106 protein-coding genes and 1 riboswitch (1 of these 107 running past the window's edge) are annotated in these 111,952 nt (G+C 61.1%); of the genes, 62 read left to right on the top strand and 44 right to left on the bottom strand.

Going from position 1 to position 111,952, the window contains the following annotated elements:
- Together BEN48_RS16365 and BEN48_RS19210 are read left to right on the top strand one after the other, a co-directional pair.
- Positions 1 to 650 carry the 3' portion of an ABC transporter permease gene (locus BEN48_RS16365; protein WP_125932700.1) on the top strand. The gene continues 340 nt to the left of window position 1, outside the view, so 650 of the gene's 990 nt are visible here — the last part of the coding sequence; its start codon lies off the left edge, out of view; its stop codon occupies positions 648 to 650.
- A gap of 403 nt (positions 651 to 1,053) precedes the next feature.
- Positions 1,054 to 1,215: a hypothetical protein gene (locus BEN48_RS19210; protein ID WP_158010229.1), complete on the top strand. Its 162-nt coding sequence runs from the start codon at positions 1,054 to 1,056 to the stop codon at positions 1,213 to 1,215.
- A 163-nt stretch (positions 1,216 to 1,378) separates the two neighbouring features.
- On the opposite strand, the gene BEN48_RS16360 is transcribed toward BEN48_RS19210, so the two are convergent.
- From BEN48_RS16360 to BEN48_RS16335, 6 genes are all read right to left on the bottom strand, one after another.
- Entirely contained in the window at positions 1,379 to 2,284 is a 906-nt protein-coding gene (locus BEN48_RS16360; RefSeq protein ID WP_070736106.1) for an SDR family oxidoreductase, read from the bottom strand.
- Between the two features lie 40 nt (positions 2,285 to 2,324).
- On the bottom strand, positions 2,325 to 2,981 hold the full coding sequence (locus tag BEN48_RS16355) for a peptidylprolyl isomerase (protein ID WP_070736104.1): 657 nt from the start codon (positions 2,979 to 2,981) through the stop codon (positions 2,325 to 2,327).
- Positions 2,982 to 3,047: 66 nt separating this feature from the next.
- On the bottom strand, positions 3,048 to 3,971 hold the full coding sequence (gene hemC, locus BEN48_RS16350) for a hydroxymethylbilane synthase (RefSeq protein ID WP_070736102.1): 924 nt from the start codon (positions 3,969 to 3,971) through the stop codon (positions 3,048 to 3,050).
- A 175-nt stretch (positions 3,972 to 4,146) separates the two neighbouring features.
- A complete protein-coding gene (locus BEN48_RS16345; protein WP_070736100.1) occupies positions 4,147 to 5,277 on the bottom strand; it encodes a DNA polymerase III subunit in 1,131 nt (376 codons plus the stop codon).
- A complete protein-coding gene (locus BEN48_RS16340; RefSeq protein WP_070736098.1) occupies positions 5,274 to 6,485 on the bottom strand; it encodes a GlmU family protein in 1,212 nt (403 codons plus the stop codon). The genes BEN48_RS16345 and BEN48_RS16340 overlap by 4 nt, the downstream gene beginning before the upstream one ends.
- A 170-nt stretch (positions 6,486 to 6,655) precedes the next feature.
- Positions 6,656 to 6,925 carry a type B 50S ribosomal protein L31 gene (locus tag BEN48_RS16335; RefSeq protein WP_035557454.1) on the bottom strand — a complete coding sequence of 90 codons (270 nt, stop codon included), beginning with the start codon at positions 6,923 to 6,925 and terminating at the stop codon, positions 6,656 to 6,658.
- Between the two features lie 364 nt (positions 6,926 to 7,289).
- Here BEN48_RS16335 and rdgB point away from each other — a divergent pair, with 364 nt between their 5' ends.
- The 6 genes from rdgB to BEN48_RS16305 all read left to right on the top strand — a co-directional run bounded on the left by rdgB (position 7,290) and on the right by BEN48_RS16305 (position 13,399).
- Entirely contained in the window at positions 7,290 to 7,883 is a 594-nt protein-coding gene (gene rdgB / locus BEN48_RS16330; protein WP_070736096.1) for an RdgB/HAM1 family non-canonical purine NTP pyrophosphatase, read from the top strand.
- 78 nt (positions 7,884 to 7,961) lie between these two features.
- Entirely contained in the window at positions 7,962 to 8,588 is a 627-nt protein-coding gene (locus BEN48_RS16325) for a uridine kinase family protein (protein ID WP_070736094.1), read from the top strand.
- A 128-nt stretch (positions 8,589 to 8,716) separates the two neighbouring features.
- The gene (locus BEN48_RS16320) at positions 8,717 to 9,178 is read left to right on the top strand and encodes a DUF4268 domain-containing protein (RefSeq protein ID WP_070736092.1); all 462 of its coding nucleotides are present in this window, start codon (positions 8,717 to 8,719) and stop codon (positions 9,176 to 9,178) included.
- An 87-nt stretch (positions 9,179 to 9,265) separates the two neighbouring features.
- On the top strand, positions 9,266 to 9,640 hold the full coding sequence (locus tag BEN48_RS16315) for a hypothetical protein (protein WP_070736090.1): 375 nt from the start codon (positions 9,266 to 9,268) through the stop codon (positions 9,638 to 9,640).
- 121 nt (positions 9,641 to 9,761) lie between these two features.
- Positions 9,762 to 12,746 (top strand): protein translocase subunit SecDF, encoded by a 2,985-nt coding sequence (gene secDF / locus BEN48_RS16310; protein WP_070736088.1) that lies wholly within the window; start codon positions 9,762 to 9,764, stop codon positions 12,744 to 12,746.
- Between the two features lie 299 nt (positions 12,747 to 13,045).
- Positions 13,046 to 13,399: a c-type cytochrome gene (locus tag BEN48_RS16305; protein ID WP_158010227.1), complete on the top strand. Its 354-nt coding sequence runs from the start codon at positions 13,046 to 13,048 to the stop codon at positions 13,397 to 13,399.
- A 194-nt stretch (positions 13,400 to 13,593) separates the two neighbouring features.
- Here the strand turns inward: BEN48_RS16305 and BEN48_RS16300 are convergent, their stop codons facing one another.
- Positions 13,594 to 14,196 carry a NifU family protein gene (locus BEN48_RS16300; RefSeq protein WP_070736086.1) on the bottom strand — a complete coding sequence of 201 codons (603 nt, stop codon included), beginning with the start codon at positions 14,194 to 14,196 and terminating at the stop codon, positions 13,594 to 13,596.
- A 231-nt stretch (positions 14,197 to 14,427) separates the two neighbouring features.
- Between BEN48_RS16300 and BEN48_RS16295 the strand changes: the two genes are divergently transcribed.
- Positions 14,428 to 15,825 carry an HTTM domain-containing protein gene (locus BEN48_RS16295; RefSeq protein WP_158010226.1) on the top strand — a complete coding sequence of 466 codons (1,398 nt, stop codon included), beginning with the start codon at positions 14,428 to 14,430 and terminating at the stop codon, positions 15,823 to 15,825.
- Positions 15,826 to 15,844: 19 nt separating this feature from the next.
- Here BEN48_RS16295 and aroC read toward each other — a convergent pair whose 3' ends face one another.
- Both aroC and BEN48_RS16285 read right to left on the bottom strand, forming a co-directional pair.
- A complete protein-coding gene (aroC, locus tag BEN48_RS16290; RefSeq protein WP_070736084.1) occupies positions 15,845 to 16,924 on the bottom strand; it encodes a chorismate synthase in 1,080 nt (359 codons plus the stop codon).
- Between the two features lie 105 nt (positions 16,925 to 17,029).
- Positions 17,030 to 18,691, bottom strand: a complete 1,662-nt coding sequence (locus BEN48_RS16285; protein WP_070736083.1) for a BatD family protein — start codon at positions 18,689 to 18,691, stop codon at positions 17,030 to 17,032.
- 295 nt (positions 18,692 to 18,986) lie between these two features.
- On the opposite strand from BEN48_RS16285, the gene BEN48_RS16280 reads away from it, so the two are divergent.
- From BEN48_RS16280 to BEN48_RS16250, 7 genes are all read left to right on the top strand, one after another.
- On the top strand, positions 18,987 to 19,748 hold the full coding sequence (locus tag BEN48_RS16280) for a ferritin-like domain-containing protein (RefSeq protein ID WP_070736081.1): 762 nt from the start codon (positions 18,987 to 18,989) through the stop codon (positions 19,746 to 19,748).
- 34 nt (positions 19,749 to 19,782) lie between these two features.
- Complete coding sequence (locus BEN48_RS16275) at positions 19,783 to 20,619, top strand: ferritin-like domain-containing protein (protein WP_070736079.1); 837 nt, start codon at positions 19,783 to 19,785, stop codon at positions 20,617 to 20,619.
- A gap of 203 nt (positions 20,620 to 20,822) precedes the next feature.
- Positions 20,823 to 21,566 carry a ferritin-like domain-containing protein gene (locus tag BEN48_RS16270; RefSeq protein WP_070736077.1) on the top strand — a complete coding sequence of 248 codons (744 nt, stop codon included), beginning with the start codon at positions 20,823 to 20,825 and terminating at the stop codon, positions 21,564 to 21,566.
- A gap of 50 nt (positions 21,567 to 21,616) precedes the next feature.
- Positions 21,617 to 22,570 (top strand): ferritin-like domain-containing protein, encoded by a 954-nt coding sequence (locus BEN48_RS16265; protein WP_070736075.1) that lies wholly within the window; start codon positions 21,617 to 21,619, stop codon positions 22,568 to 22,570.
- A 170-nt stretch (positions 22,571 to 22,740) separates the two neighbouring features.
- Positions 22,741 to 23,460: a ferritin-like domain-containing protein gene (locus BEN48_RS16260; RefSeq protein WP_206599874.1), complete on the top strand. Its 720-nt coding sequence runs from the start codon at positions 22,741 to 22,743 to the stop codon at positions 23,458 to 23,460.
- Positions 23,461 to 23,485: 25 nt separating this feature from the next.
- Positions 23,486 to 24,376 carry a ferritin-like domain-containing protein gene (locus BEN48_RS16255; protein ID WP_070736071.1) on the top strand — a complete coding sequence of 297 codons (891 nt, stop codon included), beginning with the start codon at positions 23,486 to 23,488 and terminating at the stop codon, positions 24,374 to 24,376.
- A gap of 213 nt (positions 24,377 to 24,589) precedes the next feature.
- Entirely contained in the window at positions 24,590 to 24,805 is a 216-nt protein-coding gene (locus BEN48_RS16250) for a hypothetical protein (protein ID WP_070736069.1), read from the top strand.
- Positions 24,806 to 24,858: 53 nt separating this feature from the next.
- Here BEN48_RS16250 and queG read toward each other — a convergent pair whose 3' ends face one another.
- The 5 genes from queG to BEN48_RS16225 all read right to left on the bottom strand — a co-directional run bounded on the left by queG (position 24,859) and on the right by BEN48_RS16225 (position 30,163).
- Positions 24,859 to 25,794, bottom strand: a complete 936-nt coding sequence (gene queG, locus BEN48_RS16245) for a tRNA epoxyqueuosine(34) reductase QueG (RefSeq protein ID WP_070736067.1) — start codon at positions 25,792 to 25,794, stop codon at positions 24,859 to 24,861.
- An 89-nt stretch (positions 25,795 to 25,883) separates the two neighbouring features.
- Positions 25,884 to 26,939, bottom strand: coding sequence for a Holliday junction branch migration DNA helicase RuvB (gene ruvB, locus BEN48_RS16240; RefSeq protein ID WP_070736065.1), 1,056 nt, complete (start codon positions 26,937 to 26,939; stop codon positions 25,884 to 25,886).
- Positions 26,940 to 27,145: 206 nt separating this feature from the next.
- Complete coding sequence (locus BEN48_RS16235) at positions 27,146 to 27,493, bottom strand: HIRAN domain-containing protein (protein ID WP_070736063.1); 348 nt, start codon at positions 27,491 to 27,493, stop codon at positions 27,146 to 27,148.
- 9 nt (positions 27,494 to 27,502) lie between these two features.
- Positions 27,503 to 28,654 carry an acyltransferase family protein gene (locus BEN48_RS16230; protein WP_070736061.1) on the bottom strand — a complete coding sequence of 384 codons (1,152 nt, stop codon included), beginning with the start codon at positions 28,652 to 28,654 and terminating at the stop codon, positions 27,503 to 27,505.
- Between the two features lie 273 nt (positions 28,655 to 28,927).
- Positions 28,928 to 30,163: an acyl-CoA dehydrogenase family protein gene (locus tag BEN48_RS16225; RefSeq protein WP_070736059.1), complete on the bottom strand. Its 1,236-nt coding sequence runs from the start codon at positions 30,161 to 30,163 to the stop codon at positions 28,928 to 28,930.
- Positions 30,164 to 30,364: 201 nt separating this feature from the next.
- Between BEN48_RS16225 and BEN48_RS16220 the strand changes: the two genes are divergently transcribed.
- Positions 30,365 to 32,104, top strand: a complete 1,740-nt coding sequence (locus BEN48_RS16220) for an APC family permease (protein ID WP_070736057.1) — start codon at positions 30,365 to 30,367, stop codon at positions 32,102 to 32,104.
- Between the two features lie 145 nt (positions 32,105 to 32,249).
- On the opposite strand, the gene BEN48_RS16215 is transcribed toward BEN48_RS16220, so the two are convergent.
- Positions 32,250 to 34,733: a TonB-dependent receptor gene (locus tag BEN48_RS16215; protein WP_070736055.1), complete on the bottom strand. Its 2,484-nt coding sequence runs from the start codon at positions 34,731 to 34,733 to the stop codon at positions 32,250 to 32,252.
- Between the two features lie 61 nt (positions 34,734 to 34,794).
- A riboswitch (TPP riboswitch) is annotated at positions 34,795 to 34,900 on the bottom strand.
- 210 nt (positions 34,901 to 35,110) lie between these two features.
- Between BEN48_RS16215 and BEN48_RS16210 the strand changes: the two genes are divergently transcribed.
- Entirely contained in the window at positions 35,111 to 35,290 is a 180-nt protein-coding gene (locus BEN48_RS16210) for a hypothetical protein (protein ID WP_158010225.1), read from the top strand.
- Positions 35,291 to 35,323: 33 nt separating this feature from the next.
- Here the strand turns inward: BEN48_RS16210 and BEN48_RS19205 are convergent, their stop codons facing one another.
- Positions 35,324 to 36,766, bottom strand: coding sequence for an aldose epimerase family protein (locus BEN48_RS19205; RefSeq protein WP_158010224.1), 1,443 nt, complete (start codon positions 36,764 to 36,766; stop codon positions 35,324 to 35,326).
- A 161-nt stretch (positions 36,767 to 36,927) separates the two neighbouring features.
- Positions 36,928 to 37,554 (bottom strand): nicotinamide riboside transporter PnuC, encoded by a 627-nt coding sequence (gene pnuC / locus BEN48_RS16200; protein WP_158010223.1) that lies wholly within the window; start codon positions 37,552 to 37,554, stop codon positions 36,928 to 36,930.
- An 87-nt stretch (positions 37,555 to 37,641) separates the two neighbouring features.
- On the opposite strand from pnuC, the gene BEN48_RS16195 reads away from it, so the two are divergent.
- The 3 genes from BEN48_RS16195 to hrpB all read left to right on the top strand — a co-directional run bounded on the left by BEN48_RS16195 (position 37,642) and on the right by hrpB (position 41,558).
- The gene (locus BEN48_RS16195) at positions 37,642 to 37,974 is read left to right on the top strand and encodes a rhodanese-like domain-containing protein (protein WP_070736049.1); all 333 of its coding nucleotides are present in this window, start codon (positions 37,642 to 37,644) and stop codon (positions 37,972 to 37,974) included.
- Between the two features lie 80 nt (positions 37,975 to 38,054).
- Positions 38,055 to 38,843 (top strand): YqjF family protein, encoded by a 789-nt coding sequence (locus tag BEN48_RS16190; protein WP_083321139.1) that lies wholly within the window; start codon positions 38,055 to 38,057, stop codon positions 38,841 to 38,843.
- Between the two features lie 9 nt (positions 38,844 to 38,852).
- A complete protein-coding gene (hrpB, locus tag BEN48_RS19860; protein WP_241502302.1) occupies positions 38,853 to 41,558 on the top strand; it encodes an ATP-dependent helicase HrpB in 2,706 nt (901 codons plus the stop codon).
- Between the two features lie 207 nt (positions 41,559 to 41,765).
- Here hrpB and BEN48_RS16180 read toward each other — a convergent pair whose 3' ends face one another.
- Positions 41,766 to 42,605, bottom strand: a complete 840-nt coding sequence (locus BEN48_RS16180; RefSeq protein WP_070736048.1) for an FRG domain-containing protein — start codon at positions 42,603 to 42,605, stop codon at positions 41,766 to 41,768.
- Positions 42,606 to 42,698: 93 nt separating this feature from the next.
- The gene (locus BEN48_RS16175) at positions 42,699 to 43,550 is read right to left on the bottom strand and encodes an oxidoreductase (protein WP_070736047.1); all 852 of its coding nucleotides are present in this window, start codon (positions 43,548 to 43,550) and stop codon (positions 42,699 to 42,701) included.
- A gap of 147 nt (positions 43,551 to 43,697) precedes the next feature.
- On the opposite strand from BEN48_RS16175, the gene BEN48_RS16170 reads away from it, so the two are divergent.
- From BEN48_RS16170 to BEN48_RS16125, 10 genes are all read left to right on the top strand, one after another.
- Positions 43,698 to 45,107: an alpha/beta hydrolase-fold protein gene (locus tag BEN48_RS16170; protein WP_070736045.1), complete on the top strand. Its 1,410-nt coding sequence runs from the start codon at positions 43,698 to 43,700 to the stop codon at positions 45,105 to 45,107.
- An 88-nt stretch (positions 45,108 to 45,195) separates the two neighbouring features.
- Positions 45,196 to 46,674 carry an IMP dehydrogenase gene (gene guaB / locus BEN48_RS16165; RefSeq protein ID WP_070736043.1) on the top strand — a complete coding sequence of 493 codons (1,479 nt, stop codon included), beginning with the start codon at positions 45,196 to 45,198 and terminating at the stop codon, positions 46,672 to 46,674.
- A 209-nt stretch (positions 46,675 to 46,883) separates the two neighbouring features.
- Complete coding sequence (locus BEN48_RS16160) at positions 46,884 to 48,353, top strand: PP2C family protein-serine/threonine phosphatase (RefSeq protein ID WP_070736041.1); 1,470 nt, start codon at positions 46,884 to 46,886, stop codon at positions 48,351 to 48,353.
- A gap of 21 nt (positions 48,354 to 48,374) precedes the next feature.
- On the top strand, positions 48,375 to 48,704 hold the full coding sequence (locus BEN48_RS16155; RefSeq protein ID WP_083321138.1) for an STAS domain-containing protein: 330 nt from the start codon (positions 48,375 to 48,377) through the stop codon (positions 48,702 to 48,704).
- 96 nt (positions 48,705 to 48,800) lie between these two features.
- Positions 48,801 to 49,214 carry an ATP-binding protein gene (locus BEN48_RS16150; protein ID WP_070736037.1) on the top strand — a complete coding sequence of 138 codons (414 nt, stop codon included), beginning with the start codon at positions 48,801 to 48,803 and terminating at the stop codon, positions 49,212 to 49,214.
- Positions 49,215 to 49,469: 255 nt separating this feature from the next.
- Complete coding sequence (locus BEN48_RS16145) at positions 49,470 to 51,782, top strand: peptidylprolyl isomerase (RefSeq protein WP_070736035.1); 2,313 nt, start codon at positions 49,470 to 49,472, stop codon at positions 51,780 to 51,782.
- A gap of 238 nt (positions 51,783 to 52,020) precedes the next feature.
- Positions 52,021 to 53,400, top strand: a complete 1,380-nt coding sequence (locus BEN48_RS16140; protein WP_241502301.1) for a peptidylprolyl isomerase — start codon at positions 52,021 to 52,023, stop codon at positions 53,398 to 53,400.
- Between the two features lie 129 nt (positions 53,401 to 53,529).
- Complete coding sequence (locus BEN48_RS16135) at positions 53,530 to 54,495, top strand: AAA family ATPase (RefSeq protein ID WP_070736031.1); 966 nt, start codon at positions 53,530 to 53,532, stop codon at positions 54,493 to 54,495.
- Positions 54,496 to 54,582: 87 nt separating this feature from the next.
- Positions 54,583 to 55,008 (top strand): hypothetical protein, encoded by a 426-nt coding sequence (locus tag BEN48_RS16130; RefSeq protein WP_070736029.1) that lies wholly within the window; start codon positions 54,583 to 54,585, stop codon positions 55,006 to 55,008.
- A 159-nt stretch (positions 55,009 to 55,167) separates the two neighbouring features.
- On the top strand, positions 55,168 to 55,734 hold the full coding sequence (locus BEN48_RS16125; protein WP_070736027.1) for a GNAT family N-acetyltransferase: 567 nt from the start codon (positions 55,168 to 55,170) through the stop codon (positions 55,732 to 55,734).
- Positions 55,735 to 55,767: 33 nt separating this feature from the next.
- Here the strand turns inward: BEN48_RS16125 and BEN48_RS16120 are convergent, their stop codons facing one another.
- A complete protein-coding gene (locus BEN48_RS16120) occupies positions 55,768 to 57,012 on the bottom strand; it encodes a hypothetical protein (RefSeq protein ID WP_125932699.1) in 1,245 nt (414 codons plus the stop codon).
- Between the two features lie 282 nt (positions 57,013 to 57,294).
- Between BEN48_RS16120 and recA the strand changes: the two genes are divergently transcribed.
- The 5 genes from recA to BEN48_RS16095 all read left to right on the top strand — a co-directional run bounded on the left by recA (position 57,295) and on the right by BEN48_RS16095 (position 62,161).
- Positions 57,295 to 58,326 carry a recombinase RecA gene (recA, locus tag BEN48_RS16115; RefSeq protein ID WP_070736140.1) on the top strand — a complete coding sequence of 344 codons (1,032 nt, stop codon included), beginning with the start codon at positions 57,295 to 57,297 and terminating at the stop codon, positions 58,324 to 58,326.
- Between the two features lie 202 nt (positions 58,327 to 58,528).
- Positions 58,529 to 59,356 (top strand): DUF3108 domain-containing protein, encoded by an 828-nt coding sequence (locus tag BEN48_RS16110; RefSeq protein ID WP_070736025.1) that lies wholly within the window; start codon positions 58,529 to 58,531, stop codon positions 59,354 to 59,356.
- 97 nt (positions 59,357 to 59,453) lie between these two features.
- Entirely contained in the window at positions 59,454 to 60,149 is a 696-nt protein-coding gene (locus BEN48_RS16105) for a response regulator transcription factor (RefSeq protein ID WP_193408689.1), read from the top strand.
- A 139-nt stretch (positions 60,150 to 60,288) separates the two neighbouring features.
- A complete protein-coding gene (locus BEN48_RS16100; RefSeq protein WP_070736023.1) occupies positions 60,289 to 61,350 on the top strand; it encodes a sensor histidine kinase in 1,062 nt (353 codons plus the stop codon).
- A gap of 97 nt (positions 61,351 to 61,447) precedes the next feature.
- Positions 61,448 to 62,161, top strand: coding sequence for an RluA family pseudouridine synthase (locus tag BEN48_RS16095; protein WP_070736021.1), 714 nt, complete (start codon positions 61,448 to 61,450; stop codon positions 62,159 to 62,161).
- Between the two features lie 15 nt (positions 62,162 to 62,176).
- Here the strand turns inward: BEN48_RS16095 and BEN48_RS16090 are convergent, their stop codons facing one another.
- Entirely contained in the window at positions 62,177 to 63,640 is a 1,464-nt protein-coding gene (locus tag BEN48_RS16090; protein ID WP_070736019.1) for a hypothetical protein, read from the bottom strand.
- 212 nt (positions 63,641 to 63,852) lie between these two features.
- Between BEN48_RS16090 and rplM the strand changes: the two genes are divergently transcribed.
- The 4 genes from rplM (at position 63,853) to tsf (ending at position 66,646) form a co-directional block, all read left to right on the top strand.
- Positions 63,853 to 64,305: a 50S ribosomal protein L13 gene (rplM, locus tag BEN48_RS16085; protein ID WP_070736017.1), complete on the top strand. Its 453-nt coding sequence runs from the start codon at positions 63,853 to 63,855 to the stop codon at positions 64,303 to 64,305.
- Positions 64,306 to 64,340: 35 nt separating this feature from the next.
- Complete coding sequence (gene rpsI, locus BEN48_RS16080; RefSeq protein ID WP_035563789.1) at positions 64,341 to 64,727, top strand: 30S ribosomal protein S9; 387 nt, start codon at positions 64,341 to 64,343, stop codon at positions 64,725 to 64,727.
- Positions 64,728 to 64,745: 18 nt separating this feature from the next.
- A complete protein-coding gene (gene rpsB / locus BEN48_RS16075; protein WP_070736014.1) occupies positions 64,746 to 65,513 on the top strand; it encodes a 30S ribosomal protein S2 in 768 nt (255 codons plus the stop codon).
- Between the two features lie 296 nt (positions 65,514 to 65,809).
- Positions 65,810 to 66,646 carry a translation elongation factor Ts gene (tsf, locus tag BEN48_RS16070; RefSeq protein ID WP_070736012.1) on the top strand — a complete coding sequence of 279 codons (837 nt, stop codon included), beginning with the start codon at positions 65,810 to 65,812 and terminating at the stop codon, positions 66,644 to 66,646.
- Between the two features lie 345 nt (positions 66,647 to 66,991).
- Here tsf and BEN48_RS16060 read toward each other — a convergent pair whose 3' ends face one another.
- The 3 genes from BEN48_RS16060 to BEN48_RS16050 form a co-directional block, all read right to left on the bottom strand.
- Complete coding sequence (locus BEN48_RS16060; RefSeq protein WP_158010222.1) at positions 66,992 to 68,008, bottom strand: DUF3089 domain-containing protein; 1,017 nt, start codon at positions 68,006 to 68,008, stop codon at positions 66,992 to 66,994.
- 104 nt (positions 68,009 to 68,112) lie between these two features.
- On the bottom strand, positions 68,113 to 69,126 hold the full coding sequence (locus tag BEN48_RS16055) for a hypothetical protein (protein WP_070736006.1): 1,014 nt from the start codon (positions 69,124 to 69,126) through the stop codon (positions 68,113 to 68,115).
- Between the two features lie 120 nt (positions 69,127 to 69,246).
- Positions 69,247 to 69,648 carry a hypothetical protein gene (locus tag BEN48_RS16050; protein ID WP_070736005.1) on the bottom strand — a complete coding sequence of 134 codons (402 nt, stop codon included), beginning with the start codon at positions 69,646 to 69,648 and terminating at the stop codon, positions 69,247 to 69,249.
- A 165-nt stretch (positions 69,649 to 69,813) separates the two neighbouring features.
- On the opposite strand from BEN48_RS16050, the gene BEN48_RS16045 reads away from it, so the two are divergent.
- Positions 69,814 to 70,104 (top strand): hypothetical protein, encoded by a 291-nt coding sequence (locus BEN48_RS16045; protein ID WP_070736003.1) that lies wholly within the window; start codon positions 69,814 to 69,816, stop codon positions 70,102 to 70,104.
- 140 nt (positions 70,105 to 70,244) lie between these two features.
- Here BEN48_RS16045 and BEN48_RS16040 read toward each other — a convergent pair whose 3' ends face one another.
- Positions 70,245 to 71,801, bottom strand: coding sequence for a hypothetical protein (locus BEN48_RS16040; protein WP_070736001.1), 1,557 nt, complete (start codon positions 71,799 to 71,801; stop codon positions 70,245 to 70,247).
- Positions 71,802 to 72,033: 232 nt separating this feature from the next.
- On the opposite strand from BEN48_RS16040, the gene BEN48_RS16035 reads away from it, so the two are divergent.
- The 3 genes from BEN48_RS16035 (at position 72,034) to BEN48_RS16025 (ending at position 73,730) form a co-directional block, all read left to right on the top strand.
- Positions 72,034 to 72,288 carry a hypothetical protein gene (locus tag BEN48_RS16035; RefSeq protein ID WP_070735999.1) on the top strand — a complete coding sequence of 85 codons (255 nt, stop codon included), beginning with the start codon at positions 72,034 to 72,036 and terminating at the stop codon, positions 72,286 to 72,288.
- Positions 72,289 to 72,442: 154 nt separating this feature from the next.
- Positions 72,443 to 72,661 (top strand): CsbD family protein, encoded by a 219-nt coding sequence (locus tag BEN48_RS16030; RefSeq protein WP_070735997.1) that lies wholly within the window; start codon positions 72,443 to 72,445, stop codon positions 72,659 to 72,661.
- 238 nt (positions 72,662 to 72,899) lie between these two features.
- The gene (locus BEN48_RS16025) at positions 72,900 to 73,730 is read left to right on the top strand and encodes a DUF1206 domain-containing protein (protein ID WP_070735994.1); all 831 of its coding nucleotides are present in this window, start codon (positions 72,900 to 72,902) and stop codon (positions 73,728 to 73,730) included.
- Positions 73,731 to 73,736: 6 nt separating this feature from the next.
- Here the strand turns inward: BEN48_RS16025 and BEN48_RS16020 are convergent, their stop codons facing one another.
- The gene (locus BEN48_RS16020) at positions 73,737 to 74,960 is read right to left on the bottom strand and encodes an NAD(P)-dependent oxidoreductase (protein ID WP_070735992.1); all 1,224 of its coding nucleotides are present in this window, start codon (positions 74,958 to 74,960) and stop codon (positions 73,737 to 73,739) included.
- A gap of 273 nt (positions 74,961 to 75,233) precedes the next feature.
- Here BEN48_RS16020 and gcvP point away from each other — a divergent pair, with 273 nt between their 5' ends.
- The gene (gene gcvP / locus BEN48_RS16015) at positions 75,234 to 78,152 is read left to right on the top strand and encodes an aminomethyl-transferring glycine dehydrogenase (protein WP_070735990.1); all 2,919 of its coding nucleotides are present in this window, start codon (positions 75,234 to 75,236) and stop codon (positions 78,150 to 78,152) included.
- 115 nt (positions 78,153 to 78,267) lie between these two features.
- Here gcvP and BEN48_RS16010 read toward each other — a convergent pair whose 3' ends face one another.
- Positions 78,268 to 78,579 carry a hypothetical protein gene (locus BEN48_RS16010; RefSeq protein ID WP_125932698.1) on the bottom strand — a complete coding sequence of 104 codons (312 nt, stop codon included), beginning with the start codon at positions 78,577 to 78,579 and terminating at the stop codon, positions 78,268 to 78,270.
- 230 nt (positions 78,580 to 78,809) lie between these two features.
- On the opposite strand from BEN48_RS16010, the gene BEN48_RS16005 reads away from it, so the two are divergent.
- The gene (locus BEN48_RS16005; RefSeq protein WP_070735985.1) at positions 78,810 to 79,409 is read left to right on the top strand and encodes a DUF4136 domain-containing protein; all 600 of its coding nucleotides are present in this window, start codon (positions 78,810 to 78,812) and stop codon (positions 79,407 to 79,409) included.
- A gap of 73 nt (positions 79,410 to 79,482) precedes the next feature.
- Here BEN48_RS16005 and BEN48_RS16000 read toward each other — a convergent pair whose 3' ends face one another.
- From BEN48_RS16000 to BEN48_RS15990, 3 genes are all read right to left on the bottom strand, one after another.
- Complete coding sequence (locus tag BEN48_RS16000) at positions 79,483 to 79,866, bottom strand: DUF805 domain-containing protein (RefSeq protein ID WP_070735983.1); 384 nt, start codon at positions 79,864 to 79,866, stop codon at positions 79,483 to 79,485.
- A 10-nt stretch (positions 79,867 to 79,876) separates the two neighbouring features.
- Complete coding sequence (gene lipA / locus BEN48_RS15995; RefSeq protein ID WP_070735981.1) at positions 79,877 to 80,770, bottom strand: lipoyl synthase; 894 nt, start codon at positions 80,768 to 80,770, stop codon at positions 79,877 to 79,879.
- 143 nt (positions 80,771 to 80,913) lie between these two features.
- Positions 80,914 to 81,798 carry a hypothetical protein gene (locus BEN48_RS15990; protein ID WP_083321133.1) on the bottom strand — a complete coding sequence of 295 codons (885 nt, stop codon included), beginning with the start codon at positions 81,796 to 81,798 and terminating at the stop codon, positions 80,914 to 80,916.
- A 106-nt stretch (positions 81,799 to 81,904) separates the two neighbouring features.
- On the opposite strand from BEN48_RS15990, the gene BEN48_RS15985 reads away from it, so the two are divergent.
- Entirely contained in the window at positions 81,905 to 82,312 is a 408-nt protein-coding gene (locus BEN48_RS15985; RefSeq protein ID WP_070735979.1) for an OsmC family protein, read from the top strand.
- A 245-nt stretch (positions 82,313 to 82,557) separates the two neighbouring features.
- Here BEN48_RS15985 and ytxJ read toward each other — a convergent pair whose 3' ends face one another.
- From ytxJ to BEN48_RS15965, 4 genes are all read right to left on the bottom strand, one after another.
- Complete coding sequence (gene ytxJ, locus BEN48_RS15980) at positions 82,558 to 82,902, bottom strand: bacillithiol system redox-active protein YtxJ (protein WP_070735977.1); 345 nt, start codon at positions 82,900 to 82,902, stop codon at positions 82,558 to 82,560.
- A gap of 129 nt (positions 82,903 to 83,031) precedes the next feature.
- Complete coding sequence (locus tag BEN48_RS15975; protein WP_070735975.1) at positions 83,032 to 83,391, bottom strand: hypothetical protein; 360 nt, start codon at positions 83,389 to 83,391, stop codon at positions 83,032 to 83,034.
- Entirely contained in the window at positions 83,378 to 83,935 is a 558-nt protein-coding gene (locus BEN48_RS15970; RefSeq protein ID WP_125932697.1) for a hypothetical protein, read from the bottom strand. Before BEN48_RS15970 ends, BEN48_RS15975 begins: the two co-directional genes overlap by 14 nt.
- A gap of 85 nt (positions 83,936 to 84,020) precedes the next feature.
- On the bottom strand, positions 84,021 to 86,000 hold the full coding sequence (locus BEN48_RS15965) for an alpha-ketoacid dehydrogenase subunit alpha/beta (RefSeq protein ID WP_070735971.1): 1,980 nt from the start codon (positions 85,998 to 86,000) through the stop codon (positions 84,021 to 84,023).
- A gap of 264 nt (positions 86,001 to 86,264) precedes the next feature.
- Between BEN48_RS15965 and BEN48_RS15960 the strand changes: the two genes are divergently transcribed.
- Positions 86,265 to 86,807 (top strand): hypothetical protein, encoded by a 543-nt coding sequence (locus tag BEN48_RS15960; protein ID WP_083321132.1) that lies wholly within the window; start codon positions 86,265 to 86,267, stop codon positions 86,805 to 86,807.
- Between the two features lie 95 nt (positions 86,808 to 86,902).
- Here the strand turns inward: BEN48_RS15960 and BEN48_RS15955 are convergent, their stop codons facing one another.
- The gene (locus BEN48_RS15955) at positions 86,903 to 87,505 is read right to left on the bottom strand and encodes a DUF6252 family protein (protein WP_070735970.1); all 603 of its coding nucleotides are present in this window, start codon (positions 87,503 to 87,505) and stop codon (positions 86,903 to 86,905) included.
- A 193-nt stretch (positions 87,506 to 87,698) separates the two neighbouring features.
- On the opposite strand from BEN48_RS15955, the gene BEN48_RS15950 reads away from it, so the two are divergent.
- Positions 87,699 to 89,054, top strand: coding sequence for an ArnT family glycosyltransferase (locus tag BEN48_RS15950; RefSeq protein ID WP_125932696.1), 1,356 nt, complete (start codon positions 87,699 to 87,701; stop codon positions 89,052 to 89,054).
- Positions 89,055 to 89,263: 209 nt separating this feature from the next.
- Positions 89,264 to 90,499 carry a M16 family metallopeptidase gene (locus BEN48_RS15945; protein WP_070735968.1) on the top strand — a complete coding sequence of 412 codons (1,236 nt, stop codon included), beginning with the start codon at positions 89,264 to 89,266 and terminating at the stop codon, positions 90,497 to 90,499.
- Positions 90,500 to 90,514: 15 nt separating this feature from the next.
- Here the strand turns inward: BEN48_RS15945 and BEN48_RS15940 are convergent, their stop codons facing one another.
- The 3 genes from BEN48_RS15940 to BEN48_RS15930 all read right to left on the bottom strand — a co-directional run bounded on the left by BEN48_RS15940 (position 90,515) and on the right by BEN48_RS15930 (position 92,387).
- Complete coding sequence (locus tag BEN48_RS15940) at positions 90,515 to 90,865, bottom strand: hypothetical protein (protein ID WP_070735967.1); 351 nt, start codon at positions 90,863 to 90,865, stop codon at positions 90,515 to 90,517.
- 319 nt (positions 90,866 to 91,184) lie between these two features.
- The gene (locus BEN48_RS15935) at positions 91,185 to 91,616 is read right to left on the bottom strand and encodes a hypothetical protein (RefSeq protein WP_070735966.1); all 432 of its coding nucleotides are present in this window, start codon (positions 91,614 to 91,616) and stop codon (positions 91,185 to 91,187) included.
- Between the two features lie 168 nt (positions 91,617 to 91,784).
- Complete coding sequence (locus BEN48_RS15930) at positions 91,785 to 92,387, bottom strand: hypothetical protein (protein ID WP_070735965.1); 603 nt, start codon at positions 92,385 to 92,387, stop codon at positions 91,785 to 91,787.
- A 122-nt stretch (positions 92,388 to 92,509) separates the two neighbouring features.
- Here BEN48_RS15930 and pheS point away from each other — a divergent pair, with 122 nt between their 5' ends.
- The 5 genes from pheS (at position 92,510) to BEN48_RS15905 (ending at position 98,710) form a co-directional block, all read left to right on the top strand.
- The gene (gene pheS, locus BEN48_RS15925) at positions 92,510 to 93,559 is read left to right on the top strand and encodes a phenylalanine--tRNA ligase subunit alpha (RefSeq protein WP_070735964.1); all 1,050 of its coding nucleotides are present in this window, start codon (positions 92,510 to 92,512) and stop codon (positions 93,557 to 93,559) included.
- An 83-nt stretch (positions 93,560 to 93,642) separates the two neighbouring features.
- A complete protein-coding gene (gene rimO / locus BEN48_RS15920; RefSeq protein WP_070735963.1) occupies positions 93,643 to 94,956 on the top strand; it encodes a 30S ribosomal protein S12 methylthiotransferase RimO in 1,314 nt (437 codons plus the stop codon).
- Between the two features lie 202 nt (positions 94,957 to 95,158).
- Positions 95,159 to 96,751, top strand: coding sequence for a bacillithiol biosynthesis cysteine-adding enzyme BshC (gene bshC / locus BEN48_RS15915; protein WP_070735962.1), 1,593 nt, complete (start codon positions 95,159 to 95,161; stop codon positions 96,749 to 96,751).
- 192 nt (positions 96,752 to 96,943) lie between these two features.
- On the top strand, positions 96,944 to 97,537 hold the full coding sequence (locus BEN48_RS15910) for a 5-formyltetrahydrofolate cyclo-ligase (RefSeq protein ID WP_070735961.1): 594 nt from the start codon (positions 96,944 to 96,946) through the stop codon (positions 97,535 to 97,537).
- Positions 97,538 to 97,873: 336 nt separating this feature from the next.
- Positions 97,874 to 98,710, top strand: coding sequence for an energy transducer TonB (locus BEN48_RS15905; RefSeq protein WP_083321131.1), 837 nt, complete (start codon positions 97,874 to 97,876; stop codon positions 98,708 to 98,710).
- Positions 98,711 to 98,877: 167 nt separating this feature from the next.
- Here the strand turns inward: BEN48_RS15905 and BEN48_RS15900 are convergent, their stop codons facing one another.
- The 3 genes from BEN48_RS15900 to BEN48_RS15890 form a co-directional block, all read right to left on the bottom strand.
- A complete protein-coding gene (locus BEN48_RS15900; RefSeq protein WP_158010221.1) occupies positions 98,878 to 99,453 on the bottom strand; it encodes a GDYXXLXY domain-containing protein in 576 nt (191 codons plus the stop codon).
- Positions 99,446 to 100,732, bottom strand: a complete 1,287-nt coding sequence (locus BEN48_RS15895) for a DUF2157 domain-containing protein (RefSeq protein WP_070735959.1) — start codon at positions 100,730 to 100,732, stop codon at positions 99,446 to 99,448. Before BEN48_RS15895 ends, BEN48_RS15900 begins: the two co-directional genes overlap by 8 nt.
- A gap of 140 nt (positions 100,733 to 100,872) precedes the next feature.
- Positions 100,873 to 101,304 carry a BLUF domain-containing protein gene (locus tag BEN48_RS15890; RefSeq protein ID WP_070735958.1) on the bottom strand — a complete coding sequence of 144 codons (432 nt, stop codon included), beginning with the start codon at positions 101,302 to 101,304 and terminating at the stop codon, positions 100,873 to 100,875.
- A 367-nt stretch (positions 101,305 to 101,671) separates the two neighbouring features.
- Between BEN48_RS15890 and BEN48_RS15885 the strand changes: the two genes are divergently transcribed.
- Genes BEN48_RS15885 through rlmN form a run of 3 tightly spaced genes read left to right on the top strand, consistent with a single transcriptional unit; the run spans position 101,672 to position 103,819 of the window.
- On the top strand, positions 101,672 to 102,097 hold the full coding sequence (locus BEN48_RS15885; RefSeq protein WP_070735957.1) for a thioesterase family protein: 426 nt from the start codon (positions 101,672 to 101,674) through the stop codon (positions 102,095 to 102,097).
- A gap of 43 nt (positions 102,098 to 102,140) precedes the next feature.
- Entirely contained in the window at positions 102,141 to 102,698 is a 558-nt protein-coding gene (locus BEN48_RS15880) for a hypothetical protein (RefSeq protein ID WP_125932695.1), read from the top strand.
- Between the two features lie 35 nt (positions 102,699 to 102,733).
- Positions 102,734 to 103,819: a 23S rRNA (adenine(2503)-C(2))-methyltransferase RlmN gene (gene rlmN / locus BEN48_RS15875; protein ID WP_070735955.1), complete on the top strand. Its 1,086-nt coding sequence runs from the start codon at positions 102,734 to 102,736 to the stop codon at positions 103,817 to 103,819.
- A 70-nt stretch (positions 103,820 to 103,889) separates the two neighbouring features.
- Here the strand turns inward: rlmN and BEN48_RS15870 are convergent, their stop codons facing one another.
- Together BEN48_RS15870 and BEN48_RS15865 are read right to left on the bottom strand one after the other, a co-directional pair.
- Complete coding sequence (locus BEN48_RS15870) at positions 103,890 to 104,945, bottom strand: hypothetical protein (protein WP_125932694.1); 1,056 nt, start codon at positions 104,943 to 104,945, stop codon at positions 103,890 to 103,892.
- A 200-nt stretch (positions 104,946 to 105,145) separates the two neighbouring features.
- Positions 105,146 to 106,114, bottom strand: coding sequence for a YihY/virulence factor BrkB family protein (locus BEN48_RS15865; protein ID WP_070735953.1), 969 nt, complete (start codon positions 106,112 to 106,114; stop codon positions 105,146 to 105,148).
- A 277-nt stretch (positions 106,115 to 106,391) separates the two neighbouring features.
- Between BEN48_RS15865 and BEN48_RS15860 the strand changes: the two genes are divergently transcribed.
- Positions 106,392 to 107,150 (top strand): hypothetical protein, encoded by a 759-nt coding sequence (locus BEN48_RS15860; protein ID WP_125932693.1) that lies wholly within the window; start codon positions 106,392 to 106,394, stop codon positions 107,148 to 107,150.
- Positions 107,151 to 107,305: 155 nt separating this feature from the next.
- On the opposite strand, the gene BEN48_RS15855 is transcribed toward BEN48_RS15860, so the two are convergent.
- Positions 107,306 to 108,046: a DUF3891 family protein gene (locus BEN48_RS15855; RefSeq protein WP_158010220.1), complete on the bottom strand. Its 741-nt coding sequence runs from the start codon at positions 108,044 to 108,046 to the stop codon at positions 107,306 to 107,308.
- 131 nt (positions 108,047 to 108,177) lie between these two features.
- Here BEN48_RS15855 and BEN48_RS15850 point away from each other — a divergent pair, with 131 nt between their 5' ends.
- The 3 genes from BEN48_RS15850 to BEN48_RS19855 all read left to right on the top strand — a co-directional run bounded on the left by BEN48_RS15850 (position 108,178) and on the right by BEN48_RS19855 (position 111,768).
- Positions 108,178 to 109,119, top strand: a complete 942-nt coding sequence (locus BEN48_RS15850; RefSeq protein ID WP_070735950.1) for an alpha/beta fold hydrolase — start codon at positions 108,178 to 108,180, stop codon at positions 109,117 to 109,119.
- A gap of 118 nt (positions 109,120 to 109,237) precedes the next feature.
- A complete protein-coding gene (locus tag BEN48_RS15845) occupies positions 109,238 to 111,493 on the top strand; it encodes a zinc-dependent metalloprotease (protein ID WP_241502300.1) in 2,256 nt (751 codons plus the stop codon).
- Positions 111,490 to 111,768 carry a hypothetical protein gene (locus tag BEN48_RS19855; RefSeq protein ID WP_241502299.1) on the top strand — a complete coding sequence of 93 codons (279 nt, stop codon included), beginning with the start codon at positions 111,490 to 111,492 and terminating at the stop codon, positions 111,766 to 111,768. Before BEN48_RS15845 ends, BEN48_RS19855 begins: the two co-directional genes overlap by 4 nt.
- Positions 111,769 to 111,952: the final 184 nt, after the last annotated feature.

The raw sequence follows: 111,952 nt of genomic DNA, 5'->3' as shown, positions 1-111,952 counted from the left end.
ATTGGTTGCTGGGCGGTGGCGTGGGGTGGTGGGCCCTGCAACTGCCCGTGCCCCTATTAGGGCTGGTAGTAGCTGCCGTGGGGCTGGGCATGGCCCTTCTCTTTGGGGTGCGCAAGCAACGCTTCCCCAGCTGGCCCATCCCGCTCAATGCGGTGGTAGTGGGCGCTGCCACTACCCTGGACACCGTGCCCCGGCTGGTGCTGGTGGTGGCCATGGCGGCGGGCACGGGCGTTTCCATTCCGGGCTTGCTCGTCTTGCTCACGCTCACTTCCTGGCCACTTCCGGCACGGCTGGTGCGGGCCCAAATGCTGCGAGTGCGCACCCTGCCGTTTGTGGAGGCCGCGCAGGCAGCTGGCATTTCTCCGCAACGCGTGTGGATGCGTCACGCCTTGCCACACGCCTTGCAGCCGCTACGCACGTCTCTTCCGCTTAGCGTGGCGGGACTTTTGGGTCTGGAGAGCACACTGTCGTTTTTAGGCATTGGCCTGGCGCCCGATGTGGCCAGCTGGGGGCGGCTAATGGCCACCATCAGGAACGAGCCCAGTGCCTGGTGGGCTTTCGTTTTCCCGGCTTTATGCCTGATAATAAGCATTATAAGCCTCAATTCCCTGAGCCGACATCGTGCTGCTCAAGAGAAATTATTGCCGTAGTGTTGAGGCTCAAGCCCGCAAAAAAAAGGTCGCAATCTGGGGTGGTGAGAGGGGTCCCAATGTCACAAATGCGTGTTTTTTTCGAGTGATACAACCTTAAACCTGTCCTTTACAAGCACGACGCTATTTGGTGCAAATCAAATCGTTGACTAAACATATCACTGCAGAAGCATATATAAAACTCGGTTTTAAGGAGCAATTAATTGTGTTTTTTCAGCAGAAATAACAGGTTTTGCTTGTCTCATTTTCAGTAGTTATGTCCTTTTTCTAGACACAAAGCGCCTGTAACATTGTATGGCCTTACGGATGACTCGTCCTGTAATGCCACCCTACTTGCTCTCCTCTCTCTACCTAATTTGTTATGTATCTGCTTATTTATCCCTCTCTAGTCACTGCCAGGCGTATGAATACGCTTGTTCAGCCCGCTCACACTGCCTCGGTTGGTGTCGACTTTGTTACCCCCGACGGTATGATTGTGCCCCGTGCACTGGCCGAAGCCGCGCTACATGCCCGCACTGCCGTGATGGTAGGCGGCCTGCTGGTGGGCGTGTGGCCCCAGTCTTGAATTTCCTTTCCCGCTACTAATCCAGCCTGTTACTTTTTCAGCTTCTAACTCATCCTATCCGACTTACTTCTCTACCCATTCTATCCAGGTATTGTAATTTCTGCTCACTGGCTACCCCTGTTGAGTTTTAACCCGCCGTCTACCCCGGCGGGTTATTTTTTACTCAATTCACAGGGTTTTGGACTGCTACGAGGGCCACGCCTTCGGCAAACGTGCGTGGGGCATAGCCCAATTCGCGGCGGGCCTTACCGATGAGGAAGCCCGTGCGGGCCGGGCGCCGGGCCGGTTGCGAAAACGTGCTGGCATCTACTTTGGTAAGCAAGCGTTTATCAAGCCCAAAATAGTCGGCCACGTGCACCGCCATGTCGTACGGTGTCAGCATTTCGTAGCCGCTGAGGTGGTAGATGCCCTGTGCGCTATGGTGGGCCAGCAGCCAGCAGCCTTCGGCCAGGTCCTCGGCCAGGGTGGGCGTGCGCCACTGGTCAGCCACTACCTTAATGGGGGTGCCGGCGCGCAGGGAATCCCGCACCCACAGCACGATGTTGGTGCGGCCGTAGTCGTGGGCCACCCCATACACCAGCACGGTGCGGGCAATGGCCCACGGACTGGCACTGCCCTGCACCGCCCGCTCGGCGGCCAGCTTGCTTTCGCCATACACGTTGATTGGGCCGGGCACGGCCTCCTCGGATAAGGGCCCGGCGCTGCCGCTGAAAACAAAGTCGGTGCTCAGGTGCGTGAGGTGAACGGCGTGCTCCGTGCAGGCCTGCACCAGGTTTTCCACGGCTGTCACGTTTTGCAGCCAGCACGCGGCCGGGTGCAGCTCGCACTCATCCACATTGGTCATGGCCGCTGTGTGGATAAGGTGGGTGGGGCGCTCCTGCGCCAGCACGCGCCGCACCTGGGCGGCATCGGTCACGTCCAGGGTCAGAAAGCGCACGTCGGGGTAGAGCCCGGCAAGCTTGTTGGCACCGCGCGAGGTGGCTACCAGCTCCACCCCGGCCTGCTGCCGGAGCCGCCCCACCAGTTTCTGGCCCAGCAGTCCATTGGTGCCCGTGAGGAGGAATTTCATGGTTGCTGCGGGCTTAGTCTATTGGTTATTAAAGAGTGAGTCAGCGGTACGTATAGCCGTACAGCTCCGCTATTTTCTTGCGCTTGAGCTTGTCCACCTTCAGGGTCATTTTGATGTCCGCAATGGGGCGGTCGCGACCATCGCGGGAGAGAGCCGCGATTTTACTGATTACATCCAGGCCCTGTATCACCTGGCCAAAAACGGTGTACTGCCCGTCGAGAAAGTGGGTTCCTTCCCGGTTCTCGACGAGGTAAAACTGGCTGGCGCTGCTGGCCCGCTCGGGATTGGCAAAGTCGCCCTGGCGGGCAGCGGCCAGGGCCCCAAAATTGTGCTGGTGCCCGGCGCTGATTTCCGCAGGAATGGTGCCCTCGCCGGGCTGGCCCAGGCCGTCGTTGCTCGGGTCAGCGTCTTTGGAATTGGCATCGCCGCCCTGAATCATAAACCCGGGAATGACGCGGTGAAACGTGGTGCCGTTGTAGAAACCACCCTTGGCTTTCTTCAGGAAATTCTCTTTGTGCCGCGGGGTGTCGTCAAATAAAATCAGTCGAATGACGCCCTGCGAGGTGGTGACGGTCACTACCTCGTCCTTGTTACTTTTTTTGCCGGGATTGCCGGGTTTGCTGGCAGCCAGAACCGGGCCGACTAGCCATAGTAGGGCCAGAAACAACAGGCCCAGGCGTTGAAAGGAGAAATTCATAGCAGGTATAATGAAATAAAAACAATGGCAAAAATACAGCCAGCACCGAACAGCGGCATTGAACAGCTAGCCCCGGTGCTGGCGGATGCTGGCCAATATCTCGCGCCCGCCCCGGTTCAGTACCGAGTCGGCCACGGCGATGCCCAGCGCCAGCACATCAGCGGCGGGAGCTTCCTGAATTTCCTCCACGTATTCCTCGCCGCTGAGGCTGATGAGGCCGCCGTGCAGCCGGACCACGCCGCCAGCCAGGGTGGCGAGGGCGAAGGACGGGATGCTGCACCCGCCCTCCATGGTGTGCAGAAAGGAGCGTTCGGCCAGCAGGCAGGTGTGGGTTTCGGGGTGGTCCAGAGCCGCTTTAAGCTGAGCTTTGAGGCCTTCGTCGAGGCTGGCAGCGCACTCGATGGCGATGCTGCCCTGGCCGGTGGCGGGCACAAACCGGTGGGTGGGCAGGGTGGCGCGCACCAGGTGGTGGTAGCCCATGCGGTGCACGCCGGCGTAGGCCAGCACCAGCGCATCAAATTGCCCTTCCTCCAGCTTGCGGAGGCGAGTCTGGAGGTTGCCGCGGGCTTCGGCGGTGCTGGCTTCGGGGTAGAAACGCCGAAGCTGGGCCTTGCGGCGGGTGCTGCTGGTGCCCAACACAATGCCGGGTTTATCCAACGAAAACGCCTCGTTGAAGCTCAGCACCACATCATTTACCTGCTCCCGCTCCAGGAACGCGAGCAGTTCCAGGTCGGCCGGGATGGTGCTTTGCACGTCTTTGGCCGAGTGCACGGCCAGGTGCGTCTCGCCCCGGCGCAGGCTCACTTCCAGCTCTTCGGTAAATACGCCCTTGGCCCCTATTTTGGCCAGCGACCGGTCCTGGATAGCATCGCCGGTGGTTTGCATGGGTACGATTTTGGTAGCAAAACCAGCTTTCTGGAGCAGGCTGGCCACGTGTTCGGTTTGCCACATGGCGAGGCGGCTGGCACGGGTAGCGAGACGAATGGTCATAGTTGGATGTAATCGTTAGACCGTCATGCTGAGCGCAGCCGAAGCATCTCTACCGCAGTAGTAACTGTGATTAGTGTTGCAGTAGAGATGCTTCGGCTGCGCTCAGCATGATGTTCTTATTTCTTTTAATAACTACTTCAGTGACAAGATGCTTCCTTCGTCAGCATGACAGTCTTCAAACCTTCATAAAACCGCCCAGTCGCAGGGAGCTGTCCACGAATACCATTCGGGGGTTGGCATTGCGCTCGATGTGGTAGTGCGCATCGGTCAGCTCTTTGGTCAACAGGTCGGCGTTGCGGGGCGTTACCAGCTTGGAGAATTTGGTCACAAAATCCTGCTCCCCGGCCGGCAGGTGGGGCACAAATTTCGGGTCGATACCAAAGAGTAACACTTTGCGTATCAAGCCCAGCGCGTAGCTCAGCAGCTCCTTCTGGCTTTCGCGGCCCAGCTTCTGAAATTCCTCGCTCTGCTTCAGGATATCGGCCGCTTTGTAGCTGTAGGCCATGCGCATCCATTTCACGAAGAACTCGAAGTAGTTATGGTCGGCGTTAGCGTCGCGGCTGGCGATGGCGGCGCCCAGGCTACCATCGGCCAGCTGCGCCACTTGGCGGGCCTTGGCCTCGGGCACGTGGTAGTGGCCGTGGAGGTAGTCGGTGATGTCGTTTTCCGAGAACGGGCGCACCACCACCGGCTGCACCCGGCTGATGATGGTGGGCAGCAGCTGCTCGGGCGCGAAACTCACCAGCAGGAAGATGGTGGAAGGCGGAGGCTCCTCCAGCAGCTTGAGCACGGCGTTGGCGGCGGCCGGGTGCATGAGCTCGGGCAGCCAGAGAATGACGATTTTGAAGCGGGCCTCAAAGGCCTTCAGGCTCACCAGCTTGAGGATTTGCACGGCTTCGTCCTTGGAGATGTTGCCCTGCTTGTTTTCAGCCCCAATGTGCTGCATCCAGTCGTTGAGGCCCTGATAGGGGTTGTCGAGCACGAAGGTGCGCCACTCGGCCATGAACTTGCTGCTCACCGCATCCTTGGTCACCGCTTTGGTAGTGGTCACGGGCAGCACGAAGTTGAGGTCGGGGTGGGCCAGCTTGGCGGTCTTGGTGCAGGCCGGGCAGTGGCCGCAGCTATCCTCGGCATCGGCGGGGCGCGCTTCGCAGTTCAGGAATTGCGCGTAGGCCAGGGCCAGGGCCAACGCCGCGCCGCCCTCGCTGCCCCGGAAAAGCTGGGCATGCGCCACGTGCTGCCGCTGCACCGACTGGCGCAGGAGCTGCTTCACGGCCGCTTGGTTGGGGATTTCGGCGAAGGTCATGCGTTGGCCTTTTCCCAGATTCTATCCTTGGCGGTTTCATCAAAAACCACCTGCATGATTCCCTGCTCCACCTCATCATAAGGCAAGGCGCGCCGGGCCATTACCCGCTCGGCCACTTCGGCTACTTTGGGCAGCTTGAAGGTCTCGAAACCAGCCGCGCCGCCCCAGCTGAAGCTTGGGATGAACGTGCGCGGGAAACCCGCCCCGAAAATATTGGCCCCCACGCCCACCACCGTCCCGGTGTTGAACATGGTGTTGATGCCGCACTTGCTGTGGTCGCCCATCATCAGGCCGCAAAAGGTTTGGCCGGTATCTACGAAACGGGCCGCTACATGGCTCCAGACCTTCACGGAGGCGTAGTTATTCTTTAGGTTTGAAGTGTTGGTATCGGCGCCTAGGTTGCACCACTCGCCAATCACGGAATTGCCCAGGTAGCCGTCGTGGCCCTTGTTGGCGTAGCCCAGCAGGATGCTGTTGCCCACTTCGCCGCCCACTTTGGAGTGTGGGCCCACGGTGTTGTCGCCGCGCATTTTGGCGCCGGCGTTGATGTGCGAGCCTTCGCACAGCGCCAGCGGCCCCTTGATGATGGCGCCCTCGTGCACCTGCGAGTTTTTGCCCAGGTAAATGGGGCCGTCCTCGGCATTGAGAATGGCCGCTCGGATTTTCACGCCGGGCTCAATAAATATGTTTTCGGCGCCGTACACAATGGTGTGCGGGTCGTTCACCGGCTCGGAGGTACGGCCGTGGGTGAGCAGGGCGAAGTCGCGGCGGATTTCGGCGCCGTTGCGCAAAAACAGGTGCCACGGCCGGCTAATTACGGTGACGGGCTCGGCCACCTGCCGGGTTTCGGGCAGGCCGTCCTGTATCAGCTCGGCCACCTGCGAGGCATCGGCGACGCAAGCTGCTACCAGCAGGTCGTCGCTGTAGAGGGCCTGGCCGGGCTGCAGGGCCTGCACCTGGCGCGTGAGCAGGTCGTCGGGGCACACGGCGCCGTTGATGATGAGGGCCGGGCCGCTCACGTCGCCCGCCGGGAACTTGGCTTGCAGGTAGGGCTGGGTGAGGTGGCCCACCGATGCAACCCCCAGACGGTGCTGCCACTTCTCGGCCAGGGTAAGAATGCCGCAGCGCAACGCCGCAACCGGCCGCGTGAAGGTGAAAGGCAACAGGTGCGGCCGAATGGCCGGGTCGTCGAAGAGCAGAACGTGCATTGTTTTTAAAGCTGTTAGCTAATAGCCGCTAGCGGTTAGCTTTTTGTGAGCAGACCCAAATTTACGGCAAGCTGCTGAGCTCAGGCCATAAAAAAACTCCTTCCGGCGGAACCGGAAGGAGTTTTGAGAAGCTAACAGCCATCAGCTTTAGGCTGATAGCTAACAGAAAGCTATTCTTTGTTGGCGCTGCTCTGCTCTTTCTTGGCGTAACGGCTACGGAATTTCTCCACGCGACCGGCGGTGTCGATGAACATGTTTTTGCCGGTGTAGAAGGGGTGCGAGGCGGAGCTCACTTCAATCTTCACCAGGGGATAGGTTTTGCCGTCTTCCATCGTGATGGTGTCGGTCGGCTTCATCGTGGAGCGGGTGATGAACTTAAAATCCGAGGACGTGTCCTGAAACACGACTTCCTGATACTCGGGGTGGGTCTCTTTTTTCATATCGGGGGCCAGTTTTACCAGTTGAACCCTGCCGATTTTGCGGAAGGGATTGCAAAAGTACGGCTTAGCTCGTAAATACCCAACTCCGGACCCAATAATTCTCGTCTAAGCAGCGCTGCCAGTGGGCGTTGCCGAGTTGGATGGCCGCTACCTAATGGCCGAATAGTGGGCCCCGGCACTGCTGCAGGTGGGGTCGTTGCGCTCCCGTCGCGTTTCGGGTGGTGTCCCGATGACGCCGGGCAATACTTATATGGGAGAGCCGCTGCGAACCATTTGCTGGCGCGGCCTGTGGCTGGGCCCGGCCGAAGGGCACCGCAAGGCGCTACTTTTGCCCCACCTTTGCCCTTCCACTTCCCGCATACAAATGCCAACGCCTAACCAACTCTGCTTTGCCTCCAACAACGCGCACAAGCTGGATGAAATCCGGCCGCTGCTGCCACCCGGCCTCACGCTGCTGAGTCTGGCCGACATTGGCTGTGCGGAAGAGTTGCCCGAAACTCAGGACACCCTGGAAGGCAACGCGCGCCAGAAGGCCGAGTACGTGCTCCAGCACTACGGCGTAGCCTGCTTCGCCGACGATACCGGCCTGGAAGTGAGCGCCCTCAACGGCGAGCCGGGCGTGTATTCGGCGCGCTACGCCGGGCCACAACGGCGGGCCGAGGACAACGTGGCCAAGCTTGTGCAGGAGCTGCACGGAGCCACCGACCGCTCGGCGCGCTTCCGCACGGTGGTAGCCCTGGCCCAGGCCGATGGCACCGTGCACGAGTTTGATGGCGAAGTAGCCGGTACTATTATAAAAGAGGGCCGAGGCGCGGGCGGCTTTGGCTACGACCCCGTCTTTGTGCCAACGGAGGGCGATGGCCGGACTTTCGCCGAAATGAGCGGCACTGAAAAAAACCGCATCAGCCACCGGGCCCGCGCCGTGTCGAAATTGCTGGCGTATTTAAATGCGGGATGAGGCCGTGAAGGCCGTATTTCTGATTGCACCCGCTCCGCTCTTCGTTGCGCATCCCGCGTAGCCTTATCTTTGCCTGCTATGCACACCCCTTATCTTATTGGCATCACTGGCGGCAGCGCTTCTGGCAAAACCACGTTTTTGCGCCGGCTGTTGGCGGCCTTCCCCGAAGACCAGATTTGCCTCATTTCCCAGGACAACTACTACCACCCCCGCGAAAAGCAGATGCGCGACGACAAAGGGGTGGAAAACTTTGACTTGCCTGCCAGCATCGACGCCGCGGCCTACGCCGACGACGTGCTGCGCATCAGCCAGGGCCACGAGGTGCGGCGCACGGAGTACACGTTCAACAACGCGGCGGCCACGCCCAAGGAGCTGGTGTTTCGGCCGGCGCCCATTGTAGTGGTGGAGGGCATTTTCGTGTTTCACTTCGAGGAAATTGCCAAGCTGCTCAACCTGAAGGTGTACATCGACGCCCAGGAACACGTGAAGCTACACCGCCGCATCATCCGCGACCGCGACGAGCGGGGCTACGACCTGGCCGATGTGCTCTACCGCTACACCCACCACGTGGCCCCCACCTACGAGCAGTTTATTGCCCCCTACAAGCACTACGCCGACATCGTAATCCCCAACAACCGGCACTTCGAGAAGGGCCTGGAGGTGCTGGTGGGTTTCCTGCAGGGCAAAGTTGCGGCAGCGGAGTAGGGCGTGGCTCTTAACTTAGCAATGTAGTACAAGGCTCCGGTGGCTCCAGTAGCGGCCGGAGCCTTCTTTTTGGCCTATATAGTTGCCCACCCCGGCCCTGCCTCCGGTGGGCTCGTGTCTTCGTTCCGATGTATAGCAAAGCAGAAGTAAACCAGCTACGCCAGGCTTTCTGGACGGCTTTTGGCCAGTACATGGCGCCGGTGCCTTCGGCCGAAGGCGACACCACCAACTGGATAAACTACAAAACCGGCCTCAAGCACGTGTATTTCCGGATGCAGGCCGACAACCGCCGGGCCACCATCGCCATCGAGCTGGCCCATCCGGACGCGGGCATTCGGGAGCTGTTTTTTGAGCAGTTTGAGGAAGTGAAGAACGTGCTGCACGAAACCCTGGGCGAGGCGTGGACCTGGGAGGCCCACGCCACCGATGCGCAGGGCCTGCCCTTCAGCCGCATTTATAAGGAGCTGAGTCCGGTGAATCTGTTCAACCGGGACGACTGGCCGGCGCTTATCTCGTTTTTTAAGCCCCGTCTCATTGCCCTGGACGCTTTCTGGACCGATGCCCAGTACACGTTTGAAGCGTTGAAATAAGGCTTGCATGAGCTACCAAGGTTATTTGTGACGCTGTCTCCTAACATTCCCGGCAAAAGATTATCTTTGTAGTCCCCGTTTACGCCCATGTTGTTTTTGCTGTCCCGCTTTTGGTTTTCGCTGCGCTATGCCCTGCTCGCCGTTTCGGTGCTGCTGGTGCTGGGCCTGAACCAGCGCGCCGTGAGTGTGCTGCGCCTGCCCGTGAGCAAGGGAGAGAATCGGCTGACGGCCCCGCCCAAGGCGACGGTGGTCAAGCAAAAAGTACTACTGGAAGCCACCGCGACGCTGGACCATTTTGTGGCCCCGCTCGCCGTGGCCTGGCTGCCGAGCGCCGTACCCGCCCTGTGGCTCCCCGCGCTGCGGCGGGCCCTAGCCGTGCCGCGCCTGCTGGCCGGCGTGCGAGCCGGCGAGGTTTTCCGGGCGCGGCTGCTGGCCGTGGCGCTTTCGCCACAGGCACCTTAGAGGAAATTATGAATTGAGAATTATGAGTTATGAATTGGTACGCCCGATTCTTAGCTCATAATTCTTCGTTTTCAGTCGGCCCAATTCATAACTCATAATTCAAAATTCATAACTCAACCAAATGCGTAATAAAGGATTAATCATCGCCCTAACCCTTGTGGTGACGGCGCTGTGCGCGTACTTTCTGTTCTTCACCTACGTCTCGCGTGGGGTGCAGCAGAAGGCCGTGGAATACGCCACCACCAACGGCAAACTCAACGAAGCGGCCCGCCAGCACTACCTCGACTCGGTGTGGCGCGCGCCGGTATACGGCCCGTTCACGTACCGCGAGGTGCGCCAGAGCGAGCTGGGCCTCGGCCTCGACCTGAAAGGCGGCATGCACGTGACGCTGGAGGTTTCGCCGGTGGAAATTGTGAAAGCCATGAGCGGCAACAGCAAGGACGCCGCCTTCAACAAGGCGCTGGAGCAGGCGCAACTGGCTCAGAAAACCAATTCGGGCACGCCCTTCACGGCGCTGTTTTCGCAGGCGTATCAGGCGGCTGCGCCCGGCAAGCCCTTGGCTACCATTTTTGCCAACACCACCAACAAGAGCCGCAACATCGACATCAACTCGTCGAACGACAAGGTGCTGGCCGCCATCAACAAAGAAGTGGACGAAGCCATTGACCGCTCGTTCAACATCCTGCGCACCCGCGTCGACAAGTTCGGCGTGAACCAGCCCAGCATTCAGCGCGTGAAGGGCACCGGCCGCATTCAAATTGAGCTGCCCGGCGTGGACAACCCCGACCGCGTGCGCAAGCTGCTGCAGGGCCAGGCCAAGCTGGAGTTCTGGGAAGTATGGAACCAGAACGAAGTAGGTCCTTACCTCGTGCAGCTCGACCAGCAGCTGTCGGCCAAAGACGCCGCCAACAAGGCAGGTGGTTCTGCCGCTACTGCCACTGCCACTGCCGAAACTGCCGCTACCGCCGACACCACGTCGCTGGCTGCGCAGCTGGCCAAGAAAACCAAAGAAGCCGCCACTGATTCGGCCGCTACTTCTACGCAGGGCGGCCAGCTGGCCAGCCTCTTCACCATGCCCGGCCGCCTGGGCGTGAACCTGCGCGACACTGCCCGTATGAACAACATCCTGCGTTCGCCTGAGGCGAAGGCCGTGTTGCCCCCCACCCTGGTCCTGCTCTGGAACCTGAAGCCCACCACCATCGACAAGCAGGAGTACCTGGAGCTGGTGCCCGTGCGCAAAACCCGCGACAACGTACCGCCCATGAGCGGCGAAGTTATCAGCGACGCCCGCGCCGACATTGGCCAGAACGGCCAGCCCGAAGTACTGATGAACATGACCCCCGCTGGCTCGCGCAAGTGGGCTAAAATGACCGGTGCCAACATTGGCCGTCAGGTAGCCATGGTGCTCGACGACTACGTGGTTTCGGCCCCGGTGGTGCAGAGCGAGATTACCGGCGGCGGCACCAGCATCACGGGCAGCTTCGCCATTGAAGACACCCAGGACCTGGCCAATCAGCTGAAGGCTGGTAAGCTGCCCGCGCCCACGCGCATTGTGGAAGAAGCCATTGTGGGTCCTTCGCTGGGCAAAGAAGCCATCAACCAGGGCCTGTACTCGTCGCTGGCGGGTCTGGTTATCATCATGATTTTCATGGCCGTGTACTACGGCCGTGCTGGCCTAGTGGCCGACGTGTCGCTGCTCTTCAACATGTTCCTGATTATGGGCATGCTGGCGCAGTTTGGCACGGCCCTCACGTTGCCCGGCATTGCCGGTCTGATTCTGGTGATTGCCTCGGCCATTGACGCCAACGTGTTGATTTTTGAGCGAATCCGGGAAGAGCTGGCCCACGGCCTCAACGTGCCCGACGCCATCAACAAAGGCTACTCGCGTGCTTTCTCGGCTATTTTCGACTCGAACGTGACCACCATGCTGATTGCCGTTATCCTCGGCTTCTTCGGCACCGGCCCCGTGCAAAGCTTCGCCATCACCCTAGGCATTGGCGTGCTCACCTCGTTCCTGTCGGCGGTGTTCGTGTCGCGCCTCATCATCGAGTGGATGGTGAAGGGCCGCGAAGACCACAGCCTGACCTTCGATACCGTTGTTTCGCGTGGCCTGTTCAGGAACCTGAACTTCGACATCGTGGGCAAGCGTAAAATCGCCTACGTGACCTCTGCCATTATCATCCTTATTGGTTTTGGCCTGATGGCCTACCAGGGCGGCCCCAACCTGGGCGTGGACTTCAAAGGCGGCCGTGCTTACGTGATTGACTTCAACAAAGCCATGGTGGCCTCGGACGTAGCCCAGCAGCTGCGCCCCGCCTTTGAAGGCTCGGGCCTGGAGGTAAAGCAGTACGGCGCCCCGTCGCGCCTGCGTGTGACCACCGGCTACCTGGCCAACGACGAAAGCGTGGAGGCCGACCAGAAGGTGCGGGCTGCCCTGGACAAGGGTCTGACGAATTTTGCTTCGGCCAATCCGCAGGTGCCGTCGGCCTCGAAAGTGGGTGCTACCATTGCCGATGACATCAAGCGGACGTCGGTGCTCTCGCTGGGCCTCACGCTGCTGGGCATCTTCGTCTACGTGTTGCTGCGCTTCGACAAGTGGCAGTACTCCATGGCGGCCGTAGTGGCGCTGTTTCACGATGCTTTGCTGGTAATCGCGGCCTTCCCCATTGCCCGCGCTTTCGGCGTGGTGTATGAGATGGACCAGATTTTTGTGGCCGCCGTGCTCACGGTGCTGGGCTTCTCCATGAACGACACCGTGGTTATCTACGACCGTATCCGGGAGTACCTGCACGAAAACCCCAAGCTGACCTTCGCCCAGGTGGTGAACCCGGCGCTGAACTCGACCTTCTCGCGGACCATCATCACGTCTTCGACCATTCTGATGGTGGTAATCGTGCTGTACATCTTCGGTGGCGAGACCCTGCGCTCGTTCTCCTTCTCGATGATAATCGGCATGATTTTCGGCACGTACTCGTCGCTGTTCATCGCCACGCCTATTATCCTCGACACCTACGGCAAGAAAGAGGCGCGGGAGCGCCGCGACGCTGGCGAGGACATGACTCCTGCCACCGGCGATGCTCCCCAACTGAGCAAAGCCAACGTATAAGCAACCAGACGCGGCAAGCGTCCATTGCCCCTGAAAAAAAAGCCCGGCCTCGTGCCAGGCTTTTTTTTTGGCTCATCAGGAAGGACGGTTGAAGGTTTTTTCCAACCTGGTAGCTGGCTCCACTTGAGCTCACCCTCACAAAACCGACCCGCGGCAACAGCACGTAAACAATCATGACTCGTAGGTGCTTGCGGGCATAGCATACCGCTATCAGGCCAATCTGGCGGGTAGTGGCCCTCCTCTATTCAGCTTTGCTCCCGATGGTGTTCTCACTCACGAAGCCCTTACTATCATTGGCATTGCTAGGCTCTGCCTTGGCGGTGCTGGTGAGCGCCGGATGCGCTGATTCCAAGAGTGAGCAACCGGCACCGTGCGATGTGGACGCGCAGCCCGTCACCTACGCCGCTGTGGTTTCGCCCATTTTTGATGCCAGGTGCCGCGCTTGCCACGGCAGCCAAGTTGCCAATAGCATGGGCGGGGGCAATGATTTCAGCACCTACGAAGCCATTAAACGCTTCCCCGCCAACGTGCTGTTGAATTCCATTCGGCAGGTGCCCGGTGCGCGGGCCATGCCACCAGTCGGAAGCAAACTCTCGGACTGCGACATCGAGCGCATTGCGCGCTGGATATCTACCGGCTACCCCGAGAAGTAGTCGCGCAAAAGTGCTGGCAATAAAAAAGAGCGTCATGCTGAGCTTGTCGAAGCATCTCTACCGCGCAAGTAATCACTTTTACTATCGCGGTAGAGATGCTTGACAAGCTCAGCATGACGTGCGGGTATTACTTAAAAGCAGAAGAGGCCGCCTGAATCATCAGGCGGCCTCTTCTGCGTTAATCTTGGTCTAGCTTATACGGTAATGCCTTCGGCTACTACGCTTTGCACTTCGGGCACCATGCGCTTGAGCAGGTTTTCGATGCCGGACTTGAGGGTGACGGTGGCCGAGGGGCAGCCGGAGCACGAACCCTGCAGGTTCACGGTCACGATGCCTTCGTGGTAGCTTTTGAAGGTGATGTTGCCGCCGTCCTGTTCCACGGCGGGGCGCACGTAGTTATCGAGCAGGTCGATTACTTTTTGGGCAATCTGGCCGTCCTGCTGGGTGGGGTCGCCGGCGGTAGCGGCCTGAGCGGCTTTTTGCTCGGCGGCAGGGTCAACCAGGAAAATAGGGCCGCCGGCCTCTACGTAGCTCTTCAGGAACTGGCGCAGCTCGGGAATGAGCTGGGTCCAGGCCATTTCGGGCTGGCTTTTGGTGACGGTGACGAAGTTCTGGGCGATGAACACGCGGCCCACGTAATCGAATCCGAACAGCTCCTGCGCCAGGGGTGAGTTGGCGGCGGCTTCGAGGTTGGGGTAGTCCACGCTCACGCCGTCGACCAGCAAGTTGGAGTTCAGGACAAATTTCATGCTCTCCGGGTTAGGAGAGGCTTCGGCATAAATGGAGACAGCGGACATAGGAGTATTTTCTAAGGTCAAGTAGCAGGCTTTTGGTTTTCAGGGGCGGGCTGCTGCTACACAGCCAAAACGCGCATCTGATTTGCCTCGAACTTTGGCTACAACAGTGCTGGGATAGCAGAGGTTGCAAAGGTACGCCCCGGCGCAAGGTTCTTTGTAGTTAAAGTTGTGGAGCCCTACTTCACGGCCAGTCACCGTAGGTACGCACCTACCCTCTTCCATCGTCGCCCCTTGCATCCCACATTTTCCTCCCCAGCGGCGCGCCTGCGCCATGCCCTTTTCCGACCTGTTGACATCGCATGGCTGGTGTTTTTCCGGCTGGGTGCGGGCGTGTTCATTGCCACCGAGCACGCGGGAGCGGTGGTGCTGGGGCATCCGCAGCGCTACCTGGAGGCGCCCCACCACTTCACCTACCTGCTGGCGCCCCTGCCCGACTTGCCGGCGCCGGCGCTCTACGGCCTCTACGCCGCCGTAATAGGCGCCGGGCTGGCCGTGGCGGCCGGCTGGCACTACCGGGCCGCCGCCCTGCTGCTATGCCTGGGTTGCTGGTGGCTGTTTCTGCTCGATTCCACTACCTACATCAACCACCATTACCTTTTTTGCCTGATAGCCGGCCTACTTGCGGTGCTGCCGGCCCACCGGGCGGCCTCGCTCGACGTGCGCGCCGGCCGCGTGGCACCCGCCGCCACCGCTCCGGCCTGGACGCGCTACCTGCTGCTGGGCCAGTTGGGGCTGGTGTACTTCTTCGCGGGCCTGGCCAAGCTCAACCCCGACTGGCTGGCCGCCCGCCCCCTCACCGTGTGGCTGGGCGACAAGGGCCACTGGTGGCTGGTGGGGCCACTGCTCACCCAGTCCTGGCTGCCCTGGCTGATGAGCTACGCGGGCCTGCTGTTCGACCTGCTGGTGGTGCCACTACTGATGTGGCGGGCGGCCCGGCCCTGGGCCTACGGGGCAGCCGTGTTTTTTCACCTCAGCAACGTCATTATCTTCGGCCTGGGCACGTTTCCGTGGTTTTCGCTGCTGATGACGGCCCTGTTTTTTGACCCGGATTTTCCGCGACACCTGCCGGGGGCCGTGGGGCGGTGGTTCCGGCGGCGAGTGCCCGCGCCGGAGCCAATTGCTGACGAGATACCCTCCCACAGGTGGCGGCAGGTGGCAGTAATAGCCGCCCTCACTGCGTACGGCGCGGTGCAGGTAGCCGTGCCGCTGCGCCACTTCCTCTACCCCGGCTCGGTGCACTGGACCGAACAGGGCCACGATTTTGCCTGGCACATGATGCTGCGCAGCAAGACCAGCACCGCCACCTTCCGGGTGCGCTTCGCCGATGGCCACGAGGAAATAGCCGACCTAAGCAACGTCGTCACGCGCGCCCAAAGCAAGTTTGCCAACTACCCCGACCTGCTGTTGCGGGTGGCCCACTGGCTGGCGGCCGACTACCAGAAGCAGGGCCGCACCCCCACCGCCGTTTTCGTCGATTCCCGAGTGGCGCTTAACGGCCGCCCCGAGCAGCCTCTGGTGGCTCCCACCGTCAACCTACTGCGCTACCGCCCCACCCTGCGGCCGGCTACTTGGGTAGCGCCCGCCCCGCTGCCAGCGCCAGACTCGGTGGTGGTGGTGGAGAAGTTATAAGGCCAGCATTAAAATGCCGCTACAGCCGGTTGGCCCGCGCCCGCAGCAGCAGGTCGGCCAGTACCAGTTGGGTCATGGCTTCTACGATGGGCACGGCGCGGGGCAGCACGCAGGCATCGTGGCGGCCGCGGCCCACCAGCGTGATGGCTTCGCCCTGGTCGTTGATGGTTTGCTGGGGCTGCAGCAGCGTGGCCACGGGCTTGAACGCCACCCGGAAATTGATGTCCTGCCCGTTGCTGATGCCGCCCTGGCTGCCGCCGCTGTGGTTGGTGCGGGTGCGCACGGCCCCGGCCTCGTCGGTGTAAAATTCGTCGTTGTGTACCGAGCCCGGCAGGCGCGTGCCGGCAAAACCCGAACCGAATTCAAACCCTTTTACGGCGTTGATGCTGAGCAGGGCGTGGCCCAGCACGGCGGGCAGCTTGTCGAACACGGGCTCCCCCAGACCCGCGGGCACGTGGCGGGCCACGCCCGTAATAATGCCGCCCACGGTGTCATGTGCCGCCTGGGCCTCGCGAATGCGGGCTTCCATGCGCACGGCGGTTTCGGGGTGAGGGCAGCGCACGGGATTGGCGTCGATGAGCGCGAAGTCGAGGTCCTGGTACTCCACGGGCACTTCCACTTCGCCCACCGTCGATACGTACGCCGCTATTTCGACCCCAAAATGCGCCAGCAGCTGGGCGGCCACGGCCCCGGCGGCTACGCGGGCCGCCGTTTCGCGGGCCGAGCTGCGGCCGCCGCCGCGGTGGTCGCGCCGGCCGTACTTCACATCATAGGTGTAGTCGGCGTGGCTGGGACGGTAGGCTTTTGCAATGTGCGAGTAGTCATCGGAGCGCTGGTCGGCGTTGGGGATAAACAGGCTGATGGGCGTGCCGGTGGTGAATCCCTCGAACAGCCCGGACTGAATCTGCACGGTGTCGGACTCCTTGCGCGGCGTGGTGAGGTCGGACTGGCCGGGCCGGCGCCGGTCGAGCGCCGCCTGAATCTGGGCGGCATCCACCCCTATGCCCGCCGGGCAACCGTCAATGATAACGCCAATGCCCGCCCCGTGGGACTCGCCGAAGGTGGTGATGCGAAAGAGAGTACCGAAAGTATTGGACATGAGAAACGGAAGAATGAATGCGGCGCGCCGCTGGCAGCACGGCGCAAAGGTCGGCACGCGGTCGGGTTTTACTTCCCCGTACCCATTGCCATGGAGCCGCCCATGCTACGGGCGCCGTCCGGCGCGCCACCAGCCAAAGCCCGCCACCCCCACCAGGCCCAGTAGCAGCCAGTACGCGTAGCGGCGCACGTCGCGGTACACATCCAGCGACTGCATGGTGCCATCGGCACTGGCCAGCGCAGGGCCGTAGAAGGGGTCGTCTTCGGGCTTCGGCAGGGCCGCGGGAGGTGCGTCGAGGCCGCCCACTTTGGGCCGGATGTTTGGCCGCAGGGTATCGTAGCGGGACATTACCGGGTTGAATACCACGAACTGCAGCAGGCTGTCGAGGGGCACGGTGCCACGCCGGCGGGCCACCAGGCGGTACCGGAATAGCTTCCGGCCTCCGCCGTTGGCTACTTCTTGGCGCACTTCGGGCCCGTACACATCCAAGCCGGGGTAGGGCTTGAACACGGGCGCGAGCACGGCGGCCAGATTACCCCGGCCTTCCAGCCCAAAGGTGTAGGTAAACGACTGCCCCACCCGAAAAGTGGTTCGGCTGACGGCTTCGCGCAGGCGGTAGGCCCCCACGGGCAGTACGCCGCGCTCGGCCTGCTGCGGCAGCGGCCGCACCGGCACCGAGAGGCCGGCGGAGTAATAGGTCTTGTAATCAGCCAGCCGGTTTTCCTGGCCCGCTTCAGGCTTTTTCAGAAACCTGAACTTGACCATGGTGAGGGCCAGGGGCGGAAAGCGCAACGGCGCAGTGGTAAGGGGGTAGTACACGCTTTCGGCCAGCCGGAAGCGCAGGTAGAGCTGGCCGCGGCTGCGCACGGTATCGGGCGTCACGCTGGGCTCAGGGCCGGGCGCCTGCCAGGCCGTGGACTGCTGCAGCTGCCGGATGAGGGGCGTGAGCTGGTCGTTGAAATCGTGAAAGGCCAGCATGGCCTGGTCGGGCGGGGTGAGGTAGAAATAGAGCCCCACCCGCACGCCTTCGCCCAGGTACACGCTGGGCCGGTCGGCCACCACGGCCAGAAACGCCCGGTCGGGCAGCTCCTGGTAGAGCGCGGGCTTGGGCTTACCGAAGAGCTTGTCGAGGTCGCCCACGGCTTGCAGCGGAGCCGCCGGGTTGGCGGGCTTGGTGAGGGCCGGTGGAGAAGATAGTGGAGAGGCCGGTGGGATGGCCGGCGCCGGCTGGGGCGCGGTGGTACCCGCCGGTGGAGTAGTAGGGGGCGCCGCCGGGGTAGGAGCGGCTGGCACGGGCGTGGTGGCGGGCGGCCCGGTAGCGGCCGCCGGAGCCGGCTCTACCCGCACGGTGGTGGCCACGCTGCGCAGCAGCACCCCGTTCACGGTGAGCTGGAAGGACTTGATGAGGTATTCGCCCTCGCCGTAGGGCACGTAGCGCTGGGTAATGGTGAGGTCGGTGAAGCGGCGGCCCTGCACAATGCGCGTGGTGGTGGTGCTGGTTTTGCCGCTCTTTTTGAACCCCTCCAGCTCCGGGAATTCGGAGTACCGCTCCAGCGCTCCGCCGCGCAGCCGAAATGCCAGCGTGAATACCCCCGTGACGGGCAGGCTCGTGGGGCCCGGCAGCAGGGCCACATCGCCGGGCGCAGTGGGCTGGGACCGGGGTTTGGGAACCGCAACAACGGGCGCGGGTTCCGTAGCCCTACGGCCGGGCTTGGCAGGCTGTGCCCCGGCCAGGTGCGGGCCGAACCAGCCCAGCAGCAATGCCATCCAACCAAAAAATCTTCCCATAACCCCGGTCATTGTTTGCGCCCCCTAAAAGTAGCTTTAAACCCCGGAATGCGCTTTCTTCCAAGAATCATAATTTGCTATATCTGCAACTAAAAAGGCCCGTCATTATAAATAAATACGCTTTTCAAATCCTTTAGTACCCTTACTCACGTATCTGGCTTCAAATGTCCCATTCTGCCTGGACTTGTTTTTCTAAACAATGAGTCTTCGATAGCGTGGGGCATTGTATTGTCATTCCGTAATTTTTCAATTTTCACCCAACCACTCTTATACCATGTCTGATAACCTTCAGCCTCGTGGCTCCGACGACTTAACGCTCGCCCAGCCGCTGTACACGCCCATCAAGCGGCGCTCTTTCTTCATGTATGCCGGTGCCACTGCTGGTGCTTCGGCTCTGTTATTAGCTGGTTGCTCGGACGATTCTGATAACAACACCCCTTCCCTGCCAAAAGGCAACAGCACCACGGCCAACGGCGCTATCAGCCTGGGTTCGGGTGATGTAGGCGTGCTGAACTTCGCTTATGCTCTGGAGCAGCTCGAAGCCGACTTCTACGCTAAAGTGGCTGCCCTGCCCAATGGCTCTACCATCCTTGGTGCTCCTGCCTTTGCCTACTTCCAGCAAGTAGCCAAGCACGAAGCCATTCACCGCGACTTCTTTAAGGCCGCGCTCAACCGCGACGCCGCTGGCCAGACCCTGCGTGGCCTGACCCCAAAGTATCCCGCTGCCACCTTCACCGACAAGGCCAACATCCTGGGCACTGCAAAGGCTTTCGAAGACCTCGGCGTATCGGCTTATAATGGTGCTGGCAAACTCATCAAAACGCCCGCTTACCTGGTAATTGCTGGCCAGATTGTATCGGTGGAAGCCCGTCACGCGGCTTACATCCGCGACTTGGTAACGCCCGGCTCGTTTGCTGCTGACGATATCGTGAACGCTGCAGGTCTCGATGTGGCCCGTACGCCTGGTGAAGTACTTACCATTGCGCAGGACTTCATTACCGAGAAGCTGGATGGTAGCTCCGTTGGCGTTAATTAATTCCCCTTCCCTTCAATCGTAATCAATCTTCGCCATGAATTTCTTCAATATCATTAACAAGCTCTCCGAGGTAGACCCCGACGTAATGGGTCGCTTGGATACCCGGCGTTCCGTGTTCAACTCGCTGAACACGGTGAGCAAGCGCGCTGCTATGGCTTCGGCTCCTGCTTTCCTGGCTGCTTTCTTCTCGAAGGCGTACGCTGGCACTTCGGCCGGCGACCCCAAGGAAATCTTCAACTATGCTCTGACCCTGGAGTATCTGGAGGCTGACTTCTACAACAAGATGATTGCCTCGCCGTTTTTCGCTACGGCATCGGCTCTTGACCAGGCTGCCATCCGTCAGATTTCGAAGCACGAGACGGCTCACGTAAACCTGCTGAAGACTGTAGTTTCCGGCATCGGCGGAACCCCGGTTACTCCGGTTACCTTCAAAGCGGCCACGTTTGCCTCGCTCACCTCGTTTGCCAAGCAATTGGAAGTAGCCCAGCTGTTGGAAGACACCGGCGTTCGTGCCTACAAAGGCCGCGCTGGCGACCTGCAGGGCATTAACGACGTTACCATCACCGGTGTTGGTACCATCAACCCGCTTCAGGCTGCTCTGCAGATTCACTCGGTAGAGGCCCGCCACGCGGCTCACGTTCGTTTCATGCGCGGTCAAACGCCTTGGATTAGCGGCAATGGTGACCTGGACAACCAGGAGCACTACAAAGGCGCTATCCCCGAAAGCACCATCACGCAGTCGGGTGTCAACCTGACCACTGGCTTGGGCACTCCCTATACGGCCACCGATGCTCAGGCTTCGTTCGACGAAATCCTGACCGTAGCCGAGGTGCTTGCTCCTTCGCGTGCTGGTGGCCTAGTTGGCGCTTAAGCAACGGATTGTCCCGCTTCTTTAGGGAAGCACCCAAGTTGAAAAAGCCGGTTCCGCATATGCGGAACCGGCTTTTTTGTATTTGTGCCCGTCTCACCGGCTTGTGTTCTATCTCTGAGAAGATAATTTAGTACGCCACTGGCTACGTACCGGAGTTAGCTTTACGGCCGCTCACTTTCTACTTACCTCAATATTCTTCACTCATGTCAGATACGCTTCGGCCTAACAGCTCCGATGACAACCAGGGCGCGCAGCCGCTCTACGTGCCCATCAAGCGGCGCTCCTTCTTTATGTATGCCGGGGCCACGGCGGGCGCTACTGCCCTGCTCCTCACCGGTTGCAAAGACGATGACGATAGCAGCATTGACGCGAAAACAACGGTGGACGTGGGCGTCGGCGATGTGGGCGTATTGAACTACGCCTACGCCCTGGAACAGCTCGAAGCGGCGTTTTACGCGGAGGTGCTCAAGGGCGGCTACTTCACGGGCCTGGCCCCGGCAGCAGCCGAGCGGCAGATTTTTGCCGACATCGCCCTGCACGAGCAAATTCACGCCGACTTCTTCAAAACGGCGTTGGCCGGCAACGCCATCAAGGCGCTGACGCCAAATTTCTCTGCTATCAACTTCGGCGACCGCACCAGCGTGCTGACCAGTGCCCGGGCATTTGAAGACCTGGGCGTGGCGGCCTACAACGGCGCGGGCCGCTTCATCACCGACCCAAAATTCCTGGTGGTAGCGGGCAAGATTGTGTCGGTAGAAGCCCGCCACGCGGCCATTATCCGCGACCTAATCACCCCCAATTCCTTTGTGGCAAACGATGTGATTGATTTCAGCACCACCTCCGCCACGGCCCGGCAGGAGCGGTCGAAGCTGCCGGCGGAAGTGCTGGCCGTGGCCAACACCTTTTTGGCCGAAAGCTCGAAAGTGAGCGCCAAAAGCCTGGTGTAGCTCCCGGCTGCCTTCACCTCTCCCAAACTTCGACTTATCCTGTCATCCTCATGGACTTACTTAAAATTTTCTCCGAAATCGAAAAAATCGACGGCGAAGTATACGAGCGTTTCGATACCCGCCGCCGCGTGTTCAGGCACATGGCCGGCCTGGGCAAAACCATCACGGCGGCCACCATGCCCGTGATGCTGGGCGCCATGTTCAACAAAGCCTACGGCCAGACCACCGGCCTGAGCGCCGACATCAAAAACACGCTGAACCTGGCCCTGCAGCTCGAATACCTGGAGTATTATTACTACGACGCGGGCCTGAAAACGCCTGGCCTGATTCCAACGGCCGACGTGCCCGCCGTTACCATCATGCGCGACGACGAGCTGGGGCACATCAACGCTCTTAAGGGCGTGTTGGGCGCCGATGCCTTCCCCGACCCCACGCTGGCCGCGTTCGACTACACCGCCGGTGGCAAGCTGGCCCCGTTCGCGGCAGCGGCCGGATACTACGCCACGGCTCAGAGCCTGGAAGATACCGGTGTGCGGGCCTACAAAGGCGGGGCGCCCAAGCTCATGGCCAACAAAGACATTCTGACGGCCGCGCTCAACATCCACTCCGTGGAGGCGCGCCACTCCTCCCACATCCGCATGATGCGGCGCACACTGGCTGGCTCCACCAACGGCGGCGACATTGCCGGCGGCACCAACAACGCGAACCCGAAAAGCTGGGTTTCGCTGCGCGAAAACGGCGGCCCCCTGCCCGCCGTCACGGCCCCCATCTACGGGCCCGGCACCACCACCGACTTTCCCGGTGAGGACAACGTGACGCAGGCCACGGTGAACGTGCAAAACACCACCACCTACCCCACGGTGCCGGGCGTCACCTTCACCGATGCCCTCAAGGCCGCTGCCGTTGCCGAGGCGTTTGACGAGCCGCTGGATGATTTGGCCGTGAAGGCCATTGCCCGCAACTTCCGCTCGGCGGTTGGCGTGGGCAAGGGCCTATTTGTGTAAGCACCCGATTGCTGGTGAAGCCAGTACCGGCTACGAAAAAAAGGGCGGCCTCGGTGGGCCGCCCTTTTTTTTGTAGCCGGTGGTGTGGTGCCGGTCCGTGAGCCAGAGGGGAGTATCTTTGTCGGCAGCCGCGTTTAAACGGCCTAGCCGATTTTCTTTTGATGACTGATTTGACTTCTCAACCTACTCCAGCTCCCGCCGGCTTGCCGCGCCGCGCCTTTTTGCGCGTAGCGGGTGCTTCGGCGGCTTCGGTGGGGCTGGTACTAGCCGGCTGTAATTCCACCGACCCTCTTCCGGTGGTGCCCATCGACCCGAACCTGCTGACCCTGGCCGCTGGCGAAACCGGCCTGCTCAACTACCTCTACCTGCTGGAGCAGCTCGAAGCCGCCTTCTACCAGAAAGTAGTAGACGCGCCCCCGGCCGACCTGCTCCCAGCCGACAAGGCGTTTTTCGCCGACCTGCGCGACCACGAGGTGGTGCACCGGGAAAGCATTCGCTTTGCGCTGGCCGCCAATGCCTACGATGCTAACCGGGCTACCCCGCTGGCGTTCAACTTCTCCACGCTCACCCTCACCACCCGCGCGGGGGTGCTGGCCGCTGCGCAGCAGTTCGAAGACCTGGGTGTGGCGGCCTACACCGGCGCGATGCGCCTGGTAAGCACCCCATCCATGCTGTCCTTTTTAGCCAAAATAGCCTCGGTGGAAGCCCGCCACGCCGCGTTTGTGCGCGACCTGCGCACGCCCGGCTCGTTTGCCGGCGATGATGTGGTGGTGAACGCAGCCCCGCTGCAAAGCGTGAGCCTGACCAAAACCCCGGCTCAGGTAATTGAAGAGGCCAAAGCTTTCTTCCTGCCCATCGTGGTATCCACCAGCTTGCTGCCCACCACGTAAGCGCCCCCTTTTCGACCGCCACCGCATGAAACTGCTTTCCCTCCTCGACCGCCTCAGCACCGCCGATGCACCCGCCGCCGCTGCTCCGCGCCGCGACCTGTTGCACCGCCTTGGGCAGGCTGGTGCCCGCGCGGCCGTAGCGGCGCTGCCCCTGGCAGCAGCCCTGCCCGCCCAGGCTGCCCCCACCGATACCACCCTCGATGCCATCCTGCTACTCCTCAAGCTGGAAGACATGCTGGTGGCCCTTTATACCCAGGCGCTGGCCTCGCCCGCCTTGGCTGGGGCCGCGCAGGCCGCCGTGCGGCCCGACTTTGAGCGCATGCTGCGCCACCAGCAGGGCCACGCACAGTTTTACCGCACCACCCTGCTCACGGCCGGCCTCACGCCGCCCGCCGCCCCGCGCTTTGACTTCAGCGGCCGCCGCAACAATGCCGGCAACCCGGAACTGTTCCCGAACGTGCTGAACGACTACAATGCTTTCCTGCAGCTGGCCCAGCAACTGGAAGACGCCAGCGCCAGCATTTACCTAAACCAGGTAGCCGCCTTTGCCACCGACCGGCAGCTGCGCGACGTGGTGTTGCGCACCCAACTGGTGGAAGCCCGCCACGCCTCGCACGTGCGCACCCTGCGCCGCACCGCCACCGCCAGCGTGGCAGTGAAGAGCTGGCCCAGCAACGCCGACGTGGTACCCAGCCCCGCCGTGGTGGTGCCCAGCCCTGCGGGCGCCAGCACCCCTCCGGTGTCCATCTACAGCTTCGAAGCCAATGAAGTTCAGCTAGTGAGCGCAACCACCGCTGTGCCTTTTCTGGCGGTGCTCACGGGTGCTACGGCAGTGCAGTTCGTGGCCCTGTCCGAGGCTTTCGATGAGCCCCTGCCCACAGCTCAGGCCAACGCCCTGCTCAACATATTTGGATAGGGCTATAAGATTCTGGCATTCTTTTCCAAATGAGCGGCCCTGGCCGCTCATTTGGCGTATTGGGGCATTGTGAAGCGCGATTGCTGGCTTGGACTACTTGCGTTCTTCTATCTATTCTTCGTATCTTTAATATAGGGTGTGTGTCAAGCTCTTCCGTAAGGAAACGACCGGCTGGCATCCTTTATCTACCCATCTTATTCGTACTCTACTGCTATGCTGGACTACGTAAAAATGATTTTGTTGAAGGTTAGCTTCAACAAGGTGCTTTTCGAAAAAGAACTTCGCAAAGCTCTAAAAATGCTGCTGCCCGCTGAGGTACCGGACTTCCGGAGCTGGTGCTATCAGCAGTTTGCCCGCGTGTACCGCAGAGTTCTGAAGCGGGTGTTCGGCAATCTCGACGATGCTGCCCTGCGCACCCGTCTTGGGTGAGCGGTGCCTGCGTGCTTTGCAAATTGGGTAGTTAGCCGTTGATATACGTCTGCTTACTCGCCTTCAAGCACAAACTTAATGTTGCGTTTAAGCCCCTCGTAGCCCGTGCGCTTCACGGCCGACTGGCGGAACAGCTCCGTGAATAATTCGTGGGTGATTTCGCGCCAGTCGCCGGGCGTTAGGTCTTTCAAACTGGGGTGCGCCTGAAACTGGGGTTCCTCGTGCGGCTTCGAGAAGCGGTTCCACGGGCATACGTCCTGGCAGATGTCGCAGCCAAAAACCCAGTTGCCAAACTGCCCGGCCACTTCGGTCGGAATCTGGTCCTTCAACTCGATGGTGAAGTAGCTAATGCACTTGCTGCCGTCCACCACGTAGGGCTCTGTTATGGCTTGGGTGGGGCAGGCGTCCACGCATTTGGTGCAGGTGCCACAGTAGTCGCGGATGGGGCCATCGGCGGGCAGCGCCACGTCCACTATCAGTTCGGCAATGAAGTAGAAAGAACCGGTGCCGGGGGTTATCAGATTGGAGTTTTTGCCTACCCAACCCAAGCCGCTTTTCTTGGCCCAGGCCTTGTCGAGCACCGGGGCGGAGTCCACGAAGCAACGGCCACCAATCTGGCCTATTTCGGCTTCCATGTCAGCCAGCAGCACTTTCAGCTTGTCTTTGATGACGAAGTGGTAGTCGCGGCCGTAGGCGTATTTGCTGATTTTGAGGGTATCGTCGGGCTGCTGGTCTTCCGGCGCGGGGTAGTAGTTCAGCAACAGGGAAATCACCGATTGGGCGCCGTCCACCAGCAGGCGCGGGTCGAGGCGCTTATCGAAGTGGTTTTCCATGTAGCCCATCTTGCCGTTCATGCGGCGCGTGAGCCACGTTTCCAGGCGTGGGGCTTCCTCTTCCAGGAACTCAGCCTTGGAAATGCCGCACGCCATGAAGCCGAGCTCCGCCGCACGTCGCTTAATGAAAGGGGCCCATTGGGACTGGAGAAGCATAGGTACAAAAATAGTCATCCTGCGCCCGCCTTGTCATCCTGAACTCAGGACGACAGCGCGCAGGATGACGGATGGACTCGGGGGGGGAATTACCCCTGCGTAATCTCAGCAAACAGGTCGCCGTTGTTGCCGCGCATGTGCTGGGGCAGCATTCGACCCAGGTGCTGGTAGGCAGCTTCCGTAGCTTCCCGGCCCCGCGAGGTGCGCTTGATGTAGCCCTCCTGAATCAGGAAGGGCTCGTAGACTTCCTCAATGGTTTCGCCCTCCTCGCCACAAGCAGTGGCAATGGTGCTGATGCCCACCGGGCCACCCTTGAACTTGTCGATGATGGTAGTGAGGATGCGCTTGTCCATGTCGTCGAGGCCGCGGGCGTCCACGTCGAGGGCGTTGAGCGCAAACTGCGCGATTTCAACCGTAATGGTGCCGTCGCCTTTTATTTGGGCAAAGTCGCGGGTGCGGCGCAGCAGGTTGTTGGCAATGCGGGGCGTACCGCGCGAACGGCGGGCTATTTCGAAGGCCGCGTCCTCGTGAATGGGTGTGCCCAGGATTTCGGCCGAGCGGTTCACAATCGTGGTGAGCAGCTTGGAGTCGTAGTATTCCAGGCGGGCCGAGATGCCGAAACGGGCGCGCAGCGGCGCCGTGAGCATGCCCGAGCGCGTGGTAGCGCCCACCAGGGTGAAGGGCGAGAGCGAAATCTGCACCGAGCGCGCGTTCGGACCCGAGTCGAGCATGATGTCGATGCGGTAGTCCTCCATGGCTGAGTACAGGTACTCTTCCACCACGGGGTTGAGGCGGTGGATTTCGTCGATAAACAGCACGTCGTGCGGCTCCAGGTTGGTGAGCAGGCCGGCGAGGTCGCTGGGCTTGTCCAGCACCGGGCCGCTGGTCATCTTGATGCCCGAGCCCAGCTCGTTGGCGATAATGTGCGAGAGCGTGGTTTTGCCCAGGCCGGGAGGGCCGTGCAGCAGCACGTGGTCGAGGGCGTCGCCGCGCTGCTTGGCGGCGGCCACGAACACCTTCAGATTTTCCAGAATCTTTTCCTGGCCCGTGAAGTCGTCGAACGACAGGGGCCGCAGGGCTTTGTCGATGTCCTTGTCGGTGGCGTCAAAATCTTCGTTGCCACCAGTGAGATAAGCTTCGCGCATACTGATATTACTAAAACGATTGGTTGCTTGTTGCTAAGCTTATGAGTAACTGAATCAGAAGCAAAAAAGCTCCTTTGAGGATAAAAAAGAACGTTATGCCGAGCGCAGCCGAGGCATCTTGCGTGCGGCACTACTCCAATCGTTGAACGATGCGAGCTAGATGCCTCGGCTCGCTCGGCATGACGTTCTTTTACACTCGAACCAGCCTACTCGTGCAGCAGCACCTCAATATCCAGGTGCAGCCAGTCCGTTTCCCAGGATTTGTGGTTGAGGCGGGCCGACACGTTTTTGCCGGCGTCGAGCAGACGGGCCACGGTTTCGTTGCGGCCTTCGGGCAGGTAGCCCAGCCAGACGTTGGCGGGGTCGGTGGCAGGAGCGGTGTGCACCTGCACGGCCCAGTCGTCGTACTTGCTATCGGGCTCGCGGGTGAGGTGCAGGCTCTGGCCGATTTTCAGCTTCGGTTCGTACTTCTCCAGGTTGGGGCGGTGCGAGGTGCCGGCCACGAGGCATTCGAGCAGCACAAGGGGGTCGGAATCGGTGACGATTTTCATCATGGGGCCAAATTACGCGGTGGGCGCGGGTTCTGCTGCTGCCGTGGGGGCGGCGGCGGCCGGCGCGGCCGCAAAGCGACTGCGCCGGTACTTCTCCTTGAGGTACCGATTGCAGGGAATTTCTACGTATTTGTGCAGCAGGTAGCTAAGCCCCAGGCTTATCAGGAAGATAACGCCCGTCAGCACGTAGCTGTCTTCCACGAAGTCGTACACGTCGTTTCGGCTCACTACGTACCTGATTACCAGCTGGTGAATCAGGTAAAAGCTAAAGCTGATTTCGCCCAACAAGACCAGTGCTTTGCCAGAGAGCATGGCCGACACGTAGCCCCAGCTGTGCGCGAAAGAGAAGATAACCAATGCCATGGGCACCCAGTAGTAGCAGGAATAGCGGTACACCACTGGCACGTAGTTGTGGTAGTAAAACACTGCCACAAACGCCCCTACCGAGAGCAGCTCCATGGCCGTAGCCCCCGCCCGGGACCGGTACAGCCGCCCCAGGTAGCTGGCCTTGTACACTTGGTGCAGGAAAATGCCGAGCACGAAGTCCACAATACGAAAGAAGGGGTTGATGTAGAGGTATTTGTGGTGGCTCTGGCCGGGCGAAAAATACATGAAGGCCGGGATGGCCAGAAACAGCAGGAAGCTGTAGCGCAGCAGGGCTTTGTTCCTGATAAAGAGCAGGATGATAAAAGGAAAAGCGAAGTAAAAGAACATCTCATCTGAGATGCTCCAGGAGGGCGCGTTGTAGGCGAAGAAGTAGTTGGGGTCGGGCACGAAGCTGTGGAGCAGGGCCGCATTGCCCAGGAACGTGGCCACGGAATCGGCGGGGTCGGCGAAGAAGTCGCTGGCCTGCTCGGTGTTGGCTATTTCCAGGGCCAGCGCCAGCAGCAGCGTGAGCAGGTGCAGCGGGTACACGCGGGCAATGCGGGCCACCCAAAACTCCCGCAGCGACACCTTGCGGCTCAGCAGCCGCTCGTCGTAGTTCAGCGAGAGGATGAAGCCGCTCAGAATAAAGAAGAAGCTCACCCCGATGAAGCCCTCGCCGATTACGCGGTAGTGCCACTCTTTGAACTGCGGGTACTGTGCGAAATCAAAAAACTGCAGGTGGTCGCCAAACACCATGAGGGCGAACAGGAAACGGAGCGAGGTAAGCGGTTTAATCATCGGCGAAGGGCAAACCCAACTGCTTTTCGGGTATCCGGCAAGTGGTGGGGCAAAGCTACGGGAATGCGTAGCGCCGGGCTCAAAGTTGTTCGCAGTCAGGAGTTGCGGCTATTGCCTAAGGATGGAACCCGATGAACACTGCCCGTAAAGTCCCTGCAAGCGCTACTTGCTGCGCAAGGGTTGAACACCGCAACGCCCCCGGCACGGAATGTTGCTTATCAAAAAAAGGCCGCTCCTTACGGGGCGGCCGCTTTTTTTGATAAGCAACCAGGGTTATTTAAACGCCTGAATACCCGTAATGTCTGCGCCCGTGATGAGCAGGTGGATATCGTGCGTGCCTTCGTAGGTAATCACCGATTCCAGGTTCATCATGTGGCGCATGATGGGGTACTCGCCCGTGATGCCCATGCCGCCGTGAATCTGGCGGGCTTCGCGGGCCACGTGCAGGGCCATATCCACGCTGTTGCGCTTGGCCATAGAGATTTGGGCGCTGGTGGCTTTGCCTTCGTTTTTGAGCACGCCCAGGCGCCAGGCCATGAGCTGGGCTTTGGTGATTTCGGTAATCATCTCGGCCAGTTTCTTCTGCTGAAGCTGAAAGCCGCCGATGGGCTGACCGAACTGCTCGCGCTGCAGCGAGTACTTCAGGGCCGACTCGTAGCAATCGATGGCCGCGCCGATGGCACCCCAGGCAATGCCGAAGCGGGCCGAATCGAGGCAGGAGAGCGGGCCTTTGAGGCCGTCGATGTTGGGCAGAATGTTCTCTTTGGGGATTTTCACGTCCTCAAACACCAGCTCGCCGGTGCAGGAGGCCCGCAGGCTCCACTTGTTGTGGATTTCGGGCGTGGAGAAACCCTCCATGCCGCGCTCCACAATCACGCCTTTGATGCGGCCCTGCTCGTTTTTGGCCCACACCACGGCCACCTGGCACTCGGGCGAGTTCGAAATCCAGAGCTTGGCGCCGTTCAGCAGGTAGTGGTCGCCCATGTCCTTGAGGTTGGTGGTCATGCCGCCGGGGTTCGAGCCGTGGTCGGGCTCCGTCAGGCCGAAGCAGCCCAGCCACTCGCCGGAGGCCAGCTTGGGCAGGAACTTCTTGCGCTGCTCCTCCGAGCCGTAGGCGTAGATGGGGAACATCACCAGCGAACCCTGCACCGAAGCGGTGGAGCGCATGCCGGAGTCGCCGCGCTCTATTTCCTGCATAATCAGGCCGTAGCTGATGTAGTCGAGGCCGCCGCCGCCGTATTCCTGGGGGATGGTGGGGCCAAAGGCACCAACATCGCCAAACTTCTTCACAATTTCGCTCGGAAAGTGTGCGTCCTGCGCCCACTTCTCGATGTTGGGGTTGATTTCCTTCTTAACGAAGTCGCGGATGCTTTGCCGAATGAGCAGGTGCTCTTCGGTGAGCAGGCCGTCGAGGTCGAAATAATCGGTAAAGCCGTTGGCGTTGGTGCTGCCTTTCTGGGCAGTGTGGGCTTTGGACTCCGGGGACAGGACGTCGGCTTGGGAAGACATAGGGGGTGGTGAGGTGGGATGGTGGCGTAAAGATAACAGGCTGGCCGAGGGCGTGGTTCGGCAAAGCTCTTGGCCACTGCCAGCCAGGGCCGACGAATTTGCGGCAAGCTTCGCAATAATTTCGCTACTTGCCCCCCCTAAACGCGACCTTCGCCGTAAAACTCATTTTTCTATTACCTCCTGCCTTTCCCAAGGCCCGCCATGAGCCACGACAAGAAACTCAACGAGCTGGAAGCCACCTCCATTTGTGGCAACGACATTTCGTCCTCCTGCCTTTACGTATCGGCGCTTGCCATTTCCTACGCCGGGCAATACGCCTGGCTGGCCCTGCTGGTGGTGGGCGTGGTACTGTTTCTGTTTCGCAAAATTTACGGCGAAGTAGTGGGCGCCCTGCCCCTAAACGGCGGCGCCTACAACGTGCTGCTGAACACCACCAGCAAGCGCAACGCCGCGCTGGCGGCCTGCCTCACCATCCTGTCGTACATGGCCACGGCGGTGCTCTCGGCCAACGAGGCCATGCACTACCTGCACACGCTGTGGCACGGGTTGCCCATCATTGGGGCCACCATTGGCCTGCTGCTGTTGTTTCTGCTGCTCACCATCCTGGGCATGTCCGAGTCGGCCATCGTGGCGGTGGTTATTTTCATTACGCATCTGTTCTCGCTCACGCTGCTGGTGGGCGTGGCGGTGTGGTACCTGGCCCAGAACGGCTTCGATAACCTGTCGCTCAACTTTGCAATGCCTGTGAAGGGGGGAAGCGTAGTCAATGCGCTGTTTTTTGGCTTTAGCGCCGCCATGCTAGGTATTTCGGGGTTCGAAAGCTCAGCCAACTTCGTGGAGGAGCAGGCTCGCGGGGTGTTTCAGAAAACGCTGCGCAACATGTGGGTGGTGGTCACGGTGTTCAACCCGCTCATTGCCTTTCTGGCCATTGCGGTGCTGCCGCTGGCCGAAGTGGGGCAGCACACCGAAACCCTGCTCTCGCACATGGGCACCGTCACGGGGGGGCCGTGGCTGGGCACGCTCATTTCCATTAATGCCGTGGCCGTACTCAGCGGGGCCGTGCTCACCTCCTTCGTGGGCGTGAGCGGCCTGATGAAGCGCATGACCCTGGACCGCATCCTGCCGCAGTTCTTCCTCAAGGAAAACAAGCGCGGCAGCAACTACGTCATTCTCGGCACGTTCTTCCTGCTCTGCGTGTCGGTGCTGCTCATCACCAACGGCAAGCTGGGCCCGCTGGCGGGCGTGTACACCATTTCGTTTCTGTCAGTGATGGCCTTTTTTGCCCTGGGCAACTTCCTGCTCAAGCGCAAGCGGCCCAACCTGCCGCGCCCCGTGTACGCCGGCGTTATCACCGTCACGCTGGCCATCATTGGCGTGTTTGTGGCCTTGTTTGGCAATGTTAAGATGCACCCCGAGTACCTGGTGGTGTTCCTGCAGTACTTCCTGCCGACCATGGCCGTGGTGTCCATCATGCTCAACCGCATTGCCATTCTGAATTTTATTCTCTCGACCGTGGAAGCGTTTGAGCGCCAGTTGCCCCGGGCTTCCCGCCTGGGCCGCTTGCTAGTGCGCCGCCAGCTGCGCGAACTGTCCCAGCAGGAATTTGTGTTCTTCACGAAGGGCGACAACGTGGTCAACCTCAATAAAGTGATGGCCTACGTGGTGGAAAACGAATTTACCAACCGCCTGAAAATTGTGACGCTTCTGAGAGACGGCGAGAAATTCCCCGAAGACCTGCTGAGCGACATTCGGGTGCTGGACCGCGCCTACGAAACCATTGAAGTAGACTTCGTGACCATGGAAGGCCACTTCGGCCCGGAACTGATTGAGGAGCTTTCGACGAAATGGAAAATCCCCAAGAACTTCATGTTCATCGGCTCGCCCGGCGACCGGTTCCCGTATCAGATTTCGGAGCTAGGCGGCGTGCGACTGATTATTTGAGCAGGCGGCCTAATAAAGGAGAAAGAACGTCATGCTGAGCTTGTCAAGCATCTCTACTGCAACACTAAAATTGATTAGTTGCGCGGGAGAGATGCTTCGACAAGCTCAGCATGACGTTCTTTTTCGGTTTCTATTCTAATAAGGCCTAAAACTTCACGTTTACCGATGCCAGGAAATTACGCAGGGCCTGCGGATAGTACCAGTTGAAGGTTTCCTGGCGGCCGCTGGCGCCCACGTAGCTGTAGGTGTAGCCGTTGGCTGCGTACTCGTGGTTCAGCAGGTTATTTACCAGAATTGCCAGCTCAATCTCCTTCATGAAGACCGGGCGGAAAGCGTAGCGCACCCGAAAATCAAGCGTTTGGTAGGGTTGGAGGCTGCGGTTTTTGTTGGCGGAATTGTCGAGGTATTGCCGGCTCACGGTTTTGAGCAGCAACGCCGTGCGCAGGCCCCGCAACGGCTGGCCTTCCAAGGTGTGGGCCGATACCACGGCCGGCGAGTAGGAGATGGTGGACGTGCGCGGCGCCCCCACCACGGCCTCGAAATTCTCGTCGTACACCACGTCGCGGTAGTTTCGGATGCGGTTCTGGCTCAGGGTGAGCGTGCTGCTGAGGCTGATTTTATCGGCAGCGGCCACGGCGCCGGTCAGCTCCAGGCCGCGGCGGTAGCTGCGGGCCACGTTGGTGCGCAGGGCGGTGCCCACGTCGTTGAGCTGGCCGGTGGCCACGAGCTGGTCACGGTAGTTCATGTAGTAGTAGTTGGCCTCGAAGCGCGCGTCCGTAATCAGCCCCAACCAGCTGAGGCCGGAACGGGTGATGCGGTAGCCGGCTTCGTAGTCTTCGAGGCGCTCGGGGCGGGCGGTCTGGTCACCGGCGGGGCGGTCGGTGAAGTCGGCACGCACGGGCTCGCGCTGGCCCACGGCAAAGCTGGCGTAGAGCTGCTGCCCGTGGCCCAGGGAGACGGTGGTGCCGGCCTTGGGGTTGAAAAACGTGTAGCGGGCGCGGGTGGTCACATCGTTCTGGTCGTCCTCAATCCCGTTGATGCGGTACCCGATGCGGCGCAGCTGCAGGTCGCCGTACACGCCCAGCCAGGGCGTGGCCTGCCAGGTGGCGCGGGCGTAGGCGTTGTAGTCGGTTTTGGTGGCGTTGTTGAAGTAGTAGCGCTGCCGGTGGGCAATGTTCTGAGAGTATTGCGCCCAGATTATCTCGCCGTAGTGGTCGTTGCTGAAGTGATTCCAGGCGCCGCCCAGAGTAGCCTGCAGCTTGCCATCGCGGGGCTGGTAGTTAAGGGCGAAAGTGCCGCCATAGAAGTAGTTATCCAACCACTTCTGGTCGATGAGGTTGGTACGGGTAATGGTCTGGGTGCCTACCACCACGTTGGGCAAGCCGTAAGCCGAGAACTTGCGGCGCTCGCGGTAGCTCTCGTAGTAGCCAAATCCCCGGGTGAGGTGGGCCGCCGCGCCCACGTTCCAGCTGGCGCCCAGGCCCTGCGAGAGGTGCAGCTGGTAATGGTTCTGCTGGTAGTTGTCGGTCTGATTGTCGTAGGTGTAGTAGCTGTAGCGGCGGCCCTCCCGAAGCACCCGTGCGGCATTGGCTTCCGAAAGCTCGCCATTATCCACGTAGGTCTGCAGCAGGGCGCGGTTGCCGGTAATGGCCGGCTCGGGCACGCCGTTCCAAGCCTGGTAGGTTTTTTCACGGCCCGAGAAGGTGATGAACTTCAGCAGCGTGTTCTTGGCCTGGTAGCCCGCCGCGAAATAGTACGATTTCAGGTCCGACGCCGCCCGGTTCATGTAGCCATCGGTGGCAATGCGCGAGAGACGCCCGTCTACCGTGAAGTGCCCACCCACCAGCCCGGTGCCGAACTGCACGTTGTTTTTCCAGGTATTGAAGGAGCCGTACGTGTTCTGGCTTTCGGCGTAGGCCTCGCGGCGCACGCCCAGGGTCGAGATGTTGATGCTGGCCCCGAAGGCCGCGCCGCCGTTCTGGCTGGTGCCCACGCCGCGCTGCACCTGCAGGCTGTTGATGGACGAGGCCAGGTCCGGCAGGTTCACCAGAAACGAGCCGCGCGACTCCGGGTCGTTTAGCGGCACGCCGTTGATGGTCATGTTGATGCCCGTATTGCTCGTGCCCCGAATTCGGATGTCGGTATAGCCCACGCCCGCGCCGGCATCGGAGTTTACCACCACCGAAGGGGTCTGGTCGAGCAGGTAAGGCAGGTCCTGGCCGAAGTTGCGTTTGGCCAGGTCTTCTTTGCTGAGGTTGGTGTAGGCCGTGGCGGTGCGGTCGTTGGCCTGGGAGGCCGTCACGAGGGCTTCGCCGGTGAGCACGGCGCCGGGCTGCAGCGCAGGACGCAGCCGTTGTTCCCCGGCCTGGCCCACCACGCGTTGCACCAGCGCCTCGTAGCCCAGGAAAGTGATGCGCAGCTCGTGCGCGCCGGCCGGCACGGCCGGCAATGCGAAGGCGCCGGTGGCATCGGTGGTGCCGCTGGCCGTGCCATCGAGCAGAATGGTGGCGCCGGGGAGGGCTTCGCCGGTGCGGGCATCGGTAACGGTGCCGGACACGGGGCCTTGTGCCCATGCCGGTGCGGTGGCCAGCGCACACAGCGCCGCCCCCGCAAGGAGTACAGTTTTCAAAAAGATTATGGCGTAAAAAATGGAACGCGCCGCTAGCCCAGGGGTCGGAATAGCAGCGGAAACGTCCGCGGATTGTTTGTTCCCTTCGCCGGCATTACCCGGTTCAGGTTCGATGGGTATCATCTCAGCCGATGTCGTGCACAACATCAGCACCCCTAAACATGGCGCAAAGGTAGCACGCCAGCCGGCCGGGCCACAACTTCCAGGCGCGCATCGCACAAAATGGCTTGGTCGTTTGTTGAAAGACAGTTAATTTAGGGACGCGGGCCGGCGCAACGACGGGCTAGTGCCCTACGTTCCAGCCCCGCCCCGCTTCAGCCGCTATCGCCATGTTCAGCCTTGTCTACGCCGTTGTTTTCTGCGCCTTTTTCATCTTTATGCTGGTACTGCCCCGGCGGCGGCGGCGCGCACTCCCCCCGCCCCCACCGCACGACGGCGACGACGACGGAGGCGAGCCCCACGACCCCGGCCTGCCCGACCTCGACTTGCCCCCCGGCATTTCCCGGCCCATCAACGACTGGGAGCCCGACTACAACAAGCCCCGCGTGGGCGTGTAAAGCAATAGGAAATACAAATCAGCTGCTGGCGGCTCACCCCACCTCGATACTGTAGGCAGCAGAGAATACCTGGCCTGGTGCCAGGGTCAGAATGCCTTCTTTGTCGCGCAGCTCGCCGGGGGCGCCGGTGGGGCTGGCCACGCCGTGCCAGGGCTCCACGCACACAAAACCGGCACCGGGCCTTTTGGTCCAGAGGCCGAGGTAGGGAAACCCATCGAACTGGAAGCGCACGAAGTGCACCGACTTGCGCGAGCGCAGCGTGAGCCGCGTAAAATCGTAGTGCTTGAAAACCAGGGCGTCATCGGCAAACAGGTCGTAGCGCAGCGGCAGCACGTTGCCCTCGGTAAGCACCGGAGCGGTTTGGCCCGTGAGCAGCCCGCCCTCCAGCAGGTGCCGCTCCAGGCGCACGGGGTGGTCAAACTCGAAGAAATAATCTTCAAACACCTCATTGGGCAGCAAGGGGCACCGCACCGCCGGATGCGCCCCGATGCTGAACAGCAGGGGCTGAGCGGGGGCAGGGTTGCGCACGTCCCAGCGCACGGTGAGCAGGGTGTCGCGCAGGGTGTAGGTAATGGTCAGCTCGAAAGCAAACGGGAAGATGCTCCGGGTAGACTCGTCGTGCTGCAGCTGGAAAACCAGTTCCGTGGGCTGGTGGCGCAGCACAGCAAATTGCTGGTCGCGGGCAAAGCCGTGCTGCGGCAGCTTGTAGTCGCGGCCTTCGTGGTGGTACACATCACCGGGCAGGCGGCCCACCAGCGGAAACAGCACCGGGGCGTGGCGGCCCCACACGGCGGGGTCGGCGGGCCAGAGGTACTCCAGGCCGTTGGCCGAGGTCACCAGGCTCGTGAGCTCGGCGCCGTGCGAGGCAAACGTAGCCCGGCAGCTGGGGGTGAAAAGGGTGTAGTGCGTGGGGTGAGGCAACTCAGGCTGAGCGGGCGGCGCGGGCGACATGGGTGGCATTATGGTTTGCAGCAGCTCATCAACCAAAAAGCAGGCCTGGGCAAAGCGCCGGTCCTCGTCGCCGGAAATCTCGGCGAAGTTGGACATCTGGTCGCGCAGCTCGCGCTGGTAGAGGTCATAGAACTGCTGGCGCAGGTGCGGGTGCTCGCGCAGCGGGTCGGGCTGCCAGGGCAGGTCTACGCCCATGAGCAGCACCAGGTCGTAGTGCTGCTGGTCGATGCGGCGCAGTATCCACTCCGGGCAGTTGCCAAAGGCGTGCTCAGCCCAGATTTTTATTACCAGCAGGTCGCTGTCGCAGAACACCACGCGCGTGGCCAGGGCCGCGGCCTGCTCCTCGGCGGCCAGCTGCCCCCGCGCTATTTCTTCGAGGTCCTCGGCGGTGTAGTGCGGCCCGGAGGCGGCGAGGTATTCCCGGGCAAATTCGGGGGCGAAAGTGGTGCCGTAATGGGCCGCCAGCCGGGCGGCCAGCGTCGATTTACCCGTAGATTCCGGGCCAGTGAGGGAAACGCGCAGCAAAGGTGAAGGAAGAAGAGAGGTGGAAGGACAAGCTATGTACTGATTCCGGCGCTCATTGTTGGGCGAAACAAGCAGAACCGTCATTTGCTATTACGCCACCACCTGACGTGGATTAACCGTCAGCGTTGCTTTTTCAGTCATTGATTTGGTGGTAACCGACTTTAAACAGCCGCGGCCGACGAGGGCAGCTGCGTGGACAGCTCGCGCCGCCACTGCCAATAGCCGTAGGCGGCCAGAATCAAATACAGGAAGTAGAGCAGGCTCACGAAGTAAAGGTCCTTGTACCACAGCATGGGCACGTAAATCACATCAACCAGCAACCACAACAGCCAGTTTTCGAGCCGCTTGCGGGTGAGCAGGTACTGGGCCACAATGCTACCGGCCGTGGTAAAGCTGTCGATGTAGGGAAAGGCCGCGTCGGTATGATAGCGCAGGTAGTAGCCGAAACCCAGCGTGAAGAGGGCCGCAAACGCCGCGCCCAGCAGCCATTCACGGCCCTGCGCATGGGTTACGCGCAGCTCGGTAGCATCGCGCCCGCCGTAGAGCCACTGATACCAACCGTAGCCACTCAGCAGAATAAACAGCCCCTGCAGGCCGCAATCGGCGTACAGCTTTGCCCTGAAATATACCACCACGAAGAGCAGGCAGCTGAAAATGGCAATCGGAAAGTTCCAGAGGGACTCGCGGGCCGCCAGCCACACGCAGGCAAAGCCCGTGACCACGGCCACCAGCTCCAGCGGGGTGGTGGCGTGCCAGTAATGAGCAAACGAGGTTGGGATATCTAGCAACGGCAGGGCGAGCATCGGGGCACAGCCCGGCGGGAGGCCGCAAGATAGGGGCGGCAGGGCTATTTTTGCAGCTTCAGCACCCGTACCATGCCCAACAATTCACTAGAAATCAGCCCTGAAGACCTACACGCCCGCCTGCAAACTGGCGAAGACTGGCAGCTGGTGGACGTGCGCGAAGCCATGGAGTTTGACTACTGCCACCTGCCCGGCAGCGTCCTGCTGCCCCTGGATGAATTGCCGCGCCGCGCCGCCGAAATCCGCACCGAAGGGCCGGTAGCGGTTATTTGCCACCACGGCGTGCGCTCGGCCCAGGCGCTGGGCTACCTGCGCCAGCGCCTGGGCCGCACCAACGTGCTCAACCTGCGCGGCGGAGTAGCCGCCTGGGCCGACCAGGTCGACCCGACTTTTCCGCGGTACTAAGTATCGGTGGAGGGCAGCTGGCAAACCTGCGGCCCCGGTTTGGGGTTAGGTGCCGTCAGAGAAGCTACTCCTTCGCCACCATGTCCCAGTCCTCCATTTCGCCCGTTGCGCTGGCCGCCCCCGCCGCCCCTACCCTGGCTGGCCGCCTGGCCATGCGCAAGCGGCCCGCCGGCACGCCACTGCTCCGCCAGGAGTGGAGCGACCTGCTGTTTATGCACTGGGCGGTGCCGGCCGAGCTGCTGCAACCCCACCTGCCGCCACGCCTGCAGATAGACACCCACGACGGCATGGCGTGGCTGGCCATTGTGCCTTTCCGGATGTCCGATGTCCGCACCCGCTTCACCCCGCCGGTGCCCGGCGCCAGCGAATTTCTGGAGCTGAACGTGCGCACCTATGTGCACCTCGACGGCGTGCCCGGCGTGTGGTTTTTCTCGCTCGATGCCACCAATCCCCTGGCCGTGTGGGTGGCCCGCACGGTATTCAACCTGCCCTACCTGCGCGCCACCATGCACATGGAGCGCCCCACCGCCCAGCTGCGGCAGTTCCGGGCCAAACGTACGCACCCCGGGGTGGCCCCGGCCGCGTTTCGGGCCACCTGGAATATCATGGCACCCCTGCCGCCGGCTGAGCCGGGCTCGCTGGCGTTCTTCCTCACGGAGCGCTACTGCCTCTACACCAGCAACAAGGCCCAGACCAAGCTATACCGGGGTCGCATTGCGCACGCCCCGTGGCCCCTGTTCACGGCCAACGTGCTCCACTATGAGTCTTCGCTGATAGAAAGCCAGGACCTGCCCACGCCCGCCGGGACCCCGCTGCTACACGCCGGCGGCCCCGTGAGCGTGGAGCTGTGGCCGATGCAGCGGGTGTAATTTTGGCGGGTGAATACTGCTTTCGTCCTGCCGCCGCTGCCCGATTTGCCCATTATTGCGGCGCTGCCCGCCCTGCGGGCGGCCCTGGCCGCACACAGCCGGGTGGTACTGGAGGCGCCCCCCGGCGCAGGCAAAACCACCGTGGTGCCGCTGGAGCTGCTGGCCGCCACCTGGCGCAACCCCGCCGATAAGATTCTGGTGCTGGAGCCGCGCCAGCTGGCCGTGCGCGGCGCGGCGGCCCGCCTGGCGCAGCTGCTGGGCGAGCCCGTGGGCCGCACCATCGGCTACCGCGTGCGGCTGGATAGCAAGGTGAGCCGGGAAACCCGGGTGGAGGTCATCACCGAAGGCATTCTGACGCGCATGATTCAGGACGACCCGGCGCTGGAAGGTGTGGCGGCCGTGGTGTTCGACGAATTCCACGAGCGCAGCCTGAACGCGGATTTAGGCCTGGCGCTGGCCCTTGATGCCCAGGCCGTGCTGCGGCCCGAGCTGCGCATTTTGATAATGAGCGCCACGCTGGAAGCCCAGCGACTGGGGCAGTGGCTGCCGGCGCCGGTGGTGTCGTCGGCCGGTTTTTTGTTTCCCATTGATACGCACTACCTCGACCCGCGGCGGGCGTCGGCGCTGCCCAACAAGCCCAATGAGCGGCTGGCCGAGCTGGTGCCCGCGCAGGTGCGGGCGGCGCTAAGCACGCATCCTGAGGGCGACATCCTGGTTTTCCTGCCCGGCGTGGGGGATTTGCAGCGCAGCGCCCGCAAGCTCACCGATGCCCTGGCCGACCACGTAGACCTGCACCTGCTGCACGGCGAGCTGCCGCTCGAAACCCAGGACGCCGCCCTGCGCCCCGCCCGCGCCGGCCGCCGCAAGGTCATCCTCGCCACCAGCATTGCCGAAACCAGCCTGACCATTGAAGGCGTGCGCGTGGTAATTGACGGCGGGTTTGCCAGGGTGCCGCGCTTTGTACCGCGCACGGGCTTTACCACCCTGGAAACCGTGCCCGTGGCCCGCGCCGCCGCCGACCAGCGCCGCGGCCGCGCCGGCCGCCTGGGCCCCGGCACCTGCTACCGCCTCTGGACCGAAGCCGAGCACCACAACCTGCCGGCGCACCGCCCGCCCGAAATCCACACCGCCGACCTCAGCAGCCTGGTACTGGAGTTGGCCCTGTGGGGCGCGGCCGACCCCACCAGCCTGCGGTGGCTGGACGTGCCGCCCACCGCCGCTTTTTCCCAGGCCCGCGACTTGCTGGTGCGCCTGGGCGCTTTGGAAATAATTAAAAATGAAGAATTAAAATTTAAGAATGAGGTGGTCAGTAATGGTTCATCGGGTATAAAAGCTCACAATCCCAGTGCAGAACAACCCATTTTTAATTCCGCCCTAAAGCCCACAGCCCACGGCCGAAAACTGGCCGCGCTGGGCTTACCGCCTCGGCTGGGCCACTTGGTGGTGCGTGGGCAGGAGCTGGGCCACGGCTCCGCCGCCGCCGCCCTGGCTGCCCTGCTGGCCGAGCGCGACTTGCTGCGCTGGGCCTCCCCCACCGACACCCGCCCCGCGCCCCCAGACCTCCGGCTGCGGCTCGAAGCATACGCCAACGGCCGGGCGCCTCTGCCGGGCCTGGCCTTGCACCACGCCACCCTCCAGCGCGTGCGCGACGTAGCCCGCAACCTCATGAACCGGCTGGGTCTGCGAGAGCCATCCAGTAACCAGGCCATTATGCAGTCGCCAGTTGGCCTGCTCACCGCTTTGGCCTACCCCGACCGGCTAGCCCAGCGCGAAACCCACGACCGATTACGGCTCGTGACGGGCCAGCGCGTGAGCCTGAACACCACAGAGGTCGACCCGCAGGCTACGTTTTTTGCGGTGGCACACTTGGCCGGCACCTCGTCGGCCCCGCGGGCCACGCTGGCGGCCCCGCTGGAGCAGGACGAGCTGGAAACGGCTTTTGCCGACCAGATTACCATCACCGACGAAGTGCGCTACGACCCCACCGCCCAGCGCGTGACCGGCCGCCGCATGCGCCGGCTGGGGGCATTGCTATTGGCCGAAACGGTGATTGGCCAACCCGAGCCGGCTTTGGTGGTGCGCGCCCTGCTCAGCTATTTGCAGGAAGTCGGCATCAGTAAGCTGAACTGGACGCCGGCGGCCCGGCAGCTGCAGCAGCGACTGGAATTTATGCGGCAGCACTTCCCGGCCTCCGAATCTACTTTGGAAGAAGAGCGCTGGCCTGCCTTCGATGAAGAAACGCTGGCACACGAGCTGGCAGAGTGGCTGGGCCCGCACCTCACCGGCCTCAAAACCCTGAGCGACGTGCAGCGCCTCGACCTCACGGAACCGCTGCTGGCGCGCCTGCCCGGCGGCTGGAACCAGCGCCAGACCCTGGACCGCTTCGCCCCGGCCGCGCTGGAGGTTCCCAGCGGCTCGCACATCACGCTGGACTACAGCGACGGGGCTGCGCCCGTGCTGGCCGTGAAGCTGCAGGAGCTGTTTGGCCTCACCGAAACGCCCACCGTGGCCGGCGGTCGCGTGCCGCTGCTGCTGCACCTGCTCTCGCCGGGCGGCCGGCCCGCGCAGGTTACCCGCGACCTGCGCAGCTTTTGGGAGCGCGGCTACTTTGAGGTGCGTAAGGACCTGAAGGGCCGTTACCCCCGGCACCCGTGGCCTGACAAACCCATGGAACACATCCCCACCAGGCTCACTAAAAAGCGACTGGGCCAGTAGCTTGGCGTGGTTTCGCGGTCAGTTTGTTTCACAGGCATTTGCCATCCTGAGCGCAGCGAAGGACCTTCTCACGAGTGGGCGTTCATCCAACGGATTCCGTTCAGTTATGAGAAGGTCCTTCGCTGCGCTCAGGATGACTGTTTTATAGCTTTCTCAGTGGCTCCCCTAGCTCAGAAGCTACCTAAGCGAGTCTAACTAAACCCAAAATCAACGCATTTCGTTTTCGTCGAGGAAGGGACTGCCGTTGTTGCGGGGCGAGTAGTGCCGATGCAGCCAGCGGCTGAGGCCGCCGAGGCCGGGCAGCAGCACCCGCTCGGTAATGTTGGCCTGGTCGAGCTTATCGCGCACTTCCCACTTGAGCTTGGCCGGAATTACAATGCGAAAGTATAGCTCCGGGCGGTCGGCGAGCCAGTCGTGCAGCACGCTCTGGGCCGTGCTCATCAGCGAAAAAAGGGCGTACTGGTGCACAATGCGGGCATCGAGGCTGGGCGGCTCCAGAAACAGCACGTAGGGCTCGGCTTGCAGCACTTCCAGTTCGCGCAGGCTGCTGCTCACGGGCTGCAGCAGCTCGGAGGTAAACACGTTGGAGCCTTCCTGCTGCAGGGCCTGGCGCAGGCGGGCGGGCAGGTGTTCGGCAGCCTTCACGTAGTTCAGGGCCCACACAATGCCGTCTTCGTGGTAGGCGTCGAGGTCGTCGGTGGCGAAGTGCAGGGCCACGTAGGGCGAGTACGTCCAATCGAGCAGGCGGGTGGGCAGGCCGTGGTGCTGGGCCAGAGCCAGCCAGTCCCAGGTGCTGGCGGCCTGGGCGGGCATGGTGGTATCGCGGGCGTATTTGCGAAAGTTGCGCAGCAGGTGGTGTTCCAGCTCGTGGTAGTGGCCGCCGAGGCGCTGCAGGCTGGTGTCCAGCTCGTAGAGGTGCGAGCGGCTGCCGCGGTACACAAACGGCGAGCGAAACCGCCCGATGCTCCCGTCCCAGGTGTCCTTAAAAAGCAGCCCCTGCAGGTGTTCCCAGGAGGTAGCAATGTGGTCGTTGGCGGAGAGCGGCATGGGGCGAAGGTACGGCGGGAGCCATTGGGCACAAAAAAGCCTCCGCAGCGGCGTGAGCGCGCTGGCGGAGGCTTTTTATACGGAAGCTATGGCTTACTCGCCGGCCGGAAAGTCGGCGGCGTTGCCCATGTCTTCGTACTGCGCCAGCTCTTTGCTGGTGCTCTCAAACTTCTCGCGGGCGCCTTTCACGGCCGCTTTGCCCAGGGGCAGGTGCAGGGGCGGGTTGTCCATGTGCACCACCTCGTACATGGCCTTGGCCGCGCGGTCGGGGTCGCCGGGCTGGCGGCCGCTATTGCCCTGAATGCTGCGCAGGTTTTCGCCCACCGTGGCCTGGTAGTCGTCAATCTTAGTATCGGCGAAGGTGGCCGACTCTCCGGCCCACTTGGTCCGGAAACCGCTCGGCTCGATGTTGGTCACCTTGATGCCCAGCGGCCCCACCTGCTGGCTCAGGCTTTCGCCAATGGCCTCCAGAGCAAACTTGCTGGCGTTGTAAATGCCCACGCCGGGAAAGGTTTTCAGGCCACCGATGCTGGTGATGTTGAGCACGTGGCCCGCGCGGCGCTCGCGCAGGTGCGGCAGCACGGCCCGCAGCACGTGCAGCACCCCAAACACGTTCACGTCGAACTGGCGCTGCACCTCCTCGGCCGGCACCTCCTCAATACTGCCCATGGAGCCGTAGCCGGCGTTGTTCACCACCACATCAAGATGGCCAAAATGCGCAATGGCGTCGGCCACGGCCGTTTTCACCTGCGGCTCATTGGTCACGTCGCACACCACGCCAAAAGTGCGGCCGGCTTCCTTGGCAGTAAATTCTTCGGCCTGCTCGGGCTGGCGGAACGTGGCGGCTACGCGGCCGCCTTTTTCAAGAATGTAAGTAGCCAGAGCTTCGCCGAAGCCGGACGAAGCTCCGGTGATGAACCAGGTTTTGGAAACAGAATCAGACATAAATCGGGGATTGAAATGGTAGCTGGTAAGACGGATTGAGAGGCAAAATGTTTGACAGGCGCTTTCAAGTGGGTTTGCAGCAGGCCGTTGCTGTACCTTCGCAACGGGCCTTGTCCCACCCACACCCGCCACCCTTCTCCTTATCCTATGAAGCACCTTTTCTCGCTTTTACTCGCCTTGCTGAGCTTTGCGGCCCACGCGCAGGTTACCTTCAAAATCACGGCCGTGCCGGCCAACACGCCCGCCAACGCCACCATTTACATGGCGGGCACTTTCAACAACTGGAACCCGGCCAGCGCCGCGCACGCACTCACCCGCAACCCCGACGGCAGCTACGAAATCACGCTGCCCACGGGCACGGGCACCATCAAATACAAGTTCACCCGCGGCGCGTGGGCCGCGGTAGAAACCACCGCTTCCAACGGCCAGGTACCCGACCGCGCGTTCACGTTTGGCAGCAGCGCCGGGCCAGTGCTTCACCAGGTGCTGAACTGGGAAGACCTGGCCGGCGGCACACCCAGCGGCCAGTCCACGGCTGCGGCCAACGTCAGCGTTATCTCTACCGCGTTTGAAATGCCGCAGCTGGGCCGCACCCGGCGCGTGTGGCTGTACCTGCCGCCGGGCTACGCCACCAGCGGGCGCCGCTATCCCGTGCTCTACATGCAGGACGGCCAGAACGTGTTCGACAAGCTAACTGCCTTTGCCGGAGAATGGGGCGTTGACGAAGCGCTGAACCTGCTCAACGCCAACGGGCAGGACCCCACGGGTTGCATAGTGGTGGCCGTTGACAACGGCGGCGCCAACCGCATCGACGAGTACTCGCCCTGGAACAACCCGCAGTACGGTGGCGGCAAGGGTGACCTGTACCTGGACTTTCTCGTTCAGACCCTTAAGCCTTACATCGACGCCAATTACCGCACCCTGACCAGCCGCGAGAACACCGGTATTGCCGGCTCTAGCATGGGCGGGCTCATTGCCACCTACGCGGCCCTGCGCCACCCCACTGTTTTTGGCAAAGTAGGCGTGTTTTCGCCTTCTTTCTGGTTTGCCACCCAGCCTTTGTTTGAGTACGTGCACCAGCACCCGGTTCCTGCAAACACTCGCTTCTACTTCGTAAGCGGCGCTTCCGAAAGCGCTACCATGGTGCCCAACATGGCCGCCATGCGCGACTCGCTGCTGCGCGGCGGCGTGCCGGCCGCCAACATAAGCTTCAACCCGCGCGCCGATGGCCAGCACGCCGAATGGTTCTGGCAGCGCGAATTCCCGGCGGCGTACTCCTGGCTTTTTGCGCCGGCTACCGTCACGCCGGTCCGGGCCAGCCAGCGCCTGCAGGCCAGCGTGTACCCCAACCCCGCCGCGCAGGAATTGCGCATTGCCCTGCCAGCTTCCCTCGCCGACGGCCAACTTCAAATCAGTGACGCACGCGGCCGCACAGTACTACGAACCGCCGTGCGCAACGGCGACGCCGTGAGCCTGCGCAACCTGGCGGCGGGCCTGTACCTGTCGCGGATAACGGCCGGCGGCGAAGTCAGGGTGGTGAAGTTCGCGAAAGAGTAACTCCAGGCCAAAATATAGCCGGGCCTTAACCCAACTTCCCGCTGTACCTTTGTCTGGCAAAAGGCCCCAACGCCCAACCCCTTTTGCTATGGCGGATTCCGCAACCCCCAAAATTGCCTTCGAGGCCCTGACCTACGACGACGTACTGCTGCTGCCAGCGTACTCCGAAGTACTGCCCCGAGACTGCGACACCGGCACCCGCCTCACCCCCAACATCCGGCTGCAAACCCCGCTCATTTCGGCGGCCATGGACACCGTAACGGAGTCTGACATGGCCATTGCGCTGGCGCAGGAAGGCGGCCTGGGCATCATTCACAAGAATATGTCCATTAAGGCGCAGGCCGACCAGGTGCGCCGCGTCAAGCGCAGCGAATCGGCCCTGATTCAGGACCCGTTCACGCTGCCGCCCACCGCCACCCTCGCCGACGCCCGCCAGCTGATGCGCAAGCACGGCATCGGGGGCATTCCCATCATCGGCGATGACCGCCGCCTGGAAGGCATTCTGACCAACCGCGACCTGCGCTTTGAGAAAGACCTGACCCAGCCCGTGACCACGGTGATGATTCCGCTTAGCCGCCTCGTCACCGCGCCGGCCGGCATCGACCAGGCCGAGGCCGAGCAGCTCCTCACCGACAGCAAAGTGGACAAGCTGCCCCTGCTGGACAGTGAAGGCCGCCTAGCAGGCCTGATGACCTACAAAGACATCCGCAAGCGCCGCCGGGCCCCGCACGCCAGCAAAGACAGCAAGGGCCGGCTGCGCGTGGGCGCGGCCGTGGGCGTGACGCCCGACCTGCTGCAGCGCGTGGCGGCCCTGGTGGAAGCCGGGGTTGACATTGTGAGTCTCGACACCGCCCACGGCCACTCCAAAGGCGTGATGGACGCCGTGCGCGCTATCAAAGCCGCGCACCCAAACCTGGACGTGATGGCCGGCAACGTGGCCACCGCCGCCGGCGCCCGCGCCCTGGCTGACGCCGGCGCCGACTGCGTGAAAGTGGGCGTTGGCCCCGGCTCAATTTGCACCACGCGCATTATTGCCGGCATTGGTGTGCCACAGCTTTCGGCCGTGCTGGAAGCAGCACGCGGGCTGGCTGGCACCGGCGTAACGCTGGTGGCCGACGGCGGCATTAAATTCTCGGGCGATGTGGTGAAGGCCCTGGCGGGCGGCGCGGCTGCTGTAATGGTGGGTTCGCTGCTGGCCGGCACCGAGGAAGCGCCGGGCGAGCTGATTATATACGAAGGCCGTAAGTACAAGTCCTACCGCGGCATGGGCTCGGTGGAGGCCATGGAAGACGGTAGCAAGGACCGGTACTTCCAGGACGCCGAAGACGACGTGAAAAAGCTGGTGCCCGAGGGCATTGTGGGCCGTGTGCCGTTCAAGGGCAATGTATCGGAGGTGATTTACCAGCTGGCGGGCGGCCTGCGGGCGGGCATGGGCTACGTGGGCGCTGCCAATATGGAAGCGCTGCAAGCGGCGCAGTTTGTGCGCATAACCGGAGCTGGCCTGCGCGAGTCGCACCCGCACGACGTGCAAATCACGCGCGAAGCCCCCAACTATTCGAGCCGCTAAACCGGCTTGGGGTTGGCCGGCGCAACAAGGGACAGCGGTGGCTTGGGCTGGCGCTGCGCTTGTTGCGCCGGTCAAAATTATGCAAGTAAATTTCAGTAGCCGATGGTATCTTGCATGCCGATTGGGCGTCTGCCAAGGCGCAACGGGCTGGTAGTTTTGTGTTATTCGTAGCTTCGCCTGTGCGTCATCCGCTTTTTTACATTGGTTTTTTGTTTACACTTCTGAGCATTAGCTTGGTGGTAGCTAACATCGTGAGCACGGGAGTGGCAGCAGTGCCCGTGTCGAGCTGGCTGCTGTTGGCGGCTATGACGGGTATAATGGGCATCCTCTGGCAGCTGTTTACCCGCCCGCCTGCCCAGCCTGCTGCCGTAACGGAAAGTCCTAAGGCCGCCGCGCCGCGCCACCTCGAAATCCAGAGTCTGCAGCGCCTGGTGCAAATAGTGCAGCACGGCCAGACTTCCTGCGAAGTGTACAGCACGCTGCTGGAGTCGGCGGTGCAAACCGTGCAGGCCGATGCGGCCTGGCTGGTTCTCCTGCCCGACCACGCCAAAGTAGACGCCGCCGATGCCATTCAGTACTATAACATCTTGCCGGCGCAGGCCGAAGAGTTGAGCCGCCACCTGCTCGCCCACACCCTGCCGGCGGGCGAGCACATCACCAACGACCTCAACCTGCGGCCCGGTTTTGAGGGCAGCAACCAGCGCTTTCGGTCGCTGCTGCAGCTGCCGCTGCGAGGGCTGCATTTCGAGTACGGCATACTGTACCTGCTCAAGGCCGAGCCCCACACATTCGACGGCGAGGACCTGAGCATTCTGCAGACCTTCACCAGCCAAGCAGTGCTCAGTATTGAGAACCTGGAGCTGGTGCGCACCTCACTGGCAAACCAACGCACGCAGGAGGAGCTGAAAATTGCTTCGCAGGTACAGGACAGCCTCATTCCCAAGAACCTACCCACCGACAACTGGTTCGAAATCAGCTCGCACTCGCTGGCGGCCAAGGAGGTGGGCGGCGACTTCTATGACTTCCTGCACCTGCCCGGCCGGCGGCTGGCCGTCATCATCGGCGACGTGAGCGGCAAAGGCGTGACGGCGGCCTTCCACATGGCCCAGATGAAGGGGATTTTCCATTCGCTGATGCAGGAAAACCCGCTGGCCAAAACCGAGCGCGACAAATTCCCGGTGCCCAGCCGCTTCATGGCCCAGGCCAACACTGCCCTCACGCACTGCCTGGAACGGTCTTCTTTTATAACTTCTTCGCTCTACATCATTGATTATGAGCAAGGTGGATTCGTATTTGCCCGCGCCGGGCACTGCCATACGCTCTATTACCATGCCTTGCGGGAGGAAGTGTTCTATTTCGAATCCACGGGCCTCGGTCTGGGCATCATCCGGAACGAGAGCTACGAGAAGCACATCAAAAACCAGTTTTACGACTACAGCCCCGGCGATGTGATGGTGATATACACCGACGGCATTGTGGAAGCGCGTGGCGGCAACGGCACCGACGAGTACGGCGAAGACCGGCTCAAGCTGCGCCTGGAAGAAAGTTATTTCCAGGAAGCAGAGGACATTAAGTCGTTCATCCTCGCCGACCTAAATGGCTTTACCCACGGCTTTCCCATACACGACGACCAGACGCTGCTGGTTATAAAATTCAAGTCGGCTCAACCCCCACTGTGACCCTGACGTATCCGCCTCATTATGAAAGTCACTGCCCAACCCACCGCCGATACCCTCACCCTCCTGCTGGACGGTGAGCTGGACGCCAGCTCCGCCATTGTGCTTGATACCGAGCTTGCCAAACCGGACATCCTCGACTACCGTAAGGTCTTGATTGACTGCAGCAAGCTCAGCTACATTTCGTCGGCTGGCCTGGGGGTATTTATTTCCCACCTGCAGCGTTTCCAGGATGCCAACGTAAAGCTGGTGTTCTTCAACATGCAGGAGAAAGTATTCAACGTATTTGAAATTCTGGGCCTGGATGCGCTGATGACCATCGTGCCCAGCGCCACCGAAGCCGAAGCCGCGTAATTCAGTTAAAAGTTGGGAGTTAAGAGTTGAGAGTTGAATCCGTCGTCCTCGTCATTTCAAATTTTCAATCCTTAACTCATAACTCATAATTCCCTGATGAAGTCTGCCCTCCGCATTGCTTGCTCACGCCGCCACCTCCAGCAGGTGCGTGACTTCGTGCGAAACCATCTCAGCAACCGCCAGCTCCCCGAAGTCACCGTGAACCAGGTGGTGCTGGCCGTGGACGAGGTAGTGGCCAACTTCATCATCCACGCCAACGGGGAGGACGAAACCCAGTTTCTGGACCTCGAACTGGACACAGACGGCCACGACATCAACGTGGAAATCGCGGACCATAGCGACACCGTTTACCTGCCCGGCCAGCACCAGAACCCCGACCTAAGCGAGTACATCCGCCAGGGCCGCAAGGGCGGCATGGGCATGACGCTGGTGAACCGGCTCATGGACCGGGTCGAGTTTTTTACCCGTGGCAACCACACCGTGTGCCACCTGAGCAAGCATATTCTCTAGGCCGAAGCCCTGGAACACCAGTTCAGTACGAAGAACGCCGCGCGGGGCTTGCCCTGTCTTTTCGCCACCACAGTAGCCGCTACTGCCGTGGCAAAGAGGCCAGAGCAAGCTCAACGAGGCGTTCTTTTTCGTACCCGCCGGCTTCGAATCTGTTGAAGCTAATTCCCCCCGGAAATTAGTTAATTTCGCACCAGTATCATCATGTCGCGCTGTTTGCGTCTTCCTCTTCAGCGCTTTTGCTTCCTTTGTTTTACTATGCACAAACGCATTCTGTACGCCAGTTCCGCCGCCATAGCACTGCTGGCCGGCTGCCAGGCCTCCAAACCTGCTACTTCGGGTGCAGCGGCAGCCGCTGCCTCGGGGCCAGCAGTTGAAACGCTGGGCAACTACGCCGTTCCGGCCAACGAATTTGCCTACGTTTATCGCAAGAACAACAGCTCGGCGGCCGACTACGGCACCAAGCAAAGCGTGGCCGAATACCTGGAGCTGTACACCAACTTCCGCCTCAAGGTGCTGGAAGCCGAGCAACGCGGCCTCGACACCACCCAAGCCTTCAAGCGCGAGCTGGACGGCTACCGCCAGCAGTTGGCACAGCCCTACCTCACCGAGAAAAGCGTGACCGACCAGCTGGTGCGCGAAGCCTACGACCGCATGAGCCAGGAGGTAAGCGCCTCTCACATCCTCATTCGCGTAGCGCCCGACGCCACCCCGCAGGACACATTGGCCGCCTACGAGAAGATTACCAATATCCGCCGGGAAGTGGCTAATGGGGCCGATTTTGACCAGATGGCACGCACGCAGAGCGAAGACCCTTCGGCCCGCGAAAACGCTGGCAAGCTCGGCTACTTCACCGCCATGCAGATGGTGTACCCGTTTGAGTCGGCGGCCTACAACACGCCCATTGGGCAGGTGTCGGCGCCCATTCGCACGCGTTTCGGCTACCACATTATTAAAGTAAACGACAAGCGGGCCGCGCAGGGCGAAATAAAGGTGGCTCATCTCATGATTCGGATGAACGCCAACGCGCCCCAGTCCGACTCGCTGACGGCCAAGAAGAAAGTTGACGAGCTGGCCAGCCGCCTCAAGAAGGGCGAAAGCTGGGACAAGCTCGTGGCCCAGTTCTCGGAAGATGCCGGCTCGGCCGCCAACGGGGGCGAGCTGCCGCCCTTCGGCACCGGCCGCATGATTCCGTCGTTTGAGGAAGTGGCTTTTAAGCTCCAAAAGCCCGGCGACATTTCCTCGCCCGTGCAAACGCCCTACGGCTGGCACGTCATCAAGCTGATTGAGCGGCAGCCGGTAGCCAGTTTTGCCGATATGGAAGCCACCTTGAAAAGCAAAGTGGCCAAGGACTCGCGCTCGGAGCTGAACAAAGCCGCTTTCCTGAAGCGCATTCGCCAGGAAAACCAGTTTACCGAAGTGCCGGTGGCCAAAACCTATGCCTTCAGCAAGGCCGATACCTCGCTGGTGGCCGGCCGGTTCAAGTACGCGGCCCCAGCGCCTGCCAAAGCCGGCAAAACACCCTCCGGCAATTCGCCGCTGTTCACCATCAAGGGCAAGCCCTATTTGGTGAAGGATTTCCTGACGTTTGCGCAGCAGAACCAGCGGCCCCGCACGGGTGCCCAGCCGGCCTTTGCTATGCAGCAGCTCTACGACCAGTACGTGGAAGAGTCGCTGACGGAGTTCGAAAAGAACAGCCTCGAAACCAAGTACGAAGACTACCGCATGCTCGTGAAGGAGTACCGCGACGGCATTCTGCTTTTCCAGCTCATGGACGAGAAGGTGTGGAGCAAGGCCATTGAAGACACAGTAGGGTTGAAAAAGTACTTCGCCGAGAACCAGGCCAAGTACCAGTGGGACCAGCGCGTGCAGGGCACCGTGGTGAGCGCCGCCACGCCGGCGCTGCTGGCCCGCGTGCAGAAGGAGCTCAAAGCCGGCCGCTTCCCCGTGAACAGAAACGTGCCCAAAACCGCTTCCTTCACCAAGAACAGTGCGATGATGAGCAAAGGCGGCGTGACTGCCCTGGGCGAAATAACCAAGCGCATGCTGCAGGACACCCTGGCCCGCGTCACCCTCACGGGCCGCGTGAAAAAGGGCGAGAAAGCCAGCTTGGCCCGCACCCGCGCCGATGCCGCCGCCAAGTACCTGCAAACGCAGGGCGTGGCACCTAGCCGCATCGGGAAGAGCGCCACAGCGGCTACGGCTGCCGATGGCGGCGTGCAGATTGCGCTGGTAACCGGCAGCCCCGCCGCCATTGAAACCGAGCTGAATGAGAAGAACCCGCTGTCGGTGCAAATCACGCAGCGCGTGTTTCAGAAAGGCGACAATAAGCTGGTAGACGAGCTGATGGACAAAGGCCCCGGCACCTACACCATACAGAAGGACGGACGCTACAATGCCGTGACCATCGACCAAATTCTGCCAGCCGGCCCCAAGGCCCTTGCCGAAGCCCGAGGCCAGGCCACCTCAGACTACCAGACCTACCTGGAAAAAGTATGGATTGAGGAGATGCGCGCGGCCCGCCCGGTTAAGGTGAACGAGGCCGAGTTGAACAAGCTCATCACCAAATAATTTATTGCAGCGCGGGGCACGGCTTTGCGTCTCTGCTTCGTTTGGTTGGCACGCAGGGCCACTTCGCGCTGCGCCGCGGGTGTCCGTTGCAACCATTGAAACCGGGGCGCGCTCCTTGCTTTTGTCTGCCAACGGATTTATCGTGAAATTTGTGGGCCTGTTCGTGTGTTGCACGAACAGCGCTTAAGCCTCGGCATTTGGCCTTGGGGCGCTACACTACTACTCTATGCTTGTTAAAGTGAATCGCGCTGCGGCGTCGGCCCTGCTTACGTTGCTGCTGCTCGTGGGCATTGCCCCCTCTTCCCACGCCCAATTGGGCATCACCCGGTCCAAGGGCCAGCAGCTGCTCGATGGCATTGTGGTGAAAGTGGACAACCAAATTGTGCTGCAGTCTGACGTGGAAAACATCTACCTGCAGGAAGTGGCCCGCGCCGAAGGCAAGGCCCTTCCGCCCGACCTAAAATGCAAAATCCTGCAAAGCCTGGTGCTGAACAAGCTGATGCTGGCCCGCGCCGAGGTGGACTCTGTGACCGTGACCGACCAGCAGGTGAACGGCGAAGTAGACCGCCGCATGGCGTACTTCGTCCAGCAGATTGGCTCCGAGAAGCGCATGGAAGAGCAGTACAATAAGCCCATCAAAACGCTGAAAGAAGACTTGCGCCCCCAAATCAAAGACCAGCTCACGCAGCAGGAAATGCAGCGCACCATCACGGGCAAAGTAGCCGTGACGCCGCGCGAGGTGTCGCAGTATTTTGCCAGAATTCCGCAGGACAGCCTGCCGTACTTCAGCACCGAAGTGGAAGTGGGACAGATTATCATTCCGGCCCAAATCAATGAGCAGGCCAAGCAGGCGGCCATTGCCAAGCTCAACGACATTCGGGGCCAGGTGCAGGCCGGGGGCGACTTTGCCACCTTTGCCAAGGAGTTTTCGCAGGACCCCGGCTCGGCCATAGAGGGCGGCTACCTGGGCGCATTCAAGCGCGGCGAGCTGGTGCCCGAGTACGAGGCGGCGTCGATGAAGCTGGAGCCAGGGCAGCTGTCGCCGGTGGTGCAGTCGCAGTTCGGCTTCCACCTCATTCAGTTCATTGAGCGCAAAGGCAACACTTACTCCACCCGCCACATTCTGCTCAAGCCGGAAACCGGTACCTCCGACGCCGGCGAGGCGGCCAAAACGCTGACCAAGCTGCGCCGTCAGATTCAGTCGGACAGCATCAGCTTTGCTAAAGCGGCTAAGGATAACTCCTCGGACAAAATCACCGGCGGCAACGGCGGCTTGCTCCAGAACCGCGAGGATGGCGGCACCCGCCTGCCCCTCGACAAGCTGGACCCTGCCATTTTCTTCACCATCGACACCATGAAAGTGGGCAACATCACGCCCCCCATGCCATACCGCACCGACGACGGCAAAGACGGCATGCGCATCCTGTGGCTGAAGTCGAGCACTGCGCCCCACCAGGCCAACCTGCAGCAGGACTACCAGAAGATTGCCGCTGCGGCCCTGAACGAAAAAAAGAACAAGGCCCTGGATGAGTGGTTCCTGAAGAACCGCGGCACGGTGTACCTAGAGATTGCGCCTGAATACGCCCAGTGCAAAGTGCTGGACGTGGCAGAAAGGTAAGCAGGGCAAAAAAGAACGTCATGCTGAGCGCAGCCGAAGCATCTCGCCCGTTTAACTAATTCAATCGATTGATTTATTACCCCATGCGAGATGCTTCGGCTGCGCTCAGCATGACGTTCTGGTTTATACATGCCCACATACGCTAACGATAAAGAAGCCGCTGACGCCCTGGCCGCGTCCTTCCAGAAGCTGCGTCAGGAAATAGGCAAGGTCATCGTGGGGCAGGACGAAGTGGTGCGGCTGGTGCTCACCGCGGTGTTTTCGCAGGGCCACAGCCTGCTGGTGGGCGTGCCCGGACTGGCCAAAACCTTGCTGATTCAGACCATTGCCGATTCGCTGGATTTGTCGTTCAACCGCATCCAGTTCACCCCTGACCTGATGCCTTCCGACATCGTGGGCTCGGAAACAATGAACCAGCAGCGGGATTTTCATTTCGTGAAAGGGCCCGTTTTCGCCAACATTATTCTGGCGGACGAAATAAACCGCACGCCCCCCAAAACCCAGGCCGCGCTGCTGGAAAGCATGCAGGAATACGCCGTGACGGTGGCTGGGCAGCGCTACGCGCTAGCACGGCCCTTCTTCGTACTGGCCACCCAAAACCCCATCGAGCAGGAAGGCACCTACCCCCTGCCCGAGGCGCAGCTCGACCGGTTTATGTTCAATATCGAGTTGGGCTACCCCAGCTACGCCGAGGAGTTGGCCATTGTGAAAAACACCACTTCCGACCGCAAACAGACCGTGAACAAGGTGCTGCATGCGGCCGACATTCAGGCGTTTCAGGAATTGGTGCGCCGCGTGCCCGTGGCCGACAACGTGGTGGAATACGCCGTGAGCCTGGTGCACAAAACCCGCCCTGGCACCGAGCGTGCCGCCCCCCGCGCCACGCAACTGCTGGAGTGGGGCGCCGGCCCCCGCGCCTCGCAGCACCTTATTGTGGGCGCCAAATGCAACGCCCTGCTCAACGGCAAGTATTCGCCCGACATTGAGGACGTGCGTGCCGTGGCCGTGCCCATTCTGCGCCACCGCCTAGTGCGCAACTTCAAGGCCGAGGCCGAAGGCATCGGGGTGGAGCAGATTGTGAAAGAACTACTTTAAATAGTGGTTAACGGTTAGCGGTGAGTAGTTAATTCTTGGATGAGCCCCTATCATTAACCACTGACCATTAAATAATTAACCGATAAAATGGAATCCCAAGCCTACTACCAGCAATTTGAGCGCAACGTGCGCATCATTCTCGACGCCCTTGCCGCCGGCCTGGAGCTTCGTACCACGTCGCTCGAAACCAGCTTGCCCATTGAAACCTATGTGTTGTGCGAGGTGCTGAACCAGGGCGCCGGGCAGGACTTTGTGCTCACCGCCACTGGGGTAGCGCGCCTGGCCGAGTTTCAGCAGCAGTTTATGCAGCACGAGGGGCAGACCCTGGCGGCCCTGGAGCGGGTGCTGGCCGACAAGCGCGGCACCATGCGCACGCCCGAGGGCCGCGTGCTGGTCAAGGAAATGCTCATTCGTCGGCTGGAGTTTTTCAACGAAGCCGCCCGTCAGGTCAACGTCATGCGCACCCAGCAGTCTCTCGGCAGCCCTAGCCAGTACGAAGGCGTCAACAAATAGCCTGCTTTCGGCATTTTACTGTTTGATAAGGCCGCTCTGTCCAACAGAAGCGGCCTTTTTATTCACAGCATCTTTACCAGCGTAAACACGTCCCTGTTTCACTAGCATTGCCGCTCGCCCCTAAGCTCTGCGCCCGGTTTTCGTTCATCTGCCTGCCCCATGCTGCCGCGTATTCCACTGCTCACGTTCCGCCTGTGCCTGCGACCGTACGAGTTAGCTGACGCGCCTGCTTTTTTTGAGTTGATTGACGGCGACCGGGCACGGTTCCGCACCTCCTTTCCTGACCGGCTGCTGGCCGTGAGTACCCTGCGCGACGCCACCCGCGCCCTGCAGGCATTTGCCGACGACTGGGAATCGGGCCGCTTCTACGTTTTTGGCATGTGGCACCGCCTTTCTGCTGCCTATCTCGGTGATATCTGCCTGATGCCTCAGACCAAAGGCCAAGCCGAGATTGGCTACTATCTAGCCGCGGCAGCCGAAGGCCAGGGCTTCGCCCGCGAAGCCCTGGCCGCCGTGGTGGGGTTTGGGTTTGGGGCCGTGGGCAGCCAGCGCCTGCTCATCCGCTGCTACGCCGACAACGAGCGAGGCCAGGCCGTGGCCCGCTCAGCAGGCTTCCAGTCCGAAGCGCCGCCCAAGCGAACCGTCTGGTTTCGCAACGCCGACAGCGTGGCCAACATTCAGCGCTTCGTGCTCACGCGCGCCGAGCACGAGGCACCCGGCGTATAGCCTTGCCTCCGCATAGCAACCAGTTCCTTGCGCCTACTGGCCCACCCGCACCCGCTTGCCAATATTGCCCAGCAGCCATTCCTGTCGGAAATTCAGGTACATCGCCAACGAGTAGTCCAGTGCCCGGGTATTGAGGTCAAACACGGGCTCTACCCGCGCCGTGAGCGAGGCGGCGTCGGAGATGCGGATGTCGCGCATCAGGCGCACCATCACCAGCTGACGGTTGCGGTCCAAAAAGTCCGGGTTTGATACGGTGCGTGAGGCACTCTGGAAGAAATCGCCGCCGAGCGGGGCAATGTAGCGCGAGCCGTGCCAGTAGCTCACCATCACGTCGGCAAAGCGGCTTTCGACAGTGGCATTGAGGTACAGTGCCCGCCCGTATTTAAACGGGAACTGGCCGGTGGTGAACGAGTAGTTCTGGAACCCCAGCACGTAGCCATTGAAGCGCACGGCCCGCACGTTCTTGCCCTCCAGGCGGCGCCGTGCTTCCAGCCCGAAGGCCTCGTTGAAGGACGTGCGCAGGGGCCGGTCCAGGGTGTCAATCTGGCCGCCGCGGTGGGTGGCCGTGAACTGGAAGGGGATGGCCACATGCCACGGGCTGCCGTCGGGGCTGATGCGGTAGCTGCTGCTCACGCCGCCCGCCACTTCCTCCTGAAAGTTGCTGAAGCGGTACTGCTGGCGCTGCCAGTCCACCCACTGGTCTACAAACAGTCGGGTGCCGTTGTAGCGCACCTGGATGCCCTCCTCCAGCGGGTTTAGCATCACCCGCTCGAAGTTGAACATGGGCTCGATATAGTTGTGGTGCAGGTGCGGCCGGATGTTGCCCAGAATTATCTGCTGCTTGCCCTTGGTCCAGGTGGCCCGGAACGTGGGCCGCACCTGCTGCAGCACGGGGTTGCCGAAGTCTTTCCACAGAAATACGCCGCCTTCCAGGCGCAGGTCTTTGGTAGGATAATAAACGAGCTGCGGGTTGAGCTGCGTGCCGTAAAGCGTGTAGCCTTCGATAATCTTGTTGAAGTACTCGTTGTCTTTGAAGAAAACAAAGGCATTAAGTGAGACGCGTAAGTCACCGGATTTTGCCGCTAAGCGGTAGTCGTCAGATTGTTCGCTTTTGATTAATGCTCTGTTCTTATCTATATCTTCCTGAGTTGCTCCCCTGGTATCAGTTACAACTATTGGTAGCGTTATACTGTCGCCTTCGCTTCCTGGCCGAGGCGAAATAAAGACCCGATTATCCACCTGAGCATGCGCTTCTCCTACTGTAATTAGCACAGTCACAAGGGCAACTAAAATTCTTAGATAATTCCTCATATATTTCCGCATTCAACGGCACCAAACCGCCGGGCATTGTGTTAGAAAAAGCCGTCGAAAAAGAGGCTATTTAGTGGTTAAACCCAAGAATAGATTTATCTGATTGCGCTGGCTCAAAACCCGTAACTTTACCAAACCTAATCCCTTTTTCATAAACACCCCCTCATGGCACTAGCTACCAAAACGGCCCCGAAAGCTGACAAAGTCGAAAAGGCTGAAAAAGGCGAAGTCAACACCGCCGCCGAAAAAATGAAAGCCCTGCAGCTTACGCTCGATAAGCTGGACAAGGCCTACGGCAAAGGCACCGTGATGAAGCTTAGCGACAACAAAGTTGGCGATATTCCCAGCATCAGCACCGGTTCGCTCTCGCTCGACATTGCCTTGGGCATTGGCGGGGTGCCCCGTGGCCGCGTGGTGGAAATCTACGGCCCGGAATCGTCGGGTAAGACCACGCTGACCATGCACATGATTGCCGAAGCGCAGAAGAAAGGCGGCATGGCCGCGTTCATCGACGCCGAGCACGCTTTCGACAAATCCTACGCCGAGAAACTCGGCATCGACACCACCAACCTGCTCATTGCCCAGCCCGACAACGGCGAGCAAGCCCTCGAAATAGCCGACCAGCTGATTTCGTCCGGTGCCATCGACATCATTGTGATTGACTCCGTGGCCGCCCTGGTTCCCAAAGGCGAACTGGAAGGCGACATGGGCGACTCGAAAGTGGGCCTGCATGCCCGCCTCATGAGCCAAGCCCTGCGAAAGCTCACCGGCACCATCAACAAGACGGGCTGCTGCTGCGTGTTCATCAACCAACTGCGTGAGAAAATCGGCGTGATGTTCGGCTCGCCCGAAACCACCACCGGTGGTAACGCCCTGAAGTTCTACGCTTCGGTGCGCCTCGACATCCGCCGCATCGGCCAGATCAAGGAAGACAAGGACAACGTGACCGGCAACCGCACCAAGGTGAAGGTGGTGAAAAACAAAGTGGCGCCGCCCTTCAAGGTGGTCGAGTTCGACATCATCTACGGCCAGGGCATTTCCAAAGTCGGTGAGATTGTGGACCTGGGCGTCGACATGGGCATCATCGGCAAGTCGGGCTCGTGGTTCAACTACGGCGAGACCAAAATCGGCCAGGGCCGCGAAGCCGTAAAGACGCTGCTGCTTGATAACCCCGAGCTGGCCGCCGAAATTGAGCAGAAAATCCGCACCATGGCCAAGGGCGACGAGGACGTGATTCCCGTGGACCTGACCATTGTGGAAGACGGCGAAGACACGCTCTAAACAGTGCTGAATATTGCCTTTTGAATGTTGAATGGTTTTTTGCCATTGTGCACGAACTCAACGCTCAACAATTTCAAAACTCCGCATACATCAAAGCCCGCTGCAATTCGCAGCGGGCTTTTTTGCGTCTGTATATTTACCAAAGCTGACGCTGGCACTCTGTTTGATTAGCGCCTTGGTAGTTTATCCTTTATCACTTGCTATGAATCGCCGCTGGTTTCTATTTGCTCCTGTTCTTATAATGCTGGTCGCGGCCACCCAGCGTGCCATTGGCCCCGGCGACCCCGTGCGGAGCATTCCGCAGTCCAGCTTTGGGCGCGGCGAAGTCATTCAGTACACCGTTCACTACGGGCTCATCAACGGCGGCGAGGCCACCGTGGAAACTGCCGGCACCCTGGAGCGCGTGAACGACCGGCCCTGCTACAAGGCCACTGTGAGCGGGCGCACCACCGGCTCGTTCGACTTTTTCCTGCGCATCCGCGACCAGTGGCGGGCCTATATCGACACGACCAGCATTCTGCCCCTGCGCTCTCATCGGGACATCGCCGAGAAAAACTACCGCAAGAAAGAAACGGTCAACTACGACCACATCAACGATTTTGCCGAGGTGCAGGACAACAGCAAAGACAAACCCCGGCGTAAAACCGTGAAGACGGCCAACAACACCCTGGAGCTGGTGAGCGGGTTCTACTACTTGCGCACCTTTGACTTCGACCGCATGCGGGTGGGCGAAGTCATTAAAGTACCGGGCTACCTCGACGGCGACAATTTCATGCTGGAGGTGACCTACAAAGGCCGGACTATAGTAGAGACCAAAGCCGGTGATGTGCGGGCCTTCAAACTGGTGCCCAAGCTGCCCAACAACAAGCTGTTTCGGGGCGAAAACGCCATTTCGGTGTACCTGTCCGACGACCGTAACAAGATTCCGGTGCTGTTCCAGGCCGAAATGTTTGTGGGCACGGTGAAGGTGGATATGGTGAAATACCAGGGCCTGAAGTCGCGGCTGAACATGGTGAGCAGGGTCAACTAGCCCGGCGGCCCGGGGTCACACAATCATAACATGAGCCCATCGGGCAAAGCGGTACTTTTGCAGCGGTAACACTTCGCTTCACTCAAGCCCCTCCGCCGTGACTGCTCCCCAATCGCCCGTGTACAAGATTCTCGTGGTCGACGACGACCCGGACATTGTTGAGCTGCTGGAATTTAACCTGCAGAAAGAAGGCTACCAGACCGCCTCGGCCAGCGATGGCCGCAAGGCCCTGGAAGTTGCCGCCGAATTCAACCCCGACATCATCCTGCTCGACGTGATGATGCCCAATCTCGACGGCATTGCCGCCTGCCGCCGCCTGCGCGAGCAACCCAAGTTCAAAGACACCTACATTCTGTTCCTCACGGCTCGCGCCGAGGAATTCTCGGAAGTAGCGGCCTTTGAGGCCGGAGCCGACGACTTCATTGCCAAGCCCATTAAGCCGCGGGCGTTGCTGGGCCGCCTGGCCGCCGTGAAGCGTCGCGAACAGGACCCCCACGCCGCCGTGGATGCCATCGACATCAACGGCCTGCGCATCGACCGCACCGGCTTTGCCGTGTATCAGGACGGCAAAAAAATCACCCTGCCCAAAAAAGAATTTGAGTTGCTGGCCTTTCTGGCCGCCTCGCCCCACAAGGTGTTCAGCCGCGACGAGCTGCTCCGGAATATCTGGGGCAACGACGTGTTTGTACTGGCCCGCACCGTGGACGTGCACGTGCGCAAAGTGCGCGAGAAAGTGGGCGACCACCACATCCAGACCATCAAGGGCGTGGGCTACAAGTTCAACGCGGACTAATACCGTCTGACCAAAAGGAACGTCATGCAGAGCGCAGCGAAGCATCTTGCCTGCCACCAGTAATCATTTACTATTGCAGGCAAGATGCTTCGCTGCGCTCTGCATGACGTTTCTTCTTTACTAACTACTCGCCGCAGTAATGAACCTCTCCTCTCGCACCATTGCCGTGCTCATTGCGCTGTTGGTGGCGGGCGTGCTCACCGCCTACGCGCACATCGGCCCCAGCTTGCCCACCCGCGAGGCTTTTTTGGCGGCGGGAGTCACGGTGGCGGCTTGCTTTCTATTGGTATACTTATCGTTTGAAGCCCTGATTTTCCGGGAGATAAATGGCATTTACGCCGGTCTGGAGCACATCAAGCGCAAGGAGTTCAAGCGGCTCAGCAGCAAATTCCTGTTTCGGCCCGAGCCGGTGAAGCGCGTGCGCGACGAGATTCTGCTCATGGCCGAGCGCCGCCAGCAGGAAATCGACGAGTTGGTACAGCTCCAGGCGCTGCGCCGCGAGTTCCTGGCCGATGTATCGCACGAGCTAAAAACACCGCTTTTCGCCGCCCAAGGCTTCGTGCACACCATTCTCGACGACGAGGAGGGCGACATCGACCCAGCCACCCGCCGCAAATTCCTGGGCAAAGCCGCCGCCAGCCTCGACACGCTCGATGCCCTGGTGCAGGACCTGGTCACCATTGCCCAGCTCGAAAAAGGCGTGGTGCGCATGCGCCGCCAGCGCTTCGACCTAGTTGCGTTGGTACTCGAAATATTTGAGTTGCTGGAGCAGCAGGCCGCCCGGCGAGGCACCACACTGGAGCTATTTCCGCCTGGCCTGACCGATACCACCCTGCTGGTGGTGGCCGACCGCAACCGCATCCGTCAGGTACTGGTGAACCTAGTTGACAACGCCATCAAGTACGGCCGGGAGCAGGGCCGGGTAGTGGTGGCATTGGTGGAAAGCGGCCGCGCCGTGCGCATTGCCGTGCGCGACGACGGGGCCGGTATCGCGCCTGAGCACCAGGCTCGAATTTTTGAACGGTTCTACCGCATCGACAAAAGCCGCTCCCGCGATTCGGGCGGTTCCGGCCTGGGCCTGGCCATCAGCAAGCACATCGTGGAGGCGCACAAATCCACCATTCGGGTCAAGAGCACCATGGGCGAAGGCACCACCCTGGAGTTCAAGCTCAGCAAGCCCAAGGCCGGGCAGGCCGGGTAATCGCAGCTGCTCGGCGGCGCCCGGCGCCCGCCATTCCCATTCCTTAATTGGAAATCAGGAACAGTCGTTTCGCGTCGCCGTACCTTTGGGCTTCCGTATGAAGCTCCCCAATTTTTCCGACCTCGTTATTTTCGAGAACGACGACTACCTCGTTGTGAACAAGCCCCCGTTCCTGGCCACGCTCGACGAGCGGGTGGGCGGCGCGCCCAACATGCTGCGCCTGGCCCGCCAGCACCACGATGACATTCAGGCTGCGCACCGCCTCGACCGCGAAACCAGCGGCGCCTTGGCCTTCGCCAAAACGCCCGAAGCCTACCGCCACCTCGCCATGCAGTTTGAGAACCGCGAGGTGAAGAAGCAGTACCACGCCGTGGCCTGGGGCACCCCGCACCTCGACAAACAGTTGGTAGACCGCAGCATCGAAAACACGACCCGCGGCAAAGCCCGCCTGGCCTACAAAGGCAAAGCGGCCGAAACGTACTTCACCACCCTCGAAACCTTCACCCGCCATTCGCTCATCCTGTGCGAGCCCATCACGGGCCGCATGCACCAGATTCGCCTGCACCTGATGTACCTGCAGGCCCCCATCGTGGGCGATACGCTGTATGGCGGGGAGGACTTCTTCCTGTCTTCGCTGAAGAAGAAATTCAACATGAAGGCCGGCGAGGAGGAGCAGCCCTTCATCAAGCGCTTTGCCTTGCACGCCATGCGGCTGCAGTTCACCGGGCTGCAGGGCGAAGAAATCAGCGTGGAAGCGCCCTACCCAAAAGACTTCCGGGTATTGGTAGATGCCCTGCGGCAAAACCAATAGCCCGCCGCCCGCGCCTCACCGCACCCGCTCAAATACGATGATGCGCGTGGTATCGCGCTCCGGGTGCAGGCGGTTGCGGGGCCTGGCGTCTTGGTACAGCTCCCGGAACCGAGCATCGGCGCGGAGCTTGGGAAGCTGCACGTGGCCCTCGGTGCGGGCAAACCAGTCGTCCCACACCAGCAGCGTGCCCACTGGCAGCGCCCCCACCAGGCCATCCGCCCCCACGCTCATGACAGGGTGCTCGTTGGGGTCGAAGAAGTTGTTATTCGTGGCCACGGCCACGTAAGGCAGTTCGTACGCCAGGGGCCGCGTGTTTTCGCCGTACGTTTGGCGAATCCAGGCGGCGGCGTTTTCCGCTACTTCCTGGTCGGGCGGTCGGGTGAAGTCGCGTTGCCACCGCAGGCCCTGGCGGGTGCCCAGAAACAGAAAAAGCACAGCCGCCGCCGCTGCCCCCAGGCGAATGCGCCGTTGCACGGTCGGCGTGCGCGCTCCTGCACTCACCCACGCCACGCCGCGCAGCGCCACCACGGCAAACAGCGGCACGGTCACCGTCAGCACCCTGGTCATGCCAAACGAATTGAAGAGCCCCAGGGCCCAGAAGATGGTGTGCGCGGCAATGAACACCGAAATACTACCATAAACCAGCAGCAGTTCGGCACTGAACAGCGGCCGCTGGCGGCGCTCCGGGTACAGCAGGTCGAGCACCATGCGCACGCCCCCTATGCTGACTAGCAGCAGCAGCACGTGGCCCAGCAAGCCCGGTAAACTAAACACAAAGTCGGTCCAGTCGCCGTGCCCGTACGCCGAAACTGTGGCGTAAGGATTGCGGCCGAACACCCACCCCGGCTCGCCGAGCACCACCGCGCCTACCGCGCTAAACAGCACGTAGCCCAGCACCAGCAGCGGCAAATAGCGCCACTGCCGCCGCCACGTCAGGTATACTACCCACAAGCCAATCAGGATAAAGCCCTCTGACCGCACAAAAGGCAGCCAGGAAATAAGCGCCGCCGACCAACCCGGCCGATTGGTAACCGCCAAAGTCACGGAACCCACCAGTATCAAGCCAAAAAGCGGCTCGGTGAGCCCCGAAAACTGAATAATAAAGTAATCAGGTGCCGCGTAAACAAATAAGATTGCCAGCTCCGGCATGGGCAGGCGCAAGGCGCGGGCCACTACAAAAGCACACCACGCCGAAACTGCCGCCACCCCGCACTGAAACAGCTTCATGCCCATAAAGCCAGCCTGCGCGGGTCCCGACGATATGAGCGTAAACAAGGGCTTGGCCCACGAATCCAGGTAATTCAGGGGGTGCTCGAAAGCATACCGCGCATACAGGTAGTGCTTGATGCTGTCGCCGGAATCGTAGGTATTCGTTGTAATGAACGCCATGACGACCGATAGCAGCAGCAAAACGGCCAGCAGCAGTTGCGCCCGACGGGTAGAGGAAGCCGAATGTGGCAGCGTCGCAGAAGAATTCATAAGAAGCAATATGCGCCAAAAGTACGCTTGTACTCATGCAGACGCCACATCTGCCTTGATAACCAGCAGTGCACCTTGGGTTAGCACTACAAATACTACTTGTTCCCGCTTGGCTATTTGCCGATAAATCAGTACCTTTGTGTCCGTTTTTCCCGAAGCCGTAAGGGCTTCGAACTCTTATTCAATAGTTTAGCATACCTTTTTTTCGACTCATGGACCACCTGAGCTTCAAGACGACCCACGTCAATAAGGCCAACGCCCAGAAGAGCTGGGTTATCGTAGACGCCAGCGTAGCCCCGCTGGGCCGCGTTTGCTCGCAGATTGCCAACATTCTGCGTGGCAAGCACAAGCCTTCGTTTACGCCCAACTCGGACTGCGGTGACAACGTCATCGTTCTCAACGCCGACAACTTGCGCGTAACGGGCAAGAAAATGACCGAGAAGGTCTACATCACGCACTCGGGCTACCCCGGCGGCCAGAAGCGTCGCACCGTGCGCGAGCAGATGGAGCGTGACTCCCGCCGCGTTATCGAGCACGCCGTGAAAGGCATGCTGCAGGGCAACAAGTTGGGTTCGGCTCAGTACCGCAATCTGTACGTGTACGCCGGCATGGAGCACCCACACGAGGCGCAGCAGCCCGTTGCTATCGAACTCAAAAACCTGTAAGTCACAACGGCTTACTTTCTTTAATTTTTCCACTAATGGCAATTACCAACACCTCTGGTAGAAGAAAAACCTCGGTGGCCCGCATCTACATGCAGGCCGGGCAAGGGAATATCACTATCAATGACCGGGACATGAAGGCGTATTTCAGCAACGAGTTGCTGGAGAACGTGGTCAACCAGCCCCTGGCAATTCTTGAGCAAGTCGGCCAGTACGACATCAAGGTGAACGTGAAAGGCGGCGGCATTTCGGCTCAGGCCGAGGCTATCCGCTTGGCAATCACCAAGGCGCTCGTGAGCGATAACGAAGAAACCCGTCCTGCTTTGAAGAAGGAAGGCTTCCTCACCCGCGACCCGCGCATGGTGGAACGCAAGAAATTCGGCAAGCGCAAGGCTCGTCGCTCGTTCCAGTTCTCGAAACGCTAAAACCAGGAGGATACTATCATGGCTCAGACGACTTATAAGGACCTGCTCGACGCAGGTGCCCACTTTGGTCACCTCACCCGCAAGTGGGACCCCAAAATGGCGCCGTACATCTTCATGGAGAAGAACGGCATCCACATCATCGACCTCAACAAGACGCTGGTTTCGTTGGATTACGCTGCTACTGCCATTCGCAACATTGCGAAGAGCGGCCGCAAAATCATGTTCGTAGCCACCAAGAAGCAGGCGCAGGAAATCGTAACCACCGAAGCCGAGCGTTTGAAGATGCCTTTCGTTACCGACCGGTGGTTGGGCGGCATGCTCACCAACTTCGCCACGGTTCGCAAGAGCCTGAAGAAGATGGCCACCATCGACAAGATGGTGAAAGAGAACACGGCCTACGCCGCTCTCGCCAAGCGTGAGAAGCTGATGATGACGCGTGAGCGCGCCAAACTGGACCGGGTTCTCGGCGGTATTGCCGAACTCGGCCGCCTGCCGGCTGCCTTGTTCGTTATCGACGTGAAGCGCGAGCACATCGCCGTGAAAGAAGCCCACAAATTGGGTATCCCGGTGTTTGCTATCTGCGACACGAACTCGAACCCCGAATTGGTCCAGTTCCCAATTCCTGCCAACGACGACGCCTCGAAGTCGATTCAGCTCATCGTGAGCGTCATCGGCAAGGCCATCGAAGACGGCCTGTCGGAGCGCAAAGTTGACAAAGAAGACGCCGACCGCAAGGAAGCCGACGAGGCTGCCATTGCTGAAAAAACGGCTGCTGACGAAGAATAGTCCCTTCTTAGCTCTTTGAAAAAAGGGAACCTTCGCGTAGTCTAGGCTCCGAAGGTTCCCTTTTTTATTAGGCTGGTGCGAAGGAGCGACAGCTCCCCTCCTTTTTTAAGGAGGGGATGTTCGAGCCAATGGCTCGGACGGGGGTGGTTGCGGTCGTTGAACGACTGGCAGCCGCTTCGTTCGGGTGTCGTTCAACGATTTCACCACCCCAGCTGGCGCTTTGCGCCAGCGTCCCCTCCTTAAAAAAGGAGGGGAGTTGACCGTTCAAATTCCAACCCTACAAAAACCAACATCTAATGGCCGCTATTACCGCCGCAGACGTAAATAAGCTCCGCACCATGACCGGTGCCGGCATGATGGATTGCAAAAAAGCCCTGGTGGAAGCCGACGGCGATTTCGAAGCCGCCCGCGACATCCTGCGCAAGCACGGCCAGAAAATCGCGGACAAGCGCGCCGAAAACGAAACCTCGGAAGGCCTCGTGCTGGTGAGCGTGAGCGAAGACGGCACCAAAGGCAAATTGGTAGCCCTGGCCTGCGAAACCGAATCGGTAGCCAAAGTGGCTAACTTCCGCGAGCTGGCTCAGCAAATTCTGGACACGGCCGTGCGCATTGATGCCGGCACGAAAGAAGACATCATGGCCGCCAACGCTGCCGATGGCACCAACATTCAGGAGCACGTAACCGACCTTATGGGCAAAATTGGTGAGAAGCTGGAGGTAATCTACGCCACGCTGACTGCTGAGAAAGTAGCTTCGTACATCCACTCCGACAACAAGAAGGCCGTACTCGTGGGCCTGAAGAATGTGGGCGACGCTGACGCTGCTGCCGTGGGCCGCGACGTGGCCATGCAAATCGTAGCCATGAAGCCCATTGCCGTTGACAAAGACGGTGTGGATGCTTCCATTGCTGAGCGCGAAATTGAAGTAGGCAAAGAGCAGGCGCGTGCCGAAGGCAAGCCAGAAGCAATGCTGGAGAAGATTGCCATGGGCAAGCTCAACAAGTTTTACAAGGACAACACCCTGCTGAACCAGGAGTTCGTGAAAGACACCTCGATGACCATCGCCCAGCTGCTCGACAGCAAGTCAAAAGGCATGACGGTTTCGGACTTCAAGCGTGTAGCTATCGGCGCTTAATTGCCGCTTTTAGCTAAATGGAAAGCCCCGCTGGCATTGTGCCGGCGGGGCTTTTTTGCGTTACCTAAGTATTGTATTCGGTTGAATCGTAATCAATGAAAGTTCGACCTGGAATCTCATTGAACACTTGGAGCATTCTGTCTAGAATTTCCAGTGGAATATCTATCGGCTTAAAAACTGTGAATGATAGCTGTTTCAAAGTATCGTCCCGGAATACTTCTGCGAGTATTTCATCACTATCCAAGTCCCAAAGCTCGCAGCCAATTCCATCTCGTGAGGAGACGTTGCTAGCAACTTGGAAACTATAATTTTTTGGGGGATTTCCTGCTTTCATCTGGTTAAATATTAGTGTAACTTCTGCCAGGCCCGCACCCGCGCCTGGGCATTCTCGCGCAGGTTCAGGTAGAAGAGGCCGTAGTCGGCGATGTGGAAGGAATGGCGCAGGATGAACTCGCCGGGGAGCAGGAAGCGCGGGTAGCCGCCGGGCTTGGGCGGCGTAATCCAGAGCAGGCCGTCGTGAATTTTGGCATCGGTCACCTGCGGGTCGATGCGCTTGAAGCGCTGACTGACGCCGCCGCGGTTGAGGCTGGCAGGCGCCCGCAGCGTGTCCTGCGTCCAGGTAAGGGGGTTGATAACGGCGACGCGGCTGAAGGGCGGAAACTCGTTGCCGGTTGCCACCGAGTTGTAGGCCACGAAGCAGCCGGTTTCGAGCGAATCCTTGCAGGGCATGATGGTTTTGTACTCTCTTGGCCGCACTCTAAAGCCGATGAGGTAGGCAGCCACCAACCGGCGACGCAGCTGGGGGTCGTCCTCAAAGAACTCGTGCAGGAGGCGCTTGGCGTGGTCGGTGCCCTGACTGTGGCTGGCAATGATGATGGGGCGGCCCTGGTTATAGTGCGTGAGGTAGTACTGGAAAGCCCGGCGCACATCGGTGTAAGCGAGGTTCAGCGCCCGGCGGCTGTTGCCCTCGGCGGTGGAGTCGAAGAAGGAATAGAGCGTGGCCTGCCGGTAGCGCGGCGCGTAAATGCGCGCGGCGGCATTGAACACGCTGGCCTGTTTGCGAATGGTGCTGCGGTCGGTGAAGCGGTTGAGACGGCAGTTGCCGACATCAGCATTCCAGGACGAGCGCCAGAAAAAGGTGGTGGGGTGCACGAAAAAGACATCGGCCTCGGCCGTGGCCTGCTGGTCGCGGAGGGTGGTTTTCGCCGGCACGGCGTGGGAGGAATCCTGGCGGGTAGGCAGGGCGGCCCAGTTTCCGCCGTCGGCGTAATCGGGGGCCGGAGCGGGGCGGTAGTGAGAAAAATCGTGCGGGGGCTTGAGTAAGTTGAGGCAGCTGGTGAGGGGCAGCAACACTGCCAGCACGGCCCAGGCGATAAACCGCCCCCCCCGGCCCCGCATCTGCGTTGGCCGCAGCGTTCCGTGAAGTGAGGGAGCCTGACTATTGTTTGCGAGATTGTCCATGGTGCTTATTTCTCGCTTTTGGCGGGCCAGTGTTTTAGTTCGCGGGGGGTGCCGTCGGGGTTGTAGAGCAAGCTTAGGGGTTCGGCGGGAATGGCCACCACATCGGCCAGGGTGATGTTCCAGCGCTGCCACATTTCGGCCAAGGCCTGGGTATAAGCGGAGTTTTCCCAGGGGTTGAAAATGGCCCCGGTCACGTCGTCAATCAGGGCGTCGAACACCAGCGTGGTGTCGCCGGGGCGGGGCGTGCGTGGGTAAATATCGGGCACCACGTGCAGTAGGTGGGCGGCATAGTACACGCGCGCCTTGAACTCGGCAATCTGCACGGGGTGCAGGGGGCGCCGGGCGTCGGCATACACTTTGCTCATGGCTTGGCCAATCAGGCCAATATCGACCAGGCAGGCCACCAGCACGGTTTTATCGAGCTTAATGCTAAATACAAGCGTGTTCAGGTCATCGTCGTATTCGAACGGCGTCACGTCTTCGGCGGGGTCGGCTTCGAGTACGAACACTGAACCGGGCACGAAATCCGCGTACTCGGTGGGCACGCGAAGGCCCTGCAGCAACTGAAAAAACGCCTGAAACCGGCGCACCAAAGCCGCGTTTTCGGCCAACGGGTACTTGGGCTTTATCAGGGGCTCGAACTCGTTGAGCAGTTCCGTGATGAAGACGCCGTAGAACATCTTGCCCATCCACAGAAACAGGGTGTCGTCGCCGAGCGCCCGCAGGGCCTCGGCGCCCTCGCGCGAGGCAGCCTCTACCTTGCTCTCCAGCTCCTCTACGCGCTGGCGGGCGGCGGGGCTGGCGGGCAATTGCAGTTCGCGGAGCAGCACCGTGCGCTGGTCCAGGAGCTGCATGGGCCGCTCGGCAATGCCGTAGCGGGCTTGCAGCCACTCGGCAAAGACGGGGATGGTTTCGTGGGGGCCAACGGGCTGGCCGCTGAGAAAGCAGGTGCTGGGGCCAAACCGCATGCCGTCGAAGGGGTCGTAGGGCAGCAGGTGGGTGGGGGAAAGCTGGGGCATAAAAAAAGTAGCGCGAACGTTGGGGCTCAGGCGGCCGAATAACCATCGGACTACTCCGACGGCCGCGGCGGCCCGAACCGCAAAGTTCGCGCTACAAACGGGGACTGGGCCTAACGGATGCTAGCGCGAGAGCGATGAACCCGCTTTAATGAGCAGCTTGCTCAGGTTAGTGAGCGGGGCGCTGTAGTCGCCGTTGGTTTCTTCGGCTACTTTGGCGGTTTCGGCGCCGAGGGTGGCCAGCACTTCGGCAACGTCGTGGGCCGGGCTTTTGGGGTCAGACAGCAGCTGGTTGAGCTGATGGAGGCCTTGCTTAATTTTGGCCAACCCGGCGCGGTCAGTAGAGGCCAGCACGGCCTCCCACCGCTCAATCTCAACGCGCCCCTGGGGCCCGGAGTTGGTGGGCGTGCTGGCCGACAGGAAGGTGAGGGTGTCGTCGAGCAGGGCCGAGTTCTGCTGGTCGGTCACGGCAATGGGCACCTCGGGAATGGCGTGGGTTTGCGGAGTGGAAGCAATGGAATCCATGGGAATGCGGAGTAGGGAAGGTTTGTAAGGGCTATACTAGCGCTGAGACTAAAAAGTTAGCATGCTCCCTCTGGAACTGGCCCCGGCAGCGGGCGGCAAGAAACCGGGTTACCTTTCGCCGGCTGATTGTATTAATATTATCCATTAATCTTAATACACAGCCCCATGAAAACCACTCTGAAAGCCCTACTGGTTGTCGCCGTATCCTTGAGCGCTGGTGCTTGCACCGAAACTGAACAGCGCAACACCGAAGCCGCTGCCGATGCAGCCGGTGACCGCACCGAAGCTGCTCTGGACCGGGCCGAAAACAATATGGACGCAGCCGGCGAAAAAGCCGAGGCCAAGCTAGATGCCGCAGGCAACAAGATTGAGACCAAAACCGAAGCCATGGGCGATGCCATTGAGCGCTCGGCCTCCCAAACCAAAGAGAACTTGAAAGAAGCCAACCGTAAATAGTTATCAGGCATTGGCAGCCGCAGCCCAAAGGCCGTCAGGCTGAGCTTGCCGGGGCAACTCTACCGCTGAAGTAATTCATTTACTTGCGAGGTGGAGATGCCCGGCAAGCTCGGCCTGACGGCCTTTTACCGTGACAGGCGCTAGAGCTGCGCCACGTCCAGCAGTACTTCGTAGTAGTGCTGGCCGAGCATGCGCGCCCGCAGCCACGAGTAGAAGCTCATGGCCTGCAGGTCTTCGCGCTCCGAGGGCAGGAAGGCCGGGAGCTCCTCCACACGGGCCCCAAAGGCCGGGTGAAGCGCACTGGCGGGGTCGGTGAAAATGTCGCGGACCAACGCCAGATAGCTCAGTACGAAGTGGTACGGTCCGCCGCGGTGGGCGGGTTCGGCCGGGTCGGCGGGCGGGCCGTCGGTGGGGAATCGCTCCAACAGGCTGCGCTCGATGGCCTTGAGCCGCGCCAGGGCCAGGTCGTGGTGGCCCAATTCGAACTGAATGAGCATTTCACCCATGTTTTTTTTCAGCAGCCACTCCATGCCGAGGTGCTCTTCCAGCCAGTGGTCGGTGCGGCCGAGGCGTAGCAGGGTGTGGTTGGCTTTACTGAAATTGCCTTCGGCGAAGTAGTGAAATACCAGTTGCAGCCGGCCGGTGAGTTCCTCCAGCACGGGCATGGCCGCGGTGGCTTTCAGCTCCTGCTCAAGCAGAGCAATGCTCTCGTCGTTGCGCCGCAGAAAGGCTAGGTTGGCCGCCAACAGGAACGTAAAACGGGGGCCGAATTCGGCAAACTTGTGGTTGGTAGCGGCCTGCAGCAGCGCCCGTCCTTGCTCCAGGTATGCCACCGACTGCGCAAAATGCCGGGACCGGTACAGCGCGTGCGCCAACATGTAGAGCAGCCGCAGCTGGTAGTTGCGGTGCGCGGGCGCAAAGCCGTGGCGACGCTCCATGAGAATATACCGACGCTCAATAAATACCGCAAAGGAGGCAAAATCCCGGCGCACCAGCATGGCGCTGCGCGCAATGGACATGAGCCGGCACAGCAACGACGGCGACCGGGCAAAGGCTTCCTGCAAGTCGTACTCTACCAGAATGCTGTGCATCAGGGCATCGAGCGGGGCGCCGGCGCGGCCCTGCCGGCGGGCTTCGCTCAGGAGGTGGCGCAGCAGGCTGTCGGCGATGTTGGCGCGTTCCTCCTCGTCGGCGGCTTTCTTGTTGAGGTGGCGGCGGGCAATGATTTCGGCCAGCGGCTCGGCGTGCGGGGAATTGGCGTACTGAATCTGCAGATTGTACACCGCGTTCAGGGGCTCGTACTGCTCGTTATCGTGCGCCAGTTTTTCGGCCTTGCGCAGCGTGTTCCACGCCAGCCGCGGAATACCGGCCTCAAAGAGGTACTGCGCCAGGGTGAGTTGCCCGCGCACCGAAGCAGCGGCGGTGGTATCGAGTTGGCGCTGGCGCAGCAGTAAGAAGTCGGTGAGGTGGCGGAGCAGGCGCTTGCGCAGCGCGTAGTAGGCCACGGCGTTGGGGGCATCGGGGTAGAGTGTGGCAATGAGCTGCGGGCTGGTGAGCTCCCTGGCCTGCACCAGCAGCTCGTAGAGGCGCGAGTCCTGCCGGCCGGCGGTTTTGCGGCGCTGGCGCTGGATGAATACCCCAAAGTCGCGGCGCTCGTCGGGGGCCAGGGTTAGGAGGGTGGTGCGCAGGTCGTCCATGGCGGCAAATTACGCTACCGGCACGAGCTTGTCCTCCTTCTTATGCAACGGGAGCCGACGCTGGAACTGCCGGCGCGCTGGACGGCGAAAAAGGCGCGCATCCCCCTTTGAAGGCGCACGGGCCGGCACGCTCACCTGCTCCCAGCCGCAGCACCAGGTGGCGGCAGCGGGTTACCTTTTGGTAATCCTGCGATTAAGGTGGATTATTTTCCACACTTTCTTTCCCCATATCATGAAATTCTCCTTCAAAACCCTGCTCGTTGTTGCTGCTTTTGGTGCCTTTGCTACCACTTCCTGCTCCGAGCAAAAGACCGAAGCGGCTGGCAACGCCGTAGAAAACGCGGCCGACAACACCGGTGCTGCCATGGAAGGCGCAGTAGATGACGCCAAAGCCGACATCGCCCGCGAGCCCGGCGACACGGCCGTTGTTCGTGACCAGCCCGCCAACGGCGTGATTGAGCAAACCCCCGCTACCCCCCAGAAGTAAGGCTTTATTGCCTCATTAGCTAAAGCCCCGCCACATCCTGGCGGGGCTTTTTGCATAAAGACAAAAAAAGTAGCGCCTCCTCTGCCGTACTGGCAAACCCTGCGCAGCCGGTGCCGTACAAGCTTCACCTTTCCACATTTCCACCCTTTGTGCCATGGATATCAATCAGAACAACCTCAACGACCAAACCGAGCTTAAGGCTCGCGGCAACTGGAATGAGCTCAAGGGCCAGGCCAAGCAAAAGTGGGGCAACCTGACTGATGATGACCTTACCTACGAAGACGGCAAGCAGGACGAATGGTACGGCCGCCTGCAGGAGAAAACCGGCCACGCAGTTGAAGACATCAAGAGCTGGTTCAACCGGACGTTCTAATCCGCCACGACCCCGATGAGGGGCTGTGCCTTCCAGTCCACACGCAGCACCTCATCACAAAAAACCCCTGCTGGCAACAGTAGGGGTTTTTTTAATGAATGCTGATTTTCAAAGCATTGCTCATATGGCGCAGGGCTTTAGGCTCCCCAGCTGCCACTAATTCTTGCCACCCCGCTTCAACCTTTGCCCTGTGGTATCCCGTAATGGAACCATCTCCTTCGCTTCCACTCACGTTGCCATGTCTGCTGCCAGCACCCTGCTTTCCGCCGTTCCCAACTCGCCCTCGTCGGGCATAAAAACCATGGCCCGGCTGGGCTTTGCCGCCATTGGCGTGGTGTACCTGCTCATGGGCGTGTTGGCGCTACTGGCCGTGACGGGCCTGGGCGACGGGGCCCGCGCCGATAAAAAAGAGGCCATGAAGCACCTGCAGGACCTGCCAGCCGGCAACGTCTTGCTGGGCCTTATTGCCTTCGGACTGCTGGGCTACATCATCTGGCGGTTCACGCAGGCCATCCGCGACACCGAAAGCAAAGGGCACGACGCCAAGGGCATAATCCGTCGCCTTTCGTATGCGGGCAGTGGCTTGTTCTACAGTGGCCTAGCCCTCTACGCCGGACGCCTGGCCCTCTACAGCCGCGCCGACAAGGGCGGCAATACTTCCCAAAGCCTCACCGCCAAGGTGCTCGGCTGGCCCGGCGGCGACTGGCTGATTATAGTGGTCGGCCTCGTGGTCATTGGCATTGCCATCTACCAGGTCTACCGTGCTTATTCAGGCAAGTTCCAAAAGGACGTGAACGCCAGCCGCCTGCCGGCCTCCCAGCAAAACATTGTGTACCGCACCGGGCAGGTGGGCTTCACCGCGCGCGGCGTGGTGATGGGCATCATTGGCTACTTTCTGGTGCAGGCGGGGCAGCAGTCGCGGGCGGGTGCCGTAGGCGACACCGGCGAAGCTTTCGACTTCCTAGCTGCCATGGGCCCGGCTGTGCTGGGCACGGTGGCCGCCGGACTGGTGGCCTACGGCATACACATGCTGGTGCAGGCCAAGTACCCGGTGCTGCGCGGCATTTAGGCGGGTTTACGGGACCACCGTTTCAGCCACGTAGTCGGCCAGGTACTGGTAGCGCGGGGTGAGTGCGCCGTTTTTGGCAATGGTGGCACGGGCAATCACGCCGTCGTCGTCGTGGCCCGCCAGGTGCGGCAGCACGTTGTCGATGAGTTGCCGGCCGAAGTCGCGGCTGGCGTTGCGGGGCAGCTCGCAGGGCAGGTTGTCCACGGCCATCACCGTGATGTTTTCGGGCCGCACGTAAGCGGCCTCCAGCTCCCCGGTCTGGGGGTTGTAGTCGAAAGCCGGGTCGGCAATGGTGCTGGCGCGCTTGGTGGTAGGCACCGAGCCGTCCACGTCGCAGGTCACATCGGCAACGGTATTGATGCGGAAACCCGGGCGTTGCGTGTCGGCTTCCTCGAAAAGCCGGGGTGCGGCCGGGTGCCAGTAGGCGCAGGCAATGAGCAGGTCGGTCACCGGCAGAAACAGGCCGAACGTGGACTCGTACTCCTGCGGGTTGGCATGAAAATCGGCAGTATCCCACACCCGGCCGTCGCGCCGGCGGTTGTAGTCGGAGCTGCGCAGCTGCGTGTACACCGGCTCCTTGAAGGTGAGGTACAGGTAGTCGTATACGCTCACCCGGCGGATGCCCATGCGGTCGAGCACCTCCAGGGCGCCCTGCGCCACGCGCCCCGAACCCGTGATGGCCATTTTGATGGGCGGCAGCTTTTTTACCTTGAAAAACTCCTCCTGCATGTCGTCCATATCCAGGCACTCGTGGGCCGGCTTGAGACTGAACAGGCCGTGCTTGCGGCCGTAGGTAAGCAGGCCATTATAGGCTCCCACAATACCGGCGTAGCGCCCAAAGGCCACGATGCGTTCACCCTGGGCATTAGTTAGCAGCTCGTAGTCGATGAGGGTGATGTTCTTCTTCAGCACCTCGCGCAGCAGGTCGCGGTTGGCGGGCTGCTTTTTCACGGTGTGCGAGAAAAACAGGTAGGTTTTGTTGGGGATGAGCTGGCTGGGGGGCACTTCCTTCACGCCCATGAGCACGTCGCAATCGGAAATATCGTCGCGCACCTCCAGGCCCAGGTCGCGGTATTCCTGGTCGCTGTAGCTGCGCACGGGGCTGCTTTGCACCACAATGCGCAGGTCGGCGAAACTCGCCTGCGCTTCCGCGCACTTATTGGGCGTGAGGGGTACGCGCTTGTCGGGCGGCGTTTTGCCTTCGCGGATGAGGCCGATGGTAAAAGACATGGGTGGAATTGGGTGGAAGAGGGAAAGAAAAGCGTCATGCCGAGCGCAGCCGAGGCATCTCTACCGCAATACTAATTCTGTCGATTGGGATTACTACTGCGGCAGAGATGCTCCGGCTACGCTCAGCATGACGGGCTTCTAGGGTGGTGGCCCGCCAAAATTACGGTTTTGCCAGCAGTCTGCCTGACCTTTTGGGTCTTACCTTTGTTAAGGAATCTGAACCTGAGAATCACCACGTCAATACCGTTTCCCACCTCCCCATTTCTCGCCTCTATGACGCTGAAACCCCAGCCTGCCGACGTTTTTGAAGACCGCCACAACGCGCCCGGCGCCGACGACCAGGCCGCTATGCTCCGCACCATCGGCGTGAGCAGCATCGAGCAGCTCATCGACGAAACCGTGCCGCCCGCCATCCGCCTAAAGCGCCCGCTGGACCTGCCCACGGCCTTGAGCGAGCGGGCTTTTTTGGCGAAATTTAAGCAGATTGCCAGCCAGAACCAGGTGTTCAAAACCTACATCGGCCTGGGCTATCACGACACCACCCTGCCCCCGGTTATCCAGCGCAACATTCTGGAAAACCCGGGCTGGTACACTGCCTACACGCCTTATCAGGCCGAAATTGCCCAGGGCCGCCTCGAAGCCCTCATCAATTACCAGACGATGGTAATTGACCTCACCGGCCTCGAAATTGCCAACGCCAGCCTGCTCGACGAAGGCACGGCCGCCGCCGAGGCCATGCACATGCTGCACAGCCAGACCAAGAAAAAAGGCGCCAACCAGTACTTCGTTTCCGAGCAGGTGCTGCCCCAGACCATTGACCTGCTCCGCACCCGTGCCACGCCCATCGGCATTGAGCTGGTGGTAGGCGACCACCGCCACGCGGACCTGAGCAGCGAAGGCTTCTTCGGCGCCATGGTGCAGTACCCCGCCGCCGACGGCGAAGTGTTTGATTACAAAGAATTCATCGGCCAGGCCCGCGCCAACAACGTGTTTGTGGTGATGGCCGCCGACCTGCTGGCCCTCACGCTGCTGACGCCTCCCGGCGAGCTGGGCGCCGACGTGTGCGTGGGCAACTCGCAGCGTTTTGGCGTGCCCATGGGCTACGGCGGTCCGCACGCCGGCTTCTTCTCCTGCAAAGACCAGTTCAAGCGCGTGATTCCCGGCCGCCTCATCGGACAGAGCATCGACGCGGCCGGCAACAAGGCCTTCCGCATGGCCCTGCAAACCCGCGAGCAGCACATCCGCCGCGAAAAAGCCACCTCCAACATCTGCACCGCGCAGGTGCTGCTGAGCGTGCTGGCCGGCATGTACGCTGTGTACCACGGCCCGCAGCGCATCCAGCAGTTTGCCGTGAATACCCACAGCCTGGCCCAAACCCTGGCCGCCGGCCTGAAGAAACTGGGCGTGGAGCAAACCAACGAACACTACTTCGACACCCTGAATCTGCGCCTCGAAAGCGCCGAACTGCAGCAGTCGCTGCGCCAGGAAGCCGAAGCAGCCCGCATCAACTTCCGCTACTTCGACGAGGTACGGGTGGGCATTTCGCTCAACCAGAACACCGAGCTAAAGGACGTAGCTGATATTCTGGGCGTTTTTGCCAAAGTACTGGGCAAGGAGTCGGACGCCTCGCTGCGCCTGCCCGAGGAGCTGGAGCTGACCTGGCCCCAGCCCTTGGTGCGCACCAGCGAGTACCTCACCCACCCCGTCTTCAACACGCACCACGCCGAGCACGAGCTGTTGCGCTACATGAAGCAGCTTGAGAACAAAGACCTCAGCCTCGCGCACAGCATGATTCCGCTGGGCTCGTGTACCATGAAGCTGAACGCCACCGCCGAGATGATTCCCGTGACCTGGCCCGAAATCGGCCAGCTTCACCCCTTCGCACCCCTCGACCAGACCAAAGGCTACCAGCAGATTTTTGCCGACCTGCAAGCCTGGCTCTGCGAGGTGACCGGCTTTGCCGCCGTGAGCCTGCAGCCCAACTCGGGTGCCCAGGGCGAGTACGCCGGCCTGCTGGCCATTCGTGGCTACCACGAAGCCCGCGGCGACCACCACCGCAACGTGGCTCTCATCCCGGCTTCGGCCCACGGCACCAACCCCGCTTCGGCCGTGATGGCCGGCATGCAGGTAGTGGTGGTGAAAAGCACCGAAGACGGCAACATTGACGTGGCCGACCTCAAGGCGCAGGCCACCAAGTACGCCGACAAGCTCTCGTGCCTCATGGTGACGTACCCGAGCACGCACGGCGTGTACGAGGAAACCATCGTGGACATCTGCGACACCATCCACGCCCACGGCGGCCGCGTGTACATGGACGGCGCCAACATGAACGCCCAGGTAGGCCTCACCTCGCCCGCTAACATCGGCGCCGACGTGTGTCACCTCAACCTGCACAAGACCTTCTGCATTCCGCACGGCGGCGGCGGTCCTGGCGTGGGTCCCATTGGCGTGGTAGCCGACCTGGTTCCCTACCTGCCCGGCCACGCCGTGGTAGCGGTAGAAGGCCGCACCAACGGCTCGGTTTCGGCGGCGCCCTGGGGCTCGGCCAGCATCCTGCCCATTTCGTACGCCTACATCTCCATGATGGGCGGCGAAGGCCTGCAGCGCGCCACGCAGCTGGCCATTCTGAACGCCAACTACATCAAGGCACGCCTGGAGGAGCACTACCCCGTGCTGTACTCGGGCAGCCACGGCCGCTGCGCCCACGAGATGATTCTCGATTGCCGCCACTTCAAAAAGGCTGGCATTGAGGTAGAAGACATTGCCAAGCGCCTGATGGACTACGGCTTCCACGCCCCCACGGTGTCGTTCCCGGTAGCGGGCACGCTGATGGTGGAGCCCACCGAAAGCGAGAGCAAGCACGAGCTGGACCGGTTCTGCGACGCCATGATTTCGATTCGCAAGGAAATTGCGGAAGTGGAGTCCGGTAAGGCCGATGCCAAGGACAACGTGCTGAAGCACGCGCCCCACACCGCTGCCACCGTGCTGGTGCACGATTGGACCCGCCCCTACTCCCGCGAAACGGCCGTGTACCCCATGGAGTACGTGCGTGCCGCCAAGTTCTGGCCCACCGTGAGCCGCATCGACTCGGCCTACGGCGACCGCAACCTGATTTGCAGCTGCACGCCCATCGAGCAGTATGTAGACCAGGAAGAAACCCTGGTGCAGGCCGACAAAGGCCCGTCGTACTAAACTCCTTGTTCCTCGTTGTCGGCTTATTTTCAAACGACAACGTAAGGTTCAAGAACAGAAAAGCCCGCCTGAATTGTCAGGCGGGCTTTTCTGTTCTTGAACCTTGCTTTTCAGCTTACTTATTGCCGCGTTCGCCGAAGCAGCGGCGGTCCATGTAGCCCATTTGCGTTTGGCCGTTTTTGTCGAGGCGCACGCGCACGAAATAAGCGTTTATGGTGTCGGTAACCTGCACTTCGTTGCCGGCGGTGGTTTGAGCCAAGATGGTCGAGGTTTTCGTCATGCCGTCGTACACCGGACAGTTCACGATGGTATTGTGGACAACCGGCGTGCGCGAGGCGCCGGAAGTTTGCATCCGTTCGTCGCGGGTGGAAGAGCAGGCAGCCAGGAAGCCAGTAGCAACCAAAGCCAAGAGAGCAACACTTTTCATTGACGGAGCAAAGAGAATGGGGTGGAAATTCGAGGGTAAGGTAGGATAAAATCCTGTTAGTACAAGCTAAAGTGGCGGTGTAAACCTCGGCACTCCCCCCGCGGAATACCGGCAAAAGTGGAACGCCAGGAGGTGTTTCACCGTTATATCAGCATCCCCCACAAGGTTGTATTATTCCTCATATCCAACACGCTGGGCCCTTCTATTCATTTGATTTTTCGCTAAGATTTATGAACTTCATTCCCCGTTTCCTGGCTCGTCCGGCTGCTTTAGCCGCCATGAGTTTTGCGTTGTTGCTGGGCGTCAGCAGTTGCTCTACCGCTTCCCGCGTGGGTGTGACCAACGACTTCGACCACGCCGTAAATTTTAGGGCGTTTAAGACCTGGGCCTGGTACCCACAGCAACCCAGCGACACCGAAGGTGGCCCGGCCAAAGGCTACGAGTCTTTCCTGGACAAGCGCATGCGGGCTTCCGTGAGCGCCGAGATGGCCCGCAAAGGCCTGACCGAAGTAGAGCAGTCCCCCGACATTTACGTGGCTTACAGTGCCCGCGTCGAAGACAAGCAGCAGGTGTCGCCTTACTACAATGGCCTGGGCTACCCTTATGGGTACGGCTACGGCTACTATGGCCGCGGCATGCAGTCGGTGAGCCAGTACAAGGCCGGTACTGTGGTTATCGACATCATCGACGCTCGGCGCAAGGAATTGGCGTGGCGTGGCACCGGTCAGGCCCAGGTCGACCAGAACACCATCAACGAAGCCGAAACCGTGCGCATCGTCAACGGTATCCTGAGCACCTACCCTCCGCAGGGTAACAACGCCCGTCGTTAAGCCCACCGGTTTAACCAGCACAAAAAAAGCTCTCCATTATCGGAGAGGCTTTTTTTGTGCTGGCTTCGTTGCTTTAAGTAGCCGTAGAATCAGTACCAGTAAGGCCCGGCGACCACGCAGGGCGCTTGGGGTCCGGGCCAAACCGGTTGGGGCCAATGCTGCCCTGCACCAGCTGCAAGCCACCGCCCAGCACGTAGCTCACAACGGGTAGCAATCCCACAAGGGCCCACCACGCGCTCAGGTCCAGGTCGTGCAGTCGGAGCAGCGCCTGAATGATAACCAGGTACCAGGCAACTGCTATGCCCGCCCCGGCCAGGAAATGAAGAGCGGTTTGCAACCCAGGGTCGGGGATGAGCGACGGCAGGGCGTAGAAGGCAATGGCCATGGCGTAGAGCAGCACCAGCCGCAGCAAGTACTGGCGCCGTCGCAAACGCCCTTTCGCCGTAAAAAAGGCCATCGGGCTTGCGCTATACCGGTACGTTTACGTGGCGTTCGGCGTGGTAGGAGCTGCGCACGAGCGGGCCGCTTTCCACATACTTCAGGCCGCGGCGCAGGCCTTCTTCCTTGTAGTGGGCGAATTGGTCAGGGGTGATGAACTCGGCTACGTCGAGGTGGCGCCGGGTGGGCTGCAGGTACTGGCCCAGGGTGAGGATGTCGAGGCCGTTGGCCACGAGGTCGTCCATTGCTTGGTACAGTTCGTCGGCCTTTTCGCCCAGACCCAGCATGATGCCGGACTTGGTGCGGTGCCCGGCCAGCTTCGTACGCCGGATTTGCTCCAGGCTGCGGTCGTAGCGGGCCTGCGGGCGCACGAGGCGGTAGAGGCTGCCCACGGTTTCGATGTTGTGCGAAATCACTTCCTGGCCGCCCGAAATCATCACGTCCAGGGCGTCCCAGTTGGCTTTCACGTCCGGAATCAGGGTTTCGATGGTGGTGCCGGGGCTGAGCTGCTTGGTGAGCACCACGGTTTCGCGCCATACGCTGGCGCCGCGGTCCTTTAGCTCGTCGCGGTTCACGCTGGTGATTACGGCGTGCTTCACCTTCATGAGGGCAATGGCTTCGGCCACGCGGCGGGGTTCGTCGAGGTCGTATTCAGTGGGGCGGCCGGTAGCCACGGCGCAAAACGAGCACGAGCGGGTGCAGATATTGCCCAGAATCATGAACGTGGCGGTGCCGGCGCCCCAGCACTCGCCCATGTTGGGGCAATTGCCGCTTTCGCAGATGGTGTGCAGCTTGTGCTCGTCCACAAGGCGGCGCACGGCGGCGTATTCTTCGCCCACGGGCAGCTTTACGCGCAGCCAGTCGGGCTTGCGGGGGCGGGCAGGCGCAGCCGTTTCGGGCTGAATAACGGGCAAATCAATCATAAATCAATTACGAATTATAAATTATGAATTATGAGTTTGTAGCATTGATGCGAGTACCCAAGCACAACAAAATTACAAACGAAGTGCTTAGTCGCGGTTTGCGGGCGGAAACTCATAATTCATAATTCAAAACTCATAATCAGCTACGAGCGGTGTCCGAAATACAACGTCAGGTACACCGAGGGGAAGAACTGGCGGTTTAGCGCGTCTACATCTGATAAGTTGCCAGGGCTGAGGATAACCATCCGCTTGGTGAATCCTTCCACCAGCACGCCCACTTCCATGCCCGTCACGGCGTCGCGGTAGCGGCCGTACTCAAAGCTGAGGCCGCCACGCACGTGGAAGCCCGGCACCACCTTGGTACCGCCGATGCCCGCAAACAGCGGGCCCCGGTCCAGGATGGCACCCGAATCGGCGTGCTTGATGGGGTCGTACTGCTCGTTCACAATATCATCGGTCGCGACGTTGATAACCCGCGTTTGAGTGGCCGTACGGTCGAAGCTGATGTAGTACGGCATGAGCAGGCCAATAGAAGGACCCACGCTCAGCAGGCCATTTACCTGCACCCCGGCATCGGCCGCCTTGCGGAACAAAATGCGCTGCAGGCCCACCGAAGGCCGCAGCACAAAGGCGTAGTTGGTTTTGCGGTCGATGTAGGTCCCCCCAATGATGGTGTTGATGCGTTCCTCCTTGGCGTTTTTCAGCATCACGCCCTCAATGCTCCAGAAGCGCAGCATCCGGTCGTCGAGCACGCGCGACGAGCGCACGGACGCCCCGCCCAGCAGGCCACCCTGGGTGTTGAAGTTGACACCGTACACAAACTCCTTGCGGTAGGACTGCTCTTCGGAAGGAGCAGCAGGCACCGGACCGAAGCGCCGCCGCGGGGGCGCCTCCTGTGGTCTGGCTTCGGGGGCAGTGCTGGCGGGCACCGGCGCCGGGCGCGCGGGGGGGGTATCCTGGGCGTAGGCGGCCACGGGCAGACAGGCCACCGCCAGCCAGCCAAAAAAACGCGAGGGAAGGAAAAGCATAATTAACCAAAAAGGGGCCCAACCAATCGCCAACGGCGCGGCGCACTAAGTAATACGTAAATTCGCTAACGAAGAAACAACATTGTAAAGGTAACTACCTGACCTAATGAACACCGCCACCGCCCGCTACGCCGGCCATCTCCGCACCGAAGCCACTCACGCTGCTTCAGGGAACGTTATTCAAACCGATGCGCCCACCGACAACCACGGCCGTGGCGAAGCGTTTTCACCCACCGACCTGGTATGCACCGCCCTGGGCTCGTGCATGATGACGGTGATGGGCATCGTGGCCGACCGCCACAGCCTCGATTTGGTAAACAGCACCTTTGCCGTGGTGAAGCACATGAGCACCGAGGCCCCGCGCCGCATTGCACAGATTGACGTGACGTTTACCTTGCCCGCCGCCCTCTCGCCCAACGACCGCAGCCTGCTGGAGCGCACCGCCCGCACCTGCCCCGTTGCGCTAAGCCTGCACCCGGACATCAAGCAAAACGTGATGTTCGAATACAAGTAAGGGGAAGTAAACAGCTGGTTTAGCTAGAGAACGTCATGCTGAGCTTGCCGAAGCATCTCTACCGCAATACTAATTCTAGTAATGATACAGTAGAGCAAACGTATTAAAAACCGTCATGCTGAGCGTAGCTGAAGCATCTCGCTTGTGGTAGTAATCCAATCGTAATCGTAGGGGTTACTGGTAGCACGCGAGATGCTTCGGCTACGCTCAGCATGACGGTTTTTACTATACTGAACGCTAGCCGTTTACTGGGCCACTTTCGCCGATATGTCGGCGAGGCGGATGCCCATGTGCGAGGCGTCGTAGCTGCATTCACCGTCTTTAATGAGAAGCAACTGGGGCGACTCGTGGCGAATGCCAAACGCCTCGGCAATCTGGGCCGACAACGGACGAAAACGCAACAGGTCGAGGTAGTAGATGGGCACGTTCAGGCCGCTGTCGGCCCACTGGCGCTCAATCTTGCTCTTAGCAGCGGCACTAATAGAGCAGGTGGTGCTGTGCTTAAAGATGAGCACCGGTTGCTCGTGAGAAGCCTGGGCCAAATCGGTTATTTGTTGGGATTGGGTAAGCGGGAGCCAGGGGGTTGACATAGAACGAGGTTTGTAAAACAATAATTTATTAATCAGCAATTTGCGCGGCTACCGGGCCGGCAATATAAACCGGGCAGGTGCCGCCACTGTGTTGCAACAACTTACTAACACTTGATTCCCGGAGAGCATTCATTTTTTTTTGCCGGACGCGGTGGGCCGGGGCTGGTGCGTGGCTTTGCGACGCAGCCCCAGGAAACCAGCAGGCTTGGCCAGCCCCACTTTCCGGGGCTCAAAATCTACTTCGGGCTTGCCTTTGCTTAGGCCCTTGGCTTGCGGCGAGGCACTCTGGCCGCGCTTGAGGCGGGCCGGCTTCACGGCAAGGTGGCTGTCTTTGTAGGGCGATTTGGTGCGGTGGGCGTCGCGCAGGGCCTGGCGGTTGGCCGCCTTCAGTTGGGCCGGCTTCTGGGGTTCAATCTGGGCCTGGGCCACCTGGCTGCACAGCAGCACTGCCAGCAGCAGCACGCTCCACCAGTTGCTACGGCTTGCCATTGGAAGCAGGAACGGGTGCAGGCACAGGGTCCGGCGCGATGTCGGGCTCAGCAGTGGGCGCGGGGCGGGCGGGCCGGTGGTCGGGGCTGTAGTTGGGTTTCGCATGGGCCTTGAATTTGAAGAAGTGGCGGATGGACTTCACGGGCTTGAACGGCTTGCGGGCGGGTTTGTTGATGCGCCGCCGCATCAGCCTGGGCTTTTTCATAAGCCCCTGCTTGTCGTAGCGCACCGTGGGGCCATTGGGCAGGGTCCGTGCTTCGGTAGAGGCCGAAGCCATCGGCACCGAGCCGCCGGTGGGCGTCGATACGTCGGTGGCCGCTCCCTCCTCAACGGGGGCTCTTTTCTTGAACAGGCCCGCAGGCTCGTTATTCTTCTTGCGGGCTTTAGCAGCTTTTTGCTGGGCTTTGAACTCCGGCGACGGCTTAGGCGTGGGCAGGCGGTAGGGATGAAAAACGCTGTGGTACAGGCTACAGCCTCCCAGGCCTGCCAGCAGCAGCGCCCCCAACACACAACGCACAACAACAGCGGGTAGACAGTATTTCACCGTAAGGCAGACAGATTCAGAATGTAAGCAAGAGAAAGATACGGCGGCCGGGCCCGAAAATCGGGCCCGGTCAGCGCAGCTCATTTTAGTAGTTGCGCAAGGCCGCTACCTGCTCGCGCAGGCGCTGCTGGGGCAGGAAAGCGGCTTCCAGCGGCGGCGCAAACGGAATGGCGGTATCCAGCGAGGCCACGCGGCGCACGGGAGCGTCCAGGTGCTCGAAGCAGTTTTCGCCAATCCAGGCCGCGATTTCGCCGCCGATGCCGCCGGTGAGCGTGTCTTCGTGCAGCACCAGCACGCGGCCGTTTTTTTCCACGGTGCGGCGCACAGCGTCCTGGTCCCAGGGCAGCAGGGTGCGCAGGTCGAGGATGTCAGCCGACACCTTCAACTCCTTGCACACCTGCAGCGCCCAATGCACGCCCATGCCGTAGGTGATGATGCTCAGCTCGTCGCCCTCCGCGGCCAGCGCGGCCTTGCCGATGGGCGTGGTGTAGTACACCTCCGGCACGGGGCCGCTGAGGCTGCGGTACAGCATTTTGTGCTCGAAATACATCACCGGGTTGGGGTCTTCGAAGGCGGCGCAAAGCAGGCCCTTGGCGTCGTGCGGGTTGCTGGGGTACACCACTTTCAGGCCGGGCACGTGCGTGAACCACGCCTCGTTGCTCTGCGAGTGAAACGGGCCGGCGGCGCTGCCGGCGCCGGTGGGCATGCGCACCACCACGTCGGCGTTCTGGCCCCAGCGGTAGTGGCTTTTGGCCAGGTTGTTCACAATCTGGTTGAAGCCGCAGGTCACAAAATCCGCAAACTGCATTTCCACCATGCTCTTCTTGCCCTTGATGCTCAGGCCTAGGCCCGCGCCCACAATGGCCGACTCGCACAGCGGCGTGTTGCGCACCCGCGCCTTGCCAAACTGGGCCACAAAGCCTTCGGTAATCTTAAATACGCCGCCGTAGTCGGCAATGTCCTGGCCCATGAGCACCAGCTCGGGGTAGCGCTCCATGCTCTGGCGCAGGCCCTCCTGAATGGCGTCGATGAACCGTTTTTCCGGTGCGGCACCCCCTTTTGGCGCTTCCGTCACGGGCGCTTCAAAGGGCTGGTACATGTCCGCGATTTCCTCCTGCACGTCGGCCGTGGGCATGGGCACCGCGTCGGCTTCCTGTAAGCCGGCTTCAATGGCCGCTTTGATGGTTTCGCGGATGGTATGCTTGGCGAGTTCGGTCAGAATGCCTTCTTCGATGAGCCACTTCTCGTAGTTCTCCACCGGGTCTTTCTGGGCCCACTCTTCCATCAGGCTCTGGGGCACGTACTTGGTGCCGCTGGCTTCTTCGTGGCCGCGCATCCGGAAGGTGAGGGCTTCCACCAGCACGGGGCGCGGGTTTTGGCGCAGGTCCTCGGCCAGGCGCTTCACGGTGCTGTACACTTCCAGCACGTTGTTGCCGTCTACCTGCACGGCGTCCATGCCGTAGGCCGGGCCTTTGTCTACGAAGGACTTGAAGCGGAACTGCTCGTTGCTGGGCGTGCTGAGGCCGTAACCGTTGTTCTCGATAACAAAAATGACCGGCAGCTGCCACACGGCAGCCACGTTCAGGGCCTCGTGGAAGTCGCCTTCGGAGGCGCCGCCATCGCCGCTGTAGGTCAGGGTCACTTTGGGCTTTTTGTCGAGCACGTCGGCCAGGGCAATGCCGCCGGCCACGGCCAGCTGCGGCCCCAGGTGCGAAATCATGCCCACGATGTGGTGCTCGTTGCTGCCGAAGTGAAAGCTGCGGTCGCGGCCCTTGGTGAAGCCGGTGCGCTTGCCCTGCCACTGCGCAAAGAGGCGCCCCAGCGGCACCTCGCGCCCCGTGAACACGCCCAGGTTGCGGTGCAGCGGCAAAATGTATTCGTCGGGTTCCAGGGCCAGGGTGCTGCCCACCGAAATGGCTTCCTGCCCAATGCCTGAAAACCACTTACTTATCTTGCCCTGGCGCAGCAAAATCAGCATTTTCTCCTCAATCAGTCGGGGCCGCAGCAGGTGCTGGTAAAGGTGCAGCAGGGTTTCATTGGAAAGGTCGAGGCGATTGAAATTCATAGCAAAAGTTGGGGCCGAAGCGTTGGCAGCATTACAACAAAGGTATCATGCACTCACTGAGTGCAACCGGCAATTGGCCCAAGCACTTGGCAACGCACCCGGAGACCAAAATTTTTACCACATTCACTTTGCAATACAAAGTTCTTTTGTTTAATTTGTATTGTTATCACCTTTTACCTTTTGCTGGCCAGCCCACCAGGCAACCAGCACAGAGGTCGTCTGCCTACGGCGCCACTTTCTTTTTTCCTTCTAACTCCCGCTCTCATGACCCTGGCCCTCAAATCCATCGTTCGCCTGGCACTAGCCACCGCCCTTGTGTTGCTTGTGCCCTTGGTGGCCATGCAATTCACCCAGGAAGTGAAGTGGACCTTGTCCGATTTCGTATTTATGGGCACGCTGCTCTTCGGCACTGGCATGGCTTATCTGCTGCTGATAAACCGGTCTGGCAATGCTGCTTACCGCCTGGGCTCGGGCGTGGCGCTGGCTGCTGGGCTGCTGGTTGTTTGGGTGAATGCGGCTGTGGGCTTTATTGGCAGCGGGCCCAATCCGGCCAACGTGCTGTGCGCCGCGGTGCCCATCGTGGCCGTGGCCGGGGCCCTGCTGGGGCGGCTGCGAGCCTCCGGCATGGCCCGTGCCATGCTGGCTGCCGCGCTCACGCAGGCGGCGGTGCCGCTGTTGGCGCTGCTGACCACAGAGCCTAGAATAGAACTGAAATCAGTGGAGGTGCTGGCGACGGCGTTTTTTGTTGGGTTATGGCTACTGGCAGCCTGGCTGTTTCGGCGGGTGTCATTCGGACACAGCCGGTGAACACGCCCAAGTTGCGGCGCCTCGGCATGCCAGGGGTGGGTGGAGGACACGTGGGAATCCGACAAAAGCAAAGATGCTTCTGCTTGCTCGTCCGGCTAGCGGCTCAGCTGAATATCGAACCGGCCCTCGGTTAGCTGCACGTGGGCCGGCAGGTCGGTGGTGTGCACGGCGGGTTGCGTGGGCGCGGCGCGCAACTCAAAGCGGCCGGATACCACGGGATGCGCCCCGGTAGTGTCGAGGCGGGTGATGGTGAGCTTGCCCGTCTGGCGGGCGTTGGTGGCGTATTGCAGCCGCCCGCTGGCGGTTTCCAGCGTAGCGAAACTGCCGGATTTCTGCTCCGCCGCGCGCAGCTGGTACACGCCGGGCCTGGTAGCGCCGGCCACCGTGAAGTGAATGTTGGTGACTGGGCCGGTTACCTGCAAGCGCCGAAAGGCGTCGATGCGCAGCTCGCCGTTGCGGTAGTGCGCGGTGGGAGTCAACACTTTGCCGGTGAGCGTGGCGGTATTGTTGGCCTCCCATACGTCACCGTTCAGGCGGCAGCCGAGCACGTTGGCGCCGGTGGTAGTTTCGGCGGGCAACTGCACGGGCTGGGCTTTGGGGTAGAGCTTATCCAGCGAGTCTTCGCAGCCCATGAGCAGCGGCAGCAGGAGCAGCAGGCTGGACTTTTTCAGGAAAGCAACGGGTATAGTTGAGGGCATGTGGATACCGGAAAAAGCAGGAGGAGGCGGCTCTTAATAGAATATTTCCTGTATCAAATCTTATGCCCCGAATTTAACCAGCCGGTCCTGCTCGTGCATGGTCAGCATTGCTCATCGCGGCGCTTTACTTTAACTTGCCAGGTGTAAGCCCCTTGCGCATTCGCCCGCTTGTCGCAGTTTACCAGTCTTTTTCGTGCCCCCTTCCCTTTTTCGCACCCTTTCCCGGCGCATCGGCCCCATACTTCTGGTGATGGCCGTGGCCTACATGCCCTTGTTCTGGCTGCTGGGCAGCCACCCGGTGCAGCAGTGGGACGAAGCCCGCACGGGCCTCAACGGCCTCAACATTCTGCGCAACCACGAGTGGCTGGTGATGCGCGACGGCCTGCAGCTGCCCGACCTCTGGAACTGCAAGCCGCCACTGTGGCCGTGGCTGCTGGCCGTCAGCTTCAAGCTGCTGGGGCCTACTGAGCTGGGCTTGCGGCTGCCGGCCGCGCTGGCGGCGCTGGCTACCGCGCTGGTGGTGTACCAGGCCGGGCGCCGGTGGCTGGGCAGCTGGGAAGGCGGGCTGCTGGCGGCGCTCATCCTGCTCACCTCGGCCGGCTACGTGCAGGAGCACGTCACCCGCACCGGCGACTTTGATGCCCTGCTCACGCTTTGGACCACCCTTGGGGCGCTCACCTGGCTGCGCTACCTGGCCGAGGGCCGCAGCCGCCACGCCTGGCAGGCGGGGCTGTTTTTCTTTTTGGCGGCCTTTACCAAGGGCGTGGCCGGGCTGCTGTTTGGGCCGGGCTTGCTGCTGGCCACCTTTGCGCTGGGCCAGGGCCAGCGTCTGCGGCGGGTGGCGCCCTGGCTGGCGGTGCTGGGGCTGCTGGCCGGCATGGCGGCCTGGTATGCCGTGCGCGAGCACGCGGCCCCCGGCTACCTGCAAGCCGTGTGGGAATTTGAGTTGGGCGGCCCGGCCCTAAACCAGCTGGAGGGCCACACCACAGAAGTGTATTGGTACCTGACCAGCCTCATGGAAGTCAAGTTTATGTTTTGGCTGGTTCCGGCGCTGCTGGCGGGGCTGCTGGGCTGGCAGCTGCCGGCGGGTAGCCCGGGGCGGCTGCTGGCGCGGTTCGTGGTTTGCGTAGTGGGCTCGCTGATGGTTGTGCTGGCCTTTACCCAAACCCGGCTGCGTGGTACGATGCGCCCATCTATCCGCTGCTGGCACTGCTCACGGCCAGCGGCCTGCTGCAAATGGCCCGGGCCGTGGCGGCCCAGCAGCATTGGCGGCCGGGCCTGGCGGCGCGGCTGGCAGCCGTGGCGCTGGTGGTGGCCCTGCCCTACTGGGCCCAGTGCCGGACTCTGGCCCGCTTTTTCGACCGCCGCTACAATGTGCCGTCTTTATTGGTGGGCAACCACTTGCGCCACCAGGCCGCCGCCCTGCCCGCGGTGCGCAGCTACTACCTGGCCGAGGACAGCATTTTTAACGACAGCCCCGTGTTTTACAAGGCCGCCATGGAGCGGCAGGCTGGCCATCGCATTGTGCGGGTGCCGCCCCAGAAAATAGCTGAAACCCCAACGGGCCAGTTGGTGGTTGTGTGTGGGGCAGTCCTGCGGCGGGCCTGGGAAAGGCAGTATCGCACCCAGCTGGTCCTCCAAACCGATTCGTGCGTAACCCTGCGCCTAAACGCCCGGCCCTAACTTTCGGGCCGGCGGGCAGCAGTGCTGGCGGCCCCGGCTGCCTCCCTTTGTATTCGTTTTGCAATTTTTGATATTATGATTCACTTCACCGAATTCACCCTCGACAACGGCCTGCGTTGCATCGTTCACGAAGATTTTTCTACTCCCATGGCCGTGCTCAACGTCATGTACGACGTGGGCTCGCGCGATGAGGACGCCGAACACACCGGCTTTGCGCACCTGTTTGAGCACCTTATGTTTTCCGGTTCGGTGAACATTCCCAGCTACGACGAGCCGCTGCAGCGCGTGGGCGGCGAAAACAACGCTTTCACCTCCTCCGACGTCACCAACTACTACCTCTCGCTGCCCGCGGCCAACCTCGAAACCGGCTTTTGGCTGGAGAGCGACCGGATGCTGAACTTGGCTTTTTCCGAAAACGGGCTGGAAGTGCAGCGGAAAGTGGTGGTGGAAGAGTTCAAGCAGAGCTACCTCAACCAACCCTACGGCGACGTGTGGCTTAAGCTCAAGCCCTTGGCCTACAACACCCACCCCTACCAGTGGAACACCATTGGCAAGGAGATTTCGCACATCGAAAACGCGGTGATGGACGACGTGCGCGGCTTTTTCCAGAAGCACTACGCGCCCCAGAACGCCGTGCTGGTGGTGGCCGGTGCCGTGAGCGAGGCCGAAGTACGCCGCCTGGCTGAAAAGTGGTTTGGCCCCATTCCCGGTGGCCCGGCCTACCAGCGCCAGCTGCCCACCGAGCCCGCGCAGCAGGAAGCCCGGCACCTCACGGCCTCGGCCACGGTGCCCCTGAGCGCCATTTATAAAGCCTACCACATGCCTGCCCGCGGCGATGACGGCTACCACGCCGTGGACCTGCTCAGCGATGTGCTGGGCCGGGGCAAGTCGGCGCGCCTGCACCAGCGCCTGGTGAAGGAGCAAGCCCTGTTCAACAATATTTCAGCCTCCCTCACCGGCTCGCTCGACCCGGGCCTGCTCATCATCAGCGGCAAGCTCAACACGGGTGTGGACCTGAAGGCGGCCAATGCGGCGGTAGAAGCCGTGGTGGCTGAGTTCCTGGCCCAGGACGTGGACGCGCAGGAACTGGAAAAAGTAAAAAACCAGGCCGAGAGCAGCCTGGTTTTTGAAGAAATTGACCTATTGAACCGCGCCCTCAACCTGGCATACAGCAAGCTGCAGGGCGATGCCAACCTAGTGAACGACGAAAGCCGCCGCATTCAGGCCGTGACCGTGGCCGACGTGCGCACCGCTGCGCAAAGCGTGCTACGGCCCGAAAACTGCAGCACCCTTTACTACGAGGCAGTGTAAGGCAGGACGCTCCGGTTACTTTTTAGCCGGGGTGTTGCTGTCGCGGCTGAGCGAACTGTTAGCCGCCTTCTTGGGCATGGGCTTGCGCGTGCGGTTGTCATTGTAGCCGCCGTTGGCATTGTAGCCTTCCTGCTTGCGCATGGGCACGCCGGGTGCCAGGTAAGCGGTGCCATCTTTCAGGTCCTGCGACACGCCGTAGCCAAAGGGCTTACCGGTACGGGGGTTGATTTTGACAGGTGGCTTGCGGGGACCGCGAGCCGAGTAGGGCGCTACTTTCTTGCGCGCGGCGCGTGATGGCGTTTGGGCGTTGGCATCGGCCAAGGTCATAGCAAACAATACCGCTGAGGCGAATAACAGGCGTATCATGGACATATAAATAAGGGGGTGAAAAGGAAAGAAGCGGGGTTGAGCCGCATCGGCTTTTACCATACGGGCACTTGCCTCAGAAGTGACAGTACCATGAATAAAAATCGATGAGCCGGGGCCAAGCCTCGTTAAGATAGGCTCGAAGCCGGTTCAACCACCCTCCTTGGTCTTATGGAAAGAGGGAACTGTCATGCTGAGCCTGCAAAGCATGACAGTTGCTATGAAAAAAGGAAGCATCTTATTCACCGGCGAACGAGTTGTTCTATGGGGATAAGATGCTTCCTTCGTCAGCATGACAGAGAGTTAGGCTGAAGGCTTCTTAGTTGCCGAGTGTGGTTTGCTGGCTGGTGGCCGTTTTGCGGGGTGGGCGTACGCTGTAGGGCACGGGCACTTTGCTGGTGCGAATGTGAATGGGCATGCCGGGCGCGCTGTACACGTTGGCATTGTCCAGCTCACCGCGCGAGGGCGTAGCGGCGGCGCCATAGCCCCAGTCGGTATCGGTGGCCGTGGCGGCGGAGGCTACAGCAGGCTGGGCATCTTCCAGGGGAGGCCAGCCATCGTTAAGAGTCGCGGCGGTAGGGGCTTTGGCTACGGCCCGGGTCACTTTCTTTACCTCGCGGCGGGTGGTGCGGGCACTGGCTTTGGCCGACTTGGCTTTGGCCTTGGGAGTGGTAGCTGCAGGAGCGGTTTGGGCACTGGCCTCAACCACCAGAAACAACGACAATGCGAGGGCGAATACGGAACGGAACATAGCTGGAAAAAGAATAAGTGAGTGGTTGCCGGGGTAAATACGAGAACCGTGCCAACTCTCCATCCTGCTCCCAAGACCACGCAAAATAGCCCGGCCAACCCGTTTTAAACGGGTTGGCCGGGCTATTGTGATTACTATTCGGATTGCGAGACTACCCGGGAAGCGTGCTTACCAACCGGATGGAGCAGCGGGAGCCTTTATCGGAGCCTTCTTGGCAGGAGCAACCGCTTTGGTAGCGGGTGCTTTGGTGGCGGGCACAACTGCGGGCATGGCGCCGGCACCGCCGTTGGAGCCGCCTACGCTGGCAGCGGCGGCGGCCGGAGCAGGCAGTTCCACTGCCGGAGCAGCGCTGGCGCGCTTGGCGCGCTGCAGGCGGCGTTCCCGACGCTCACGCGCGGCGGCGGCGTCGTTGGCCATTACGGCGCTGCCGCTTTGCATTTGAATGGGGGTACCGGGAGCGGCCGACATGCCCATGCCCTGCGGAACACCGCTGCCACTGGCGGCACTACCACTGGCGGCACTGCCGCCTACTGCGCCGCCGAAGCCAGCACCAGCCGATGCCTCAGCAGCGTCGGGCTGGGGAACGGCGGGAGCAACAGCCTTTTGCATATCTTTTCCGGTAGCAGCGGCGCGGGCCGGGCTGCTGGCGGGGGTTTTCTTGGCGGATTTCTTGGGAGCACCCCAAGAATCGGAAGTATCCCAGCCACTCTGGGCCGATGCGCTGGCAGCCACCGCCAGAACGAGGAAAAGCGAAAGGAAAGTACGTTTCATAACAAATGGAATTAATGTCGTAGAGAATACTAAAGCACAGGAAGGGCAGGCCGGGGCGATAAGTTCCGGTTACATACGCGAATCGTTCTCTTAGGGCGCACCTATTGCCCTAACTTTGTGGCATGATGCAGGAATCCATTGCCAGCCTTGCGGCCGAAATTACGGCCGCCGACTTGAGTAGCACCGCCCACCTCGATGCGTTTCGCATTAGCTACTTAGGCCGCAAAGGTCGTTTGGCCGATTTGTTTGACCAACTAAAAACGGTTCCGGGCGAAGAAAAACGTGCCGTGGGCCAGCAACTCAACGCCCTGAAGCAACAGGCCCAGGCCCGATTCGACGACGCCCAGCAGGCTGCCGACTCGGCCGCCGACAACGCCCCCGCCAACCCCGATTTCGACTACACGCTGCCCCCCGTGCCCAACGCGCTGGGCACCCGCCACCCCCTGAGCCTAGTGCGCGAGGAAATGATGCGCGTATTTGCCCGCATCGGTTTCGCCATTGCCGAAGGCCCCGAGATTGAGGACGACTGGCACAACTTCACGGCCCTCAACTTCCCCGAGAACCACCCGGCGCGCGACATGCAGGACACGTTTTTTGTGGCTCCGGCCGCTGGTGCCGAGGCCGGCACGCAACCGCACCTGCTGCGCACCCACACCAGCACCGTGCAGGTGCGCGTGATGGAAAGCGAACCGCTGCCCATTCGGAAGGTGATGCCGGGCCGGGTGTTTCGCAACGAGGCCATTTCGGCCCGGGCGCACATGATGTTCCACCAGGTGGAAGGCATTTTCATTGACGAGGGCGTGAGCTTCGCCGACTTGAAGCAGACGGTGTACTACTTCGTGCAGGAGCTGTTCGGCGCGGATATCGACATCCGTTTCCGGCCCAGCTTCTTCCCGTTCACGGAGCCCAGCGCGGAGATTGACATCACCTGCCTCATTTGCAAGGGCACGGGCTGCAACATCTGCAAGGGCGCGGGCTGGGTTGAAATTGGCGGCTGCGGCATGGTGGACCCCGCCGTACTCGAAAACGCCAAGATTGATTCCGACAAGTACTCGGGCTACGCCTGGGGCATGGGCATTGAGCGCATTGCCATGCTCAAGTACCAGATTAAGGATTTGCGCCTGTTTACGGAAAACGACATGCGCTTTTTGCGGCAGTTTGAGGCCCTGTAAATCAGACCTCTCCGAACCATTCCGCCGCTCAATCCATTCTATACAGCTTGCCTAATTCGCAGGCATCGATAAAACCGTGTTTCATGAAGGTTAGAAATCAGACTACTAATAAAGTAAACGTCATCACCCTGGGCTGCTCCAAAAACATCGTGGACAGCGAAGTGCTCATGGGCCAGTTGCAGGCCAACGACTTCGACGTAACCCACGAGGCGGAGAAGTCCGACGCCAACATTGTTATCATCAACACCTGCGGTTTTATCGACAACGCCAAGCAGGAAAGCATCGACACCATTCTGCGCTACGCGGACGAGAAAGAGGCCGGCCGCCTGGATAAGCTCTACGTGACGGGCTGCCTCTCGCAGCGCTATAAGGACGAGCTGGAGGTAGAAATTCCGCAGGTTGACGCCTATTTCGGCACCCTGGAGCTGCCGCAGATGCTGAAAGTGCTGAACGCCGACTACAAGCACGAGCTGATTGGCGAGCGCCTGATTACCACGCCGCGCCACTACGCCTACTTCAAGATTGCGGAGGGCTGCAACCGCCCCTGCTCGTTCTGCGCCATCCCGCTGATGCGCGGCAAGCACGTGGACCGGCCCATTGAGGACCTGGTGAAAGAAGCCAAGCGCCTGGCCAGCATGGGCACCAAGGAGCTGATTCTCATTGCCCAGGACCTGACCTACTACGGCCTGCAGGCCTACGGTGAGCGCAAGCTGGCCGACCTGCTCCGCAACCTGTCTGACGTGGCCGGCATCGACTGGATTCGGCTGCAGTACGCCTACCCCTCGCAGTTTCCGCTGGATGCGCTGGACGTGATGGCCGAGCGCGAGAACATCTGCAAGTACCTCGACATGCCCCTGCAGCACGGCTCCGATGCCATGCTGAAAAGCATGCGCCGCGGCATCACCAAACGCCGCACGATTGAGTTGGTGGACACCATTCGGCAGCGCGTGCCGGGCATTGCCCTGCGCACCACGCTCATCAGCGGCCACCCCGGCGAAACGGAGCAGGACTTCCGCGAGATGTACGACTTTGTGGAGCAGACGCGCTTCGAGCGTTTGGGCATCTTCACTTACTCGCACGAGGAAAACACGCACTCGCACACCCTGGTAGACGACGTGCCCGCCGAGCTGAAGCAGGAGCGCGCCGACGCCATCATGGAGCTGCAGCAGGGCATTTCGATGGAGCTGAACGAAGCCCGCGTGGGCGAGACCTATAAGGTGCTATTCGACCGCAAGGAAAGCGGCCACTTCGTGGGCCGCACCGAGTTCGACTCGCCCGAAGTAGACAACGAGGTGCTGGTGCCGGTGGAGCGCGACACGTTTGTGCGTCTGGGCGACTTTGCCAACGTGAAGATTACGGCCGCCACGGACTTTGACCTTTACGGCAAGCTGGTTTAAACCGCAGATTCATCGGGCTACCTGGATTTTGGATACGATTTGAATCCGATTCTCTGATTCCGTAGCTGAAATCAGCTGGAATGTTTTGCAGAAAAGGCAGCCACGAGGCTGCCTTTTCTGTTAAAGCCCGACCTTCGTTCCCGCAAGGCGTATTAGGTACGGCCTCGTGCCGTGCTCAAAATCCGAATAATCCGATAAACCCGTGGTTCAGACACTCTCCTACGCCGAAACCGGCGCCTTTTCCGCTCTTCTCACCGACTACATTGCCCAGAAGCCGGAGCTGGCGCCTTTTTACCACCGCTTTCCTTCGCTGGAAAACGTGGCCGCTCAACTGCAGGAGAAGCAAGCCGCCTACACCCCAGAGGCCCGCAAACGCCTGGTTGCGGCCCTGCGCGACCAGTACGGGCTGGCCCCCGAGCCTGAGCCGGCCATTGAGGCCAACCTGCTGCTGCTGGGCGAGCCCACCACGTTCACCGTGACCACCGGCCACCAGCTCAACCTGCTCACGGGGCCGCTGTACTTCATTTACAAGATTGCCTCGGCCATCAAGCTGAGCCGCCAGCTGAAGGAAGCGCACCCGCAGAACGACTTTGTGCCGGTGTACTGGATGGCAACGGAAGACCACGATTTTGCCGAAATCAACCACTTCTCGCTCTTCGGCAAAACGTATTCCTGGGACGCGGCCAACACCGGCGGCCCCGTAGGCCGGCTGCCGCTCGATGGCTTTGCCGAGCAGCTGCTGAGCCAGCTGCCGCCCGAAGTGCCCGCTGCCTTCCACAAGGCCTACGCCGAATCTAAAAACCTGGCCGAAGCCACGCGCAAGCTCACCGATGCCCTGTTTGGGGAGTTTGGCCTGGTGACGCTGGACGCCGACCGACCCGCCCTGAAACAGGCGCTGGTGCCGGTACTGGAGCAGGAAATCACGGCGCAGGCATCCAACACCGCCGTGCAGGCCACCAACGCCCGCCTGACGGAAGCGGGCTACAAGCCGCAGGTGTACTCGCGGCCCATCAACCTGTTTTTCATCACTGATGAAGGCAAGCGCGAGCGGCTGGAACCCGACGCCACCGGCGCCGATTGCGTGGAAGTAACGGTGCGCAACACCGCGCGCTGCCACACCCAGGCCGAACTGCTGGCCCTGGCCCGGCAGCATCCTGAGCAGTTCAGCCCCAATGTGGTGCTGCGGCCGGTGTACCAGGAGCTGCTGCTGCCCAACCTGGTGTACATCGGCGGAGCGGCCGAGGTGGCGTACTGGTTCCAGCTGAAGGACGTGTTTGCGGCGTTCGGCGTGCTCATGCCCATCGTGCTGCCCCGCAATTCGGCCGAGTACATCAGCCGCGCCAATGCCGGCAAGCTGAAGAAGCTGGGCCTGACCACGCAGGAGATTTTCCGGCCCCTGCCGGACCTAAAAAAGCAGGTGGGCGCCACTCTGGGCCAGGAAGAAATCAGCTTCAAAGACCAGCAGCAGGCCCTGGCCGCTGCTTTCCAGCAAGTGCAGGACGTGGCCCAGCGCCTTGACCCCACGCTGGTAAAAACAGTAGCCGCCGAAGCGCAGAAGGCCGCCGCCGGCCTCGCTGGCCTCGAAAAGCGCCTAAGCAAAGCCGCCGAAACCAAGCACGAAACTGCCTACACGCAGCTGGCGGCCCTCAAGGAAAAACTTTTCCCAGGCGGCGGCCTGCAGGAGCGCAGCGAAAACGTGCTCAGCATCCTCATCAACAACCCGGAGTTTATTCAGGATGTGGTGAAGGCCTTTGAGCCGCTGGCGCTGGAGTTCACGGTGTTGGAAGAGAAGTAAGCGCATAATGGCGCACTGGCCGCAGTTTTGCGCGTAGCGCGTAACTGCGGGCCGATTGGTGTGGCGAGTCTGTGACTCGCGGAAGAACGGCCTTCGCTCACAAGCGATGGCGGGCATGCAACTCGGGATTAGTTTCTTTGTGACGGCACTGTATTAACGGCATATCCGCAGCCGGCCCGCCCGCACCCGCCGATGAGCTCAGATTTATCCAAAGCCACCCTGCGCCGCGCCGCCCTGGCCCAACGCGCCGCCCTGCCCGCGGCTGAGGTGGCGCAGCGCAGCACGCAGCTTTGCGAGCAGCTCTTCCAGCATTTCCCGGTAGCTGAGTGGCGTTGGCTGCACGTGTTTTTGCCGCTGGCCAGGCGCAACGAGCCCGATACCTGGCGCATTATCCATCGGCTGTGGGCCCAGAAGCTGCCGGTGCAACTCGCCGCGCCCGTGGTGCAGCCCGATGGTATTTCCCTCAAACACTACGAGCTGACGCCTACCACCCCGCTCCGGGAGAACCGCTGGGCCATTCCCGAACCCGTGCCGGAAGCGGCGGAAGTGGCCCCCGCGCTGCTGGACGCCGTGCTGGTGCCCCTGCTGGCCGTGGACGCGGCCGGCCACCGCGTGGGTTACGGCGGCGGCTTCTACGACCGGTTTCTGGCCCAGTGCCGGCCCGGTGCCTTGTTTATCGGGCTCAGCTTGCTTGATGGGCCGCCACTGGCACCCATAGCCGACGTGCTGCCCACCGATGTGCCCCTGCGCGCCTGCCTGACGCCGGGCGGGGTGTGGCGGTTTTAGCACATCCCCTAACAACGCGGAACCTATACATAGTAGTATGTCGTTGAAAATTTATTTTTTTAGGGCAAATCTCTCACAATAAGGGCATAAAGCGCTGCGTTGGTCGGGCATCTTTCACACTGTGCTGATTGAGACCATGGCAAAAGTCCAGCGACATGCAACCGGACCACCCCGGCCGGGCAAGCGACGAACACGGCAGATGTCGACCACGGTCGACATGATTTCGATAGTGAAGCCGGAGCCATCCCCAGCAGGGAAGGCCAAGTGAATTTTGACAGGTAATTCACTTAAAGCCGGCACCCAGGTCAATTTCAAACTGCTTAAAACTGCCGCCTTATGATGACCAATGCCCAGCTGGCCACGGCCAGCCTTGACGACATCGTGTTCGATGGTCGCAACCGCCACTACGGAGCCTACCAGCTCCGCGCCGCCTACCAGCGCCACGTAACGCGTGCGCTGCTCATGGCCACCGCCCTATGCGCGCTGCTGTTGCTGCTGCCGTTGCTAGCGCAGTTACTGAAGGCCGAGACACCAGCCGTGACCGCGACCACGGTTTTTGCTAATCCCATTGCGCCGCCACTGCCGCCCGACGTGGTGCCGCCTCCCGCGCAGCCCGCTGCCAAGCCGCCTGTACAGCCGCCCCAGGCGCCCACTGTGAAAGACCTCGTGCCGGTGGTGGTGGTAGACAAAGAAGTGCCCAAAGAGGACGAAGTGCCGGAGCGCAACCTGTTGGCCACCGCAACATCTGGCCAGCAAAACATCACTGGCGACTCCAGCGCCTCGCCTGATGCGACTCCCGCAGAGCTGAGCCCGCTCTCCGGAAACGGCGCCACGGGCGAAACGGTGAAAGGAAAGCCTTACCTCTCGGTGGAGCAGATGCCCGAGCTACCCGGTGGCGGCGGTACCGCGGCCATGGTGGCAGCCATTCAGCGCACGGTGAAGTACCCCCGCCAGGCCCTAACTAATGGCATAGAAGGCAAAGTGTTCGTGAGCTTCACCGTGGACGCCAAAGGCGAAGTGACCGACGTGGCCCTTGTGAAAGGCCTGGGCTTTGGGTTGGATGAGGAAACGATGCGGGCCATCAAGGCGCTGCCCCGGTTCATTCCGGGCCGGCAGAACGGCCGCGAGGTCAGCGTGTCGTTCACGGTGCCCGTGACTTACCGCATTCAGTAGCCGAACCTCCTGCGCCCGGCCCTGTCATGCTGAGCTTGCGAAGCATCCCATCACTGCAGAATAATCCGTTCTCCGGTGGCAGGATGCTTCGCAAGCTCAGCATGACAGGGCCGGGCGCGGTAGAAATGCTTCGGTTGCGCTCAGCATGACGTTATTTTTTCTCTAACTCACTGTTTGGCTCTCAGTTTCCCCCGCCCGACCTCTTCGACTTTGGCGATGCGGGCCTGACCCCAGGGCGCAATGCTCACGCGCACACGCAGCGGATGCAGGCGGCCGGCGCGCTCCAGGCGCAGCCCGCTGCCTTCGGGCACGTAGTAGCGCTCCAGGTTGAAGCGCAGGACGAAGGAAGTGCGGTATACATTAGTGACCCAACCGCGCAGCACGGCCTGGTTGGGACCCGGCTTGGGGGCGCTGGCGTACACGCCGACGGGCGCGCTCACGCTATCGGGGCCGGGGGCCAGCAGCACGAACACGGCTTGGCGGCGGCGGGGCGGGTGGGCCGGGTCGTGCCACAGGCGCAGGGGCGCTTCGCTGATGTTGTAGCGCAGGCGCACAAAGTCGCCGTAGAGCAAGTCGCGCGGGTCGATGGGCGTGGTGGTGAGGATGATATCCTGGCCCAGAGCCGCCGTGGCGTAGCCCGCCGCGGCCACGCCCAGCACATACAGCACCTGCGCCGCCACAAGCAGGCGCAGCAAAGGCCGGCGGCGCACCGGGTCGGCGGCCCAGGTCAGCGGGTTAGTCATGGCGCGGCGGGGTAGTGGGCGAGGGTGCCGGGGCATTGGGAGCGGGAGCGCCGGCCTGCCGGGCCACGGGCGGCGCGGCGGCGGCCAGCACCTGGGCGTTGCGGCGGCGCAGGTACCAGCTCAGGCCGAGCAGCAGCACGCCGCCCAGCAGGAAGAAAAGCGACTTGTCCAGGAAAGCCCAGGTCAGCTTGAAATACGCCACCATGGTAGCGGCCACAAACAGCACCGCGCCGATGGTGAGCTGCTCGGGGTCTTCGTCGCGGTGGGCGCGCGCCAGCACCGAGCCGGCGTGGGCATACAGCACCACCAGCGTGGCCACGGCCAGCGGCAGCCCACCCGGCAGGTAAAACCCCGGCAACAGCAGCAGCCAGTCGGGCAGCGTGCCCAGCCGGCCCCGCGCCCGCTTGCCGGCTACCGACAGCGCCAGCACCGCGCCCAGCGCCCCCAGATACGGCAGCAGCGGCGGCTGCAGCACGTTGGCGTAGGTATCGGTTTCGCCAAAGGTGGCCAGCCCGAACATGAACAGATAGGCCGCCACCAGCGGTGGCCCCTGCAAGGCCCGGCCCCCGGCGCGGTTGGGCTGCCAGTCGCCGGCCGCGTACACGAGCATGGCAGGCACAAAGAACCAGGTGATTTTGGCGTGCAGGACTATTATCAACAGCCCAGCTTGCCACAGTATACCCGCGGCCAGCACGGTGCTGCTCACGGCGTCGGGGCGGCGCCACCAGTAGTAGCCCATGCCGCCGGCCACCAGCAGCGCCGTGGCGTAGCTAAAGCTACCCAGCGCCTGCACGCAGTAGGTTTGCACGGCCGCCCCAATGAGCACGGTGAGCAGCACCAGCAGGCGCGACCCGTACACGTAGCTCAGGGCCACGCCGGCCACCACCCAGGCTACGAGGCCGCTGGCGTCGTAGCCCACCAGCTGGTAGAGCTGGCTGGTGAGGATGATGCTGGCTCCGAATAATATCAGCCCCAGGCCAATGAGGCCGTGGCCCACATCGGGGTTGCCGCGCCGCAGGAAGTAGGCCCCGGCGGCGTAGGCACCCGTGAGGCTGCCCAGCAGCAGCGCCAGGCGCAGCACTTCGGGCAGGGCCTGCCAGTTAGCGGCCACCAGGCTCAGCCCGCTCAGGCCTACCAGCAGGCTGCCCAGCACCGGCAGCAGGCCCAGGGCCCGGGCTTCGGGTGGGTAGCGGGCCAGCAGTCTCAGCCGCTGCTCTTCGCTGATGAGGCCGTCGGTGACCCAGGCGGGGCCGTCGGTTTCGAGAAATTTACGGGACAAGCGCGTGACGGAGTGAAGAAGTGACCGAGGGAAGCCAAGTGGCTGCATTGCAAAAGAACACCATGCTTGCTTTACTCCGCTATTCCCCTGCGCTGCCGCTTCCGCTTTGCGTGCTTCGTGTTGCTCCTTTCCGGGCCAGCTTAGCTGTGAGCTGGCGCGCTGCCAAACACCGCATCCCGCACCATGTTGAGCACCAGCGCATCGGAAGGCCCTAACGAATCCGGGTTTTGCGTGGCCTCGCCCGGCATCAGGAAGCCTTTGAGCTGTTCAAAACCGGCGGCTTCCAACGGGTGAAATGCCATCGACCACTCGGCAAAGCTGCGGTGGTCTATCGTTTTGTGGGCTAGCTTGGTGACGTTGGTGTGGCGGCTGTCGTGGCTTATCTTCTCATAAAGTGGTTCCAGCACCGCGGCCTCGCCTTCCATTATCTGGGCAATGTGGCCGTTGCTGTAGAAAAGAATACCAGTGATATTTCGCTCGGTGTTGAGGTGCCGGTACTTGTCGAGCATGTTCTGCAGGTCGCGGTCAGATATGTCTTGCGCGGCCCGGCTCATGTAGATAATGTGAATCATAGAAAATAGAAAATAGAGTAGCAGGGAATGCCAACGGACCAGCCAGGTACCCACCCGGACTGCGGCACCCTTGACAGAATGCAATACAATACGGCAAAAGAAATAGTGCGGCGGTATCTAAACACCGCAATTTCTCGGCTGGATACCCCTGATAGGTTACAGCGCTTGCCGCTGGCTACTGCTGGCAATGGGCAATGCAGGCAACGGATGGCCTACCCAGTACATTTGTCGGGCAACTTTCTACCAAGGTTTTTCAAGCTTGCTTTTTCGTTCTGCTTGGTGCTGGTCAGGCCATTGCCGGGCAGCATCTCCGGCCACTGGCCGGCAAGGCAAGAGCCTGCCCTGTATTTTCAACTCATTCTCTCAAATGGCCCGCATCAAAGTAGTTCTGCCCGACACCTTCGCTTTCACAACCGAAATTCCGGTGCGCATCACCGACCTCAACTACGGCGGGCACCTTGGCAACGACGCGCTGCTGGGCATTCTGCACGAGGCACGGGTGCATTTCCTGCGCTCCATTGGCATGGAAAGCGACTACGACCCCATCAGCAAGCTCGGCCTCATCATGGTGGACGTGGCCATTGAGTACAAGGGCGAGGCCTTCCACGGCGACGTGCTGCGCATTCAAATGGCCGCCGCTGACCTCAACAAGTACGGTTTCGATGTGGTGTACCACGCCCACAACCAGGCCGGCAAGGAAATAGCCCGCGCTAAAACCGGCATGCTCTGCTTCGACTACAACGTGCGCAAGCTGCGCCTGCTGCCCGAGGAACTGGCGGCGCGGGTGCGGTAGGCCCAACATGAACAGCATCTTATAGCAGAGACTTGCCTTTATCATGCGTCATTTTACTATTTGGCTACTGCTCTTGTTGGTATGTTGCTCCAACCCTTCTACTGAAACCGGCAACTCTGCGCCGGTAAACCAAGCTCTGGCTCAGCCGTCTTTGCAGGTGCTTCTAGAAGCTCAGGCAATGCATCACTTCTCCAGTCCTGAGCAGCCCGATAAGTTTAAGATTCAACTTCAGGGTGACAGCATCCTTACCGCTACTGCTAGGGTTTCCATAGTTACGGAAGCCAATGACACTATTTGGTCAGATGCCTTTCCTGCTACGGCGCTCCTAACCGATGAAGAGCCTCAGCTTACAGCAGCAGCCCAAGAAGCATATATTATGCAACGCATCGACCATTTTTTCGAAGCGCAAAACTTCCTGACCGAGGCTATTGAAGACGATGCCCGTTTCGACCGTGAGCTAAATGGCAACTACCAAATATGGCAAGAAATCAAGCAGCAGCACCGTCCGGGGTTTGCGTACATGACTGGCGATGAACAAGGGCACACGCTGAGTTATTCCGCCAAGCTTGGCAAGGCTGTAGTAGTAGATAGCTGCTGCTAGGAACCTAGCGCTAACCTAGTTTGTATCTTTGTGCTATGTTACTCGAACTGCCCCTCGCCCCTACGCCCACCAAACGCGACATCCGCAAAACTTCGCCCGACGACCTCAAGGCGTTTATGGTGGAGCACGGCGAGAAGCCATTCCGCGCCAAGCAGGTGACGGAGTGGCTGTGGAAGAACACCGCCGCCACGTTTGAGGAGATGAACAACATCGCGCTGGCGACGCGCGAGCTGCTGGCCAACCACTTCGTCATCAACGGCGTGACGGTGCAGAACAAGCAGCTCAGCAACGACGGCACCATCAAATCGGCCTTCAAGCTCTACGATGGCAACATTGTGGAAGGCGTGCTCATTCCGCACGACACGCGCATGACGGCCTGCATCAGCTCGCAGGTGGGCTGCTCGCTCACGTGTAAGTTTTGCGCCACCGGCTATATGGACCGCAAGCGCAACTTGGATGCAGCCGAGATTTACGACCAGGTGGTGCGCATTCGGGAGCAGTGCGAAAGCCAGTACGGCACGCCGCTTACCAACATTGTGTACATGGGCATGGGCGAGCCGCTGCTCAACTACGCCAACGTGGTGGAAAGCGTGCGCCGCATCACCGCCCCCGACGGCCTGAACATGGCCCCGCGCCGCATTACCATCAGCACGGCCGGCATTGCCAAGATGATTAAAAAGCTGGCCGATGACGACGTGAAGGCCAACCTGGCCCTCTCGCTGCACGCGCCCACCGATGCCAAGCGCAACGAAATCATGCCCATTAACGAAGCCAACTCTTTGGCCGCGCTGAAGGAAGCCCTGCAGTACTACCACCAGAAAACCGGCCGCAAAGTCACTTACGAGTACATCGTGTTCGACGGCTTTAACGACGGGCTGGACGATGCCGACCACCTCTTCAAAATAGCGAAGTGGCTGCCCTGCAAGGTGAACCTGATTGAGTACAACCCCATCGAAAACGCCAACTACCAGAACGCGGAGGCCGACAAAATCACGGCCTTCCACAAGTACCTGGCCGACCGCGGCGTGCAAACCAACATCCGCCGCTCGCGCGGCAAAGACATCGACGCCGCCTGCGGGCAGCTGGCCGTGAAAGAGGAAAAAGAAGTGGCATCGGAATAACGGTTAGCCATTTCATAAAAAAGCCACTGGTGAGCTACCAGTGGCTTTTTATGGGGTAGAATTTCGGCTATTACTTCACGCCCTTGCCGAAGCGGAACGTAAAGTCGTAGTACAGCGGTATGATGTACGAAGTGAAGAAGTCGCCACCTTGGCGGTAAGTCCGGGTGGTGGTAACGTACTGGCTGCCGTTGTATTCGGTGTAGCTCTCGGTGCGGTCGTGGGGGAAAGTGGCCAGATAAGCGGCGCCCAGGCCCAGGCTGGTACGGCGCCAGTTGATTTTGATGCCGTAGAGCCCGCCCATTCCGGCCTTGGAATCGGCAATGATGTAGTTTTCGCTGATGAGCGACACCCGGCGCGACACACGCTTCTGGCCACCAAACTGCAAGATGGGCGTGGAACCGACTTCGCCCTCAAAGAAGCCATAGCCCAGGCCCGCCGTCACATTGTTATCGACCGAACCGTAGGTGGCCGCGCCGTAGACGATGCCCGCGCCGTACGACCCGCTATTACCGGAGCCGTACGTGTAACCAGAGCCGCCGCCGAAGTCGGGAATGCGCACGTAGAGAACCCCGGCCCCCACATGCACCTTCTCGCTCACGGGGAAGCTGATTTTAGGTGTGAGCACCAGAAGCTGGTCGCTAATGCTAAGGCCGGGAATGACCGACACGTATCCGCCCAGGGATATTTTGTCGGTGATACCGAAGTTGCCGCCTATAAGGTAGAGGGTGACGGCCTGCAGCGAGTTTTCGCCCTTGCGCAGGCCGCGGCCGGTGGGCGCAAAAAAGAGGCGGTTGCCGTTGCCGATGTCGAAGTAGCCGGGCTTGTTGCCCACGCCGGCCGTGGCCGGCCCTTGCAGGTCGGCGCGGCGGATTTGGTTGCGTTCCAGGCTGATGCGGCCCATCTCTTGGGCGTCGAACTCCAGCTTATCGATGCTCATGCTCACCAGCGTGCCCGTGAAGGTGGTGCCTTTCATGGTTTCGACGCGGTAGCTGCGGCCCAGTAGGTAAGTTTCCTCGGGCAGCGGCGCGGCGGCAGGCGGCGTGGTGGTGGGAGGGGCGGTTTGGCCGTGGGCGGCGGTGCCGGTCAGGGCCAGCGCCAGAATCAATGCGCGTAAAGTCTGTTTCATGGGGAGGATGTTTTCCCCAAAGATGCTGTATTTGCCTGTTATGATTGCAAAAAATCATTTGCAAAAAGGGACTTTATAGCACCGTATCCAGGCACAGCAATTTGATAAAATTTTATTCCATGTCATTCATATACAATAAATTGCACAATAATTAAACAATCAAATTAGCAAGAATAAAGGACATTAGGCTCTAAAATATTTTAGCCACGCCAGCTGCCCGTAGAGCGCGGCCGGCCGGTAGCCTTTTCTTCTTCCGACTCGCCGGGGGCGTACTGCTGCAGCCGCACGCGCACGGCATGGGCTTTGGGCTGCACTTTCTGGCCGAAAGCGTCGGCAAACTCTTGAGTGAACTCTGCTCCGAAGAAAATAATGAGCGACGAATAATTGACCCACAACAGCAGCACAATGGCCGAACCCGCCGCGCCAAACGCCGAGCCAGGCTCGGCCTTGGCGATATAGAAAGCAATGAGAAACTTGCCAATGACGAAGAGCAGCGCCGTGATGAACGCCCCAATGCCCACGTCGGCCCACCGAATGATGGCATCGGGCAGAAAGCGGTAGATAAGGGCAAAAAGCAACGTGGTGATGCCTAGCGACAAAATGAAGTCGACAATCTGAATGGCCACCACCCCAACCATGGGCAGCACCTGCTGCAGCCAATCGGTGAAGGTGCTGAGCACGGCGCTGACCACGAAAGAAATGAGCAGCAGCAGCGCCACGCTCAATATGAGCCCAAACGACAGCACCCGCTGCTTAATGAAGGCCCCAATGCCGATGCCTTCGGTCGTTACCTTCAAGTTCCAGATGTCATTAATGCTCTCCTGCAGCGTAACAAAAAAGGTGGTGGCCGCAAAAATCAGCGTGGACACGCCAATGGCAGTGGCCACCGGGCCGCGCTGCTGCAAGGTAAACTTGGCAATGCTGTCCTGCAGGAACTTAGCCGATTCTGAGCCCACCAGCCCCTTCAGCTGCACATAGACCTGGCCGGTCAGGGCTTCGCCACCAAAAACATTGCTGGCCACCGTGATGACGATGAGCAGCAGCGGCGGCAACGAGAAAATGGTGTAGTAAGATAGCGCGGCCGCGTGCCGAAACGAATTGTTGTTGCCGAACTCTCCGGCCGACGACTTGAGGATAGCTAAGACGTCAGAAAACTTATAATGTGCCATGCAACGTGAAATAATTAGCAGCAATTAAGGTGCGTGTGTGCCTTGTAATACGGCACACGTGCTGTGGCGTTGGCCAAAAATACCCGCACGCTGTTTGGCAAGCAGGCGCTACACGGCGAGCCGGCGCTACCTTCGTAGCAGCAGGCGCTTCCCGCGCCGCCGGTTCTGCGCGCTCCGGGCCCGCAGTAGCTTTGTCCAACTTTTTTCCGTTATGCTCATGCGCTTTTGTTTACGAGTTGCCCGCACGTTGGTGCCCGCGTTGTTCGGCCTCTTCCTTTTGAGCGCACCCGCTCACGCTCAAACCCAGAAGATTAAAATAAAGGGCAACGCCTCTTACCCCGCCGCCGAGGGTTTTGACGCGGCTGGCTCCGACGCCAAAGCCGTGGCTATTGCCGACCGCGCCATGCGCGAGATGGGCGGCTACGAAAACTGGAAAAACGCCCGCTACTTCGCCTGGAGCTTTTTTGGCGGCCAGTACCAGATTTGGGACAAGTACACCGGCGATTTTCACTGGGAAAAAGACACCCTGGTGGCCAACTACAACCTCAACACCAAGCAGGGCCGCGTGTACAGCCGCGGCCAGGACATTTCGGCCTCGCCCACCGGCCAGAAAATGCTGGACCGCATGACCGGCATCTGGATAAACAACGCTTACTGGCTGGTAATGCCCTTTAAGCTGAAGGACTCCGGCGTGACCCTCACCCACAAAGGCGAAGCCAAAACCCTGGACGGCGCCACCGCCGACCTGCTGCAAATGACGTTCAAGAACGTGGGCGTGACGCCCCAGAACCGCTACGAGGTGCTGGTGAACCGTGCCAATGGCCTGGTAGAAGAATGGGCCTACTTCGCCAACGCCACCGATGCCCAGCCGGGCTTCCGCCGCCGCTGGACGCAGTACACCAAGCACGGCAACCTGCTGCTGTCCGCCGACCGCAGCGATGCCACCAAGCCAACCCGCCTCGACAACATTGCCCAACTGCAAACCCTGCCCGAAGGCGTGATGAGCAGCACTACGCCGGTAGCGAAAGTGAAGTAAGCCAGCGGTTGAAAGCCCGTTAGGGGAAAAGATAACGTCATGCTGAGCGCAGCCGAAGCATCTCTACCGCGTAACTAAACAATTTTAGTATTGCGGTAGAGATGCTTCGGCTGCGCTCAGCATGACGTTCTTTCTATGCCGTTACGTCAATATGGCTACTTAGTGCCGGGCCGCAACTCCCAGCGCAGGGTTTCGATGGACGCGGCACGCAAGGCGCCCGCCAGCTCGGCATCGTCCCGGAACTGCAGCTGCGTGAGCACGCTGGCCTCCACGCTCACGGCAATGGTTTTTTCGCGAAATGGCCAGGGGTGAATGATAACGGGCCCGCCGGGTTCGGGCTGGGCCAGGGTGTGCATGGTGCCATCGGGCCCGCGGTGGATTTCCACGGCGCGGCCCATTTCCGGGATTTCGTGCCGGCAGAGGATGAGCGAGAGTCGGTCGCACCAGTGCAACAGGTCGTAGGCCTGCTGGGCTTCGGCCTTGGTAATCTTGAGGGCGCGGCGCCATTCCTGCTGCCGGGCCTTGAGGTAGTCGAGGAAAGAGGTAATTTCTTCGGTATCGCCCCGCAGGCCTTCGTACAAACAGCTCAGGTGCAGGCTGGTGAGCAGGCTGCGCCAACGCCCCTGGAAGCGGGCCACAGCCAGCACCCCGGCCGCCTGCTCCAGCGAAAATCCCTTCTGGGTGAAGTTGGCCGGGGCGCCGGCGGGCGTGAGGCCGTGGTGCCCGCCGCGGCCCCGCCAAGCGTCCTGCTCGTCGTCGTGCTGCGCAATGGCGGCCAGAAGGCCCACCCAGCGGTCGGGCTCCAGGGTGTGAGGCCAGTGCCAGGCCAACTGCATGGCCAGCAAGGCGTGGGCCTGTTGGTAAATAATTTGCCAGCCAGCGGGGGTGGAGTTCACTATCATCAGAGAAACGAAGCCAGGTTTAAGCCTGTACAACTGCAAAAGAAGGACCCGGGTTGTGTGCCCGGGCACTCGTCACCCCATCCGCCACCGCACCAACTCCGTGGCCCGCTCTTCGTAGTTCACCCATGCCTGAACCCCAGGAGAGCCGCCTGGCCCACGACCTGTTTACCCCGCTCACTGTGCGGCTCCCCGATGGCCGCACCCTGGGCCTGACGCGCTACGGCAACCCCGCGCACCAGGCGCTGGTGTTTCACCACGGCTTTGGTTCCTCGGGCCGCGAGCTGCCGCCCGCTACGGCCCTGCTGGCCCGCCTGCAGCTGCAGGTGCTGGCTCCCGACCGGCCCGGCGTGGGCCAGTCCAGCGTGTATCGCCGCCTCACCTTTCCCTCCTTTGCCGACGATGTGGTGGCCATGCTTGATGCCCTGGAAATAGCCGGGCCGGTGGGCGTGATGGGCTGGTCGGTGGGCGGGGTGCACGCGCTGGCGCTGGCCGCGCGCCACCCGCAGCGAGTGGCGGCCGGGCAGCTGCTCAGTACCTGCCTGCCGCTGGGCGAGCCCACCTCCTACCGGCACCTGTCGCTGCTGTGGAAGGCCCTGCGCTGGGGCCAGACTGGCTTTCCGTGGCTGAACCGGGCCACCTTTCTGTGGCTCAGCCGGCAGTGGGCCCGGCGGCCCGATACCACCATCAATTGGTTTGTGCGCCTGATGTGGCAGGCCGAGCAGGACGTGGCCGGCCGGCGCGGCTTCCGGGAGCTGCTGCGCGATGCGGCCGCGCAGGGCTTTGCGCACCATGGCCGCGGCGTGTACGACGATGCGCAGGCGTGGTGCCGCCCTCCCGGCTTTGCCATTGAAGACGTGCAGGCCCCCATCAGCCTGTGGCACGGCACCGCCGATGGCGTGTGGGCGCCCGGCAATATCCCCTACTTAGCGGACCGACTGCCCCGGGCCCACGTGCACCTGCTACCCGGCGAGGGCCACATGCTGTACCTGGAAAACTGGGCGGCCATCCTGACCGAAATGCGCAGCCTGCTCGATGCCGCCAGCGCAGCCCAAGGCACCGGCAGCTAAAGGCACTTCATTCGCCCACAGCTATTCCCGCCGCCCCATTGCGCGGAGCACATGGCATTCATTACTCAATTTATTGTAACCTTGCCAGACTGAATTCGCGCCTTATTCCCCTCCCCGCATGAAGCACGTTGTACCTACTTCCTCTCTTGCTCCGGCATTGTTTGTTCTACTGACTGCGCTGGTTCCGTCTGCCCAGGCCCAACGGCCGGCCGCGGGCGCGAAGAAAGTGGCACCCGCCACGCCGGCCACTTCCCTGGCTTCCCAAACCAAGGGTATGCAGAGATTCGACGGGTACTTCCCGTTTTATTACGACCAGAAAACGGGCAAGGTGCTGCTGGAAGTCGAGCGCTTCAACGAAGAGTTTCTGTACTTCGGCTCCATGGCCACCAGCGTGGGCAAGGGCATAGAGCGGGGCCAGAGCAGCTCGGCCATCGCCAAGTTTATGCGGGTGGGCGGCAAGGTGCTGCTGGTGGAGCCCAACTACGACTACCGCGCCGTGACCGACAACGCCGACGAGCTGCGCGCCGTGGACAACGCCTTTGCCAAATCGGTTATCTGGGGCTTTGTGCCCGTGGCCATGGAGGGCAACAAAGCCTTGCTGGACCTGACCCCGTTTCTGGTGCGCGACAGCCAGAAAATTGCCGAGGGCCTGGGCAGCCGCGGCTACCAGGGCCCCGGCGCCAGCCTGATGGGCGGCCCCGGCAGCGGGCAGGCCATTAGCTACAAAGTAGACGAGTCGCGCTCGGCCGTGTACCTGGACAACACCCGCAACTTCCCCAAAAACTCGGAATTTGAGGCCCTGGTTACGTTTACGAGCACCCCGGGGCGCGGCGCCGACCAATCCATTGCGCCCGACCCGAACGCCGTGACCGTGCAGATGCACCAAGCCTTTATCGCGCTGCCGGAAAAGGGCTTCCGCACCCGCAAGTTTGACCCGCGCTCGGGCTTTCAGGATTTCAGCTACCTGGACTTTGCTGCGCCCATGAGCCAGCCGCTGGCGCAGCGCTTCACCGTGCGGCACCGGCTGGCCAAAAAAGACCCTGCGGCGGCCGTGAGCGAGGCCGTGGAGCCCATAGTGTACTACGTGGACCGGGGCGCGCCCGCCGCCATCAAAAAAGCCCTGCTGGAAGGCGGCGCGTGGTGGAACCAGGCCTTTGAGGCGGCCGGCTACCAGAATGCTTTTCAGATAAAAGAGCTGCCCGTGGGGGCCGACCCGCTGGACATTCGCTACAACGTGGTGAACTGGATAAACCGGTCCGGCACCCCGCGGGCCTACTCCTACGGGGCCTCGTACGTGGACCCGCGCACCGGCGAAATCATCAAGGGCGTGGTGTCGCTCGGCGCCGACCGGCACCGGCAGGACTACCTTATTGCCGAAGGCCTGCTGCAGCCCTACGAGGACGGCAAGCCCGTGCCCGAGCAGATGGAACAGCTGGCCCTGGCGCGCATCCGCCAGCTGTCGGCCCACGAAATAGGCCACACGCTGGGGCTGCACCACAACTTCACGGCCAGCAGCAAAGACCGCGGCTCGGTGATGGACTACCCGTTTCCGCGCTTCACCATGCAGGCCGATGGCCGGCTGGATGTGTCGCAGGCCTACGCCACGGGCATTGGCAGCTGGGACAAGCGCGCCGTGCAGTGGGGCTACGCCGATTTCCCCGCGGGCACCGACGAAAACCAGGCCCTGGACCGCATTATGCAGGAAACCTTGGCGCAGGGCTTCCGCTTCATCCCCGACATTGGCGGCTACGCCCATCCGGCGGCCAACCAGTGGGACGAGGGCACCGACCCCGTGGCCCAGCTCACGTCGCTGATGGCCGTGCGCCGCAGCGTGCTCGACCGCTTTTCGGAGAAAGCCATTCGGCCGGAGGCGCCCATGGCCACGCTGGAAGAGGTGCTGGTGCCCATGTACCTGCTGCACCGCTACCAGGTAGAAGCCGTGGCCAAGTCGCTGGGTGGGCAGTACTTCAGCCACGCGGTGAAGAACGATGGCCAAGCCCCCACCCAGATGGTGGACCCGGCCGTGCAGTGGCAGGCGTTCAATGCGCTGCTGGCTACCATCTCGCCGGCCGCGCTGCAGCTGCCCGAGGCGCTGATTGCCAAGATTCCGCCCCGCCCCTCGGGCTACCCGGCCACACTGGAAACCTTCGGCGGCTACACCGGTCCCACCTTCGACCCCCTAGCCGCTGCCGAAGCTGCCGCCGCGCCCACCATTGCCGCTATTCTGAACCCGCAGCGCGCCGCCCGCCTCATTGAGTACCAGGCCCGCGACAGCCGACAGCCCGGGTTCCAGCCCGTGGTGGAGCAGCTGCTGGCCAGCACCTGGCGCGCCACACCCGAAACCGGCTACGCCGCGCCCTGCAAACCGTGGTGAACAACCTGACCCTGCAGCACCTGTTGCAGCTAGCGGCCGATACCCGCGCCGCAGCCAGCGTGCGCGGCCAGGCGCTGCTGGCAATAGACGGCCTGGAAAAATGGATGAGCAAGGAGGCCAAGCGGGGCAAGGCCCCGCAGCAGGCCAACGTGCTGTTTGGCCTGTCGGAAATCCAGCGCTTCCGCGCCGAGCCCGGCAAGTTTACGCCGCCGCCAGCGGTGGAAATGCCGCCCGGCGCGCCCATCGGCATGCCGGCTATGGGTTTCCTGGACTAAGCGTTTATCCGAATGGCAAAAATTGAACGGTCATGCTGCGCACAGCCGAAGCATCTCTACCGCGCCTCCTGTTATGCCTAATCTAGTGTACCGAAGGAAGCATATTATCAGGTTAGAACAAATCGTTCCGCTGTGAGAAGGTCCTTCGCAAGCTCAGGATGACAGGCGGCGCAGTAAAGATGCT

Origin of the sequence: Hymenobacter glacialis, assembly GCF_001816165.1 — a bacterium.
Classification (GTDB): domain Bacteria; phylum Bacteroidota; class Bacteroidia; order Cytophagales; family Hymenobacteraceae; genus Hymenobacter; species Hymenobacter glacialis.
The sequence above is the reverse complement of the archived record's forward strand: the minus strand, read 5'-3'. Positions and strand labels throughout refer to the sequence as shown.

Bases quoted from the DNA above. Each gene is read 5' to 3' on its own strand.
- BEN48_RS16030 (WP_070735997.1), top strand. From the start codon at position 72,443: ATGGATATCAATCAGAACAACCTCAACGACCAAACCGAGCTTAAGGCT.
- BEN48_RS16345 (WP_070736100.1), bottom strand. From the start codon at position 5,277: ATGACCTTCGCCGAAATCCCCAACCAAGCGGCCGTGAAGCAGCTCCTG.
- BEN48_RS16100 (WP_070736023.1), top strand. From the start codon at position 60,289: ATGAACCTCTCCTCTCGCACCATTGCCGTGCTCATTGCGCTGTTGGTG.
- BEN48_RS16225 (WP_070736059.1), bottom strand. From the start codon at position 30,163: ATGTCTTCCCAAGCCGACGTCCTGTCCCCGGAGTCCAAAGCCCACACT.
- BEN48_RS15940 (WP_070735967.1), bottom strand. From the start codon at position 90,865: ATGATACGCCTGTTATTCGCCTCAGCGGTATTGTTTGCTATGACCTTG.
- BEN48_RS16150 (WP_070736037.1), top strand. From the start codon at position 48,801: ATGAAGTCTGCCCTCCGCATTGCTTGCTCACGCCGCCACCTCCAGCAG.
- ruvB (WP_070736065.1), bottom strand. From the start codon at position 26,939: ATGCGCGAAGCTTATCTCACTGGTGGCAACGAAGATTTTGACGCCACC.
- BEN48_RS16025 (WP_070735994.1), top strand. From the start codon at position 72,900: ATGTCTGCTGCCAGCACCCTGCTTTCCGCCGTTCCCAACTCGCCCTCG.
- BEN48_RS16270 (WP_070736077.1), top strand. From the start codon at position 20,823: ATGTCAGATACGCTTCGGCCTAACAGCTCCGATGACAACCAGGGCGCG.
- BEN48_RS16135 (WP_070736031.1), top strand. From the start codon at position 53,530: ATGCCCACATACGCTAACGATAAAGAAGCCGCTGACGCCCTGGCCGCG.
- guaB (WP_070736043.1), top strand. From the start codon at position 45,196: ATGGCGGATTCCGCAACCCCCAAAATTGCCTTCGAGGCCCTGACCTAC.
- BEN48_RS16250 (WP_070736069.1), top strand. From the start codon at position 24,590: ATGCTGGACTACGTAAAAATGATTTTGTTGAAGGTTAGCTTCAACAAG.
- BEN48_RS15985 (WP_070735979.1), top strand. From the start codon at position 81,905: ATGAACACCGCCACCGCCCGCTACGCCGGCCATCTCCGCACCGAAGCC.
- BEN48_RS15900 (WP_158010221.1), bottom strand. From the start codon at position 99,453: ATGACTAACCCGCTGACCTGGGCCGCCGACCCGGTGCGCCGCCGGCCT.
- BEN48_RS15975 (WP_070735975.1), bottom strand. From the start codon at position 83,391: ATGGCAAGCCGTAGCAACTGGTGGAGCGTGCTGCTGCTGGCAGTGCTG.
- BEN48_RS15905 (WP_083321131.1), top strand. From the start codon at position 97,874: ATGATGACCAATGCCCAGCTGGCCACGGCCAGCCTTGACGACATCGTG.
- BEN48_RS16325 (WP_070736094.1), top strand. From the start codon at position 7,962: ATGCACACCCCTTATCTTATTGGCATCACTGGCGGCAGCGCTTCTGGC.
- BEN48_RS16010 (WP_125932698.1), bottom strand. From the start codon at position 78,579: ATGAAAAGTGTTGCTCTCTTGGCTTTGGTTGCTACTGGCTTCCTGGCT.
- BEN48_RS15990 (WP_083321133.1), bottom strand. From the start codon at position 81,798: ATGCTTTTCCTTCCCTCGCGTTTTTTTGGCTGGCTGGCGGTGGCCTGT.
- ytxJ (WP_070735977.1), bottom strand. From the start codon at position 82,902: ATGTCAACCCCCTGGCTCCCGCTTACCCAATCCCAACAAATAACCGAT.
- secDF (WP_070736088.1), top strand. From the start codon at position 9,762: ATGCGTAATAAAGGATTAATCATCGCCCTAACCCTTGTGGTGACGGCG.
- hemC (WP_070736102.1), bottom strand. From the start codon at position 3,971: ATGACCATTCGTCTCGCTACCCGTGCCAGCCGCCTCGCCATGTGGCAA.
- BEN48_RS16125 (WP_070736027.1), top strand. From the start codon at position 55,168: ATGCTGCCGCGTATTCCACTGCTCACGTTCCGCCTGTGCCTGCGACCG.
- BEN48_RS16280 (WP_070736081.1), top strand. From the start codon at position 18,987: ATGTCTGATAACCTTCAGCCTCGTGGCTCCGACGACTTAACGCTCGCC.
- rpsB (WP_070736014.1), top strand. From the start codon at position 64,746: ATGGCTCAGACGACTTATAAGGACCTGCTCGACGCAGGTGCCCACTTT.
- BEN48_RS16335 (WP_035557454.1), bottom strand. From the start codon at position 6,925: ATGAAAAAAGAGACCCACCCCGAGTATCAGGAAGTCGTGTTTCAGGAC.
- rdgB (WP_070736096.1), top strand. From the start codon at position 7,290: ATGCCAACGCCTAACCAACTCTGCTTTGCCTCCAACAACGCGCACAAG.
- BEN48_RS16255 (WP_070736071.1), top strand. From the start codon at position 23,486: ATGAAACTGCTTTCCCTCCTCGACCGCCTCAGCACCGCCGATGCACCC.
- BEN48_RS16180 (WP_070736048.1), bottom strand. From the start codon at position 42,605: ATGCCGCTCTCCGCCAACGACCACATTGCTACCTCCTGGGAACACCTG.
- BEN48_RS16230 (WP_070736061.1), bottom strand. From the start codon at position 28,654: ATGATTAAACCGCTTACCTCGCTCCGTTTCCTGTTCGCCCTCATGGTG.
- BEN48_RS16145 (WP_070736035.1), top strand. From the start codon at position 49,470: ATGCACAAACGCATTCTGTACGCCAGTTCCGCCGCCATAGCACTGCTG.
- BEN48_RS16090 (WP_070736019.1), bottom strand. From the start codon at position 63,640: ATGAATTCTTCTGCGACGCTGCCACATTCGGCTTCCTCTACCCGTCGG.
- BEN48_RS15890 (WP_070735958.1), bottom strand. From the start codon at position 101,304: ATGATTCACATTATCTACATGAGCCGGGCCGCGCAAGACATATCTGAC.
- BEN48_RS16045 (WP_070736003.1), top strand. From the start codon at position 69,814: ATGAAAACCACTCTGAAAGCCCTACTGGTTGTCGCCGTATCCTTGAGC.
- BEN48_RS15945 (WP_070735968.1), top strand. From the start codon at position 89,264: ATGATTCACTTCACCGAATTCACCCTCGACAACGGCCTGCGTTGCATC.
- BEN48_RS16340 (WP_070736098.1), bottom strand. From the start codon at position 6,485: ATGCACGTTCTGCTCTTCGACGACCCGGCCATTCGGCCGCACCTGTTG.
- BEN48_RS16170 (WP_070736045.1), top strand. From the start codon at position 43,698: ATGAAGCACCTTTTCTCGCTTTTACTCGCCTTGCTGAGCTTTGCGGCC.
- BEN48_RS15870 (WP_125932694.1), bottom strand. From the start codon at position 104,945: ATGAAACAGACTTTACGCGCATTGATTCTGGCGCTGGCCCTGACCGGC.
- BEN48_RS16005 (WP_070735985.1), top strand. From the start codon at position 78,810: ATGAACTTCATTCCCCGTTTCCTGGCTCGTCCGGCTGCTTTAGCCGCC.
- BEN48_RS15955 (WP_070735970.1), bottom strand. From the start codon at position 87,505: ATGCCCTCAACTATACCCGTTGCTTTCCTGAAAAAGTCCAGCCTGCTG.
- rpsI (WP_035563789.1), top strand. From the start codon at position 64,341: ATGGCAATTACCAACACCTCTGGTAGAAGAAAAACCTCGGTGGCCCGC.
- BEN48_RS15960 (WP_083321132.1), top strand. From the start codon at position 86,265: ATGACCCTGGCCCTCAAATCCATCGTTCGCCTGGCACTAGCCACCGCC.
- BEN48_RS15865 (WP_070735953.1), bottom strand. From the start codon at position 106,114: ATGGCACATTATAAGTTTTCTGACGTCTTAGCTATCCTCAAGTCGTCG.
- BEN48_RS15845 (WP_241502300.1), top strand. From the start codon at position 109,238: ATGAAGCACGTTGTACCTACTTCCTCTCTTGCTCCGGCATTGTTTGTT.
- tsf (WP_070736012.1), top strand. From the start codon at position 65,810: ATGGCCGCTATTACCGCCGCAGACGTAAATAAGCTCCGCACCATGACC.
- BEN48_RS16130 (WP_070736029.1), top strand. From the start codon at position 54,583: ATGGAATCCCAAGCCTACTACCAGCAATTTGAGCGCAACGTGCGCATC.
- BEN48_RS16035 (WP_070735999.1), top strand. From the start codon at position 72,034: ATGAAATTCTCCTTCAAAACCCTGCTCGTTGTTGCTGCTTTTGGTGCC.
- BEN48_RS16285 (WP_070736083.1), bottom strand. From the start codon at position 18,691: ATGGCATTGCTGCTGGGCTGGTTCGGCCCGCACCTGGCCGGGGCACAG.
- gcvP (WP_070735990.1), top strand. From the start codon at position 75,234: ATGACGCTGAAACCCCAGCCTGCCGACGTTTTTGAAGACCGCCACAAC.
- BEN48_RS15930 (WP_070735965.1), bottom strand. From the start codon at position 92,387: ATGAAACGTACTTTCCTTTCGCTTTTCCTCGTTCTGGCGGTGGCTGCC.
- lipA (WP_070735981.1), bottom strand. From the start codon at position 80,770: ATGATTGATTTGCCCGTTATTCAGCCCGAAACGGCTGCGCCTGCCCGC.
- BEN48_RS16320 (WP_070736092.1), top strand. From the start codon at position 8,717: ATGTATAGCAAAGCAGAAGTAAACCAGCTACGCCAGGCTTTCTGGACG.
- BEN48_RS15965 (WP_070735971.1), bottom strand. From the start codon at position 86,000: ATGAATTTCAATCGCCTCGACCTTTCCAATGAAACCCTGCTGCACCTT.
- BEN48_RS16095 (WP_070736021.1), top strand. From the start codon at position 61,448: ATGAAGCTCCCCAATTTTTCCGACCTCGTTATTTTCGAGAACGACGAC.
- BEN48_RS16275 (WP_070736079.1), top strand. From the start codon at position 19,783: ATGAATTTCTTCAATATCATTAACAAGCTCTCCGAGGTAGACCCCGAC.
- BEN48_RS16050 (WP_070736005.1), bottom strand. From the start codon at position 69,648: ATGGATTCCATTGCTTCCACTCCGCAAACCCACGCCATTCCCGAGGTG.
- BEN48_RS16355 (WP_070736104.1), bottom strand. From the start codon at position 2,981: ATGAATTTCTCCTTTCAACGCCTGGGCCTGTTGTTTCTGGCCCTACTA.
- pheS (WP_070735964.1), top strand. From the start codon at position 92,510: ATGATGCAGGAATCCATTGCCAGCCTTGCGGCCGAAATTACGGCCGCC.
- BEN48_RS15880 (WP_125932695.1), top strand. From the start codon at position 102,141: ATGCGTCATTTTACTATTTGGCTACTGCTCTTGTTGGTATGTTGCTCC.
- BEN48_RS16210 (WP_158010225.1), top strand. From the start codon at position 35,111: ATGCTGGTACTGCCCCGGCGGCGGCGGCGCGCACTCCCCCCGCCCCCA.
- BEN48_RS15885 (WP_070735957.1), top strand. From the start codon at position 101,672: ATGGCCCGCATCAAAGTAGTTCTGCCCGACACCTTCGCTTTCACAACC.
- BEN48_RS16110 (WP_070736025.1), top strand. From the start codon at position 58,529: ATGAATCGCCGCTGGTTTCTATTTGCTCCTGTTCTTATAATGCTGGTC.
- recA (WP_070736140.1), top strand. From the start codon at position 57,295: ATGAAAGCCCTGCAGCTTACGCTCGATAAGCTGGACAAGGCCTACGGC.
- BEN48_RS15850 (WP_070735950.1), top strand. From the start codon at position 108,178: ATGCCTGAACCCCAGGAGAGCCGCCTGGCCCACGACCTGTTTACCCCG.
- BEN48_RS16195 (WP_070736049.1), top strand. From the start codon at position 37,642: ATGCCCAACAATTCACTAGAAATCAGCCCTGAAGACCTACACGCCCGC.
- BEN48_RS19210 (WP_158010229.1), top strand. From the start codon at position 1,054: ATGAATACGCTTGTTCAGCCCGCTCACACTGCCTCGGTTGGTGTCGAC.
- BEN48_RS16055 (WP_070736006.1), bottom strand. From the start codon at position 69,126: ATGCCCCAGCTTTCCCCCACCCACCTGCTGCCCTACGACCCCTTCGAC.
- BEN48_RS16175 (WP_070736047.1), bottom strand. From the start codon at position 43,550: ATGTCTGATTCTGTTTCCAAAACCTGGTTCATCACCGGAGCTTCGTCC.
- BEN48_RS16000 (WP_070735983.1), bottom strand. From the start codon at position 79,866: ATGGCCTTTTTTACGGCGAAAGGGCGTTTGCGACGGCGCCAGTACTTG.
- BEN48_RS16155 (WP_083321138.1), top strand. From the start codon at position 48,375: ATGAAAGTCACTGCCCAACCCACCGCCGATACCCTCACCCTCCTGCTG.
- BEN48_RS16315 (WP_070736090.1), top strand. From the start codon at position 9,266: ATGTTGTTTTTGCTGTCCCGCTTTTGGTTTTCGCTGCGCTATGCCCTG.
- BEN48_RS16265 (WP_070736075.1), top strand. From the start codon at position 21,617: ATGGACTTACTTAAAATTTTCTCCGAAATCGAAAAAATCGACGGCGAA.
- BEN48_RS15910 (WP_070735961.1), top strand. From the start codon at position 96,944: ATGAGCTCAGATTTATCCAAAGCCACCCTGCGCCGCGCCGCCCTGGCC.
- aroC (WP_070736084.1), bottom strand. From the start codon at position 16,924: ATGTCCAATACTTTCGGTACTCTCTTTCGCATCACCACCTTCGGCGAG.
- BEN48_RS16360 (WP_070736106.1), bottom strand. From the start codon at position 2,284: ATGAAATTCCTCCTCACGGGCACCAATGGACTGCTGGGCCAGAAACTG.
- BEN48_RS16190 (WP_083321139.1), top strand. From the start codon at position 38,055: ATGTCCCAGTCCTCCATTTCGCCCGTTGCGCTGGCCGCCCCCGCCGCC.
- BEN48_RS15935 (WP_070735966.1), bottom strand. From the start codon at position 91,616: ATGTTCCGTTCCGTATTCGCCCTCGCATTGTCGTTGTTTCTGGTGGTT.
- queG (WP_070736067.1), bottom strand. From the start codon at position 25,794: ATGCTTCTCCAGTCCCAATGGGCCCCTTTCATTAAGCGACGTGCGGCG.
- rlmN (WP_070735955.1), top strand. From the start codon at position 102,734: ATGTTACTCGAACTGCCCCTCGCCCCTACGCCCACCAAACGCGACATC.
- BEN48_RS16235 (WP_070736063.1), bottom strand. From the start codon at position 27,493: ATGATGAAAATCGTCACCGATTCCGACCCCCTTGTGCTGCTCGAATGC.
- BEN48_RS16020 (WP_070735992.1), bottom strand. From the start codon at position 74,960: ATGTCTTTTACCATCGGCCTCATCCGCGAAGGCAAAACGCCGCCCGAC.
- BEN48_RS16300 (WP_070736086.1), bottom strand. From the start codon at position 14,196: ATGTCCGCTGTCTCCATTTATGCCGAAGCCTCTCCTAACCCGGAGAGC.
- rimO (WP_070735963.1), top strand. From the start codon at position 93,643: ATGAAGGTTAGAAATCAGACTACTAATAAAGTAAACGTCATCACCCTG.
- BEN48_RS16040 (WP_070736001.1), bottom strand. From the start codon at position 71,801: ATGGACGACCTGCGCACCACCCTCCTAACCCTGGCCCCCGACGAGCGC.
- BEN48_RS16220 (WP_070736057.1), top strand. From the start codon at position 30,365: ATGAGCCACGACAAGAAACTCAACGAGCTGGAAGCCACCTCCATTTGT.
- rplM (WP_070736017.1), top strand. From the start codon at position 63,853: ATGGACCACCTGAGCTTCAAGACGACCCACGTCAATAAGGCCAACGCC.